Annotated in this window: 83 protein-coding genes (2 of these 83 running past the window's edge); 45 read left to right on the top strand and 38 right to left on the bottom strand. The window is 63.1% G+C overall.

Annotation, left to right across the window (positions count from 1 at the left end; genetic code table 11):
* Both ligD and fusA read right to left on the bottom strand, forming a co-directional pair.
* A protein-coding gene (ligD, locus tag EXN22_RS15625; protein WP_130264915.1) for a DNA ligase D crosses the window boundary here: on the bottom strand, window positions 1-44 show its 5' end (the start). The gene continues 2,395 nt to the left of window position 1, outside the view; only the first 44 of its 2,439 coding nucleotides appear in the window; its start codon is at window positions 42-44; its stop codon lies off the left edge, out of view.
* Window positions 45-125: 81 nt separating this feature from the next.
* Window positions 126-2,231 carry an elongation factor G gene (gene fusA, locus EXN22_RS15620; RefSeq protein ID WP_130264914.1) on the bottom strand — a complete coding sequence of 702 codons (2,106 nt, stop codon included), beginning with the start codon at window positions 2,229-2,231 and terminating at the stop codon, window positions 126-128.
* 177 nt (window positions 2,232-2,408) lie between these two features.
* Here fusA and EXN22_RS15615 point away from each other — a divergent pair, with 177 nt between their 5' ends.
* Both EXN22_RS15615 and dsdC read left to right on the top strand, forming a co-directional pair.
* On the top strand, window positions 2,409-3,761 hold the full coding sequence (locus tag EXN22_RS15615) for a D-serine ammonia-lyase (protein ID WP_130264913.1): 1,353 nt from the start codon (window positions 2,409-2,411) through the stop codon (window positions 3,759-3,761).
* Window positions 3,762-3,763: 2 nt separating this feature from the next.
* On the top strand, window positions 3,764-4,696 hold the full coding sequence (dsdC, locus tag EXN22_RS15610) for a DNA-binding transcriptional regulator DsdC (RefSeq protein ID WP_130264912.1): 933 nt from the start codon (window positions 3,764-3,766) through the stop codon (window positions 4,694-4,696).
* 148 nt (window positions 4,697-4,844) lie between these two features.
* Here dsdC and EXN22_RS15605 read toward each other — a convergent pair whose 3' ends face one another.
* Complete coding sequence (locus tag EXN22_RS15605) at window positions 4,845-5,282, bottom strand: hypothetical protein (protein WP_130264911.1); 438 nt, start codon at window positions 5,280-5,282, stop codon at window positions 4,845-4,847.
* A gap of 167 nt (window positions 5,283-5,449) precedes the next feature.
* On the opposite strand from EXN22_RS15605, the gene EXN22_RS15600 reads away from it, so the two are divergent.
* On the top strand, window positions 5,450-5,737 hold the full coding sequence (locus EXN22_RS15600) for a hypothetical protein (protein WP_130264910.1): 288 nt from the start codon (window positions 5,450-5,452) through the stop codon (window positions 5,735-5,737).
* A gap of 1 nt (window position 5,738) precedes the next feature.
* Here the strand turns inward: EXN22_RS15600 and EXN22_RS15595 are convergent, their stop codons facing one another.
* Window positions 5,739-6,236 (bottom strand): DUF2938 domain-containing protein, encoded by a 498-nt coding sequence (locus EXN22_RS15595; protein WP_130264909.1) that lies wholly within the window; start codon window positions 6,234-6,236, stop codon window positions 5,739-5,741.
* 75 nt (window positions 6,237-6,311) lie between these two features.
* On the opposite strand from EXN22_RS15595, the gene EXN22_RS15590 reads away from it, so the two are divergent.
* Both EXN22_RS15590 and EXN22_RS15585 read left to right on the top strand, forming a co-directional pair.
* Complete coding sequence (locus tag EXN22_RS15590) at window positions 6,312-6,953, top strand: ArsR/SmtB family transcription factor (RefSeq protein WP_130264908.1); 642 nt, start codon at window positions 6,312-6,314, stop codon at window positions 6,951-6,953.
* A 64-nt stretch (window positions 6,954-7,017) separates the two neighbouring features.
* Window positions 7,018-7,515 (top strand): PaaI family thioesterase, encoded by a 498-nt coding sequence (locus EXN22_RS15585; protein ID WP_130264907.1) that lies wholly within the window; start codon window positions 7,018-7,020, stop codon window positions 7,513-7,515.
* On the opposite strand, the gene EXN22_RS15580 is transcribed toward EXN22_RS15585, so the two are convergent.
* The 4 genes from EXN22_RS15580 to EXN22_RS15565 all read right to left on the bottom strand — a co-directional run bounded on the left by EXN22_RS15580 (window position 7,512) and on the right by EXN22_RS15565 (window position 11,435).
* Window positions 7,512-8,828 (bottom strand): alginate export family protein, encoded by a 1,317-nt coding sequence (locus EXN22_RS15580; protein ID WP_130264906.1) that lies wholly within the window; start codon window positions 8,826-8,828, stop codon window positions 7,512-7,514. The two genes, EXN22_RS15585 and EXN22_RS15580, sit on opposite strands and share 4 nt — an antisense overlap.
* Window positions 8,829-8,936: 108 nt before the next feature.
* Window positions 8,937-10,085, bottom strand: coding sequence for a M14 family metallopeptidase (locus EXN22_RS15575; RefSeq protein ID WP_130264905.1), 1,149 nt, complete (start codon window positions 10,083-10,085; stop codon window positions 8,937-8,939).
* 49 nt (window positions 10,086-10,134) lie between these two features.
* A complete protein-coding gene (locus tag EXN22_RS15570) occupies window positions 10,135-10,647 on the bottom strand; it encodes a sigma factor-like helix-turn-helix DNA-binding protein (protein ID WP_130264904.1) in 513 nt (170 codons plus the stop codon).
* A gap of 455 nt (window positions 10,648-11,102) precedes the next feature.
* Entirely contained in the window at window positions 11,103-11,435 is a 333-nt protein-coding gene (locus tag EXN22_RS15565; protein ID WP_130264903.1) for a DUF6124 family protein, read from the bottom strand.
* Window positions 11,436-11,565: 130 nt separating this feature from the next.
* On the opposite strand from EXN22_RS15565, the gene EXN22_RS15560 reads away from it, so the two are divergent.
* Window positions 11,566-12,219, top strand: a complete 654-nt coding sequence (locus EXN22_RS15560) for a LexA family protein (RefSeq protein WP_233281739.1) — start codon at window positions 11,566-11,568, stop codon at window positions 12,217-12,219.
* Between the two features lie 88 nt (window positions 12,220-12,307).
* On the opposite strand, the gene EXN22_RS15555 is transcribed toward EXN22_RS15560, so the two are convergent.
* Genes EXN22_RS15555 through EXN22_RS15540 form a run of 4 tightly spaced genes read right to left on the bottom strand, consistent with a single transcriptional unit; the run spans window position 12,308 to window position 17,869 of the window.
* Window positions 12,308-14,263: an acetyl/propionyl/methylcrotonyl-CoA carboxylase subunit alpha gene (locus tag EXN22_RS15555; protein WP_130264901.1), complete on the bottom strand. Its 1,956-nt coding sequence runs from the start codon at window positions 14,261-14,263 to the stop codon at window positions 12,308-12,310.
* A complete protein-coding gene (locus EXN22_RS15550; protein ID WP_130264900.1) occupies window positions 14,260-15,078 on the bottom strand; it encodes a gamma-carboxygeranoyl-CoA hydratase in 819 nt (272 codons plus the stop codon). The genes EXN22_RS15555 and EXN22_RS15550 overlap by 4 nt, the downstream gene beginning before the upstream one ends.
* Before the next feature lie 2 nt (window positions 15,079-15,080).
* Complete coding sequence (locus tag EXN22_RS15545) at window positions 15,081-16,688, bottom strand: carboxyl transferase domain-containing protein (RefSeq protein WP_130264899.1); 1,608 nt, start codon at window positions 16,686-16,688, stop codon at window positions 15,081-15,083.
* A gap of 17 nt (window positions 16,689-16,705) precedes the next feature.
* The gene (locus EXN22_RS15540; protein ID WP_130264898.1) at window positions 16,706-17,869 is read right to left on the bottom strand and encodes an isovaleryl-CoA dehydrogenase; all 1,164 of its coding nucleotides are present in this window, start codon (window positions 17,867-17,869) and stop codon (window positions 16,706-16,708) included.
* A 205-nt stretch (window positions 17,870-18,074) separates the two neighbouring features.
* Between EXN22_RS15540 and EXN22_RS15535 the strand changes: the two genes are divergently transcribed.
* The 4 genes from EXN22_RS15535 (at window position 18,075) to glgB (ending at window position 27,479) form a co-directional block, all read left to right on the top strand.
* Window positions 18,075-19,757: an AMP-binding protein gene (locus EXN22_RS15535; protein WP_130264897.1), complete on the top strand. Its 1,683-nt coding sequence runs from the start codon at window positions 18,075-18,077 to the stop codon at window positions 19,755-19,757.
* Between the two features lie 182 nt (window positions 19,758-19,939).
* Window positions 19,940-21,943 (top strand): alpha-1,4-glucan--maltose-1-phosphate maltosyltransferase, encoded by a 2,004-nt coding sequence (locus EXN22_RS15530; protein WP_130264896.1) that lies wholly within the window; start codon window positions 19,940-19,942, stop codon window positions 21,941-21,943.
* 13 nt (window positions 21,944-21,956) lie between these two features.
* Window positions 21,957-25,268 (top strand): maltose alpha-D-glucosyltransferase, encoded by a 3,312-nt coding sequence (gene treS, locus EXN22_RS15525; protein ID WP_130264895.1) that lies wholly within the window; start codon window positions 21,957-21,959, stop codon window positions 25,266-25,268.
* Entirely contained in the window at window positions 25,269-27,479 is a 2,211-nt protein-coding gene (glgB, locus tag EXN22_RS15520) for a 1,4-alpha-glucan branching protein GlgB (protein ID WP_130264894.1), read from the top strand.
* Window positions 27,480-27,530: 51 nt separating this feature from the next.
* Here the strand turns inward: glgB and EXN22_RS15515 are convergent, their stop codons facing one another.
* The 9 genes from EXN22_RS15515 to EXN22_RS26180 form a co-directional block, all read right to left on the bottom strand.
* A complete protein-coding gene (locus EXN22_RS15515) occupies window positions 27,531-28,601 on the bottom strand; it encodes an autotransporter domain-containing protein (RefSeq protein ID WP_130264893.1) in 1,071 nt (356 codons plus the stop codon).
* Window positions 28,602-28,949: 348 nt separating this feature from the next.
* Window positions 28,950-31,106, bottom strand: a complete 2,157-nt coding sequence (gene glgX / locus EXN22_RS15510; RefSeq protein ID WP_130264892.1) for a glycogen debranching protein GlgX — start codon at window positions 31,104-31,106, stop codon at window positions 28,950-28,952.
* 73 nt (window positions 31,107-31,179) lie between these two features.
* Entirely contained in the window at window positions 31,180-31,410 is a 231-nt protein-coding gene (locus EXN22_RS15505; RefSeq protein ID WP_130264891.1) for a DUF2934 domain-containing protein, read from the bottom strand.
* 18 nt (window positions 31,411-31,428) lie between these two features.
* The gene (locus EXN22_RS15500; protein WP_130264890.1) at window positions 31,429-34,194 is read right to left on the bottom strand and encodes a malto-oligosyltrehalose synthase; all 2,766 of its coding nucleotides are present in this window, start codon (window positions 34,192-34,194) and stop codon (window positions 31,429-31,431) included.
* Window positions 34,191-36,263: a 4-alpha-glucanotransferase gene (gene malQ / locus EXN22_RS15495; protein WP_130264889.1), complete on the bottom strand. Its 2,073-nt coding sequence runs from the start codon at window positions 36,261-36,263 to the stop codon at window positions 34,191-34,193. The genes EXN22_RS15500 and malQ overlap by 4 nt, the downstream gene beginning before the upstream one ends.
* On the bottom strand, window positions 36,256-38,034 hold the full coding sequence (treZ, locus tag EXN22_RS15490) for a malto-oligosyltrehalose trehalohydrolase (RefSeq protein ID WP_233281635.1): 1,779 nt from the start codon (window positions 38,032-38,034) through the stop codon (window positions 36,256-36,258). The genes malQ and treZ overlap by 8 nt, the downstream gene beginning before the upstream one ends.
* A 16-nt stretch (window positions 38,035-38,050) precedes the next feature.
* Complete coding sequence (glgA, locus tag EXN22_RS15485; protein WP_130264888.1) at window positions 38,051-39,601, bottom strand: glycogen synthase GlgA; 1,551 nt, start codon at window positions 39,599-39,601, stop codon at window positions 38,051-38,053.
* Window positions 39,602-39,971: 370 nt separating this feature from the next.
* Entirely contained in the window at window positions 39,972-40,430 is a 459-nt protein-coding gene (locus EXN22_RS15480) for a DUF4440 domain-containing protein (RefSeq protein ID WP_130264887.1), read from the bottom strand.
* A gap of 107 nt (window positions 40,431-40,537) precedes the next feature.
* Complete coding sequence (locus EXN22_RS26180; RefSeq protein ID WP_165392218.1) at window positions 40,538-40,705, bottom strand: DUF6026 family protein; 168 nt, start codon at window positions 40,703-40,705, stop codon at window positions 40,538-40,540.
* A gap of 258 nt (window positions 40,706-40,963) precedes the next feature.
* Here EXN22_RS26180 and gnd point away from each other — a divergent pair, with 258 nt between their 5' ends.
* From gnd to EXN22_RS15465, 3 genes are all read left to right on the top strand, one after another.
* Window positions 40,964-41,947 (top strand): phosphogluconate dehydrogenase (NAD(+)-dependent, decarboxylating), encoded by a 984-nt coding sequence (gnd, locus tag EXN22_RS15475; RefSeq protein WP_130264886.1) that lies wholly within the window; start codon window positions 40,964-40,966, stop codon window positions 41,945-41,947.
* Complete coding sequence (gene zwf, locus EXN22_RS15470; protein ID WP_130264885.1) at window positions 41,944-43,446, top strand: glucose-6-phosphate dehydrogenase; 1,503 nt, start codon at window positions 41,944-41,946, stop codon at window positions 43,444-43,446. Before gnd ends, zwf begins: the two co-directional genes overlap by 4 nt.
* A 117-nt stretch (window positions 43,447-43,563) precedes the next feature.
* Window positions 43,564-48,168, top strand: a complete 4,605-nt coding sequence (locus tag EXN22_RS15465; protein ID WP_130264884.1) for a hypothetical protein — start codon at window positions 43,564-43,566, stop codon at window positions 48,166-48,168.
* Between the two features lie 71 nt (window positions 48,169-48,239).
* Here the strand turns inward: EXN22_RS15465 and nhaB are convergent, their stop codons facing one another.
* A complete protein-coding gene (gene nhaB / locus EXN22_RS15460) occupies window positions 48,240-49,742 on the bottom strand; it encodes a sodium/proton antiporter NhaB (RefSeq protein WP_130264883.1) in 1,503 nt (500 codons plus the stop codon).
* A 158-nt stretch (window positions 49,743-49,900) separates the two neighbouring features.
* Here nhaB and EXN22_RS15455 point away from each other — a divergent pair, with 158 nt between their 5' ends.
* The 3 genes from EXN22_RS15455 (at window position 49,901) to EXN22_RS15445 (ending at window position 52,610) form a co-directional block, all read left to right on the top strand.
* Window positions 49,901-50,713, top strand: a complete 813-nt coding sequence (locus tag EXN22_RS15455) for a crotonase/enoyl-CoA hydratase family protein (protein WP_130264882.1) — start codon at window positions 49,901-49,903, stop codon at window positions 50,711-50,713.
* A gap of 33 nt (window positions 50,714-50,746) precedes the next feature.
* Window positions 50,747-51,577, top strand: a complete 831-nt coding sequence (nudC, locus tag EXN22_RS15450; RefSeq protein WP_130266836.1) for an NAD(+) diphosphatase — start codon at window positions 50,747-50,749, stop codon at window positions 51,575-51,577.
* A gap of 91 nt (window positions 51,578-51,668) precedes the next feature.
* Entirely contained in the window at window positions 51,669-52,610 is a 942-nt protein-coding gene (locus EXN22_RS15445; RefSeq protein WP_130264881.1) for a hypothetical protein, read from the top strand.
* Between the two features lie 41 nt (window positions 52,611-52,651).
* Here the strand turns inward: EXN22_RS15445 and EXN22_RS15440 are convergent, their stop codons facing one another.
* The gene (locus tag EXN22_RS15440; protein WP_130264880.1) at window positions 52,652-53,431 is read right to left on the bottom strand and encodes a TSUP family transporter; all 780 of its coding nucleotides are present in this window, start codon (window positions 53,429-53,431) and stop codon (window positions 52,652-52,654) included.
* Between the two features lie 167 nt (window positions 53,432-53,598).
* On the opposite strand from EXN22_RS15440, the gene EXN22_RS15435 reads away from it, so the two are divergent.
* Both EXN22_RS15435 and EXN22_RS15430 read left to right on the top strand, forming a co-directional pair.
* A complete protein-coding gene (locus tag EXN22_RS15435) occupies window positions 53,599-53,946 on the top strand; it encodes a dermonecrotic toxin domain-containing protein (RefSeq protein WP_130264879.1) in 348 nt (115 codons plus the stop codon).
* 59 nt (window positions 53,947-54,005) lie between these two features.
* Entirely contained in the window at window positions 54,006-58,682 is a 4,677-nt protein-coding gene (locus tag EXN22_RS15430; protein ID WP_130264878.1) for a leucine-rich repeat domain-containing protein, read from the top strand.
* A 37-nt stretch (window positions 58,683-58,719) separates the two neighbouring features.
* On the opposite strand, the gene EXN22_RS15425 is transcribed toward EXN22_RS15430, so the two are convergent.
* The 4 genes from EXN22_RS15425 to EXN22_RS15410 form a co-directional block, all read right to left on the bottom strand.
* On the bottom strand, window positions 58,720-59,487 hold the full coding sequence (locus tag EXN22_RS15425; protein ID WP_130264877.1) for an SDR family oxidoreductase: 768 nt from the start codon (window positions 59,485-59,487) through the stop codon (window positions 58,720-58,722).
* Between the two features lie 22 nt (window positions 59,488-59,509).
* On the bottom strand, window positions 59,510-60,577 hold the full coding sequence (locus EXN22_RS15420; protein ID WP_130264876.1) for a phosphotransferase family protein: 1,068 nt from the start codon (window positions 60,575-60,577) through the stop codon (window positions 59,510-59,512).
* A gap of 420 nt (window positions 60,578-60,997) precedes the next feature.
* Window positions 60,998-61,315, bottom strand: coding sequence for an SCP2 sterol-binding domain-containing protein (locus EXN22_RS15415; protein ID WP_036995189.1), 318 nt, complete (start codon window positions 61,313-61,315; stop codon window positions 60,998-61,000).
* A gap of 56 nt (window positions 61,316-61,371) precedes the next feature.
* Window positions 61,372-62,082, bottom strand: coding sequence for a histidine phosphatase family protein (locus EXN22_RS15410; RefSeq protein ID WP_130264875.1), 711 nt, complete (start codon window positions 62,080-62,082; stop codon window positions 61,372-61,374).
* Between the two features lie 196 nt (window positions 62,083-62,278).
* Here EXN22_RS15410 and sohB point away from each other — a divergent pair, with 196 nt between their 5' ends.
* On the top strand, window positions 62,279-63,295 hold the full coding sequence (gene sohB, locus EXN22_RS15405; protein WP_130264874.1) for a protease SohB: 1,017 nt from the start codon (window positions 62,279-62,281) through the stop codon (window positions 63,293-63,295).
* 66 nt (window positions 63,296-63,361) lie between these two features.
* Here sohB and EXN22_RS15400 read toward each other — a convergent pair whose 3' ends face one another.
* The 3 genes from EXN22_RS15400 to EXN22_RS15390 form a co-directional block, all read right to left on the bottom strand.
* Window positions 63,362-68,509 (bottom strand): dermonecrotic toxin domain-containing protein, encoded by a 5,148-nt coding sequence (locus tag EXN22_RS15400; protein ID WP_165392217.1) that lies wholly within the window; start codon window positions 68,507-68,509, stop codon window positions 63,362-63,364.
* Window positions 68,510-68,589: 80 nt separating this feature from the next.
* Window positions 68,590-69,084: a DUF934 domain-containing protein gene (locus tag EXN22_RS15395; RefSeq protein WP_130264872.1), complete on the bottom strand. Its 495-nt coding sequence runs from the start codon at window positions 69,082-69,084 to the stop codon at window positions 68,590-68,592.
* Window positions 69,068-70,720: a nitrite/sulfite reductase gene (locus EXN22_RS15390; protein WP_130264871.1), complete on the bottom strand. Its 1,653-nt coding sequence runs from the start codon at window positions 70,718-70,720 to the stop codon at window positions 69,068-69,070. The genes EXN22_RS15395 and EXN22_RS15390 overlap by 17 nt, the downstream gene beginning before the upstream one ends.
* A 217-nt stretch (window positions 70,721-70,937) precedes the next feature.
* Here EXN22_RS15390 and EXN22_RS15385 point away from each other — a divergent pair, with 217 nt between their 5' ends.
* Window positions 70,938-72,020: an ABC transporter substrate-binding protein gene (locus tag EXN22_RS15385; protein ID WP_130264870.1), complete on the top strand. Its 1,083-nt coding sequence runs from the start codon at window positions 70,938-70,940 to the stop codon at window positions 72,018-72,020.
* 72 nt (window positions 72,021-72,092) lie between these two features.
* Entirely contained in the window at window positions 72,093-76,157 is a 4,065-nt protein-coding gene (locus EXN22_RS15380) for an NEL-type E3 ubiquitin ligase domain-containing protein (protein WP_130264869.1), read from the top strand.
* A 264-nt stretch (window positions 76,158-76,421) separates the two neighbouring features.
* Here EXN22_RS15380 and EXN22_RS15375 read toward each other — a convergent pair whose 3' ends face one another.
* The gene (locus tag EXN22_RS15375) at window positions 76,422-76,640 is read right to left on the bottom strand and encodes a DUF2970 domain-containing protein (RefSeq protein ID WP_130264868.1); all 219 of its coding nucleotides are present in this window, start codon (window positions 76,638-76,640) and stop codon (window positions 76,422-76,424) included.
* A gap of 174 nt (window positions 76,641-76,814) precedes the next feature.
* On the opposite strand from EXN22_RS15375, the gene EXN22_RS15370 reads away from it, so the two are divergent.
* Window positions 76,815-77,579 carry an N-acetylmuramoyl-L-alanine amidase gene (locus EXN22_RS15370; RefSeq protein WP_130264867.1) on the top strand — a complete coding sequence of 255 codons (765 nt, stop codon included), beginning with the start codon at window positions 76,815-76,817 and terminating at the stop codon, window positions 77,577-77,579.
* Window positions 77,580-77,653: 74 nt separating this feature from the next.
* On the opposite strand, the gene metH is transcribed toward EXN22_RS15370, so the two are convergent.
* Window positions 77,654-81,361 carry a methionine synthase gene (gene metH / locus EXN22_RS15365; protein WP_130264866.1) on the bottom strand — a complete coding sequence of 1,236 codons (3,708 nt, stop codon included), beginning with the start codon at window positions 81,359-81,361 and terminating at the stop codon, window positions 77,654-77,656.
* A 156-nt stretch (window positions 81,362-81,517) separates the two neighbouring features.
* Between metH and EXN22_RS15360 the strand changes: the two genes are divergently transcribed.
* Together EXN22_RS15360 and nfuA are read left to right on the top strand one after the other, a co-directional pair.
* Complete coding sequence (locus EXN22_RS15360; protein WP_130264865.1) at window positions 81,518-83,818, top strand: fatty acid cis/trans isomerase; 2,301 nt, start codon at window positions 81,518-81,520, stop codon at window positions 83,816-83,818.
* Between the two features lie 82 nt (window positions 83,819-83,900).
* A complete protein-coding gene (nfuA, locus tag EXN22_RS15355) occupies window positions 83,901-84,485 on the top strand; it encodes a Fe-S biogenesis protein NfuA (RefSeq protein ID WP_130264864.1) in 585 nt (194 codons plus the stop codon).
* Window positions 84,486-84,559: 74 nt separating this feature from the next.
* Here nfuA and EXN22_RS15350 read toward each other — a convergent pair whose 3' ends face one another.
* The 3 genes from EXN22_RS15350 to mddA form a co-directional block, all read right to left on the bottom strand.
* A complete protein-coding gene (locus EXN22_RS15350) occupies window positions 84,560-85,483 on the bottom strand; it encodes a LysR substrate-binding domain-containing protein (RefSeq protein WP_130264863.1) in 924 nt (307 codons plus the stop codon).
* A 17-nt stretch (window positions 85,484-85,500) separates the two neighbouring features.
* Window positions 85,501-86,475, bottom strand: coding sequence for a quinone oxidoreductase family protein (locus EXN22_RS15345; protein WP_130264862.1), 975 nt, complete (start codon window positions 86,473-86,475; stop codon window positions 85,501-85,503).
* Window positions 86,476-86,639: 164 nt separating this feature from the next.
* Window positions 86,640-87,389 carry a methanethiol S-methyltransferase gene (gene mddA, locus EXN22_RS15340; RefSeq protein WP_130264861.1) on the bottom strand — a complete coding sequence of 250 codons (750 nt, stop codon included), beginning with the start codon at window positions 87,387-87,389 and terminating at the stop codon, window positions 86,640-86,642.
* A gap of 184 nt (window positions 87,390-87,573) precedes the next feature.
* Here mddA and EXN22_RS15335 point away from each other — a divergent pair, with 184 nt between their 5' ends.
* The gene (locus EXN22_RS15335; protein ID WP_130264860.1) at window positions 87,574-88,062 is read left to right on the top strand and encodes a DUF2199 domain-containing protein; all 489 of its coding nucleotides are present in this window, start codon (window positions 87,574-87,576) and stop codon (window positions 88,060-88,062) included.
* Here the strand turns inward: EXN22_RS15335 and EXN22_RS15330 are convergent.
* A complete protein-coding gene (locus tag EXN22_RS15330; RefSeq protein ID WP_130264859.1) occupies window positions 88,059-88,388 on the bottom strand; it encodes a cupin domain-containing protein in 330 nt (109 codons plus the stop codon). The two genes, EXN22_RS15335 and EXN22_RS15330, sit on opposite strands and share 4 nt — an antisense overlap.
* 73 nt (window positions 88,389-88,461) lie before the next feature.
* Between EXN22_RS15330 and EXN22_RS15325 the strand changes: the two genes are divergently transcribed.
* The gene (locus EXN22_RS15325) at window positions 88,462-90,366 is read left to right on the top strand and encodes a M14 family metallopeptidase (protein WP_130264858.1); all 1,905 of its coding nucleotides are present in this window, start codon (window positions 88,462-88,464) and stop codon (window positions 90,364-90,366) included.
* Between the two features lie 91 nt (window positions 90,367-90,457).
* On the top strand, window positions 90,458-91,633 hold the full coding sequence (locus EXN22_RS15320; protein ID WP_130264857.1) for an MFS transporter: 1,176 nt from the start codon (window positions 90,458-90,460) through the stop codon (window positions 91,631-91,633).
* 215 nt (window positions 91,634-91,848) lie between these two features.
* On the opposite strand, the gene EXN22_RS15315 is transcribed toward EXN22_RS15320, so the two are convergent.
* A complete protein-coding gene (locus EXN22_RS15315) occupies window positions 91,849-92,634 on the bottom strand; it encodes a PhzF family phenazine biosynthesis protein (RefSeq protein ID WP_130264856.1) in 786 nt (261 codons plus the stop codon).
* Window positions 92,624-93,328: a helix-turn-helix transcriptional regulator gene (locus tag EXN22_RS15310; RefSeq protein ID WP_130264855.1), complete on the bottom strand. Its 705-nt coding sequence runs from the start codon at window positions 93,326-93,328 to the stop codon at window positions 92,624-92,626. The genes EXN22_RS15315 and EXN22_RS15310 overlap by 11 nt, the downstream gene beginning before the upstream one ends.
* A gap of 172 nt (window positions 93,329-93,500) precedes the next feature.
* On the opposite strand from EXN22_RS15310, the gene EXN22_RS15305 reads away from it, so the two are divergent.
* The 18 genes from EXN22_RS15305 to EXN22_RS15220 all read left to right on the top strand — a co-directional run.
* Window positions 93,501-94,016, top strand: coding sequence for a sigma-70 family RNA polymerase sigma factor (locus EXN22_RS15305; RefSeq protein ID WP_233281634.1), 516 nt, complete (start codon window positions 93,501-93,503; stop codon window positions 94,014-94,016).
* Window positions 94,013-94,960: a FecR family protein gene (locus EXN22_RS15300; protein ID WP_130264853.1), complete on the top strand. Its 948-nt coding sequence runs from the start codon at window positions 94,013-94,015 to the stop codon at window positions 94,958-94,960. The genes EXN22_RS15305 and EXN22_RS15300 overlap by 4 nt, the downstream gene beginning before the upstream one ends.
* A gap of 77 nt (window positions 94,961-95,037) precedes the next feature.
* The gene (locus EXN22_RS15295; protein WP_130264852.1) at window positions 95,038-97,494 is read left to right on the top strand and encodes a TonB-dependent siderophore receptor; all 2,457 of its coding nucleotides are present in this window, start codon (window positions 95,038-95,040) and stop codon (window positions 97,492-97,494) included.
* A 133-nt stretch (window positions 97,495-97,627) separates the two neighbouring features.
* A complete protein-coding gene (locus EXN22_RS15290) occupies window positions 97,628-98,146 on the top strand; it encodes a sigma-70 family RNA polymerase sigma factor (RefSeq protein ID WP_130264851.1) in 519 nt (172 codons plus the stop codon).
* A 7-nt stretch (window positions 98,147-98,153) separates the two neighbouring features.
* Window positions 98,154-99,125 (top strand): FecR domain-containing protein, encoded by a 972-nt coding sequence (locus tag EXN22_RS15285; RefSeq protein WP_130264850.1) that lies wholly within the window; start codon window positions 98,154-98,156, stop codon window positions 99,123-99,125.
* A 168-nt stretch (window positions 99,126-99,293) separates the two neighbouring features.
* Window positions 99,294-101,087: an ABC transporter ATP-binding protein gene (locus EXN22_RS15280; RefSeq protein ID WP_130264849.1), complete on the top strand. Its 1,794-nt coding sequence runs from the start codon at window positions 99,294-99,296 to the stop codon at window positions 101,085-101,087.
* Window positions 101,081-102,841 (top strand): ABC transporter ATP-binding protein, encoded by a 1,761-nt coding sequence (locus EXN22_RS15275; RefSeq protein WP_130264848.1) that lies wholly within the window; start codon window positions 101,081-101,083, stop codon window positions 102,839-102,841. The genes EXN22_RS15280 and EXN22_RS15275 overlap by 7 nt, the downstream gene beginning before the upstream one ends.
* Window positions 102,841-103,782, top strand: coding sequence for an ABC transporter permease (locus EXN22_RS15270; protein WP_130266835.1), 942 nt, complete (start codon window positions 102,841-102,843; stop codon window positions 103,780-103,782). Before EXN22_RS15275 ends, EXN22_RS15270 begins: the two co-directional genes overlap by 1 nt.
* Window positions 103,779-104,729: an iron chelate uptake ABC transporter family permease subunit gene (locus EXN22_RS15265; RefSeq protein WP_130264847.1), complete on the top strand. Its 951-nt coding sequence runs from the start codon at window positions 103,779-103,781 to the stop codon at window positions 104,727-104,729. The genes EXN22_RS15270 and EXN22_RS15265 overlap by 4 nt, the downstream gene beginning before the upstream one ends.
* On the top strand, window positions 104,726-105,517 hold the full coding sequence (locus EXN22_RS15260) for an iron ABC transporter ATP-binding protein (RefSeq protein WP_130264846.1): 792 nt from the start codon (window positions 104,726-104,728) through the stop codon (window positions 105,515-105,517). Before EXN22_RS15265 ends, EXN22_RS15260 begins: the two co-directional genes overlap by 4 nt.
* On the top strand, window positions 105,504-106,487 hold the full coding sequence (locus EXN22_RS15255) for a siderophore ABC transporter substrate-binding protein (protein WP_130264845.1): 984 nt from the start codon (window positions 105,504-105,506) through the stop codon (window positions 106,485-106,487). The genes EXN22_RS15260 and EXN22_RS15255 overlap by 14 nt, the downstream gene beginning before the upstream one ends.
* Window positions 106,488-106,586: 99 nt before the next feature.
* Entirely contained in the window at window positions 106,587-109,082 is a 2,496-nt protein-coding gene (locus tag EXN22_RS15250; protein WP_218567649.1) for a TonB-dependent receptor, read from the top strand.
* Between the two features lie 69 nt (window positions 109,083-109,151).
* Complete coding sequence (locus tag EXN22_RS15245) at window positions 109,152-109,763, top strand: hypothetical protein (protein ID WP_130264844.1); 612 nt, start codon at window positions 109,152-109,154, stop codon at window positions 109,761-109,763.
* Between the two features lie 17 nt (window positions 109,764-109,780).
* Window positions 109,781-110,368, top strand: coding sequence for a hypothetical protein (locus EXN22_RS15240; RefSeq protein ID WP_130264843.1), 588 nt, complete (start codon window positions 109,781-109,783; stop codon window positions 110,366-110,368).
* 301 nt (window positions 110,369-110,669) lie between these two features.
* Entirely contained in the window at window positions 110,670-112,031 is a 1,362-nt protein-coding gene (locus EXN22_RS15235; RefSeq protein ID WP_165392216.1) for a M16 family metallopeptidase, read from the top strand.
* Window positions 112,032-112,109: 78 nt separating this feature from the next.
* Window positions 112,110-112,616, top strand: a complete 507-nt coding sequence (locus tag EXN22_RS15230; RefSeq protein ID WP_130264841.1) for a sigma-70 family RNA polymerase sigma factor — start codon at window positions 112,110-112,112, stop codon at window positions 112,614-112,616.
* A complete protein-coding gene (locus EXN22_RS15225) occupies window positions 112,613-113,587 on the top strand; it encodes a FecR domain-containing protein (protein ID WP_130264840.1) in 975 nt (324 codons plus the stop codon). The genes EXN22_RS15230 and EXN22_RS15225 overlap by 4 nt, the downstream gene beginning before the upstream one ends.
* 87 nt (window positions 113,588-113,674) lie before the next feature.
* Window positions 113,675-115,343, top strand: the 5' portion of a protein-coding gene (locus EXN22_RS15220) for a TonB-dependent siderophore receptor (protein ID WP_130264839.1). 773 nt of this gene lie beyond the right edge of the window; only the first 1,669 of its 2,442 coding nucleotides appear in the window; the start codon lies at window positions 113,675-113,677; its stop codon lies beyond the right edge, outside the window.

Raw genomic sequence — 115,343 nt, 5'->3', positions numbered from 1 at the left:
TCGAAATTGCGCTTGCGCGCGTACTCTTGCAACGGCTTGGCCATGGCGGTGTCCTGCGGCTTTTCGGCGGCTCCTATGGAGTGGGAGCGGGCCGCAGGGGAGGGAGTTCAATTGGCTTTTGGAACCTAGCCTTGTTTCTTGATAATCGCCTCACTGATGTTCGCCGGCGCCTCGGCGTACTTGGTGAACTCCATGGTGTAGCTGGCCCGACCCTGGGTCATCGAGCGCATCTGGGTGGAGTAGCCGAACATCTCGCCCAGTGGCACTTCGGCGCGCACTACCTTGCCTGCCGGGGTCTCATCGCCGTCCTGAATCATTCCGCGGCGGCGACTCAGGTCACCCATGATATCGCCCTGGTATTCCTCTGGCGTCACCACCTCGACTTTCATCACCGGCTCCAGCAACACCGCACCGCCTTTTTGCGCCAGTTGCTTGGTGGCCATGGACGCCGCGACCTTGAAGGCCATTTCATTGGAGTCGACATCATGGTACGAGCCATCGAACACGGTGGCCTTGAGGCCAATCAGCGGATAACCGGCCAGCACCCCGTTCTTCATCTGCTCCTCGATGCCTTTCTGGATCGCCGGGATGTACTCGCGGGGCACCACGCCGCCGACCACTTCGTTGACAAATTCCAACCCTTCTTTGCCTTCTTCGCCGGGGGCGAAGCGGATCCAGCAGTGGCCGTACTGGCCTCGGCCACCGGACTGGCGGACGAACTTGCCTTCGATTTCGCAGGTGTTGCGGATCTTCTCGCGGTAGGCCACCTGAGGCTTGCCGATGTTGGCCTCGACGCCGAACTCGCGGCGCATGCGATCGACGATGATGTCCAGGTGCAACTCGCCCATGCCAGAGATAATGGTTTGTGCGGTTTCTTCATCGGTACGGACCCGGAACGAAGGGTCTTCCTGAGCCAACTTGCTCAGGGCGATGCCCATTTTCTCCTGGTCGGCCTTGGTTTTCGGCTCCACCGCCACCGAGATCACCGGGTCGGGGAAGTCCATGCGTTCCAGGATGATCGGCTTGTCGATGTCGCACAGGGTGTCGCCGGTGGTGACGTCTTTCATGCCGATCAGCGCGGCGATGTCGCCGGCGCACACGTCCTTGATCTCGGCGCGCTGGTTGGCGTGCATCTGCACCATGCGGCCAATGCGCTCCTTCTTGCCCTTGACCGAATTGAGTACGGCGTTGCCAGAGCTGAGCACGCCGGAGTAGACCCGGGCAAACGTCAGGGTGCCGACGAAGGGGTCGGTGGCGATCTTGAAGGCCAGCGCCGAGAACGGTTCGTTATCGTCGGCGTGGCGTTCCAGGTGCTTGTCTTCGTGGTCCGGGTCGGTGCCATGGATCGCCGGGATTTCCGACGGCGCCGGCAGGTAGTCGATGACCGCGTCGAGCATCAGTGGCACGCCCTTGTTCTTGAAGGACGAGCCGCAGATTGCCGGTACGATCTCATTGGCCAGGGTGCGTTGGCGCAGGCCGGCCTTGATCTGCTCGTTGCTCAGTTCCTGGCCGTTGAGGTACAGCTCCATGAACTCGTCATTGGCCTCGGCGGCGGCTTCGACCAGGTGTGCACGCCACTCGTCGGCAAGCTCGCGCAGGTCGGCGGGAATCTCTTCTTCGCGGTAGCTGGTGCCCTGATCGTCTTCGTTCCAGTAAATGGCCTTCATCTTCACCAGGTCGATCTGCCCGGCGAAGTGTTCCTCGGCGCCGATCGACAACTGGATCGGTACCGGGTGGTGGCCCAGGCGCTTGTCGATCTGCTTGACCACCTTCAGAAAATCAGCGCCCTGGCGGTCCATCTTGTTGACATAGGCCAGGCGCGGCACGTGGTATTTGTTGGCCTGGCGCCAGACCGTTTCCGATTGTGGCTCGACGCCGTCGGCGCCACTGAACACTACCACCGCGCCGTCGAGCACCCGCAGCGAACGCTCCACCTCGATGGTGAAGTCGACGTGGCCGGGGGTGTCGATGATGTTGAAACGGTACTTGTCCGGAAACTGTTTGGTCGAGCCCTGCCAGAACGCCGTGGTCGCCGCCGAGGTGATGGTGATGCCGCGTTCCTGCTCCTGGGCCATCCAGTCCATGGTCGCGGCGCCGTCGTGCACCTCGCCCATCTTGTGATTGACCCCGGTGTAAAACAGGATGCGTTCGGTGGTGGTGGTCTTGCCGGCGTCAACATGGGCGACGATGCCGATGTTGCGGTACAGCTCGATGGGGGTGGTGCGCGCCATGAGGGGTCACCTGTGTGATGCGGATGAAGAGGGTATTCCCAAGGTAGCAGAAGTGCGGCGGCTTGCACGGCGCGCCATGGCTGAAACAGGTTCATCCATGGCTTGAGCAACCATCGGTTGTAAAGCACCTGGGGCTGACGCTTAATCGTTCTATCCGCTTGCCCATGGAGTCACCCAATGCCGCTGGAAAAATCCGTCAATGCCTGGTGCCAGAGCCATCCGCTGATCGCCGACCTGGTAGCGTTGCGCCCCACCTGCTGGTTCAACCCGGCCCTGGCAGCGAGCGCCGAGGCCCTGGGTGATGTGCCATTGAACGCTGAAGATATCCGCCAGGCCAGCGCCAGGCTCGAGCGCTTCGCTGCGTTCATTGCTTCGGCGTTCCCCCAGACTGTGGCCAGTGCAGGCATCATCGAATCGCCATTGTTGCCGTTGCCCGCCCTGCAGGCCGTGCTCAGTGCCGAACAGCAACTGCCGGCAAGCGGAGCGCTGTGGCTCAAGGCCGACAACCTGCTGCCGATCTCCGGTTCGATCAAGGCCCGCGGCGGGATCTATGAAGTGCTCAAACTCGCTGAAGACCTGGCCCTGGCCGGCGGCTTGCTGCAGCCGGGTGATAGCTATGCCAAGCTCGACAGCAATCAAGCCCGGGCGTTCTTCGGCCAGTACAGCGTGGCGGTTGGCTCTACCGGCAACCTTGGCCTGTCGATCGGCCTCATCAGTGCGCGCCTGGGCTTCAAGGCAACGGTGCACATGTCCGCCGATGCCCGCCAGTGGAAGAAGGATCGTCTGCGCGCCTGCGGTGTCGAGGTGCGCGAGTACAGCGCCGACTACAGTGTGGCGGTGGAGCAGGGGCGCCGGGAAGCCGAGGCCGACCCGCGTTGTCATTTCGTCGATGATGAAAATTCGCTGAACCTGTTCCTCGGTTACGCCGTGGCGGCCGAACGCCTACAACGTCAGTTGGCCGAGCAGGGCATAGTGGTCGACGCCGAGCATCCGCTGTTCGTCTATCTGCCTTGTGGGGTTGGCGGTGGCCCGGGCGGCGTGGCCTTTGGCCTCAAGCACATCTTTGGCGATGCGGTGCACTGCGTGTTCGCCGAGCCGACCCATTCGCCGTGCATGTTCCTGGGGGTGTACACAGGCCTGCACGACGCGGTGTCGGTGTATGACTTCGGCATCGACAACCAGACCGCCGCCGACGGCCTGGCGGTGGGCCGGCCTTCGGGTTTTGTCGGCCGCTCGCTGCAGCGCCTGATCGACGGTTATTACACCGTCAGTGACCAAACCCTGTACCGCCAGCTGGCGCAAATGCAGGCCTGTGAAGGCCTGGAGCTGGAGCCATCGGCGCTGGCCGGGCTAGCGGGCATGTTCAATGTGCTGCAAGAGCAGCAAGGCTACCGTCAGCGCCTGGGTTTGAGCGATGAGCGCATGGCGCGCGCCACCCACCTGGTCTGGGGCACCGGCGGCAGCATGGTGCCGCGCGACGAGATGGACCGCTACCTGGCCCAGGGTCGTGCCGAACTGGTCGGGCGTTGAGCATGCTCAACCTGCCTGATCGCCTCGGCACCCGCTTGAGCGGCGCGCAGTTCGCCAACCTGCACACCTTCCTTGCGGTCGCCCGGCATCTGAGTTTCAGCCTGGCCGCGCAGGAGCTGTGCCTGAGCGCCAGCGCCGTTAGTCACCGTATCGCTCGCCTGGAACAGGCCGTGGCGCTACGTCTGTTCGAGCGCCTGACCCGGCGCATTCGCCTGACCGCCGAAGGCGAGCGGCTCTATCGGCTAGTACAAGGTTTCGAAGCGCAATTGCAAGAAGCCCTGCAGCCTTCGAGCGAAGCAGCCAGCGGCGCCCTGAGCCTGTATGTACGGCCTTCGCTGGCCCAGCACTGGCTGGTGCCACGCCTGGCAGGTTTCCAGCAGCGTTACCCGCAGGTCAGCCTGGACATTCGCACTGGCAACGACCCGGTGGATTTTCGCACCCGCCCGGTGGACCTGGCCTTGCTGTATGGTCATGGTGAGTTTGCGGGGCTGTGCAGCCAGCTGCTGATGGACGAAAGAATCGCCCCGGTGTGCAGCCCGCAGTATGCCGAACGCCATGGTCTGAGCGGCCACCCCGAGCGCCTGGTGGGGTGCACCTTGCTGCACGATGCCCTGGCCTGGGAGCAGGCCGCTTTCGATGCCGAATGGCAACGCTGGGCCGGCGAGCAGGCGGTGCAACCGCAGCTGCCCACAAGCCACCTGACCTTCGACCGCTCCGATCTGTGCAGTGCCGCCGCCAGCCACCATGCTGGCGTGGCCATGGGGCGCCAGCGTCTGGTGCAACCGCTGCTTGACCAGGGCGCACTGATCCTGCCCCTGGGGGGCTTCAGCCAGACGGCGGGGCAGGGCTACTACCTGGTGCATCCGCCGCGCGAGCCAATGCCGTTGCGTGTGCAGGTGATGATCGACTGGTTGCGCGAGTGCGCGGTCAGCTGAACGGTGGGGCAACTGTCTTGATAAAAATCTATAAAACTTGCGCGATCTCTGTGGGAGCGGGCTTGCCCCGCGATGGGATGTGGCTCAAAGAATGCTATCGCGGGGCAAGTCGGGGCGCCGCATCGCCGCTCCCACTCAACTCCTGCAATCAATCCCCAGCCTGAACCTGCAACATCCATTGGCCGTCAACCTCTCGCACCAGCCCGCTGGCCAGGAACAACGGCAACACGCGTGCGTGCAGCTGTGGCTCGACGAAGCCCTTGACCGCCGTCAGGTCCAGCGCGCCCAGGGCGGGCAGATCGGCCTTGGTGTAAGACAACCAGGCTTTTTTCAGCGCATTGAGCACATCGCTGCCCGCGGTACTGGCAAAGCGGCGGTTGAGCGTGCGGCCGTCGATAACGAAGGTGTGCTGGTGCTCGTAACCGCTCTCGTCACCACCACTGGCGTGGCAACGGCTGCAGGTGCACGGGCCGTCGCCGAAAGCGTTCACCAGGTAGCTGTTGAAATCCACCACGGGCTTGAGCCCCAGGCGCTTGTCGACCTCGAACATGTCCGAGGTCAGGTTCTGTTCAGCACTCAATGTCATTCCTCTGACAGGTTTTTACCGGGGGGCACAATACCAGCCGGGGCGGGTTGAGGGTACCTTCGTGCGTCGCCTCGTCGATGGGCACGGGCTTTTTCCGAGCCGCTCCATTACCCTATGCGCCCCCGAGCGTCAGCTGACGCCGTTTTTCCTGTCGTTGGAGTTCGACCATGTACAACTACACTGCCACCGTGACCGTCAGCGACGACCAGCATGATGATGTTGAAGCCGTGGAAAACATCGCTATTCGGGTGGGCCTTGAAGCCGTTACCGAGACGCTGAAGAAGGTGCACTTTGTCGGCACCCTGGCCGCCCCGGACAATGCGACGCACATTTGCGTGACCCTGGAAAACGGCCTGACCTACTACGGCCCGATCGTCAACGGCCACGCTGAGCTGGAAGGCGGCTGGATCGCCTTCGAGAGCGACATGCTCACCCCCCAAGAGCTGGGCCTGTAAATCAATTGGGCTGCAGCAGCGCAGCCCAGAGCACCCCGGCCAGGTACAAGGCCACGCCAAACACCCCATGGGCCAGCAGGCTGCGCGCACGCGCGGTGTTTGGTTTGGGGGTTTTCGAGGCGAAGAAGCCGGCACCCATGCCGGGCTGCATGATCAGGTAGGGCGCCGCTACGGTCGCAAGGCCAAGCACGAATGCCGGCACAAAGGTCGGCTGGCGTGCCCAGGCCACCCCGCAGACCGCCAGCAACAACCCCGCGAACATCACCCCGATAAGATAGTGCGCACTCCAGCCGATCAGCCGTTCACCGGCCAGGGCTGGGGCCTTGGCGATGCTGTGGTGAACCCACTGGCCGCGTGGCATGTACCCGATCCAGCGGCCCACCAATGCCCAGTTGGCGCCCGCCATGCCCAGCACCCGTTGCTGGAACAGCGACCAGAGATCGGCCAGGGCTGTGGCCGTCAAGCCGATCAAGAGCGCAAGAACGATTGTTTCGAGCATGCTGCACCTCGCTTAATAACATTCAATAGATTGATTGAATGATTAGCCAATGTTACCTTGCTGTCAATGACCGACATGAAAACCCAGCAGCACCAGCACATCGCCGATCTGGCGCGGACCCTTGGCCACGCCCATCGCCTTAATCTGCTCGAACAGATTGCCGGCGGCGAGCTGGCCGTCGAGCACCTGGCCCAGCAGTGCCAACTGTCGGTGGCCAATGCCTCCCAACATCTGCAGCACTTGCGCCGCGCCGGTTTTGTCCAGACCCGCCGCGATGGCAAACGTGTGCTCTACCGGCTCAGCGCCGGGCCGATCCCCGAAGTGCTGGCCGCGCTGGGACAACTGGCGGCGTTCAACCGCGCGGCGATTCGTGAACTGATGAGCGACAGCCTGAGCGCGCCCGAGCAGTTGGAAGCGATCAGCCGGGAAGAATTGCTCGAGCGCCTGCAGGATCACAGCGTGACCCTGCTCGACGTGCGCCCGGCCGAGGAGTTCGCCCAGGGGCATTTGCCGGGGGCGATCAACATTCCGTTCGCTGAACTGCAGCAGCGCCTGGGTGAGCTGCCCGCGCAGCAGGAGGTGGTCGCCTATTGTCGTGGGCCCTGGTGTGTGTTTTCCCGTGATGCGGTAGCGGCGCTCAAAGCGGGCGGTTTCAGGGCGCGGCACTATCTTCAGGGTATTGAGCAGTGGCCCGGTGTCTGGGACAAAGGTCTGTAGCGCCGGGCAGCAAGGCGTTACTATCGAGGATGCTTTCCACCCATAACAGACAATCAGGAAGTCTATGAGCACCCACGCCTTATCCCTGCAGGAACTGGCCGCCCCCGAGGGCGTCTGCTATGGCTGCGGCTGTTCCCACCCCAGCGGCCTGCACCTGCAAAGCCACTGGGACAGCGACGGTATCCACCTGCTGTGCCGTCACTCACCCGACAGCACCTTCCTGGGCTGGCCGGGGCTGGTCTATGGCGGCTTGCTCGCCATGCTGGTCGACTGCCATTCCAACTGGACCGCCATGGCTTACCACTACCGCGCCGAAGGTCGCGAGCCCGGCAGCCTGCCACGCATCGACTGCGTTACCGGCCAGCTCAACCTGACCTACCTCAAACCCACGCCCATGGGCATCGAGCTGCTGCTCAAGGCCCGGGTCGAGGGTGAGGTCGGGCGCAAGAGCCGGGTCGTCTGCGAGGTCTGGGCCGGTGACGTGCTGACGGTGACCGCTGACTCGGTGTTTGTCCGAGTCGACACCGAAAAGCTCAAGCACAAGGCCCACGGTACCGCCTAAAACGGCACGGCAATGGTCAGCTGGCTGTAGAGGTTGGTGCCGTTGCCGCCCACCTGGTTACCGCCGTTGTCGCTGCTCTTGCGCGGTTGGTACAGGCCCAGCAGCGGGCTGATGATCAGGTGCTCGCTCAGCGCCCATTCGGCGTACAGGTCCAGCTCGCGGCCATCGAGGTTCAGTGTGTCGCGCGCGTGCAGGGTCTTGTAGTTGAACAGCAGCACGCCCAGTGTCAGTGCTTCCACCGGCGTGGCCTTTAGGCCAACGAAGTGCACATCGTTGTTGCTGTTGAACGGGCCTGAATAGTTGCCGGTGACCTCACCCTGGAACCAGGTGCCATAGCCACGGTTCATGCCGTTGAACATCGAGTCCCAGCCTTGGGAGTAACGGCTGTAGCGGTAGGTCAGGTCCGGGCGCCAGGGCAGCTCGGCGAAGGTGTAGCCCGCCTCGACATACCAGGCTTTTTCCGGCGCTGCGTCCTTGTGCTGCCAAGCGTGCTCGAAGGCGAAATGCGCGTGCTCGACCCCGGCGTCACCGGCGCCACGCAGGCTGTAGATATCCATGCCTTCGCGCTGTTTCTGCAACTCGTTGGCGTAACGCTCATCGACATTCAGGCCACGAATGTAGGCCAGCTCCAGGGTGCCGGGCGCGGCGCTGTAGGCCAGGGTGCTGGCGGCCAGCTCGCTGTTGGCCTGGGCGCGGTTGTCCGACTTGAGCCACAGCAGGCTGCCGTGCAGGCCCTCTTTGCCGCCCAGGCGCAGCGCTGCGGTCTTGTCGAAGGCATGGCGGGCGGCCAGGTAGTAGGCGCCACCGCGGTTGAGTTCGCCATCGGCCGGGCCCTTGCCGAAGTTCAGGCCATCGTCGTTGATGATGAAACCATCGCCAAGGGTGATGACCTGGCGGCCGAACGACAGGTCCAGGCCATCCTCGCCCAGCGCCGGTATCAGTTTGGCCGAGCGCCAGCCGGCGAAGGCTTCGTCGAACTGTGTGGTGCGTTCGCTGCCATCGCTGATGCCGGCAGCATCGCCGTCGCCCCAGGTCGCCGAACTGACCAGGTTGGCGGTGCCGTAGACCGTACCCAGTTCGCTCAGGCGCTGATCGGCGCTCAGGCCATACTTGATGAAGCCTTCGCGCCAGGTCGAGCCCCCGTCGGTGCCGTCGTAGTTCTTGCGACTGTTGAACAGGCCATACACGGCGAGGAAGTTGGCATTCAGATGCGTGTCGTCGTCAGCGTACAGCTCGAAGGCCTGAACCGGTGGCAGGGCCAGCAGCAGGCACAGGCCAGTGGCCTTGAGTGAAGGGGCAGGGCGGGTGGTCATGGCAGGGGTTCCTAAACGGCGGCGTGGGTGGCCGTCATTTAGGGTGGCAAGGCCCCGGCAGGTCTTTGCTTTGCCTGCCAGGGTGGTTGATCCTGCTCGCCAGCAGCGTTAGCGCAGGGTGCCGGCCATCTGCCCGAACACGTCCAGTACGGCGCTGGCCAGGTCCTTGCTGCGTTGGCCGTTCCAGCCGGTCGCGGGGTTGGGGGCGTCGTCGTGGTCCTTGAACGGCATCTCCAGGGTCAGCGACAGGCAGTCGTAACTATTGCCGACGCTGTTGCAGGCCAGGGTCATGTTGGCTGTACCCGGGGCTGAAAGCGGGTAGCCATGGACTTGCTGGAAATCCTTGGTGCGTTCGCACAGGCTGTCGCGGAAGGTCTTTTCCAGCCCGGCGATACGCGGGGTGTAGCCGGGGTTGCCCTCGCAGCCGGCAGTGAACACGTGGGGGATTTCTTCATCGCCATGCACGTCGAGGAACAGGTCGACGCCATACAGCTTCATCTGCTGCTGGGCGAAGAGCACTTCCGGGCTCTTGTCGATGCTTGCATCCTGCCAGGCGCGGTTGAGGTCCTGGCCCGCGAAGTTGGTGCGCAGATGGCCGTGGAGGGCGCCGTCAGGGTTCATGTTGGCGATCAGGTACAGGTCGGCTTGCTTGAGCAATGCCTGGATAGCCGGGTCATTGCCTTGCAGGCGGTCGATCACCCCCTCCATGAACCACTCGGCCATGTGCTCGCCCGGGTGCTGCTGGGCGATGATCCACAGCTTGCGCTTGCCTGCCTCACCGTTGCCGACCCGCAGCAGCGGGATGTCACGGCCTTCGACGCTGCGGCCGGTGGCCAGCAGTTCGACGCCCGGCAGGGTCTTGGCACGTTCGATCAACTGGTTGTGGCGTGCGCGCGGGTAGGGCTCGAAGTAGGCGAACCAGGCCTGGGGCTGTTCGGCCTTGAGGGTGAAGGTCAGGGCCTTGCCATCGTAGGTGCTGGGCACCCGGAACCACTCTTGCTGGTCATAGGAGGCGACGGCCTGGTAACCGCTCCAGGCCTCGTGGTAAGACGATTGACCGGCGTTTTCCAGGATAAAGCCATGGATCTGGCCTGGAGACAGCCCATCGGCCTTGAAGTGGAACCACTGAAAATGCGGGCTTCGGGTGTCGGGGCGAATGGCCAGGCGCACGTGCGCAGGGTCACTGGCATCCTTGACGAGGATGTTGCCGGAATCGAAATCGCAGTCGATGTGCAGGGGGGACAGCGTCACGGTCATCACCAGGCTCCACGTAGAGTTGTTGTGACGCCTACTCTACACGCCTGGCTCAGGACCAGAAACCGATCGCTGCCAAGGCGGCCAGGCCCAGGCCGATTGCCACCGAACAGCCACCCAGCGACAAGGCCGCTCGCGCCTGTCGGTACCAGCCGTCTTCACCCAGCTGTCGGGCCGGGGCCAGCAGGGAGCGCCAGCGCAGCTCGGTGGCGTGGAACGCCTCGCGGTTTTGCGCGGCGCTGTCGAGCCAGCGGCGAAAGTCGATGCGTTCGCTGGCGGTCACCTCTGGGCTCTGCAGGCGCACGTACCATTGGCCGGCGATGCTCGCCAGGGCGTCACGCTCGTCGCGGGCAGCCTGCAGGGCCTGGTTCATGTGGCGCTCGACAGTGATGGCGGGCAGGTCCAGGCGCTCGGCAATGCTGGCGAACGGCAGTTGATCGAGGCGGCTGAGCAAGAACACCTGTTGAACGCGGCGCGGCAGCTTTTTCAGGCGCTGCAGCAAGGCGTCGTCCGCCAGGTCGTGGGAAAGGGGGTTGTGTTCAAGGGGCAGCAACAGACGGGTCATGTACAAGCTCCTTGCTGGTCAGTGGAGTGGGGGCGTCTTCCGTGACGCTGCAACAGCTTAATCTTAACGAGATTGATTCTCAAGTGCTAATTCAGCAAAGCGCTGTTACAACCATTCACTGCGCGACATTCATTTGCTATCATCGCGGCCATTCAAGCAACACCCATCTTCATTAGCCTGAAGACCAAAAAAAAGACCCGGCAAAAAGCCGGGTCAAAAACCGTGATTAGCCTGATGAGGAGATAATCTGAGAGTCCGACCTAAGGGCTTTCAGGTTACCCAACCAGTCTCGCGACCAGTTGTGAGCAATAATAATCGTTATCATTTGCAAGTCAAATGAATTTTCTGCCATTCCGTAAAAATCTTTTACCGAATGCGCTCCCTCATGACGGGCGGGCACCAACCCCGCGCACCGTCGACTCCCCACGAAGATGCTCCGTTGACGACCACTGACCTCAGGCGGGCCCTTTGTTGGCTGCCATGCGCTCAAGCATGCTCCGCACGCTATTGATCATTTGCAAGGACGTCAGGGCCAGGTCGCGCTTTGTGCCTTGCAAGCCCTCAGCCGACTCGCAGGCGGTGGCTGCGGCGTAGCGCAACAAGGTGGTGGCCTGGGCAGTGGTTTGGGCATCGCTGAGGCCTTCGCGGGCGACCAGTATCGGCTCATCAGGGTCGATCTGGGGCGGTGCCGGGTTGAGGTAGAAGTCCAGTGCGCGCCGGGCGGCATCGCTGTTACTTAGTGATTCGGAATCAAGGTCAAGGTCTGTATCAGGAATTGTCGGATTCATTCGGCTGCCTGCTGTCTAGGTAAGCGATGAGAGGTGTCGACAATGCTAATACATTTTGTATTTATGACTATTGTTTAAATACTACAGCATGTGTATTGAGCGCCAGGAGGCAGTCCGTATCGTGCCAGCGATGGATAAATGGACTGACCTGGTCAAAGCCAGGATGCGTGAACTGAAGGTCACGCAGGAAACTCTCGCCGAACGCATCGGGGTCACCCAGGGCGCCGTGGGCCATTGGTTGCGCGAGGAGCGCGAGCCGAAACTGCGGGTGCTCAACCAGATTCTGGTGGAAGTGGGCCTGCCGCCGCTACAGATGGTTTTCCCTCATCAACTGGCGGAAAACAATGGGTCCTACACAGTCTTGGGCAATCCGACGACTGTTGCTGGCGCCGATGGCCTACAGCACGAACTGTATTTTCGCTATCCGATTTTGGCTTGGGGCGATCTGGATGCGCCGGCCGAAGGCTGCCCGCTGCAGTCTACCGACTACAAAGCACAGGGGCGGGCGTTCTGGCTCAGGGTTGAAGGCGATGCAATGACGGCGCCGCTGGGCTTGAGCGTGCCGGAGGGGATGCTGATATTGGTCGATGCCGGGCTTGAGGCCGAAACCGGCAAGCTGGTGATCGCGCGTTCGCCAGGCAGCACGGCCGTCAGTTTTCGTCAGTTGAGTGAGGAGGGTGGCCAGCGCTATCTGCGCCCGCTCAACCCGACCTATCCCAAGGCCTTGTGCACCGAGCAGTGTGAATTGCTGGGGGTGGTGGTGCAGGCATTGGTCAAGTTTTGAGGTGACTTCAATCGCGGGGCAAGTCGAGTCGTCGCACCGCCGCTCCCACAGCGTTATGTGGGAGCGGGCTTGCCCCGCGATGAGGCCGTCAAACTTCTTCCAGCTCCACCAGCACAGCCCCTTCACTGACCATCTCGCCTTCCTGGCAAAACAGTGCCTTGACCGTCCCGGCATGGGGCGCGCGAATGCTGTGTTCCATCTTCATGGCTTCGAGCACCACCAGTTGCGTACCGGCCTCCACCGCCTGACCAACCTCCACCAACACCCGCACGATACTGCCGTTCATGGGCGCACCGAGGCCGCCCTGATGGCTGTGCGCGGCATCGGCTTCGGCAATCGGATCGTAGCGGTTGACGCTGTGCAACTCACCGTCCCAGTGCAGGTACAGGGTGTCGCCACGGCGGATTGCCAGGTGTCGGCGGCGCAGGCCGCTTTCGTCGATCAGCAGTTGTTCACCGTCGAGCCTGAGGTTCGACGCTGCCGCCTGGCTCAGGTTGATGGCCCGGGCTTCACCGCTGCAGGTCAAGTGCAGGCTGACCTGCGCCGGCACCCCGGCACGAAAGCCGTTGTTGGCGGCCCATGGCGAATGAAGGTCATCGCCGCGCGGTTGCAGCGGTTGGCTCTGGATAAAGGCTTCGGCCGCGGCCTGCCAGAACGCTGCGGGCAAGGCCTGCGGCGCAGGCAGCAGTTGCTCCTGATAACGCGGGATGAAGCCGGTATCCAGCTCGGCCTCGGCGAATGCCGGGTGGGCAAGGATGCGCCGCAGGAAGGCGATGTTGCTCTTCAGCCCGCCGATGGCGAACTCGTCGAGCATCGCCAGCAAACGCAGGCGCGCCTGCTCGCGGGTCTGGCCCCAGGCGATCAGCTTGCCGAGCATCGGGTCATAGAACGGCGAGACGTCGTCGCCTTCGCTGACGCCGCTGTCGACCCGCCGGCCTTCGCCCGGCGCCGACTCGCGGTACAGGGCCAGGTGGCCAGTGGCCGGGAGAAAGTCATTGGCCGGATCTTCAGCGTACAAGCGCACTTCGATGGCGTGGCCATTGAGCGGCACCTGCGCCTGGGTGATTGGCAGCGGCTCGCCACAGGCGACCCGAATCTGCCAGGCCACCAGGTCCAGGCCGGTGATCGCCTCGGTGACCGGGTGCTCGACCTGCAGGCGGGTGTTCATCTCCATGAAGAAGAATTCGCCACGGGCATCGAGGAGGAACTCCACGGTGCCGGCACCGACGTAACCGATGGCCTGGGCGGCCTTGACCGCCGCTTCGCCCATGGCTTGGCGCTGGATGCTGCTCAGGCCCGGGGCAGGGGCTTCTTCGACCACCTTCTGATGACGACGCTGGATCGAGCAGTCGCGTTCGTTGAGGTACAGGCAGTTGCCGTGCTGGTCGGCGAACACCTGGATCTCCACATGACGGGGCTTGAGCACGTATTTTTCCACCAGCATGCGCGCATCGCCAAACGATGACTGCGCCTCGCGCTGGGCCGAGGCCAGGGCTTCGCCAAGCTGGCTTTCGCTCTCGACCACCTTCATGCCCTTGCCGCCGCCACCGGCGGTGGCCTTGAGCAGTACCGGGTAGCCGATTTTCTGGGCCGCGGCGCGGAAGGTTTCCAGGTCCTGGGCTTCGCCGTGATAACCCGGCACCAGCGGCACGCCGGCCTGCTCCATGAGGGCCTTGGCCGCCGACTTGCTGCCCATGGCATCGATGGCACTGGCCGGCGGGCCGAGGAAGATCAGCCCGGCCTGTTCGATGGCGCGGGCAAAGCCTGCGTTCTCGGACAAAAAGCCGTAGCCGGGGTGGATCGCCTGGGCGCCGCTGGCCTTGGCTGCGGCCAGCAGTTTGTCGATGTCCAGGTAGCTTTCGCCAGGCTTGGCGCCGCCCAGGTCGACGCGGATGTCAGCCTCGCGGCTGTGCCGTGCTTCACGGTCAACGGCGCTGTGCACGGCCACGGTGGTCAGGCCCAGGGCCTTGGCGGTGCGCATCACCCGGCAGGCGATTTCGCCGCGGTTGGCGACCAGCAGGGTGGTCAATGGGGTGCGACTCATGGGCGCGGCTCCTTGTTCGACGATTCGCCCTGCCAGGCCGGGCTGCGCTTTTCCAGAAAGGCGCGCAGGCCTTCCTGGCCTTCGGGGCTGACGCGGATACGGGCAATTGCGTTTTCGCAGTAGCGGCGGATGGACGGGGTCAGTTCGCCATGACCGACTTCACGCAACAGCTCCTTGCTGGCACGCATGGCTTGCGGGCTGTTGAGCAGCAGGTTGTCGATCCAGTGGTTGACCTGCTGTTCCAGCTCGGCGGCCGGGTAAGCTTCGGCCAGCAGGCCCAGTTCACGGGCGCGCTCGCCGCTGAAACGTTCGGCGGTCAGGGCGTAGCGGCGTGTGGCGCGCTCGCCCATGGCCTGGACCACGAACGGGCTGATGACTGCCGGCGCCAGGCCAATGCGCACTTCGGACAGGCACAGCTGTGCGTCGCTGGCGCCGATGGCCATGTCACAGCAACTGATCAGGCCCAGGGCGCCGCCAAAGGCTGCACCTTGCACCACCGCCAGGGTCGGCAGCTTGAGCCGTGCCAGGTTGTACATCAGCTCGGCCAGTTCGCGGGCATCATCGAGGTTGGTGTTGTAGTCCAGGGCCGCCGACTGTTGCATCCAGGCCAGATCCGCACCTGCACTGAAGTGCCGGCCGCGGCCGCGCAGCAGCACAAAACGCAGGCTGCTGTCGGCACCGATCTGGTCGATGGCGATGATCAGCTCGCGGATCATCTGCGCATTGAAGGCGTTGTTCTTGTCTTCCCGGCTCAGCCACAGGGTGGCGAACCCACGGGGGTCCTTGATCAGCTCAAGGGTAGTGAAGTCGCTCATGGTCACATCCGGAAAATGCCGAAACGGCTTTGTTCGATCGGTGCGTTGAGGGCTGCGGACAACGCCAGGCCAAGGATCTCGCGGGTTTGCGCCGGGTCGATGACGCCGTCGTCCCACAGCCTGGCGCTGGAGTAGTAGGGGTGGCCCTGGTGTTCGTACTGGTCAAGGATCGGCTGCTTCAGGCGTGCTTCGTCATCGGCACTGAAGGCCTGGCCGCTACGTTCGCTCTGCTCGCGCTTGACCTGGGCCAGCACCCCGGCGGCTTGTTCTGCGCCCATCACGCCAATCCGTGCATTGGGCCACATCCACAAGAAGCGCGGGTCGTAGGCGCGGCCGCACATGCCGTAGTTGCCGGCGCCGAAGCTGCCGCCGATGATCACGGTGAACTTCGGTACCTGGGCACAGGCCACAGCAGTTACCAATTTGGCGCCGTGCTTGGCAATGCCGCCGGCCTCGTACTTCTGGCCGACCATGAAACCGGTGATGTTCTGCAGGAACAACAGGGGAATGCCACGCTGGCAGGCCAGCTCGATGAAGTGCGCGCCTTTTTGCGCAGCTTCTGCGAAGAGGATGCCGTTGTTGGCCAGGATCGCCACAGGGTAGCCGTGCAGGTGGGCGAAGCCGCACACCAGGGTGGTGCCGAACAGCGCCTTGAACTCATCGAACACTGAGCCGTCGACCAGACGTGCAATCACCTCGCGCACATCGAACGGCTGCTTGGCATCAGCGGGGACCACGCCGTACAGCTCTTCGCTGCTATACAACGGTGCCACCGGGGCGCGTTGCTGCAGTTGGCCAAGCTTGTGCCAGTTGAGGTTGGCCACGCAGCGCCGGGCGATGGCCAGGGCGTGTTCGTCATTGTCGGCATAGTGGTCGGCCACGCCGCTGGTCTTGCAATGCACATCGGCGCCGCCCAGATCCTCGGCGCTGACCACCTCGCCGGTGGCCGCCTTGACCAGCGGGGGGCCTGCGAGAAAGATGGTTGCCTGCTGGCGGACCATGATCGCCTCGTCGGCCATGGCCGGCACGTAGGCGCCGCCGGCGGTGCACGAGCCCATGACCACGGCGATCTGGGGAATCCCCAGGGCGCTCATGTTGGCCTGGTTGAAGAAGATCCGCCCGAAGTGTTCGCGGTCGGGGAACACTTCATCCTGGCGCGGCAGGTTGGCGCCGCCGGAGTCTACCAGGTACAGGCACGGCAGGCGGTTCTGCAGGGCGATGGCCTGGGCGCGCAGGTGTTTTTTCACCGTCAGCGGGTAGTAGGAGCCGCCTTTGACCGTGGCATCGTTGGCCACGATCATGCATTCGACGCCTTCGACCCGGCCGATGCCGGCGATCACGCCAGCGGCCGGCACGTCTTCGCCGTACACCTCATGGGCGGCCAGCTGGCCGATTTCCAGGAACGGCGAGCCAGCATCGAGCAAGCGGTCGATGCGCTCGCGCGGCAGCAGTTTGCCCCGTGAGGTATGCCGCTCCTGGGCCTTTGGCCCGCCGCCCTGGTGAACCTGGGCGATCAGGCGGCGCAGGGCATCGACCTGTTCGAGCATGGCCGCGCTGTTAGTGGCGAACTCCGCCGAGCGCGGGTTGATCTGGGTGTGCAAGGTAGCCATGGCGCGATTCCTTGTGCTCAGCGGGTTTCGTTGAACAGTTCGCGGCCGATCAGCATCCGGCGGATTTCACTGGTGCCGGCACCGATCTCGTAGAGCTTGGCATCACGCAGCAGGCGGCCGGCCGGGAATTCGTTGATGTAACCGTTGCCGCCGAGGATCTGGATCGCCTCCAGGGCCATCTGGGTGGCGCGCTCAGCGCTATAGAGGATGACCCCGGCGGCGTCCTTGCGCGTGGTCTCGCTGCGATCGCAAGCCTGGGCCACGGCGTAGAGGTAGGCACGGCTGGCGTTGAGCTGGGTGTACATGTCGGCAATCTTGCCCTGGATCAGCTGGAACTCGCCGATGCTCTGGCCGAACTGTTTACGGTCATGGATGTAGGGCACCACCAGGTCCATGCACGCCTGCATGATCCCGGTCGGGCCGCCGGCGAGCACCACGCGCTCATAGTCCAGGCCGCTCATCAGCACCTTCACGCCACCGTTGAGGGCGCCGAGGATGTTCTCTTTGGGCACTTCGACGTTGTCGAAGAACAGCTCGCAGGTGTTGGAGCCGCGCATGCCCAGCTTGTCGAACTTGTTGCTGCGGCTGAAGCCCTTCCAGTCGCGCTCGACGATAAAGGCGGTGATGCCGTGGGCGCCTTTTTCCAGGTCGGTCTTGGCGTAGATCACGTAGGTGTTGGCGTCGGGGCCGTTGGTGATCCAGGTCTTGCTGCCGTTGAGGACGAAGTGGTCACCCCGCTGTTCGGCGCGCAGTTTCATCGACACCACGTCGGAACCGGCATTGGGCTCGCTCATGGCCAGGGCGCCGATGTGCTCGCCGCTGATCAGCTTGGGCAGGTACTTGGCTTTCTGCTCGGCGTTGCCGTTGCGGTTGATCTGGTTGACGCAGAGGTTGGAGTGGGCGCCGTAGGAGAGGGCGACCGAGGCCGAGCCGCGGCTGATCTCTTCCATGGCTACCACGTGGGCCAGGTAGCCCAGGCCGGCGCCGCCGTATTCTTCCGATACGGTGATACCCAGCAGGCCCATGTCGCCGAACTTGCGCCACATGTCGGCGGGGAACAGGTTGTCCTGGTCGATCTGCGCAGCGCGCGGCGCCAGTTCAGCGGCGACGAAGGACTGCACCTGGTCGCGAAGCATGTCGATGGTTTCGCCCAGGGCGAAGTTCAGGGTCGGATAACGCATGCTGGCACCTTTTTGTCGTTTGTTCTGGAATTTTCGCGGGGCTGTGGGAGCGGGCTTGCCCCGCGATCAGCGATCACCTTTACGTTAACGTAAACCTGCCACTACCCACTGTCAATCACTCCATGACCTTTACGTTAACGTTAATATCAGCCAGAGTAAGACCCGCTTGAATCAGCTCCCAGAACAAACACAAAAAGGGATTGCCATGAATCAACCGAGCTATACCCAGGGCCGCCAGGACAAGCCGCTGCTGGCCATGACCATCGGACAGGCATTCGACCAGACGGCATCGCGTTTTGCCGAGCGTGAGGCGCTGGTGGTGCGTCATCAACACCTGCGATACAGCTGGCAGGCACTGGCCGCCAGTGTCGACCAGCATGCCCGGGCAATGATGGCGCTGGGCTTGCAAACCGGTGATCGCCTGGGGGTCTGGGCGCCGAACTGTGCGCAGTGGTGCATCGCCCAGTTCGCCAGCGCCAAGATTGGGGTGATCCTGGTCAACATCAACCCGGCCTACCGCACCAGCGAGCTTGAATATGTGCTCAAGCAGTCGGGCTGCCAGTGGCTGATCAGTGCCGGCGCCTTCAAGAGCTCCGACTACCACGCCATGCTCGGCGAACTGCTACCGAACCTGGCTCAGCAAGCACCCGGGCAACTGCGCAGCGAGCGCTTGCCGGAACTGCGCGGAGTGATCAGCCTCGACGCGCAGCCGCCAGCGGGTTTCTTGCCCTGGGATCAGCTGGCGGGGCTTGCCAGCGAAACCGATCCGGCGCAGTACCAGGCCCGCCAGCAAAGCCTGCAGTTCGACCAACCGGTGAATATCCAGTACACCTCCGGTACCACCGGCTTTCCCAAGGGCGCCACCCTCAGCCATTACAACATCCTCAACAACGGTTACATGGTCGGCGAGAGCCTGGGCCTGAGCGAGCACGACCGCATGGTGATCCCGGTGCCGCTGTACCACTGCTTCGGCATGGTCATGGGCAACCTGGGCTGCATCACCCATGGCAGCACCATGATCTACCCCAATGATGCCTTCGACCCGCTGCTGACCTTGAGCTGTGTGGCGCAAGAAAAAGCCACGGCGCTGTACGGCGTGCCGACCATGTTTATCGCCATGCTCGATCACCCGCAACGCCGCGAGATGGACCTGTCGACCCTGCGCACCGGGATCATGGCCGGCGCCACCTGCCCGATCGAGGTGATGCGCCGGGTCATCGGCGAGATGCACATGAGCGAGGTGCAGATCGCCTACGGCATGACCGAAACCAGCCCGGTGTCGATGCAGACCGGTGCCGATGACGACCTTGAGCTGCGCGTGACCACGGTGGGGCGCACCCAGCCACAGCTGGAAAGCAAGATCATCGACGAGCATGGTTGCATCGTGCCGCGCGGGCAGATGGGTGAGCTGTGCACCCGCGGTTACAGTGTGATGCTCGGCTACTGGGGCAACCCGGCGGCCACTGGCGAGGCCATCGACCCGGCCGGCTGGATGCACACCGGTGACCTGGCGACCATGAACGAGGCGGGCTATGTGTGCATCGCCGGGCGCAACAAAGACATGATCATTCGCGGTGGCGAGAACATCTATCCGCGCGAGCTAGAAGAGTTCTTCTTCACTCACCCGGCGGTGGCGGATGTGCAGGTAATCGGCATACCCGATGAGCGCTACGGTGAAGAGATCGTTGCCTGGATCAAGTTCCATCCCGGCCACAGCGCCAGCGAGATCGAACTGCAGCAGTGGTGCAAGAGCCGCATTGCCCACTTCAAGGCCCCGCGTTACTTCCGCTTTGTCGACGAGTTCCCGATGACGGTGACCGGCAAGGTGCAGAAGTTCCGCATGCGTGAGATCAGCATTGAAGAACTGAGCCTGCAGCGCAACCCGTAGGCGCGGGCTTGACCCGCGATGCGATGTGGCTGACAGAATGCCATCGCGGGGCAAGCCCGCTCCTACAGTGAATTTTCCTCTACGCTTTCGGATCGGGCGTGGCCAATCGCTGATTTTTTTTGAACCCCAAGCCGCGCCCCCGCTCGAACCTTTACCGTCATTTCATAACGGAGCAACGTTCGATGACCCGCGATGAGCCCTTCGAAACCGACCGCCCGGACCCGGCCCTGAGCCTTTCCCGGGCTTTGCTCGAACCGCGGATCGTGATCGAGAACACCCTGCCGGTGCTCGACGGCGGGCTGTTTGCGGTCAAGGCGGTGGTCGGTGCGCCGGTGCAGGTCAGCAGCAAGGTCTATGCCGATGGTCATGACGCCCTGGCGGTGATGCTCAACTGGCGCCAGGCCCATGGCCGGCGTTGGCATTGTGTACCGATGCAATTTGCCGGCAATGACCTGTGGCAGGCCCAATTCACCGTCAGCGAGCAGGGCCGTCACCTGTTCAGCATCGAGGCCTGGATCGATCCGTTCGCCACCTATTGCCATGACCTGGAAAAGAAGTTCAGCGCAGGCGTTGCAGTGGCGCTGGAGTTGCAGGAAGGGCTGCTGCTGATCGAGCACAATATTGGCCGCAGCGACGGGCCGCTGCGCGACCAACTGCAGGCCTTGTGCCGGCACCTGCCGGGGCTGGCCTGCGAGGAGCAGGTGGCCTTGCTGCTGCATCCGGACACCGCGGTGCTGATGGCTGAGGCTGAGCACCGCACCTACCTCAGCCGCAGCCCTGAATACCCGCTGGATGTCGAACGCATCCAGGCGCAGTTCGCCAGCTGGTACGAACTGTTTCCCCGCTCGATCACCGATGACCCGCAGCGCCACGGCACCTTCAATGATGTGCACGAACGCCTGCCGATGATCCGTGATATGGGGTTTGACGTGCTGTACTTTCCGCCCATTCACCCCATCGGTGTGCGCCACCGCAAGGGTCGCAACAACGCCTTGCAGGCCGACGCGGATGACCCGGGCAGCCCCTATGCCATTGGCGGCGTTGAAGGCGGGCACGAGGCGATTCACCCGCAACTGGGCAGCCGCGAGGATTTTCGTCGGCTGCTGGCCGCTGCTGCCGAGCATGGCCTGGAAATCGCCCTGGATTTTGCCATCCAGTGCTCCCAGGACCACCCCTGGCTCAAGGAGCACCCGGGCTGGTTCTCCTGGCGCCCGGACGGCAGCATCCGCTACGCCGAGAACCCGCCCAAGAAGTACCAGGATATCGTCAACGTCGATTTCTACGCCGCAGACTCGGTACCGGCCTTGTGGCTGGCCCTGCGCGATGTGGTGGTGGGCTGGGTGAAGGAGGGGGTCAAAAGCTTTCGCGTCGACAACCCGCACACCAAGCCCTTGCCGTTCTGGCACTGGCTGATCGCTGATGTCCGCAGCCAGTATCCGCAGGTAATCTTCCTCGCCGAAGCCTTCACCAAGCCTGCGATGATGGCGCGCCTGGGCAAGGTCGGCTATTCCCAGAGCTACACCTACTTCACCTGGCGCAACACCAAGGCCGAGTTGCAAAGCTACTTCGAAGAACTCAACCAGGCGCCGTGGTGCTACTGCTACCGGCCGAACTTCTTCGTCAATACCCCGGACATCAATCCGTACTTTTTGCATGAGTCAGGCCGTGCCGGGTTTCTCATCCGTGCTGCCCTGGCGACCATGGGCTCGGGCCTGTGGGGCATGTATTCGGGCTTCGAGCTGTGCGAGGCGACGCCGGTGCCGGGCAAGGAAGAGTACCTGGATTCGGAGAAGTACCAACTGCGCCCGAGGGACTTCACCCAACCGGGCAACATCATCGCCGAGATTGCCCAGCTCAACCGCATCCGCCGGCACAACCCGGCGCTGCAGACGCACCTGGGCGTGGCCTTCTACCAGGCCTGGAACGACAACATCCTGTACTTCGGCAAGCGCACCGCCGAGCGCGACAACTTCATCCTCATCGCCGTCAGCCTCGATCCGCACAACGCCCAGGAGGCGCACTTCGAGTTGCCGCTGTGGGAGTTGGGGCTGGACGACAACGCCGACACCTATGGTGAAGACCTGATGAGCGGCCACCGCTGGACCTGGCACGGCAAGACCCAATGGATGCGCATCGAGCCCTGGCACCTGCCATTTGCGATCTGGCGTATCGAAAAAGCCCTCTAGAAAGGAGTCGAGCATGGCCAAGCGCGCCCGCCCAGCGGCCTTTATCGATGATCCCCTGTGGTACAAAGACGCGATCATCTACCAGGTACACGTCAAATCCTTCTTCGATTCCAACAATGACGGCATCGGCGATTTTCCCGGGCTGATCGCCAAGCTCGACTACATCGCCGAGCTTGGGGTCAACACCCTGTGGCTGTTGCCGTTCTACCCCTCGCCACGCCGCGACGACGGCTACGACATCGCCGAGTACAAGGCGGTGCACCCCGACTATGGCACGCTGGCCGACGTCAAGCGCTTCATCGCCCAGGCACACCAGCGCGGCCTGCGGGTGATCACCGAACTGGTCATCAACCACACCTCCGACCAGCATCCGTGGTTCCAGAAAGCCCGGCGCGCCAAGCCGGGCAGCAAGGCGCGGGACTTTTACGTGTGGTCCGACAGCGACCAGAAGTACGACGGCACGCGGATCATCTTCCTCGACACCGAGAAGTCCAACTGGACCTGGGACCCGGTCGCCGGCCAGTACTTCTGGCACCGCTTCTACTCGCACCAGCCGGACCTCAACTTCGACAACCCACAGGTGCTCAAGGCGGTGCTCGACGTCATGCGCTACTGGCTCGATCTGGGCGTCGACGGCCTGCGCCTGGACGCCATCCCGTACCTGATCGAGCGTGACGGCACCAACAACGAGAACCTGCCCGAAACCCATGAGGTGCTGAAGAGGATCCGCGCCGAAATCGACGCCCATTACCCTGACCGCATGCTCCTGGCCGAAGCCAACCAGTGGCCGGAAGACACCCAGTTGTATTTTGGCCAGGGCCAGGGCGATGAATGCCACATGGCCTTTCACTTCCCGTTGATGCCGCGCATGTATATGGCCGTGGCCCAGGAAGACCGTTTTCCGATCACCGACATCCTGCGCCAGACCCCGGAGATTCCGGCCAACTGCCAATGGGCGATCTTCTTGCGCAACCACGATGAGCTGACCCTGGAAATGGTCACCGACCGTGAGCGTGACTACCTGTGGAACTACTACGCCGAAGACCGCCGGGCGCGCATCAACCTCGGCATTCGTCGACGCCTGGCGCCGTTGCTGCAACGTGACCGACGGCGGGTCGAGTTGCTGTGCAGTTTGCTGCTGTCGATGCCCGGGACGCCGACCCTGTACTACGGCGACGAGATTGGCATGGGCGACAACATTTACCTGGGTGACCGCGATGGCGTCCGTACACCGATGCAGTGGTCGATCGACCGCAACGGTGGGTTCTCCCGCGCCGACCCTGCGCGGCTGGTGCTGCCGCCGATCATGGACCCGCTGTACGGTTTCCAGGCGGTCAACGTCGAGGCCCAGGCCCATGATCCGCACTCGCTGCTGAACTGGAACCGGCGCCTGCTGGCGGTGCGCAAGCAGCAGAAGGCCTTTGGCCGCGGCACACTGAAGATGCTCACGCCGAGCAACCGGCGGATCCTGGCCTATATCCGCGAGTACAGCGGCAGTGATGGCAACACCGAGATCATCCTCTGCGTAGCCAACGTCTCGCGCGCGGCGCAAGCGGCGGAACTCGAACTGCAGCAGTACGCCGACAAGGTGCCGGTGGAGATGCTCGGCGGCAGCGCGTTCCCGCCGATCGGCCAGTTGCCGTTCCTGCTGACCTTGCCGCCTTATGGCTTTTACTGGTTCCAGCTGGCCGACAAGGACCAGATGCCCAGCTGGCACAGGGAACCGGCCCAGAGCCTGCCGGAGTTCACCACCCTGGTGCTGAAAAAACGCATGGAAGAGCTGCTCGAAGCGCCGGCACGGGCCATCTTGCAAGACAGCATCCTGCCGCAGTACCTGCCCAAGCGCCGCTGGTTCGCTGGCAAGCAAAGCCGCATCGAACAGGTGCAAATCGTTTACGGGGTGCGCTTTGGCGTTGCGACAAGCCCGGTGCTGCTGAGCGAGATCGACGTGCAGGGGGCAGGTCAGAGCAGCCGGTACCAGTTGCCATTTGGCCTGATCGGCGAAGATAACCTCACCAGCCCGGCGCCGCAGCAACTGGCCCTGGCCCGGGTCCGGCGTGGTCGCCAGGTGGGGTTGATCACCGATGGTTTTGTCCTCGAAAGTTTTGTCCGCGCCGTGCTCAGTGGTTGCCGGGACGGCCTGCGCCTGCCGTGCAGCGAAGGTGAACTGCGTTTTGAGGCCACTGAACAACTGGCGGCGCTGAACCTGGGCGACGCCGCCGAAATCCGTTACCTGAGCGCCGAGCAGTCCAACAGTTCGGTGGTGGTCGGTGGCAGCCTGGTGCTCAAGCTGATTCGCCGGGTCAATCCCGGGGTGCACCCGGAGCTGGAAATGAGCGCCTACCTGACCGCTGCCGGCTTTGCCAATATCTCGCCGTTGCTGGGCTGGGTCAGTCGTGTCGACGCCCAGGCGCAGCCGCATCTGTTGATGATCGCCCAGGGCTATTTGAGCAACCAGGGCGATGCCTGGGACTGGACCCAGAACACCCTCGAACGGGCCATCCGTGACGAGATGGAGCCCTCGAGCAAGGATCAGGACGTACACACCGACGCGCTGCAGGACCTGGCTGATTTTGCCGCCTTGCTCGGCCAGCGCCTGGGCGAGATGCACCTGCTGCTGGCCGCGCCCAGCGCTGACCCTGGGTTCCAGCCGCGGGCCAGCACCCGCCGCGACAGCCAGGCCTGGAGCACGCAGGTCGCTGCCCAACTGAGCTGTGCCCTAGACCTGCTGCAGGAACACCGCGCCAGCCTCGACAGCGACAGCCAGGCCCTGGTCGATGACCTGTTACAACAACGCAAGAGCCTGCTCCAGCACATTGTCGAGCTGAGCAAACAGGCGGTCGGCGGATTGCTGATGCGCGTGCATGGCGACCTGCACCTGGGCCAGGTGCTGGTGGTGCAGGGCGACGCCTACCTGATCGATTTCGAGGGCGAACCGGCGCGGCCGCTGGACCAGCGGCGAGCTAAACACAGCCCGTACAAAGATGTCAGCGGCGTGCTGCGTTCCTTCGACTATGCTGCAGCGATGGTGCTGCGCAGTGCTTCTGGTGTCGATCTTTGCGAGGCTGCCCGCAAGGCGCGTCAACGCGTCGCCCGCCGTTACCTGCACCAGGCCCGGCATGCTTTTGTCGAGGCTTATGGGCGGGCCAGTGCGGCCATGCCCCATGCCTGGGAGCAGGCCGATGGCGAGCAGGCGGCCCTGGCGTTGTTCAGTCTCGAGAAAGTCGCCTACGAAATCCTCTACGAAGCCGAGAACCGTCCGCATTGGCTGGCCGTGCCTTTGCATGGCCTGCATGGTCTGATCAGTACCTGGGGAGAGCAGTAGATGACTCAACGCAAGCGCGAGGAAGGAGGGCTGGGGCAGCGGGATATCGAAGCCCTGGTCAGAGCCGAACACACCGACCCGTTCGCGGTGCTCGGCCCGCACCCCGATGGTGCCGGTGGCCAGTTTGTCCGCGCCTACCTGCCCAATGCCCTGAACGTGAAGGTGTTGGCCCGCAGTGACAATCGTGTGTTGGCAGAGTTGGAGCAAGGCCCGGTGCCGGGGCTGTTCATCACGCATTTGGCGGATCAGCAGGCGTACCTGTTGCAGATCAACTGGGCCGGTGGCGAGCAGGTCAGCGAAGACCCCTACAGCTTCGGCCCGTTGCTCGGCGACATGGACCTGTACCTGTTCGCCGAAGGCAATCACCGTGACCTGTCCGGGGCCATGGGCGCGCAACCGGTGAGCGTCGAGGGTGTCGACGGTGTGCGCTTTTCGGTGTGGGCACCCAATGCCCGGCGGGTCTCGGTGGTCGGCGACTTCAACAACTGGGACGGTCGCCGCCATCCCATGCGCCTGCGTCATCCGTCCGGGGTCTGGGAGCTGTTCGTGCCGCGCCTGCAGGCCGGCGAGGCCTACAAGTACGAAGTGCTCGGCCGTGAAGGCATCCTGCCGCTGAAGGCCGACCCGCTGGCCCGAGCCACCGAGCTGCCACCCAGCACCGCCTCGAAGGTCACCGGCCCCCTGAACCACGACTGGCAGGACCAGGGCTGGATGCAGGTGCGCGGTGAGCGCCAGGCCAATAACGCGCCACTGTCGATCTACGAACTGCACGCCGGTTCCTGGCAGTGCGAGCTGGACGACAACGGTGAAGTCGCGCGCTTCTACAACTGGCGTGAACTGGCCGAGCGCCTGGTGCCTTACATCCAGCAGCTGGGTTTTACTCATATCGAACTGATGCCGATCATGGAGCACCCCTTTGGTGGTTCCTGGGGCTATCAGCCGCTGTCGATGTTCGCCCCGACCGCGCGCTACGGTATGGCCGAGGATTTTGCCGCCTTTATCGACGCCTGCCACCAGGCGCGCATCGGCGTGATCCTTGACTGGGTACCGGCGCATTTCCCCACCGACAGTCACGGCCTGGTGCGCTTCGATGGCACTGCGCTGTATGAGTACGACAACCCGCTCGAAGGCTTTCACCAGGACTGGGATACGCTGATCTACAACCTGGGCCGTACCGAAGTGCACGGCTTCATGCTGGCCTCGGCGCTGCACTGGCTCAAGCATTTTCATATCGACGGCCTGCGTGTCGATGCCGTGGCCTCGATGCTGTACCGCGACTATTCACGCAAGGCCGGTGAGTGGGTACCCAACCGCCATGGCGGGCGCGAGAACCTCGAAGCCATCGATTTTCTGCGCCACCTCAACGATGTCGTCGCGCTGGAGGCACCAGGCGCCCTGGTAATTGCCGAGGAGTCCACAGCCTGGCCGGGCGTCAGCCAACCGACCCAGCAGGGCGGTCTCGGCTTTGCCTACAAGTGGAACATGGGCTGGATGCACGACACCTTGCACTACATCCAGAACGACCCGATCCACCGCACCTATCACCACAACGAAATGAGCTTCGGCCTGATCTATGCCTATTCCGAGCATTTCATCCTGCCGATTTCCCATGACGAAGTGGTGCACGGCAAACACTCGCTGATCGACAAGATGCCCGGCGATCGCTGGCAGAAGTTCGCCAACCTGCGTGCCTACCTGACCTTCATGTGGACCCATCCGGGCAAGAAGCTGTTGTTCATGGGCTGCGAGTTCGGCCAGTGGCGCGAATGGAACCACGACAGCGAGCTGGACTGGTACCTGCTCAAGTACCCTGAACACCTGGGGGTGCAACGACTGGTGGCCGACCTCAACCGCCTGTACCGCGACGAGCGCGCCTTGCACGAGCAGGATTGCCAGCCCCAGGGCTTCCAGTGGCTGATTGGCGACGATGCGCACAATAGCGTCTACGCCTGGCTACGCTGGAGTACGAGCGGCGAACCGTTGCTGGTGGTGGCCAACTTCACCCCGGTGCCGCGTGAGGGCTATCGCATCGGCGTACCGTTCGGTGAGCGCTGGGTGGAGGTGCTCAACAGTGATGCCGAGGGCTACGCCGGTTCCAATTTTGGCAACCTCGGTGAAGTGCCCAGCCAGGCGCTGCCCAGCCATGGCCAGCCGTTGTCGGTGGGGCTGAACCTGCCACCGTTGGGGGTGCTGATCTTGCGACCGCAGTGACACCTGTGGGAGTCGGGTCGCCGCATCGCCGCTCCCACAGGCGTGCTGGTCTCACCAGCGTACCCTGATCCCCAGGTTGCCAATCAGGCCGTTGAGGTCATTGTCATCCATGTCGCTGCTGTAGTCGGCGCTGACAAACAGCGCCACTTTCGGCGTGACCCGCGCCACCAGGCCCAGGCCCAGTTCGACGGTGGCGGAGTTGCGTCCGCTGCTGATCTTGTCGACCTTGTCCAGGCTCACCGTATCGGCATTGGAGAAGTCGTACCAGATGTTGGTCCGCACGAAGGGCTCGATCGGCATGCCGCGCACGTTGTAGCGCGCAGACAACTTGGCACCGACCCGGCCGGTCCAGTTCGGCTGTTCGTCGAAGGCTTGCTGGGTGTCGGTCTGAGTCTGGCTGCCGGGAAAGTACTGCTGGTTGATCAACTGGGCTTGTGGCTCCAGGGTCCAGTTGTTGCCCAGGCTGATGGGGTAGCCGCCTTCCACCGACAGGGTCAGGGCATGGCCATTGCCATCCAGGCGCTGGCCGGATTCGCTGCGGCCATTGATGTCGAAGCGGGTACCCATGGCCACGGCATCCAGGTGCCAGCCCTGGTCATGGGTCATGCTCCAGTACACGCCCAGGCTCTCGCCGTCGAGATTGACTGCGGTCTGCCTGTCGCCGACCTGGGGTTTGTGCAAGCCGTCAAAGCCGCTTTGCAGGTTGCTGTGGCCGACGAAGAAACCGGCGCGGTGTACATTGCCGCCACTGGTTTCACGAATGAACAGGTCAGGGCTGATCTGCAGGGTGCGGTTTGGTGTACTGAGGTTGTCGGCTTCCGGGCTCGGGGTGCGCACCGGGGTCGGGAAGAACTGCGCCCACTGGCTGGCGATAGTTTCATTGGCGGTCGGAGCGTTGCGCTCGGCCAGGCGCTCGGAAAACGCGCCCAGGGTGCTCAGGCCCAGGCCACTGGTGCTGACCGGGGTGAGCGAGAGGGCAGGTTGGGCCTGCACCATGTGGTTCAGCGGGTTGCTATCCTCCAGGCCCAATGCTTGGGTTTCCAACGGGGTTGCCAAGAGCAGCGACGTGGAAACCGCATAGAAAACGTACTCAAAGCCCGTGGGATTTGGAGTTCTTTTCATGGCGGATCTCCTCTGTTTTTCAATAGCCAGGGTTCTGGCCTGATGTCACGTGCTGTAATGCAAAACCAGAGGGCGACCCAAACCAGCAAACCGGTCCCGGCCACGCGCTGAAAAGCGCGAGCTAGAGGCTCGGAATGGAATCTGCAGTTGCTGCATTACTTCTAGCTAAGGAGAGGAGCGGGCGGGCGTCAAGAAAGCGTGAATCAACCGTTATCAAGCTATTGGATAAAGCAATCGTCTGAAATTAAACAAATATTTACCTTTGATAAGCACAACCGCTCTTTCCACGCTCGCGGCTATGCCGAATGATTGCTAAAGCCGCACTTGAACGGCCAGCTTGCCTGCTGCTCAGGCATCGTCGTCGCGGTACAGCTCAAGCAATGCCAGGGAGCGCCCGCTGACCTGGAGCTGGCTGGCAAAGTCGTGCTGCTCGCCTTTACGCAAAAGGGGACGGTCGGTGTCGAGCAGGCAGTTCCAGTGTTCGCCCTCCGGCACCTGGGGCAGGGTGAAAGCGACCGTGTCGTGATGGGCGTTGACGATCAGCAGCAAGGTGGCATCGGCGCCGGGGCGCAAAATGCCACTGACCTGGGCGCGACCGTCGAGCAGCATGCCCAGGCAGCGCCCGTGGGCGTCCTGCCATTGCTCGATGCCCATTTCGCTGGCGTCCGGCGCCAGCCAAGTGACGTCCTTGACCCCGATCGCCTCGTTGTAGTCACCGACCAGAAAGCGCGTGCGGCGCAGCACCGGGTAAGCCAGGCGCAGCTTGGTCAGGCGCTTGACGAACTTGAGCAGCGCCGCACCATCGTCGTCCAGCGCCCAGTTGACCCAGCCGATTTCGCTGTCCTGGCAATAGGCATTGTTGTTGCCGTGCTGGGTGCGGCTGAACTCGTCGCCGGCGACGATCATCGGCGTGCCTTGGGCCAACAACAGGGTGGCGAAGAAGTTGCGCATCTGGCGCAGGCGCAGGGCGTTGATCTCAGGGGCGGCGGTGGGGCCTTCGACGCCGTGGTTCCACGACAGGTTGTTGTTGCTGCCGTCCTGGTTGTCTTCGTCGTTGTCCTGGTTGTGCTTGTCGTTGTAAGAGACCAGGTCGCGCAGGGTGAAGCCGTCATGGGCGGTGATGAAATTGACCGACGCGTAAGGCCTGCGACCGCGCCGGTTGAACAGCTCGCCGGAGGCGGTCATGCGTGCGGCGAAGTCGGCCAGCTGGCCTTCGTCGCCCTTCCAGAAGGCCCTTACGGTATCGCGAAAGCGGTCGTTCCATTCCGCCCAGCCAGGGGCGAAGTTGCCCACCTGGTAACCGCCGGGGCCGCAGTCCCAAGGCTCGGCGATCAGTTTGACCTGGCTGAGCAGCGGGTCCTGGCGACAGGCGACGAGAAAGCTGTGACGTTCGTCGAAGCCCTCGTGGTAGCGGCCAAGAATGGTCGCCAGGTCAAAGCGAAAGCCGTCCACGTGCATCTCACCGGCCCAGTAGCGCAACGAGTCGGTGACCAGTTGCAGTACGCAGGGGTGGCTCAGGTCGAGGGTGTTGCCAGTGCCGGAATCGTTGATGTAGAAGCGCTTGTCGTCAGGCATCAGGCGGTAGTAGGAGACGTTGTCGATGCCGCGCATGGACAGGGTCGGCCCTAGCTCGTTGCCCTCGGCGGTGTGGTTGTAGACCACGTCGAGAATCACCTCCAGGCCTGCATCATGCAGGTGTGCGACCATCTCCTTGAATTCGGCGATCTTGCCATTGGCCAGGTAGCGTGGGTGGGGGGCGAAAAAGGCAATGCTGTTGTAACCCCAGTAGTTGTTCAGGCCTTTTTGCAGCAGATGCTGGTCGTTGACGAAGGCGTGAATCGGCAGCAGTTCGATCGACGACACCCCAAGCTGCTTGATGTGGCCCAGCAACTCGTTGCACATAAGCCCGGCGAAGGTCCCGCGGTTGGCGGGCGGCACGGCCGGGTGGCGCATGCTGATGCCACGCACATGGGCTTCGTAGAGGATCGTGCGTTCCCAGGGAATGCCCACGCGCTGGTCGCGGCCCCAGGTGTAGGCCGGGTCGATGACCTTGCACTTGGGCACGAACGGCGCGCTGTCGCGTTCATCGAAGCTGAGGTCGCCGTCGGGGTGGCCGATGGTGTAGCCGAACAGCGCTTCGGACCATTTCAGGCTGCCGACCAGTTGCTTGGCGTAAGGGTCGATCAGCAGTTTGTTGGGGTTGAAGCGGTGGCCGTTTTCCGGGTCGTACGGGCCATGCACCCGGTAGCCGTAGATTTGCCCGGGGTGGGCGTCGGGCAGGTAGCCATGGAAGATTTCGTCGGTGTACTCGGGCAGCTCGATACGCTCAAGCTCGACCTCGCCGCTGGCATCGAACAGGCACAGTTCAACCTTGGTGGCGTTGGCCGAGAACAGCGCGAAGTTGACCCCCAGGCCATCCCAGCTGGCGCCCAGGGGAAAGGGCAGGCCTTCGCGGATGCGCGAGGGTTCCAGGTGCACTTGGGCGGTGGGCTTAGGCTTGCTCATGGGGCTCCTTGGAGGCTATCGCGCCGCTCCCGCCAGATCAGCTTGTGGGAGCGGGCTTGCCCCGCGATCAGATTCACGCGGTCGGTGGCTTCTTGGCTGCCCTGGGCTTTTTCGGCGCCGCCGCAGCACTGGCCGTCTTGGCCTTGGCGCTGGGCTTGCGCGGGGTGACCCTGGGCGCCAGGGCTTCGGCCTCGGCGAGCTTGCGCGCCATGTCCCAGTGACGCTGTTGCTGGCCTTCGGGCTGCCCCTCCGACTCCCAGATCTGATAGGCAAATTCACGAATGCGTTTTTCTTCAACACTCATCTCGACGCTCCTCTGGACTTAAACATGTTCGATGAACAGATTGACCGGAAACTCCTTGAGTGCGGTGCTCAGCCACAGCTCCTTTGAGGCTGTGACTGCGCCCGTGGCAAAAAGTCCCGAGCAGTTGGCAGGCGACAAGGCAAACGGCAGGATCAGCCGGGTATCGTCCCAGTTCTGTGCCGGGATCAGGGGTATGGGGGATTGGTCAAGCAAGCTCCAGGCCAGGCGCGGCACCACCACTATGGCGCGCTCTGTGGCTGTCAGGCGGGCAAACGCCAGGACCCGGTCGGCGTGCCTGCCTTGCACCTGAACAGGCAGGTACTGACCGCGCAGGAACAGCTGCGGGTATTGCTGGCGTCGCTCCAACACCTGGTTGATCAGCGCCTGCTTGATCCGGCCACTGCGCCAGTCCTGGAGCAACTGCGCCATGTGGGTGCCGTCGCCCAGTGTCTGGCGACGGGCGGCGAAATCCACCGGGCGGCGGTTGTCCGGGTCAACCAGGCTGAAATCCCAATACTCGTTGCCCTGGTAGAGGTCGGGAACCCCCGGTACCGTCATGCGCAGCAGGCACTGGGCCAGGCTGTTGAGGGCACCCGGGCAGGCGATGGCCTGCACCGCTTGGGCCAGGGAGTGGCGCAACTGCTGGCTGGAGCGCTCCAGCAGCAGGCTGTCGATGAAGTCCAGGCAGGCCTGCTCATAATCCGAGTTGGGGGCGCTCCAGCTGCTGCGCAACTTGGCTTCGCGCAAGGCCTTGCGTTGCCATTGGCGCAAGCGTTCGGCATAGGCCTCAAGCGCCAGCGGATCGTCCTCACTGAGGGGCAGCGGCCAACTGCCGAGCAGGCTCTGGTACAGCAGCAGTTCATCGGCAGCGGCCGGCGCCTCGCCGTCGGCCAGGGTACAGCGCAGGGGGCTGGCGAGTTCGCGCCAGTGTTCGACCCGGCTGGCAAACCAGTTGCTGCGCTCACTGAGCACTGCCAGGCGCGCGCGGCTGTCTTCGCCGCGCTTGTGGTCGTGGGTGGCGGTGCTCAGCAGGTTGTCCGGGAACTGTTCAAGGCGCTCAAGACACTGCTGATGGAACGCCTCGAGCGGGGCGCTGAAGTGCTCGGCGTCAAAGCCGACATCGTTGCGCGACAGCAGCAGGGCCGAACGGTAGAACGCGGTGTCTTCCACGGCTTTGGCGGCAGCGGGCGCAGTCAACTGCTGGAGTCGCACACAGGCATGGCGCAGGTGCTTGCGCGCCCGCCCTGGCGGCAACTGGCACCAGGGCTCGCCGCCGAGCCAGCGCTGCAGGTGATCGAGCACTGGCCAATCGGCCTCGCTCAGGCGTTGGCGGGCACCGCGCAGGGCCTGCTGGAAGAATGCTTCGTCCGCGGCCGGGCGCCCGCAGGCATTGATGTAGGTGCGGTACACCGGGTAGTGCTCGATCAGTGCCTGCAGGGCGCGGCGAATCGCGCCCAGGGTCAGGTCGCGGCTCATCAGGTCGTCGCGGGCCACCTGCAGCAAGGCCTGGGCCACGGACTCGAAATCGCCGGCCAGGCTGCCATTGAGGACTTGCTGGCGGGCCAGGCGCACCTCTTCACTGAACTCCGGGCGTTCGCTGAGCGCGCTCCACAGTGCTGCCAGCTCCGTTTCACCAGCCGGGTCATGCTGCAGCAGCGAGACCTGGTTCATGAATTCGTAACCGGTGCTGCCGTCGACGTTCCAGTCGCGGTGCAAGTGCTCATCGGCGCCGAGGATCTTCTCGACATAGATCGGCAAGTGCTCCAGCGCAGCCTCCAGTGGGCGCTGGGCCAGCAGCCGGTCGACCCGCCGGCGCAGCTTGCGGCAGTAGCCACGGGGATCGGCCAGGCCGTCAATGTGGTCGATACGCAGTCCGTCGATCAGGCCGCGGCCGATCAGCTCGAAGAGCTTACCGTGGGTGGCCTCGAACACCGCCGCACGCTCGACCCGCAGTCCGCCCAGCTCATTGACGTCGAAGAAGCGCCGCCAGTTGATATCGTCGGCAGCGGTACGCCAGCTGGCCAGGCGATAGGGCTGGCGTTCGAGCAGCGCATGCAGGCGCTGGAAACCCTCGGGCGTGCGGCTGTCGAAGGCGTTCAGCACCGCGTCCAGCGGCTGGCGCCTGGACAGCGCCGCAAGCTCGGCCAGTAGCGGCTTGGCGCGCGCGGCGGGATCGTCGCCGCTGCGCAAGCCACTCAAGCGTGTGGCCAATGACTGCAGGGCGGCGTTGCCATGAGCAAGTATTTCGCCATAGTCGGCCGGGCAGATCGCAAAGCGCTGTTCATGGTGCTGGATATGAAACTGGCCGCTGGCGGCATCGAAGCGCAGGGGGATTTCGCCGCCTTGCAGCATCGCGCCGTAGTCAGCGGCCAGAAATGGCAGCAGCAACTGGCCCTCGAGCAGCGGGTCGGGGGAGTGCCACTGGATGTCGAAGAACTCGGCGTAGCGGCTGCGCCGTCCCCAGGCCAGCAGGTCTTGCCACCAGGGATTGTCGCTGCCCACGGCCATATGGTTGGGGACCACATCGACGATCAGGCCCATGCCATGCAGGCGCAGCGCCGCCACCAGGCGCTCCAGTGCGGCCTCACCACCCAGCTGCGGGTTGACCTGGCCGGGGTCGACAACATCGTAACCGTGGGCAGATCCGGGGCGCGCCCGCAGCAGCGGCGACGCGTACAGGTGACTGACGCCCAGGCGGGCAAAGTAGGGCACCAATGCCGCGGCCTGGTCGAGACTGAAATCGGCATGAAACTGCAGGCGCAGGGTCGCGCTCAGGGCTTTCATCGGTCCCGCTCCCAGGCTTGCTCGCGGGCTTGCGCCAGCAGTTCCAGGCGCCGCGCCGCATCGGTGTCGTCCAGCAGGGCGGCAGCCGGTAGGGCAAAACGTCGACGCCAGTTCGGGTGGCTGTCGACGGTGCCAGGCAGATTGGGCTGTTCGTCGATGCCCAGCACATCTTCCAGTGGCACCAGCACCAGGGGCGCGCGGGTATGGCCCAGGTAACGGATGCTGGCATCGATCAACGCGTCGTTGTCTGTCAGGGCCTGGCCGTAGTTTTGCGCAAGGGCGCGTTTGAGGCCCTGGCACTCGTGCTGGCGGGTTTCGCGCCAGTGGCGTTCGGTGATGCCGTCGATCAGCGCCAGGCGCAGGTTCCAGTCGATATCGCGAGCCTGCAGCCAACCGGCCAGGGGCGGCAGGTCATGGGTGCCGGTGGTGGCCAGGGCATTGTCGGGCCAATCGAGGATCGGCTTGAAGTGGCCGGGCGGGTCCTGCTCGAACAGCAGCACGCGCATGCCGAGGATCGCCCGGGCTGCTAGTTTCTCGCGCAGGCCCTGGGGGACGGTGCCGAGGTCTTCGCCGAGCACGATCGCCCGGTGCCGCACCGACTCAAGGCAGAGCAAGCGCAGCAGGTCATCGAGCGGGTACTGCAGGTAGGCACCTTCAGCCGCGCTGGCGCCCTGTGGTATCAGCCACAGGCGTTGCAGGCCCATGACATGGTCGATGCGCAGGCCACCGGCATGGGCAAAGTTGGCCCGCAGCATTTCGATAAAGGCGCGGTAACCATTGCGCCGCAGGCCTTCGGGCGAAAAGGCACAGATGCCCCAGTTTTGCCCGGCGCGGTTGAGGATGTCTGGCGGTGCACCGACGTTGAGGCCAGCCAGCAGTTCCTCCTGACGGCTCCAGGCCTGGCTGCCGGCGCCATCGGCACCTACCGCAAGGTCGGCGATCAGGCCGATGCGCATGCCATTGCTGCGCGCTGCGTCCTGGGCGCGTTGCAGGCTGCGTTCGATCAGCCATTGGCAGAAGGCATGAAAGCCCACCTCGTCACTGTGCTGGCGGGCAAAGGCATCGACCTGCGGGCTGTGCGGGTCATGCCAGGCGCTGGGCCAGTCGCGCCAGTCCTGGCCCAGGTCGTGCTTGAGCGCATGTTCAAGCAGGACTTCGAAGCGGCAATGGCGTTCCAGGGCGGCGCCGGCATGTTGGCGGTAACTGTCGAAGTCAGCGAACAACGGGTGCTCGGCGGCGATGAAGTCGCGGTACAACGCCCGCAGCAGGCGTTGGCGAAACGCTGCGGCCTGGGGCCAGTCGATCAGTGGCAGTTGTTCAAGCTGCTCAAGCGGGCCGTGCAGTTGGCAGGCTTCGATGGCCATGCGCACGGCGCGGTCACCGAGCAATGCGGCAGGGCTGGCATACAGGCTGTTGAGAAACAGCCGGCTCGACGGCGAGTAGGGGCTGTAGCGCTGGGTGTCGCCGGCGAACATGGCGTGCAGCGGGCTGATGGCCAAGGCGTCGGCGCCGCGTTCGGCGGCGCTGCGCACCAGGGCTTCGAGGGCCAGGCAATCGCCAAAGCCGCCATCGTTGGGGCGTCGCAGGCTGTACAGCTGGGCACTCAGGCCCCAACAGCGCGGGGTCGGCGTGCCGAGGGCATCGGCCACGCTGTAGCAGCGCGCTGGCGCGACGGCCAGGGTGAACTGGCGCTGGTCGAGCAGCACCTGGTGATAGCCGATCGGCAAAGTCGCGACCAGCCTGGCCTGCTCATCCAGTTGCAACTGCTGTTCGCCGCCATCTTCAAGCAGCACCTTGCACGGAGTGAAAGCTGCGAAGTAACCCGCGAGCTCCAGCGCCAGGTCCTGCTCGACGGTCAACAGCGGCGGCAGGTGGCGGGCATCGCCGGCGTCGAGCAGGGCCTGGATGCTGGCCTCGATCGCATCGCTGCTGTCAGCCGGGTGGCCAAGCCCGGCCAGCACCCGTTGCAGCGCCGGGTCACTGACGTGCTGGGCGTGACCGTTGGCGTCGATCCAGTCCACCGCAAGGCCCGCCAGTTGCGCCAGGTGCTGCAAGCGTGGGTCAGTCATGGGCAGGCTCCGCGCAGGGAATGGAAGTCAGGCTGACCAGGGCGCTGTAGGGCGGCAGTTCTTGGCTGCCGATGCTGACTTGGCTGCAACTGAACAGCCGCGCACCGCTGGCGGGCAGTTCGACCGCTGCCGCCGTCGGCCCCAGGTTGAGGTCGATACGCAGCTCGCCGCCGTTACGCAGTTGCCAGCGTGCACTCAGGGCCTGGGGCCCAAGTACCTGGGCACCGAGGGCGCGGATCCCCGGCAACTGTGGGACGATATGGCGCTCGCGCAGGGCCAGCAATTGCCGGTAGAACAGCTGCCAGGGCTGCTGCTGCGCTTGAGGCGCCAGTGGCCGTGAAGCATTGAAGGTGTCGATGGCATTGGGGTCGGCAATCCGCGCCCGGGAGACGGCATCGGCAAAGGCGCTGAAACCGGCAAACTCGGCGCGCCGGCCTTCGCGCACGGCATCGGCCAGTTCGGCGTGATGATCGGTAAAGAACACGAACGGTTGCTCGCACCCCCATTCATCGCCCATGAACAGCAACGGGATCATCGGTGCCAGCAACAGCAGAGTAGTTGCAGCGCGTAGCGCCTGGGGCGGGCACAATTGGTTGAGGCGCTCGCCGAAGGCGCGATTGCCGATCTGGTCGTGGTTCTGCAGGAACAGTACGAAGGCGGTGGGCGGCAAGTGAGCGCTGGGTTCGCCGCGGGGGCGGCCGTTGCGGTCGGGCTGGCCCTGAAAGACAAAGCCCTGGCTCAGGCAGCGCGCCAGTTTGTCGAGGGTCGATTCGCTGTAGTCCGCGTAATACGCCTCCCTCTCGCCGGTGAGCAGCACGTGCAGGGCGTTGTGGCCGTCGTCGTTCCACTGAGCATCGAAGCCTTGCTCGAGCAGGTGCGCCTGGTTGTGTTCGTTCTCAAGGGTCAGCCATACCTGACGCCCCGGGGCGATTTCATCGCGCACCCGATGGGCCAACTCGGCGACAAAGTCCGGGTCATCGATGGCATGCACGGCGTCCAGGCGCAGGCCGTCGAAGCGGTAGTCCTGCAGCCACATCAGGGCGTTCTCGATGAAGAAGTCGCGCACCTGGCGGCGGCGAAAATCGATTGCCGCGCCCCAGGGCGTCTGGCGATCCTCACGGAAAAAGCCGCTGGCGTACTGGCCAAGATAATTGCCATCCGGGCCGAAGTGGTTGTAGACCACATCCAGCAGCACCATCAGGCCATGGCCGTGGGCCTGGTCAACCAGTTCGCACAACTGCTCCGGGGTGCCATAGCTGTGTTGCGGGGCGAACGGCAGCACGCCGTCGTAACCCCAGTTACGCGTGCCCGGGAACTGCCCGATGGGCATCAGTTCGATTGCGGTGATGCCCAGTTCGGCCAGCGCCGGCAAGCGCTCCATCACCCCGGCATAGCCGCCGCACAGGCCGACATGCAACTCGTAGATGACCGCCTGGTGCCAGGGGCGTCCTTGCCAGTGCGGCTGTTGCCAGTGGTAGGCCGTACGATCGACCAGCGCGCTGGGGCCGTGCACGCCTTCGGGCTGATAGCGCGACGCCGGGTCGGCGACCGTCAGCGCGCCGTCGATGCGATAGCGGTAGCGCTCGCCTGCCTTGCATGGCAACTCGCCGACGAACCAGCCGTCAGCCTGCGCCTGCAATGGTCGATGCCGGCCAGCATTGAACTCGACATCCACCCGCTGCGCGTCCGGTGCCCACAGGGCAAACAGGGCGTTGTTGCTGTCGATCATCGCGGCCCCGTGGGCCGCCTGTTCCTGTGACCTCAAGGGCATACCTGCCACCTCGCATTCAGCGTGGGGTTACACGGGCGTTTTCGACCAGTTCCTCGTAGAGTCGGGCATACGGCTCGACGGCCTGGCACCAGTTGAAGGGCTGGGTCATGGCCAGGCAGCGCATGGCGTTGAGCAGGTTCGGTTTGCCGTACACGTAGAATGCACGGCTCAGGGCTTCGCGGTAGCTGTCCTGGGTGGATTCATCGAACAGAAAGCCGGTAACGCCATTCTCGATCGTGTCGGCCAGGCCGCCGGTATTGCGCGCCACCGGCAATGAGCCGAAGCGCTGGGCGTACATCTGGCTCAGCCCGCAAGGCTCATAGCGCGAGGGCATCAGGAGAAAATCGCTGCCGGCGAACATGCGCCGGGCATCGGTTTCATTGAAGCCGATGCGTACGCCAATCTGCCCGGGATGGCGCAGAGCCAGTTCACGCATGGCATGCTCTTCTTCCGGTTCGCCCCGGCCGATGATCGCGATCTGGCCACCTTGGCGAACGATGTACTCGGCCACCCCCAGGGTCAGGTCCAGGCCTTTCTGGTAGACCAGGCGCGAGACCACGGCGAACAACGGGCCGCTGGAGGGCTCAAGGGCGAACAACGCGCGCACCTGCCGGGCATTGGCAGCCTTGCCTTGCCAGTCGTTGAGGCTGAAGGGGTGCGCCAGGTGCGGGTCGCTGGCCGAGTCCCAGCTTTCGTCGATGCCGTTGGGAATGCCGCTGAGCAAGCCTTGCTGGGCCTTGCTGGCAAGAAAGCCATCCAGGCCGCAGCCGAACGACGGCGTGGTGATTTCCCGCGCATAGGTGGCGCTGACCGTGGTGATGTGGCTGGCGTAGGCCAGGCCCGCCTTGAGGAACGACAGCTTGCCGTAGAACTCCATGCCTTCCTGTTGCAGGGCATGCTCAGGGATCGCCAGTTCCGGGCAGCAGGCACGGCTGACCACACCCTGGTAGGCCAGGTTGTGAATGGTGAACAGGGTAGGGGTTCGCAGGCCGCGCCAGTGCATGTACGCCGGGGCCAGGCCGGCCGGCCAGTCGTGGGCATGGACCAGGTCGGGTTTCCAGTGGACCATGCCTTCGCCAGCGGCGATCTCCGCTGCGGCCAGGCCCAGGCGGGCGAAACGGATGTGGTTGTCGGGCCAGTCGCGACCGTTGTTGGCGCCATAGGGGGTGCCTTCGCGCTGGTACAACTCGGGGCAGATCAGCACGTAGATGACCAGGCCATCTGCCAGGTCCATGCGCCCGATCTTGCACGGTGGTAACGCGGCATGGCCGCCCAGCTCACCGACCAGGTGGATCGGGTTGTCGCTCTCCAGTACCTGCGGATAGCCGGGTATCAACACGCGCACATCGTGCAAGTGGCGCATGGCCCGCGGCAATGCCGCCGAGACATCGCCCAGGCCACCGGTCTTGACCAGATCGGCGATTTCCGAGGTCACGAACAAGACCTTGCGCTTATTTTTGGGATCGGTACCCAGTGTTTTGGCTGTCGGCGTGAAGTCCGCCGCAAGCGGCTCACGATGTTCCGGGGTGAATGGCTCTACATGGGGTTCGACAGCGGCACTGATCATACTTCTCTCCGTCCCTATGGTGTGCGGGCGTGGGCGCCCGTTGTTGTGTCTGCGCGGTACATCTCTCTGTGAGTGGTATTGCCTTGCGTTCCGTGCCCCGAAGCCAAGCGCACAAGCGCTACGCAAGCCGGCGTCCTGCCGACGGCGTGTTGACGGTGTAGGGTGGGTGGGCCGCGTCCGTTGCAGCGGAATCGATGGCCTACTTAGTTGCTGACCTACCGCGAATCCAGAAGTTTCGACTTTTTTCGGTCGAGTTTTCCGGGCGATGTCTGGCCGAGTACCGAGTGTAGGAGAGAAAACCGCGAGGGTGTGACCCGCTGGTCACTTTATCGGCGATGACCTGCAGCACCGAGGCTGCAGGTCGCAGGATTCAGTTGCTTGGCAGCAGCGAGGAGTGGTGGCTGGTGATCAGCCATTGCTGGCCATCCCAGCGATAGGCATAGGTATAACGCGCCGCAGCGCTTTCGCCGTTGCTGGCGAAAGTGAAGGTGTACAGGCCCGAGAGTACGGCGGTGTTGCAACCCAGGGCCAGATGATGGCTGTCCAGGCGCCCGGAGGGCCGGTTGCCGAGGAAGTAGGTGAAGTACTGGATACGTTGCGCGGTGGTCAGCCGTGGCTGGTTGGAGAGTGTCGGCAACAGGATGGCGTCTTCGCTGTACAGCGCCGCCACCTGTTCGGGGTCACCGCTGCCCAGGCGCAGGTTCCAGCGTTCGAATTGGGCGAGGATCTCTGCTTCGCTGCTTGGCTTGCATTGAACCTCTTCAGCGTTGGCCGCCGTCGACAGGCAGCCGAACAACGCCCAGGCCGAAAGCACAAAGAGTTTTTTCATGGGGTTCCTTGCAGGTAGACGACGCATCGCGCGTCGGACGGCGCAGTCTAGAAAGGCGCCGTCGTGCAAGGTCAGCAGGCAATGATTCCCCTGCAAACAAGCCCCGATCAGGCGTGGGCCGGCGCCTCGGGATTCTGCGCCTGTTGCAGCAGCAGACTGAGTTGGGCGACTTGCTGTTGCAGCTGATCACGCTCCTCTTTGAGGCGGCGCAGCTCATCGCGGTGAACCGTTACGTAGAGGGTCTGGGCAGGCATTTTCGGCAGAAGGGTTCCCATTGCACACCTCGCATAGGGTAATGCTGTTCACTAAGGTGGGAGCGAGCTTGCCTCGCGATGCGATCTGTCTGGCAAAGCGCGATCGCGGGTCAAGCCCGCTCCCACGTGCTTGATCGGCCGCGATTCTGAATTCTTTTAGCGGTCATGGGAACTTTTTTGTTTCTGGCGGTCCTGCCATTGGTCGCTGAACCAAGTGGGCACGGTCTGGACTAATCTTGAAGGCCTGAGCCGAGTCTTATTCCAAGGGGAGCATCGCACATGCAATTGGGAATCGTGGGTCTGGGCCGCATGGGCGGCAATATTGCGCGGCGCCTGATGCGTGGCGGACACCGTATGGTGGTGCATGATCGTGACCGCCAGGCGGTGGAAACCCTGGTCAAGGACGGCGCCAACGGCGCCCATGACCTTGGCGCGCTGGTCCAAAAGCTCGAGAAACCGCGTGCGGTGTGGGTGATGTTGCCGGCGGGTGAGCCGACCGAACAGACCATCGCCCAACTGGCCGACCTGCTCGATGCCGATGACGTGATCATCGACGGCGGCAACACCTTCTACAAGGATGACATGCGCCGTGCCAGCGAGCTGGGCAAACGCAACCTGCACTACATCGATGTCGGTACCTCGGGGGGTGTCTGGGGCCTGGAGCGCGGTTACTGCATGATGATCGGTGGCGAAAAAGCTGTGGTCGACCGGCTTGATCCGCTGTTCGCAACCCTTGCTCCCGGGGTCGGCGATATCCCCCGAACCCGTGGCCGCCAGGGCCCGGCCGAACGCGCCGAGCAGGGCTATATTCACGCCGGCCCCGCTGGCGCGGGGCATTACGTGAAGATGATCCACAATGGCATCGAGTATGGCCTGATGCAGGCCTATGCCGAAGGTTTCGACCTGCTCAAGAGCAAGGCCAGCGACGCCTTGCCGGTCGAACAGCGGTTTGACCTGAACCTGGCCGAGATCGCCGAGGTGTGGCGCCGTGGCAGCGTAGTCACCTCCTGGTTGCTCGACCTCACCGCCGATGCGCTGGTGGCGGACCCGCAACTGGGTGGCTACAGCGGTTCGGTCGCCGACAGCGGCGAGGGGCGCTGGACCATCGACGCCGCAGTAGAGCAGGCCGTGCCGGTACCGGTGCTGTCCAGTGCGCTGTTTGCCCGTTTCCGTTCGCGCCAGCAGCAGGGGACTTACGCGGACCGCATGCTCTCGGCCATGCGCTTCGGCTTTGGTGGCCACGTCGAGAAGCAAGCCGAATGAGCACACCTCAGATCGAAGCGGCACCGCCTTGCAACCTGTTTCTGTTTGGCGCCAATGGCGACCTGGTCAAGCGCCTGTTGATGCCGGCGCTGTACAACCTGAACCGCGATGGCTTGCTCGACAAGGGTCTGCGGATTATCGGCGTCGACCACAATGCGGCCAGTGACAGTGAGTTCGCCGCGCGCCTTGAAGCCTTCATGCGCGAGCGCGACGCGGCCAGTCAAGGCACCAGCAAATGCCTGGACGACAAGCTCTGGGCGCGCCTGGCCAAGCGCATCGGCTACCTGACTGGTGATTTTCTCGACGAAGCCACCTACCAGGCCATTGCCCAGCGTATTCGCAGCAACCCCAGCGCCAATGCGGTGTTCTACCTGGCCACCTCGCCACGTTTTTTCAGCGACGTGGTGCAGCGCCTGGGCGCCGCCGGCCTGCTCGACGAAACCGATGGTTTTCGCCGGGTGGTGGTGGAGAAACCCTTTGGCTCGGACCTGGCCAGTGCCGAAGCGCTCAATGCCTGCCTGCTCAAGGTCATGAGCGAGAAACAGATCTACCGCATCGACCATTACCTGGGCAAGGAGACGGTACAGAACATCCTCGTCAGCCGCTTTTCCAACGGCTTGTTCGAAGCGTTCTGGAACAACCACTACATCGATCATGTGCAGATCACCGCTGCCGAGACCGTCGGCGTCGAGAGCCGCGGCGCTTTCTACGACGGTACTGGCGCCTTGCGCGACATGGTGCCCAACCACCTGTTTCAGTTGTTGGCCATGGTCGCCATGGAGCCGCCGGCGGCCTTTGGTGCTGACGCGGTGCGCAGCGAAAAGGCCAAGGTCATCGGCGCGATCCGGCCCTGGTCGAAGAACATGGCCCTGAAAAACTCGGTGCGCGGTCAGTATACCGCCGGTAAACAAGGGCGCAAGAAGGTGCCTGGCTACCGCGACGAGCCCCGGGTCGATCCCGACAGCCACACCGAAACCTTCGTTGCCCTCAAGGTGATGATCGACAACTGGCGTTGGGTGGGGGTGCCGTTCTACCTGCGCACCGGCAAGCGCATGAGCGTGCGCGACACCGAGATCGCCATCTGCTTCAAACCGGCGCCCTATGCGCAGTTTCGCGACACCGAGGTCGAGCGGCTCAAGCCCAATTACCTGAAGATCCAGATCCAGCCCAACGAAGGCATGTGGTTCGACCTGCAGGCCAAGCGCCCGGGGCCGGCCCTGGCCATGGAGAACGTCGAGCTGGGTTTTGCCTACAAGGACTTCTTCAAGATGCAGCCTTCCACCGGTTACGAGACGCTGATCTATGACTGCCTGACGGGCGACCAGACCCTGTTCCAGCGCGCCGACAACATCGAAAACGGCTGGCGTGCGGTGCAGCCGTTTCTCGATGCCTGGAAGGACGCAGGCGAAGTGCAGCCCTATGCCGCCGGCGAGGACGGCCCGACGGCGGCGGATGAACTACTGACCCGCGACAGACGGGTGTGGCACCCGATTGGTTGAGGGGGCCAGGCCTTCAGCCTTATCGGTATCCTCGCCTACCTGGTATTTTTGCCAGTTTCGTGTCTTTCTCAATGCGCATTCAATACCTGCATTGGTAATCCTGCATGGAGAGATGCGATGACGACGCTTGCGTTAGAAGAACTGCTTGCTCCGAACCTGCCGCAGCAATTGGGCGACGGTCTATACATGGAGACATTCCCCGGCGATGTCGCGGTACTGACGCTGCCTTGGACGGGAATCGCCGAGGGGCAGACCTGCTGGCTGTCCTGCGCCGGTATCGATGAGCAGGGTACACCCGTTGAGTGGACCGTTCATGAGGCGGTTGTAGTCACTGCGTTGCACCTTGAGTATGGCCTGCGCCTGTACATCTCGCGTGAAGAGCTCGAAGCGCTGGGCAACGACACCGATCTGACGCTGGCCCTGAAAGTGAGCTTCGAAGGCAGCGAGGACGAGGATGACGCCGTGCCGTTTCCCTTGGCGCATGTCACCCTTCATCAGGCAGTCGAGCAAGCGCCTGAGGCTCATGTGCCCAAGCCGTTGTCGCTGACCCAGCTGCGCATCCCCAACCTTGCGCAACCGGTGGCGGATGGTGATGGAGGCCTCAATATCGCTGCGATGGAGGTCAGCGACTACGGCATCATGGCCATCGTCGAACCCTACCTGGGTATGGCCGGCGGCGATATCGTGGAAATTTTCTGGGAAGACGCCGAATTGCCGATCTATGTGTACCCGTTGGATCCGCAGGATGTCGGCAAGAACCAGTTCTTTTACCTGCCCAGGGCCCGGGTGGAAGAGAACGTTGGTTGGATCGAGGCGTTTTTCCGCATCACTGCCCTGTCGAGTGATCCCCAGGATTCCATGCCATTGCGCGTGCTGGTGAAGCTGGACCGACCAGGTGGCATCGACCCGGACCCCTCGACACCCGGGCATCAGCGCCTGGAAGCATTGATTCTGCCAGATGAGGTGATCGAATTCGGCGTGGATGAAGCGCTGGCGGCAACCGGCTTTGACGCTCAAGTGCCGCCTTACGAGGGCATGGTAGTGGGCGATACCCTGCGCGTGAGCTGGGGCGGTGTGCTCATTCGTCGGCGCGTGGAAGAAGCCGATTTGCTGGATGCCGTAACGGTGTTCATCGACCCGGACACCATTGCCCGCGCCGGGGACTCGGAGAACCTGCCGGTGATGTACAAGATCGTCGATGAGGTACACAACCACTCTGACGGCTGGTCGCCGCACCATTCGATCCGGGTCGACACTCAGGGCTATCCGCTGGCTGCGCCGTTGGTGCTGGACGCCGATGAGGCGGGTTACATCGACCTGCAGGCCCTGGGTTATGACGATGTGCAGGTACAGGTCCCGGATGACGAGGCGCTGGTGCCCGGAAGCCGGCTCACCCTGTATTGGATCGGCCGCACCCCTGATGGGCAACTGGTTGAGGATGAGCAAACAGTCGAGATTGCTGACCAGGGCGTCGGCCCGCTGCTGCTGATTGCCAACAACAAGGTGCAAGCCATTGCCAGTGGCCTGGCGATTGTGTCCTATCAACTGGAACCCGATGGCGAGGTCTTGCGGTCCAGGCGCAGGACGGTCGGGGTGGTGGGTGAGCCGTTTGGCCTGGTCGCGCCGGTGATTCATGAGGTGGATGAAGAAGGCCAGTTGATTGTCGGCCTGCGTTACGTGGTGGTAGAGGTGCAGCCCTGGGTCGGTATGGTCAACGGCAGCTGGTTCCAGTTGGTGTGGCGTGGCACCACGGTCGATGGCAAGGCCTACTTGTTCGAAGATACGTTCTATATCACCGGCAGCCAGGTGGGCAGGCTGCTCAAGCGGGTGGTGCGCAGCGATCATATCGACCTGCTTGATGGCGGCGAAGTAGAGGTGTCTTATCGGATCAAGACCGAACTCGACCCGCAATCACCGATCAAGGAATCGGAAAAGCTCAAGCTGTATGTCGGCCTGAGCCCGGAGATCCTCCCGGCGGTGGAAGTAGAAGACATCTACGAGGATGAGGACGGCGCCTGGCTGGACCCGGATGAACTCTTCGGCTATGCCATTATCAAGCTGCCGGGCAAGGACGCGGCGGGCGATGATGTGTTTGAGCAAGGCGACGAGATCATTTTCAGCTGGATCGGTGAAACGGCGGAGGGCACCTGGGTCGACGACTTCATCGTCCCGCCTGGGGCGGAGGGTGAGGACCTGCGCTTTGAAGTATGGGAAGACAGCATCCTGCCCAGTAACCACAGCGTGGTTCGGATCGGTTACCGGGTGATCCGCGAGGGGGTACGCACTCGACATTCCAAACCTTATGAACTGTGGATCAGTAATGGCTTGCGCTGGAATCATTTCGAGATCAATGGCTGGAACACCTTCCGTTTCGTGCCGGTGACGGGGTTTGATGGGGCTGTCTTTACCCGCAGGGTGCGATATGCCAGGGGCGTGACGTACGCCTCGGATCGGGATGAGGTCAGTGTGGATGGCGGCGGGAAAGTGACCTTCAATGAGGCGTGGCAGGGGGTCGTGACCATTACCGCGATCGCTGATAATGGCAAAAGCGGGCAGTACTCGTTGCAGAGTCCGACGAAATGGTTCGAGCAACCGTCCGCTAGAATCACGTATTTGCCTGCGCTTGCCTATTGCAGAGAAAATGGATTGGTGATGCCAAGCCAGAGGGAAGCGTCGGCGGGTTATTTTGTGAGAAGGCTTGGTAGCTTGTATGGCGAATGGGGAAACCTGTTGACGCAAGAAGCTTGGCAGCAATTGTATTCGAACACAATTTTTCAATACAGTGGGGAGCAACCTCAATGGCGTGCGGGAATTCGTGTCGATACCGGCAATATTTGGTCGTCATACGGTGATTACTGGTCTAGCGTAAGTGGCTACAGGAACCTCTCTCGAGACGTTATCAAAGCCCCAGTTCCTCAGCCTCCAGCGTATCAACTTGGCGGGCGACATTGCCCGAATATAGAGTCAGCCACCCTACAGTTTCCCCACACCATCGCCCCTGTAGCCGGCGGCGACTACGGCCTCAACCTCGCCACCCAGGATGCCGCCTTGTACGGTATCCCGGTTGCCATCGGCCCGTGCCAGGACCTGGAACCTGGGCATCGTGTGGACATCTTCTGGGGCGATCTGCCAGAACCGGTGCTTAGCCATACCCTTGGCAACCATCAACGCCATCAGCGTCTGGATTTCTACTTGCCAGGCACGCTGCTGGCGAACAGTGGCGACAGTGTGCGCGCCTATTTCCGCGTGGTGCCACCGGCAGGACGGGTGCGTTATTCCCAAGTACTTGAGCTGCGTCTGCAGCTGCAGCGTCCGGGCCTGCCTCGCCTGGCCGCGCTGGAGCGACTGCCCAAGGTCATCGACCCGGCGCTGGCCGCCAACGGTTTCACCCTCGACGTTCCGGCCCATGGTAGCCGTAAGGCCGGCGATTGGATTGAACTGCACTGGGGCAGTGAGCTGCTGCGCCGACAAATTGAGCATGATCAGGCTCCGGGACCGGTGAGCCTGTTTATCGACCCACGCACCCTCCAGCGTGCAGGTGACTCGCCAGCCCTTGGGGTGTTCTATACCGTTGTCGATGCCTTGGGCAACTACGCACAGGGTCTCTCGCCACTGCAACGGGTCAAGGTCGACAGTGGTCGCGAAGCGCTCAAATCGGCCCAGGTCCTGGCAGCAGACGCGCAGGGGCGGGTGGACTTGCAGGCGCTGGGCGAACAGCCTTTGCAGGTGGAGATCGCAGCGGCAGCCGGGTTCGCTCAGGGTGATCAGCTGGTGCTGCACTTTACAGGCCGGACCGAAGGCGGGTTGAGCCTCAGCCACTCCCAGAGCCTGACGCTGCAAGCGGGTTGGCAGCGCCTTGAGTTCCTGCTGCCCAACGCACTGATCCGGGCTTGCGCCGGTGGCCTGGCGCGGCTGGTCTACCACTGGCAAGGTCAGCAAGGGCCGGCGCAGCGCGGGCAAAGCACTTCAATCAGCTTCAGTGGCAGCCTCGGGGCTTTGCAGGCCGTACAAGTAGATCCCCTTGATGACGAAGGCAACCTGCTGGTTGGCAAGCCGCTGACTCAAGTGATGATTCCGGTCTGGGCCGGGCTGCAGAAAGGCCAGTGGCTGGACCTGTACTGGCAGGGGCTGGCCGTTGACGGCACGGCCCATTGGTATACCGAATCCATTCTGATCGAGCGTACGCCAGGGGCGCAGCCGTTGAGGTTGAACGTACCGCTCAAGCATGTCCAGCCGCTGGATGGTGGCGAAGTGCGAATCGCCTACCGGGTCAGGAACAGCGCTGATGTGCGGGCGCCACAGCTGTTCTCCGAGGTGTTGCACCTGGCGGTGGGGCGCAAGGTCCTGCGTCTGCCTGAAGTCGAGGTGGAAGGCTTGTTGCCCAATGGCAGCCTGGACCCTGAACAGGTATTCCTTTATCTGCCGGTCAACATTCCGATTCGGAACGACCACGGTCAGCCGATGATTCAGCCGGGTGACAAGGTGCATTTTTTCTGGTGGGGTGCAAGCTGGCAGCAGAACTGGGCTGACTGGCTTGAGGTACCGGCAGGCGATGAGTTGGCGGTACGCTTCGAGGTCCCGGAGCAAAGTGTGCGCGATGCCCAGGGCAGTACCGTGCGGTTGGAGTACTGGGTGGAGCGTTCGGGGCGTCGTCCGCTCTACTCGCGAGGGCTGCTTGTGCAGGTGCTGTCGAAAAGAAGTGATGGCAAGCCCATCGATTGACCGGTGAGAGTACACCCGCCCCACCACATTGGTGGGGCGGGCTTACCGTGATGAAGCAGGCAAACGAACATTCACAACCAGTACGTCACCGCCCACCAGCCCAGCCCACCCATGACCACGGTATAGGGCAGCGCCATCCACACCATGCGCCCGTACGACAGGCGAATCAGCGGCGCAATCGCCGAGGTCAGCAGGAACAGGAACGCCGCCTGGCCATTGGGCGTGGCTACGCTGGGCAGGTTGGTGCCGGTGTTGATCGCCACCGCCAGGGTCTCGAAGTGCTCGCGGCTCATGCCACCGTTGACGAACGCCTGTTTCACCTCGGTGATGTAGATGGTGGCGACGAACACGTTGTCGCTGATCGCCGACAACAGGCCGTTGGCGATAAACAGCATGCCCGGCTGCTGATCGGCCGGCAGCGCCAGCACCCACTGGATCAGCGGGGTAAACAACTGCTGCTGGTGAATCACCGCCACCACGGCAAAGAACACCACCAACAGCGAGGTGAACGGCATGGCGTCCTGGAAGGCGCGGCCCAGGCGGTGCTCGTCGGTGATGCCGGTAAAGGCGGTGATCAGCACGATGACCAGCAAACCGACCAGGCCAACTTCGGCCACGTGCAGGCCCAGACAGATGATCAGGATCAGCGCCGCCAGGCCCTGCACCAGCAGCGCGGCCCGTTGCTGGGTGGTGCGCTGGGCGTCGTCTTCGGCGGCATAGCTCGCCAGCACCTGGCGCACGCTGTCCGGCAGCAGGGTGCCGTAACCGAACCAGCGCAGCTTCTCCAGCAGTACACAGGTGACCAGCCCGGCCAGCAACACCGGCAACGACACTGGCGCGACCTTGAGGAAGAATTCGGCAAAGTGCCAGCCCATCTCATGGCCGATCAGCAGGTTCTGCGGTTCACCTACCAGGGTGCACACACCACCCAGTGCGGTACCCACGGCCCCGTGCATAAGCAGGCTGCGCAAAAAGGCGCGGAACTGCTGCAGGTCCTCACGGTGCAGGTGGGCAATGTGCTGATCGCTGTCCAGGTCCGAGTCTTCGCGTGGATTGCCGCCCGAGGCGACCCGGTGATACACCGAATAGAAGCCCACTGCCGCGCTGATGATCACCGCGGTGACCGTCAGGGCATCGAGAAACGCCGAGAGGAAGGCCGAGAGAAAACAGAACAGCAAAGCCAGCAGGGCCTTGGAGCGCACCCCGAGGAGGATGCGCGAGAACACGAACAGCAGCAGGTCCTTCATGAAGTAGATGCCGGCGACCATGAACATCAGCAGCAGGATCACCGGGAAGTTGTGTTGCAACTCTTCATACAGTGCTTGCGGCGTGGTCATGCCCAGCAGCAGGGCTTCCACCATCAACAGGCCGCCTGGCATCAGCGGGTAGCATTTGAGCGCCATGCCGAGGGTGAAGATGAACTCGATCACCAGCACCCAGCCGGCCACCACTGGGCCAAGGGTGAACAGCAGCAGGGGGTTGAGCAGCAGGAACAGGCACAAGGTGGCCTTGTACCAGCGCGGCGATTGTCCGAGAAAGTTGTGGGCCAGGGCGCCGGCCAGGGAGCGGGACATGAAAATGTATCCTTATGATTCAACAGCCGGGCAAAGTGCCGCATGTGTGGCCGCAGATCAAGGTAAAAGTCCCGGTTTTGGCACAAGCGCGGCCTTGGCGCCGACGGGCAGCTTGTTATAGTCCTGCGATCAACCGCGCCGTCTTCAAGGAGAGCACCGTGACTGAGTACCAAGCGTTCAAGGTCGAACTGAACAACCACATCGCCCACGTGCAGATCAACCGCCCGGAAAAGTACAACGCCATGAACGCGGCGTTCTGGAGCGAGATCGTCGAAATCTTCCAGTGGATCGATGAAACCGACGCGGTGCGCGCGGTGGTAATCAGTGGCGCGGGCAAGCATTTCTCCTCCGGCATCGACCTGATGCTGCTGGCCTCGGTGGCCAACGAGCTGGGCAAGGACGTCGGCCGCAACGCGCGCCTGCTGCGCCGCACCATCCTGCGCATGCAGGCCTCGTTCAACGCCGTCGACAACTGCCGCAAACCGGTGCTGGCGGCGATCCAGGGTTACTGCATCGGTGGTGCCATCGACCTGGTGTCGGCCTGTGACATGCGCTACTGCAGCAGTGACGCGCAGTTCTCGATCAAGGAAGTCGACATGGGCATGGCCGCCGACGTCGGTACCCTGCAACGCCTGCCGCGGATCATCGGCGACGGCATCATGCGCGAGCTGGCCTACACTGGGCGCAATGTCGCGGCCGACGAGGCGCAGCGTATCGGCCTGGTCAACCGGGTGTTCGACAGCCATGAAGCATTGCTCGACGCAGTCTTTGCCATTGCCGCTGAAATTGCGGGAAAATCCCCCATTGCCGTGGCCGGCACCAAGCACATGATCAGCTATATGCGCGATCACCGCATCGACGATGGCCTGGAGTACATCGCCACCTGGAACGCCGCGATGCTGCAATCCAACGATCTGCGGGTGGCGGTTGCCGCCCACATGAGCAAACAAAAACCCGAGTTCGCCGACTGACTTGCACAGGCGAACCCCGCAAGGAACCGCATGATGTCAGCGCGCTGGATCACCGCAGTACTGGATACCACCATCAGCGGCGGCTGGGCAGTCGCCCGTTGCAGCGAAGGATTCCTGGTCGATGACAACGGCGCGTTGTTCCCGCGCGACTGGCTCAAGCGCCAGGAACTGGACGTACTGTGCGAGCACGGCATTGGCCATTTCGACGGCCAGCCGGTGTTCCTCCTCGAGTTGCGCAGCCCGCAGGCGGTAGCGGGCTGTAGCTGGCGCGGGCTGCGCCAGTTCATGCTCGAAGGCGACTTCGATACCTACAAGATCCTCGGCTACGCCGCGCAGATCGGCACCTGGGCCCGTGAGCACCGCTTTTGCGGCAGCTGCGGTCAGCCCATGACGCAGGTCCACTGGGAACGGGCCATGTATTGCGCGCCGTGCGACTTGCGCAACTACCCGCGTATTTCACCGAGCATGATCGTGCTGATCACCCGTGGCGATGAAATCCTCCTGGCCCGTTCGCCGCGCTTTGTCACTGGTGTGTACAGCACCCTGGCCGGTTTTGCCGAGCCGGGCGAGTCGGCCGAAGACTGCCTGGTGCGCGAAGTACGCGAGGAGGTGGCGATCGAGGTGCGTAACATCCAGTACGTCGGCAGCCAGTGCTGGCCATTCCCCCACTCGATGATGCTGGGTTTTCATGCCGAGTACGCGGGTGGCGAGATTGTGATGCAGCCGGATGAGATCGAGGATGCCCAGTGGTTCCGGGTCGATGCGCTGCCGCCGTTGCCGGCGGGGCGGTCGATTGCGCGGTATCTGATCGATCTGTATGTGGCGCGGCGGCTTGGGTTGCAGGAGCCGGTCTTGCTCAAGTGACGTAAGTTGCCAGGGGAAACCATTCCCTCTGGAAGCCTGGAGGGCATCAGATAAAACTGCCCGACTTTTCAACCAGTCGGGAAAGGTATTTGTGGAGTTGAGTGCAGCAGGTAGCAGCTACAATCATTCTGTTGATCGTCAGGCGGAGTCGCTCGCTTCTGAACGGCGCGAACAGCTGGAGCAGGCTTGTGAGGCATGGCACGAAGGCCGAGGGTCACGTGTACAGGCCTATCAAGCGCTGCTGGAGTTTTTCGAGGCAAGTATCAGCGATACGCAAATGTCGGGTGAGCAGCGGGCGCTGACAAACCAGATACTGAGCCAGGCAGAACTTTGTGGCCCTGACCACAACCCCTTTGAACGGTTACCTCGACTTTTGCCCCATAACGTGTCGGCACCTGCGCCTGAACAGGATGACTCTCCTTCACAGCCGTTTGGATTAGCGGTTTTTGAGGACAGCGCTCAAGGGCCTTGCGTGTACTTTCATCGGACCGGCGGAGTGGATGGGTATGCTAACGCAGATGCACTGCTGCAAAGCTTTCCCTGGGAGCTTGATATCAGTCCGTCGCCCCCGGGCAATGCATTGAGCGCGCTGCTTGATATCCCGGTTCAGCACAGGGAACGGCGTAACGCGGTGGTTATTGAAAGTGGTCCCTTGCTGCTGGAGCAAGACGTGGGCTGGGGCGAGATCGAGCGTAGAGGTCAGTATACCGTGCTGGCCGAGCTCACCAGGCTTGCCGAGGCATTCAGGATGGACGAGCGGCAGATCAAGGCCGCTGTGCCGGAGTACTTACTGGATGCACAAAGTGACTGGCAAAGTTTCTTCAGGGCTGAGCATCCCACGCGTTTTCGGGAGCATGATGCGGTCTTCACTGCACGATTTGAAGACCTTGAAACTGCCCAGCCTCATCTGGACGACGGGCTATACCGCTTCTATATCGAGCAGTTGAGTTGTGACAAAGACAAGGACGAAATCGAATTGTTCAAGCAACTGGTGAACGAGTTTTTCGCCGGCGTTGAAGTCACTCGTCTTTGACCCAACGCCCGCCTGTTGCATTCAATGGGCGGGCGCAGGGCTCACGCCTGCCCAAACCAATGCTGCCACGCCAACCGCACGGTCAACGCCAGCACCACGGTGATGAACACCGGGCGGATGAACTTGCTGCCGCCGCTGATGGCGGTGCGCGCGCCGAAGAACGCGCCGACCATCAGCGCCGAGCCCATCGACAAGCCCACCAGCCAGTCGACCTGGCCACTGAAGATAAACACCGACAAGGCCGCGGCGTTGCTGACGAAGTTCATGCTGCGCGCCACGCCGCTGGCCTTGACCAGGTCGATGGGGTAGAGCAACAGGGTGCTCACCGTCCAGAACGCGCCGGTGCCGGGGCCGGCTACGCCGTCATAGAAACCCAGGGTAAAGCCCTGGGGCAGTTGCCACTTCTTTTTCACTGGCACGTCGGCGTCCAGCGGTGCCTTGGGCGTGCCGCCGAACAGCAGGTACACGCCACACAGGAAGACGATCACCGGTAGCATCTTGTTCAACCACTCAGCCGGCAGATAATGAGCCACCACGGCACCAATCAAGGCCCCGACAAAGGTGCCGGCCAGGGCATGACGCCATTGCGCGGGGTGGAACAGCTTGCGCCGGTAGTAAGTGAAACTGGCGGTGGCCGAGCCGAAGGTCGAACTGAGCTTGTTGGTGCCCAGCACCAGGTGCGGTGGCATGCCGGCGGTGAGCAGGGCGGGGGTGGTCAGCAGGCCGCCGCCACCGGCAATGGCATCGATGAAGCCGGCAACGAAGGCAACGGCGGCAAGAATCGCGAGAGTGCTGAGGTCTACACTGAGTTCGAAAGGCATGGGCGTCGGCTTGGCAACGCGCGCAGGGGCTGCGCGCAAGGAGCGACATGTTAAACGCAAGCGTTTGCGCTGCCCAGTCAGCTACAGATGAACAACAAATATCGCGCTGACCCCACTGGGCGCATTGGCCGCGTTCCCCGTAAAAGTCGACCCTCAGCGCCACGCCAGTGAGCACGATCTTCGAGTCACCTGGCAGTGTCTCGGCATTACGTCAGGCCTACCGGCAGGCCAGTCGCGCCTCGTTCGAAGTGGCGGTACACAGTGCCTATATCAAAGGTCATATAGGTGCCGACACCTATCACCGGTTCACGGCGATGCAGGCCAACAACAGCGTCATAGCGCAACCACCGCTGCACTGCAGCAGGTTGCTGCTGCTCAATACCCCGCTCAGCGATGTCCTGCTGTTCTGCGTCGAAACCGATGACACCGCTGCCCAGGCCTGCACAATCTACATGCCGCATGACCCACTTACGCCGCTCAGCCGAAGTTGCCAAGCCAAGGCTATAGATAAATAGCCCATCGCAGCGCAGCGAGGATGGTCAACTGATGTTTTCCTCAACATTGAGACGTGACCATGGCCGCCCCTCACTATGCGTTGCATGTTCCCTTCTTGCGCCAGCGCTTACCCAACTGGGTACGGCATGCGCACCCCGAGCAACTGGCGTCCTTGCACCTGGACCTGTTGCCGACGCAGGAGCCAGCCTGGCTGCAACGGGCATCCCCGGCACAGCGGCAAACACTGGATACGCTGGCACGCGCGACCGAGCGCCACCGCCATGACGCGGCGGTGGCGCTGCGCGGGCTCAAGGACATTCATGGTTTTTGCCGGCCCTTGCTCGAAGACGCGATCAAACGCAACCATGGCCTGACGGTCGATAGCCTCAAGCATGAGTTCGTGCACCTGCGCGATGATGCCAGCCTGCGCGCCGACGCCCTGTCAGACGTACTGATCGCCCGGCAGCCGCTGCTGCAGGCGGCACTGCAGAACTTCGAAGCGGCGCAGTTGGATGAGCTGCGCTACAACCGCTACAGCCAGCTAGCCCCCCTTGATGCATTGCAGCCATTCCCGGCGAGCGTGGACCCGCAGCGCCGCGCCAGCGACTCGATCCGCTACAGCAGTACCCTGGCGCTGACGCCCGAGCAATTTGCCGACTTGTGTCGCTCCCTGGATCTTGGGGCGCGTTATCAGGAGCACCTCACCGCCGTGTTCGAGGGGCCGTCCAGCGGGCCTTCGATTCGTCGTACCTATGCCCGCGCACACAAGGCCGAGTTGCAACTGCAGCTCAACCTGGCGCAGCTCCGGGGCGATATCGATGCCGACCTGCATGAGCGCATCGAGCAGCTGTTGCAGCAGACGGCCGTTAAAGCCGAACCTTCGCTGAACATCAGTCGCGTGGCTCTGGCCGGCTTTGCCTTGGCCGACGTGCTGCTGTTTTGCGAATCGATCGCAGGCGGCGCCATCGAGCGCTGCGTTGCCTACATCCCCGGGGACCGCCAGGCGCAACTCAAGCAATACCCTTCGCGCCGTGCCTTCGCCCAAGCACTCAAGGCACGCCTGGCGGACCCCAAGGATCAGGCGTTTATCCGCTCGTTCGTCGCCCGCAGCCAACAGGCCGGGTTCGCCCGCGCAATCAGCCTGGCGTCGACGCTTCGGGGGGGGGATGCCCTGGTCGAATATCCGCTCATGGGCGAATTGTTCGACGCAAGCTTCAAGCTGATGCTCGCCACTACCCGGGCCGAAGCCCGGGCCATTGCGGTGCCGACAGCCGAGGTCGACTATCAGGCCTGGCTCACCTCGCTTGAGCAATACGCGGCGTTCGGCCTGAATGTCCTCAATGCCGCAGCCTTCTTCGTCCCGGCCCTGGGGCCGATCATGCTGACGGTCATGGCCAGCCAGTTGATGTCGGATGCCTTTGAAGGTGTTCAGGCCTGGGAGGCTGGCGACAAGGAAGAGGCGCTGGCACACTTGAAATCCATTGCGATCAATCTGGCGGTGACGGTCGGACTGGGCGCCGCAACCATCGGTGCTTCGCGCCTGATCAGTGCTTCGCCGGTGGTGGATCGGCTGGTGGAGGTCGAGCGCCCGGATGGTCAGCGGCGCTTATGGAACCAGGACCTTGCGCCCTATCGCAGTGCCCACGAGCTGCCGGCGGGCCTGGTGGCCGATGCCCGCGGTGTGTATCGCCATGCTGGAGGCAGCTATGTGAAGGAGGGCGGGCACTACTACGCGCTGGTGGATGAGCAGGCGCGGCCCTGGCGCGTGCAGCACCCCACGCAGGACGACGCCTACCAGCCGCCCTTGCAGCATAACGCTCAGGGCGCCTGGCATTCGCCCCATGAGCAACCGCTGCGCTGGTCGCGCAGGCAGTTGATGCGCAGGCTCGGGCACAGCGTCGAGGCCCTGAGTGACGAAGAGCTGCAGCAAGCCTGTGAGCTGACCGGCACCGAGGGTGACGCCTTGCGGCGCATGCATGTCGAGGGCGAGCCGGTGGATCCGTTGTTGGCCGATAGCTGTGAACGTACGCTCATTCGCAAGCAGATTGTCCAGGTCATCGAAGATATTCGCAGCGGTGCCCACTCCACGCTGGATATGGACGTGGTTGCCGCGCTATTGCCCGACATCCCCGGCTGGCCTGAGGGGCAGACCCTGGAGCTGTTCGAGGGGCCCGAGCCCTGGGGCCCTTCGGCGGTCTACGGAGAACGCCCAGGTTTTGCCGCCACGGCAATAAAACTGACCCGCGTCGAATTGCGCAGCGGGGACTGGGCCAGGCTTGTCATCGAGCAACTGGACCGCCGGGCATTGGACAGCCTGTTTCCTGAGCAGCTGGCGCCGAGCGGCCGGATCGAGGCGCTGCGCGCTCAGGTCGCCGAGCATGTTTCACGGCGTCGGGCGGCTGTGTTCACCAGCCGGTACTGGGATGCAGGGGCGCCATCGTCACTGCTCGACGAATTGCGTCGTCGGTTCAAAACCATCGATGCCCCGCTGGCGCGTCGGCTGATCGATCCGCTTCCAGAGGCCGCCATGGAACAGTGGTCCGAGCGTCAGCGCTTCCCCCAGCGACTCGAACGCCAGGCGCGGCGAGTAGAGGCCGAACGCTCGCTGGTGCGGCGCTTGGAAGGCATCGTATGGCCAGAGCTTGCCGATGCGCAAAGCGAAAGCCTGGTCTTTGAAGTGCTGCCGGAACTCGCCGGCTGGTCCTCCGAGGTCTGCCTGCGGTTGCGGGTCGGCTCGTTGCGCGGTGAGGAGGTGACCCGTGTCGGCAATGACCAAGGCGCTGTGCAACGGGTGATCGTCCGCGAGGGCGGGGGCTATCGTGGCTACGCCAATGACCAGACCCTGCATTCGTTGTTTGCTGCGCCTGCGCGCAACGACATCTTTCGCGCCATCCTGCATGCGCTACCCGATGCCCAGCGCCGTGCCCTGGGTTTAAGCACGGGCGATGCCGAGGTGCTCAAGGTCAGGCTGTTGCACCGGATTTCCGAGCTGCGCCAGCGTTGGATCCCGTCAACCGACAAAGCGCCGCACGGGCGCTTGCGCGGCGGCGGTGACGGCAGCTTCGCGCGGGGCTATGCCAGCCAGAACAGTGAAAATGTGCTGGTTCAACGGCTGCGCGAACTGTTTCCGGATCTCAATGACGAGCAAGCGCTGGAAACGCTGGAGCAGTGGGGTGAGCTGGGACGCCAACCGGCCGACATGCTGGCATCCTTGCAGCAGGCGTTGGAGGTCCGCCAGCAGGCGCTGCAGCAGTGGGCAGGCGCCAGCGAGGGGCGTCAGCAACTCGCGACCGAGGTCCTCACGCAGTGGCGCCGCACGCGCCTGAGCGGGTTCATTGCAAACGATCATCATGTGCAAGTGAACCTGGTGGGGCTGGGCCTGCACAATGCCGACCTGAGCAGCTTTCCCGACCTGCAGTGGGACCTGGGCCGGGTCACTGTGCTGAACCTGAGCACCAACGGATTGACGAATCTGCCGGTGAATTTCGCCATGCACTTTCCGGGGGTGACGCGCCTGTATCTGAACTGGAACCTGTTGGAAGAAATTCCCGTCCTGGCGAACGAGCAGCAACTGCAGGTGCTGGATGTCTCCGGAAATGAGCTGCAGCAGGCCCCGGACATTTCGCGCCTGTTCAACCTGCGCGGTCTGGTGATGCACAACTGCGGGCTGACAACCATTCCTGAAAACCTGGCGAACCTGCAGCGTGTCACCTTGGTGGATCTGCGCTGGAACAACATCGTGCATGTTGATGAACACAGCTTCGAGCTTCCCGAGCATGTCAGGCGAGCGCTGGACTTGCGGGAAAATCTGCTGGATGAAGAAAGCGACAGCCGAATCGTCAACCATTACGGTACAAGCCAGATCGACCTGTTGGTCAGTGACCATTACTACCGGTTCTTGTTGAACGAAGCGAACGCAGCCCAGCGCGCACTGTGGCAGCGTTTGCGGCAGATTCCCGAGTGCCTGGAAACCCAGCGCAATCTGCTGGAGCTGGAAGTGACCGTAGCCTACGACATAGGCCGGGAAACGACCCTGAGACGTGCTTGGGAGATTCTCGAGATGCTCGAGCGCGACCCGTCGTTGCGGGCTCCGGCGGCAGAGCAAAGTTACCTGCTATACCTCGAAGGGCAGGAGCAACTGAGCAGGGCCAACCAGGTTGCGGCGGGGTTGCCGCGGGCCCGCGCACTGGTGCGCCTGGCGGTGCAGCGCAGTCGCCTGGAGCATCTCGAGGTGCGCTTCGATGCACAGTTCCCTGCTCAGCTCCTGGCGGCCGAGCGTGGCGAGGTGGATGAGTACGAGGCACTCTGGCAGCATCTGCTGCGCGCCGTGACCCGGGACGGGACAATCGATATCCCCCAGGCGCCGCGTGACGATGAATTTCTCGAGCCGCTGACCGGGCAACAGTTGCCACCAGGCTTCGTCGAAGCGCTCAAGGCCGAGCTGGCGGGTCTATCTGCCACCACCCCACAAGGCCTGGATATTGTGCTGGGTTCGGTGGTGGACGAGAGCCTGGAAGGACGGCACTTTCATCATGACTTCTGGGTCGAGTACGCCCTCAGCCGGGCCGACAGCCCCCGTCAAGTATGGAACGAAGGGCGCCTTCAGTTGCGGGAACAGGCGCACAGTGGGCAGATCAACAGCCGGGTTTTGGCCCAGCGCCTGCGTGTATTGCAGGCTCAATACCAAGCCAATCTGCAACAGTGGTTGCGGCAGATGACTTATCAAGTCGCCACCGAGCAGTCATTCGACTGGTAACAGTTGGCCCCGCGCCTGATCAGGCGCGGCGCCTGTCTCATGACAGAAAACCGCCATCCACATTCAGTGCCACACCGGTGGTGTAGCTGGAGGCATCACTGGCCAGGTACAGCACCGCCCCGGCCATTTCCTTCGGATCGGCCACGCGCTTGAGCGGAATTTGCTGCAGGGCGGTGTTGAGGATGGCGTCGTTCTTGACCAGTGCCGAGGCGAACTTGGTGTCGGTCAGGCCGGGCAGCAGGGCGTTGCAGCGAATGCCGAACGGCGCGCACTCCTTGGCAAAGACCTTGGTCATGTTGATCACCGCCGCTTTGGTCATCGAATAGATACCCTGGAACAGGCCAGGCGAGACACCGTTGATCGACGCTACGTTGATGATGCTGCCACCGCCGTTTTCGCGCATCAGCTTGCCGGCTTCCACCGACATGAAGAAGTAGCCGCGAATGTTGACGTCGACGGTCTTCTGGAAGGCGCCCAGGTCGGTATCCAGCACATTGCAGAACTGCGGGTTGGTGGCGGCGTTGTTGACCAGGATGTCCAGGCGCCCGAACTGCTCGCGAATGCCGGCAAACACCGCATTGATCTGCTCCATCTCGCCGATGTGGCAGGCAACGGCCGTGGCCTTGCCACCGGCTGCGATGATGGCGTCGGCCACCTGCTGGCAGCCCTCCAGCTTGCGGCTGGAGACAATCACATGGGCACCTTGCTGGGCCAGCAGGTGGGCGATGGCTTCACCAATGCCACGGCTGGCACCGGAAACAAAGGCGACTTTGCCGTCGAGGTCGAACAGGTGGGTCTTGGACATGGTCTTTTCCTTGTTGTAGTGGTCAGAGGCTGGACTTGGCGATGACCTGCAGGCTCATGTGCTCGAGCAATGTGTTCATGTGAATGAACTGGGCGAAGCGCTTGTCCTGGGTCTGGCCGTGGTAGAAGCGGTAGTAGATCTGCTGGACGATCCCGGCCAGGCGGAACAGGCCGTAGGTGTAGTAAAAGTCGTAATTGTCGATGCGGATGCCGGCGCGCTCGGCGTAGTAGTCGACGAACTGCTGGCGGGTGAGCATGCCTGGGGCATTGCTCGGCTGGCGACGCATCAACTGCACGGGTGCAGGATCGGCGGCCTCGATCCAGTAGGCCAGGGTATTGCCCAGGTCCATCAGCGGGTCGCCAATCGTGGTCATTTCCCAGTCGAGTACGCCGATGATGCGCATGGGGTTGTCGGCATCGAGGATCACGTTATCGAAACGGTAGTCGTTGTGCACGATCGCAGGCTTGGGATGATCGGCCGGCATCTTCTCGCGCAACCAGGCAATGACCTTCTCCCAGCGCGGCGCATCGGGGGTCAGGGCCTTCTCATAGCGGCTGCTCCAGCCTTCGATCTGGCGCTGCACGTAGCCTTCAGGCTTGCCCAGGTCGCCCAGGCCGCAGGCGTTGTAGTCGACCTGGTGCAACTCGACCATGCGCTCGATGAAGCTCTTGCACAGTGCTTCGGTGCGTCCGGCGTCCAGGCCCAGCTCCGGTGGCAGGTCGGAGCGCAGGATGATGCCCTTGACCCGGTCCATGACATAGAACTCGCCACCGATCAGCGCCGCGTCGGTGCAATGCACATAGGCCTTGGGGCAGTAGGGGAAGCCACTGTTGAGCTGGTTGAGGATGCGAAACTCGCGCCCCATGTCGTGGGCCGACTTGGCCTTGTGGCCGAACGGCGGGCGGCGCAGGACGAACTCACGCTCGGGGTACTGCACCAGGTAGGTCAGGTTCGAGGCGCCACCGGGGAACTGGCTGATGTTCGGTGTGCCGGACAGGCCCGGGATATGTGCCTTCAGATACGGATCGATCACAGCGGCGTCGAGTTCTTCGCCGGGGCGAACCTGCGTGGATTGGTCGGTAAGCGTCATGCGGTTGCCTTTGGTCGTTGAGCCGAGTCATCGAGCAATCTAATGAGTTGCCCATGGCCGGACAACCCTTGCCCCATTGTTATAGACCGCTGTGTTGCGAAGGGATCACCGAGCCTGATGCTCGCCTGCGGTCAGCGTTGGCAGGTATAGCAACAAGTAGTGCAGTCCTTGGGGCTGGATGTACGTAAATGGTGACCCCATTGCCTTTGGAGTCTCTTGCACCATGACCACTTCTCAATGCCCAGGTAGTAGAACGCCAGCGATGGGGGTTCAAATACAGGACGTGGCGGGAGTGGTTCATGATCCTGCGCAGGCGCCGCTGGGGCGGGACAGGGTGAGCCGGTTGACCCGGCGTGAGTGCACGATCCGCTGCAAAAAAAAAACCGAAGCCAGTGCTTCGGTTTTTTTTGCCGGTGTGGCTTAGGCCGGGAACAGCTCGCTCAGTTTCATCGACAGCATCATGTCGCCCTCGACGCGCAGCTTGCCGCCCATGAAAGCCTGCATGCCGTCGGTCTCACCGCTGACGATGCCCTTGAGGGTTTCGCTGTCCAGCACCAGAGTGCAGTTGGCATCGGCGTTTTCGCCTTCCTGGATTTCACAGGTGCCATCCTTGACGATCAGGGCGTAGTGCTTGTCTTCGTCAGTGATGTTGAAACCGAACACCAGGTCCAGGCCGGCGGCAGCGGCTGGGTTGAACTTGGCTTTCATCGCTTCGACGGCTTTTGCTACATCGCTCATGGTGTGTTCCTTGTTAAGTGATTTGCGCGACCTTGCGGGTCGCAACGAGCCGGTGCTCAACGGTAGGTGATGAGCGCCGGCGCCTTCAACAACTGCACGTGTGCCTGGCTGTTGAAGGAAGCCAGGGCCACCTCGCGGCCACGAAACTTCAGGTGGCTGAGCGAGGTGTTGATGATCTGCCAGTTCAGCTCGAAAGCCTGGTCGGCAGTGATACGGGTTACCAGGTGGAGCAGGGCGGCGATGGTGCCGCCGGAGGTGAAGATGGCAATGTTGTCGGTGCTGGCGGCCTGTTGCAGCACCCGCTGCAGCCCGCCATCGACGCGGTTGACAAACCCCTGCCAGCTCTCGGTGCCTGCGCAGGCGTGCTCGCCGCCATGCCAGCGCTGCACCAGCAGGGCGAACAGGCGCTGGAACTCGCTGCGGTTCTGCGTGCCGTTGCGCAGGATGTGCACGGCCTCGGGCTCCTGCGGCAACAGACCTGGCAGCAAGGCGCGGATCACCGCGTCGGCATCGAACTCGTTGAAGGCGTTGTCGGTTTCCAAAAGGGGGACATCACAGCCTGCGTTGTGCATGGCCGCCAGGGCCAGGCGCGCGGTGTCCTGCTGACGGCGCAGGTCGCCGGCCAAGCAGCGGTCAAGGCGCAAGCCCAGTTGCGCCAGATGCTCGCCGAGGGCCTCGCTTTGGCGCATGCCCACGGCCGAGAGGACGTCGTAGTCGTGCGCACCGAATGAAGCCTGGCCATGTCGAATCAGGTAGATACTGCCCACGTCGTCCGCCTGCGCTAAGGATCAGCCGAGGTTAGGTTGCCGCCAGCAGGCTGTCAATGAAAAAACATACAAGCGTTTGAAAAGAGCGTTTGAACTGCATTGCCGGAGATTTCCTACGCTGGTAGGGGGCGGGCGGCCTCGGTATGCTTGACTATCGGTTCGCGCCGTACCGGCGCAGGCATGTTAAGGAGTTACTGTGGAGTTTCTTGCAGAGTACGCAAGCTTTCTCGCCAAGACCGCGACCCTGGTGATCGCGATCCTGATTGTCCTCTCGGCGATCGCCGGACTGCGCGGCAAGGGTCGGCGCAAGGCAGGTGGGCAATTGCAGGTCAACAAGCTCAACGAGTTCTACAAGGACCTGCGCGAGCGCCTGGAATCCGGGATGCTCGACAAGGCCGAACTCAAGGCCCTGCGCAAGCAGCAGGCCAAGGAGCAGAAGCAGCAGAAGAAAAAGCCCGACGACAAGTCGCGGGTGTTCGTGCTCGATTTCGATGGCGACATCAAGGCTTCGGCCACCGAAAGCCTGCGCCACGAGATCAGCGCCGTGCTGAGCCTGGCCACCCCCCGTGACGAAGTGGTGCTGCGCCTGGAAAGCGGCGGCGGCATGGTCCACAGCTATGGCCTGGCCGCCTCGCAACTGGCACGCATTCGCCAGGCCGGCGTGCCGTTGACCGTGTGCATCGACAAGGTGGCTGCCAGCGGCGGCTACATGATGGCCTGCATCGGCGAGAAGATCGTCAGCGCGCCCTTCGCCATCCTCGGCTCGATCGGCGTGGTGGCGCAGTTGCCCAACGTCAACCGCCTGCTGAAAAAGCACGACGTCGACTTCGAGGTGTTCACCGCCGGTGAGTACAAGCGCACGGTGACGGTATTTGGCGAAAACACCGAAAAGGGCCGGGAGAAGTTCCAGGAAGACCTGAATATTACCCATCAATTGTTCAAGGACTTCGTCTCGCGCTACCGCCCCCAGTTGCATATCGACGAGGTTGCCACTGGCGAGGTATGGCTTGGCGTGGCTGCCTTGAATAAACAGCTGGTCGACCAGTTGCTGACCAGTGACGAGTACCTCAGCCAACGGGCGCGCGAAGCCAATCTCTATCACCTGCACTTTGCCGAGCGCAAGAGCCTGCAGGAGCGGGTAGGGTTGGCGGCCAGTGGCTCGATCGAGAACGCCCTGCTGGGATTGTGGAGCCGGCTCGGTCGCTGGCGCTAAGGACCAGATGCCCCGATTGCCAAGGCAGGTCGGGGCATTTTTCGTCAGTGGCGCTTGGGTGCGACATCAGGCAGGCGTGTCCTCCAGGCCTGTGGTGAGCTCTTGCAGCAGTTGCGCTTCTGCCGTTTCACGGGCCACCTGCAAGGCTTTGTAGGCGTGCGCGTATTGCTGATCAGTCAGCCGCACAAGGCCACCTTGTTCATCTGTGGCCAGCGCGGGCAGGGCCTGATCGAGCACCGTGCGCACCGGGGGCGCAAGCAGGGGCGCTGCGGTTTCCTCGCCCAGACGGTACTCCAGATAACCCGATCCTTGTGCCCATTGTTCGTTGAAGGTGTCGAACGCCTGCGCATAGCGTTCACGCAAGTAGCGTAGCCAGCTGGGTTGGCCAATCAGCCAATTGATACGTCGTGATGTATCCGTTTCCAGTCGCTTGGCCTCGGTGAGCACATTGTTTTCGGCTTCGGCTGACAACTGGGCAATGTTTTCGTACAGCATGCCGCGGCTGGGCTCGTCATATTCGAACCTTGTCGCCAGGCGTTGGCGCAATGCCAGGCGAATTTCGATATCGTCGACACCATATTGGCTCAGTTCGCTATCGGTGATGGGGTCGACAGGGTCTAGCGCAGGCAATTCGGTGAGTCGCTGGGTCAGTGCTGATCGCCTGGCCAAGCGGCCAACGGTGATGCGTTCGGCGATCTGCTCCACCAGGTGGCGTCGGTACAACCTGCGGTAGAGATTCTGCAAACCGCTGGCGTCGCTCAGCGGTGCGTCGAGGTAAGCATCATGGGCCTGAATGGCGACTTCCACGGCGCTGAAGGCATCTGCGCCGGCGTCCCCGCAGGTAACGGGGAATTCCTCGGCGAGGGCCTCTACGGTGTTGCGCAGCTCGTTGTCCGCGCTGACCCTGTCGAGCACGTGCCAGACCCGGGCACTCAAGCGTTTGCGGTCAACCGAAGCCTCGCGCGCGTCGCGAAGGCGCTCGAGCACGTTGTTGAGGTTGGTGTTACTGCCCGACTCAAACAGTGTCTGCCAGTTGGCCGTTCTGGTTGCTGGTGCGTCGCGGGTCCAGAACGCTTCCGGCGTCGGTGCCCGGAGAGGTTGTGGGGGCTGTTGAGCGTATGTGACGATGGCGACATCGATGTGTGCCAATCGCTCCCGGCTGGCGGCATCGAGCGGATTGTTGCGCAGGTCCAGTTGGCGGCGTCCTCTGCCTGCGTTATTCGACCAGCGTCCGAGCGGGGTGTCGCTCAGGTCTGGCACGGCGCTGATGGCGTTGTTGGACAGATCGATGTTCCGCATTGGGGCGTCCTCAACGCGCAGGGCAGCGGTCAGGCTTGCAGGCCATTGCTCGATTGCGCAGCGTGACAGCGTCAGGCGAGCGAGCAGCGGCATTTGGGAGAAATCGGGAAGTGCCTCGAATCTGGCGTGGTCCAGGTGCAGGTTGCGCAGCCGGCTCAAACCGCTCATGGCATCGGCGCGAGCCGCATCGAAGCGAATGGGGTTCAGACTCAGGTTAAGCGTGTCAAGGTTCAGCCTGGACAGGCCCGTGATCTCCTGGGGGGTAAGTGTCAACTGGTTTCTTGACAGGTTCAAGTCGAGCAACTGCGGGAACGCCGCGAGGAATCGATCAGACAAAGTACTGATCCTGTTATGTCCCAGGTCCAGCCCCAGGAGTGGGTGGCTGCTCTGCTCGCCAGCCGGGGGGATAAGCGCATCGACGACGGCATCGGCGTTTTCAATTTCCAGGCCTTCCAAGGTCAACGTTCGTAGTCGAGTGTGTTGCGTCAGCGAAGGCACTGGCGTGGGGGACGGCTGAGTAAGGCATAATTTGAGGCCTTCAAGGTTGGGAAAACACTGCAGGAACTCTGCGGGCGCCTGGGAGGATATCGGGTCGAGTGTCAGGTCGGTAATGTGCGGGAATCGGGCGTTGAGTGCGGGCAGCTCGGAAAGCCGCCAACTGTTGATTCTCAAGGTGTCGCGTTCGGCGCCGCCTTCCTGGCGCCAAGCGTTGCGCAATTGTGAACGGATCTCTTCCCGGGAGAAACGCATAAAAGGCGTACTGGAGCTATCGACCCAGGTACGCAAGGTGTTGTCCAACTCGCGAAACTCATGTTCCAGGCGCTGTACTGCCTGGCCCAGGTCACCACTGGCCTGCAACTGGTTGCGAATGTCCAGCCTCTGGGGCTCGCTCAAGCTTGGATAGAGCTCGGCCAGGCGGCTATCGGCCGATGCCTGGCCGATCGTTGAGCCAGGCCTGCCGCTCAGGGGATAGCCAAGCCGGCCATCGGCCAGGTGCATGGGCGAGCGAAAGCCTGTTCTGGGAGATTGCTGGCCGAGCAGTCGACCACTGCCTGCGCGGTCGTTTATGGCCTGGTTGAACAGTGCCTCGCGTAATGGCCCCGTTGTGCCGAGCGGGTAGCCCAGTGCAGTTCGTTCCGATTCGGGCAGGGCCTTGAGCAGCTGGGCCGAGAGGTCCGTGCCGGTTGCCAGTTCGTTGCCGTTGGCGTCTTCAATGATGTAACGCATCTGCCCATATCGCACGGACCTGAGCTCAGCTGCGGTCCCGCCGGAACTCGCCAGTAGCTTGCCCGTGGCTGGCTCGCGCAGTTCCAGGCGAATCTTGCCCGTCCATCCGCGCAACTTCCCTAGCAGTCCCACGGCCAGGCGATCGCTGTCAATGCTGGCAAGCGAGGGGCGGTACAAGCCTTCGATGGCCCGGTTCAATCGCAGGTTGGCCTGCAAACGCCGAGCTTCTTCAGCCATGCGCAGCGGTATGCGGCCGTCCTCCAACTGAGTGCGCTCGACGATGGTGGCACCCGGGCTGGCGGTTATTTCCCGGGCGACCTCATCGGGTAGTGTCGGCCAGGATTTCTTCAATGCCGTGGCCCAGCTATCTGTCAGGGCGCCGGTTCCTGGGTAAAGGGCGTCGAACACGCGGCTGCGCTGAGTGTCGATGTGCTTTGCCAGTTTAGTCTGAAGTGCCTGCACGCGCTCTTGACGGGGCACCTGCCTGCCGACCAGGTCCTCAATCGCCTGCTCATCCAGTTCAGACAGCACGGCAGGCGCCAACGCACCTCGGTGAACGTCAGCAGCGAGAATTTTCACCGGGCGCCTGGCAAGCCCGTGCGCGTGGCCGTAACTCACGTAGTCGCCCCAAAGCTCAGGGCCACGGTAAACCTCGAGTCTTCCCCCCGATGGCCAACCTTCCAGCTCGACCAGCAGGGCCGCAGGAAACTCGTTGCGAAACTGCATGGGCGTGCCGTGGCGGGTCTGGGTGATCATGGCCTCGATCTGATTGTCGGTGTGGATGCGTTTGAGGCTGTCCATCAGCATGGCCGGGGGCGGAGTGTGGTCGACTTGGGTTTTGCGTAATGCGTCCTCTTGCACCCCGCTTATCTCCAGGGCCTTGAGGCGTTCGGTATCGCTCAGGTCCGCAGCGACCGGGCCCAGGCGCCGCAGCAGGCGTGAGCGGTTCCACTGCAGGGGGTGTTCGCCCTCCATTTGCCAGGCGCCGGCCTGGTTATGATAGAGCTTGGGCGAGTAGGCTTCGGGGTCTGTGGGGTGACGGATGCGCCACTGCAGCTTTTCGTCCTGGAAGATGGCGTAGGTCTTGCCTTCAAGTTGCAGATAGCGTTGATCTTGGAGGGTGTACTGACCCAGTTCGTTGGGGCGTGTGCCCGTCAACGTCACATCGTGCTCGTAACCCTTCAGGTCCGGACGCCAGAGTCGGCGTTGGCCATTGTCCAGCTCAATCTCCAGCATGCCGTCGGAAAACGCAGGTTCATGCAAGCCTGACCCCGCAACGGCTACCCCGGCGGCTATCAGAAGAGTGCTCGCAACTGACAGAAACTCCTCAAGGGCTGCGCAGGTGTCACCTGCTTCCCATTCCTCGATGCCGTGAAAAGCACTGCTCATCAATTGCGCGGCGAACACAGGCATCATCACCGTGCCCAGCGCAGGGACGAACATGGCGACGACATTGAGCGCGTCCAGACCCAGGCCGAGCCAGAATTCAATGCGTTCGCGTCTGACTTCATCGTCGACATCTGCAGTCGGTATGGCTAGCACGCGGGCGTCGGCCTTGAGCTTGGTGACGAAGCGATCATGCAACGAGCGCCAAGGCGATGATTGCAGAAACGCTACTTCCTCCAGCGGAAGATGCACCGAGGTCCTGGCTTTCTCGAAGGGGATCTCGCCATCGTATAGCTTTTGGAGCACGGCATCTTTCAATTGTTTTTGCATGCGCGGTTGCAAACGCTGCACGAAGAAGCCGAGAAAGAAGTGTCGATACTCGGGAATCAGCAGATTGACCTGAAACGTCTGCTTGAACGCCTGCAGCGAGCTGTATTCCTTCAAGGCAAATATCGGCGCTCCGGGGATGTAGACCACACAAGGGTTGATCTGATCGGCATCGATTGGGCCAATCAACAGCACGCTGTGCACCGGATTTCCAAACAGCTTGAGCTGGCGGCACACGGCAGGGCGCCCACCATAGGTCAGCGGGGTTTCGGCCGCGGAGGTCAGCGCCAGCAGCATTGCCAAGCCTTGGGCTGATATTTCCTTGCGCATGCTGGCGATCCACGCCTGGACACGCAATTCGCTGCGATGGGCGTTGATCCAGGCGGATTTCACACCGTTGGTTTTGCTGTCGAATACACTTTGCAGATGACCCTGATAGGCTTTGCCGACATCCAGTTGCCTGCACTTTTGTGCATAGCTTTGCGGGGTGAATCCGGTCAAGGGCGTTGGATCCTGCGGGCCCGCTTGTACTCTGCTGAAGGGGCCGAAGTCTTCTTCGGCGGTAAAGTTGTGCAAGGCCGCTTGCAGTAGACTTAATGTGAATTTGGTTCCTCTTGGTGTACCTCCCAAGCCATAGAGTCGGTACACAAAAGTACCCTCGGTCACCTTGGCGGCCTTGCCTACTGCAGCTTGCACAAGCGGCATGCAGAACTCGGTGATGCCTTTGAAGCCGTACAGTGCCTGGGCGAGCGCCTTGCGATAGTGGTTGCGTTGGTTGATCGCGTCCTTCAATGCGCTTTTTGCCGACGCATCAGCAGTCACGAACCACGGCTGGAATGTGCCGTTCTCGTCCAGATACTCAGCTCGCAAGCTGCGCAGTACCGTGTGGGCATCTTTTGCCGAGAGGTGGCGAGCGTGTTCGGGAATTGACCGGGTTAGGTGGGCTTGATGAAACAGGGGGCTGGTGGCGGGCATGTTGGGTACCTCATGGAAATGAGGTACCCATTTCATGTCTGGCGAGGGGGCGCCAGGTGCTAATTAGTTATCGCAGCGTGTCAGCGCCGACGGAACAGCGGTTGTGGCTCGTCGGTGGCGGCCTGGTAGGTCACCGAGAAGTCCTGCAGGCTTTGCAAGGCTTCGACCGGGTCCTTGTCGGCACGCAGGGCGAAGGCATCGAAGCCGCAGCGCTTCATGTAGAACAGCTGGTCACGCAATACGTCGCCAATGGCGCGCAGTTCACCATTGAACTTGTAGCGATCACGCAGCAGGCGCGCATTGGAGTAGTTGCGTCCGTCGGTGAAGGCCGGGAAGTTCAGGGCGATGACCTGGAACTGGTTGGCGACCTCGCCGATCTCTTCGGCTTCCTCGTCGGCGTCCAGCCAGACGCCCAGGCCGCCATCTCGGGCCTTGAGCATATGGCCGTGTTCACGCCACAGCTGCAGCGGCACGATGTAGTCGTCGCAGTTGGTCACTTCGTCGATGCTGAAGTCCTTGGGCAACAAGTGCCAGGTTTCGTCGACGATCTGGTTGTTCTTAATGATTCGCTGCATAGACGCGTTCCTTGAATGGGTCGATGCCAATACGCTGGTAGGTGTCGATGAAGCGCTCGTCTTCGGTGCGTTGTTCCACGTAGACGTCGATCAGCTTGGCGATCACATCCGGCATGGCGTCCTGGGCAAAGGACGGGCCGAGGATCTTGCCCAGGCTGGCATCGCGGCTGGCGCTGCCACCCAGGGACACCTGGTAGAACTCTTCACCTTTCTTGTCCACCCCGAGGATGCCGATATGGCCGACATGGTGGTGACCGCAGGCGTTCATGCAACCGGAGATGTTCAGGTCCAGTTCACCGATGTCGAACAGGTAGTCCAGGTCGTCAAAACGGCGCTGGATGGACTCGGCGATCGGAATCGACTTGGCGTTGGCCAGGGAGCAGAAGTCACCGCCCGGGCAGCAGATGATGTCGGTCAGCAGGCCGATGTTCGGCGTCGCCAGGCCATTCTCGCGCAGTTCCAGCCACAGGGCATGCAACTGGCCCTGCTCGACGTCGGCGAGGATGATGTTCTGTTCGTGGGAGGTGCGCAGCTGGCCGAAGCTGTAGCGTTCGGCAAGGTCGGCAACGGTGTCCAGTTGCTTGTCGGTCAGGTCGCCTGGCGCAACGCCAGTAGGTTTGAGCGACAGGGTCACGGCCACATAGCCGGGCTTTTTGTGCGCCAGCACGTTGCGCGTGCGCCAGCGGGCAAAGCCTGGGTGCTGCTGTTCCAGTTCGCTGAAGTCGAAGTTGTCCAGGGCCTTGTAGGCCGGGTCGACGAAGTGCTTGGCCACCCGGTGTACTTCGGCTTCGGTCAGGGTGCTGCTGCCGCCGCGCAGGTAGACCATTTCGGCCTCGACCTTCTCGGCAAACACCTCTGGGGTGAGCGCCTTGACCAGGATCTTGATCCGCGCCTTGTACTTGTTGTCACGACGGCCATAGCGGTTGTACACCCGCAAGATTGCGTCGAGGTAGCTGAGCAGGTCTTGCCAGGGCAGGAATTCGTTGATGAAGGCACCGACCACCGGGGTACGGCCCAGGCCGCCGCCGACCAGAACACGAAAGCCCAGCTCGCCGGCTTCGTTGTACACCGGCTCCAGGCCGATATCGTGCACTTCGATGGCCGCGCGGTCGCTGCTCGAGCCATTGATGGCGATCTTGAACTTGCGCGGCAGGTAGGCGAATTCGGGGTGGAAGGTGGTCCACTGGCGAACGATCTCGCACCACGGGCGCGGGTCGATCACTTCATCGGCCGCAACGCCTGCGAACTGGTCGGTGGTGACGTTGCGCAGGCAGTTGCCGCTGGTCTGGATCGCGTGCATCTGCACCGTGGCGAGTTCTGCGAGGATCTGCGGGATGTCTTCCAGGGCTGGCCAGTTGTACTGCACGTTCTGCCGGGTACTGATGTGGGCGTAACCCTTGTCGTAGTCGCGCGCGATCTTCGCCAGCATCCGTGTCTGGCGCGAGGTCAGCTGGCCATAGGGCACGGCGACCCGCAACATCGGGGCAAAACGTTGAATATACAGGCCATTTTGCAGGCGCAGGGGGCGGAACTCTTCTTCGCTCAGTTCACCGGCCAGGTAGCGGCGGGTCTGATCACGGAACTGCTTGACGCGGTCCTCGATGATCCGCTGATCGTACTCGTCGTATACGTACATAGGGGTCCTGTTCTCAAGCTGCTTGCAGCTAATCGCGCGCACGGCCGCGCACTCCGATGCGGAGCGAAGGAAAGATAGCAGTTTGCGTTTATGCGCAAAAGTGATGTTTTTGCATATGAAAAGAACCATTTGGACTAAGTGAGATTGACTGGCATTTGGCCTGATGCGCCTTGGGACGGGGTATGATTGGCGGTTTGATCGGCAGGAGAACCGCGGCATGCTCAAGGCCTTGTGCCAAAGCCTGTGCTTGAGTCTGCCACTGGTGGCAAGCGCCCAGGCTGCGTCAGTGGTATTTCTCAACCCGGGCTATTCCGACGAGACCTTCTGGGTCGATTACTCGCGGTTCATGCAGGCCGCAGCCCAGGGCCTGGGCATGCAACTGACCGTCAAGTACAGCGAGCGGCGCAGTGACCTGGCCCTGACCCAGGCGCGGCAAGTCCTCAGTGGCCCCGAGCGTCCGGACTACCTGGTGCTGGTCAACGAGCAGTATGTGGCGCCGCAGATCATCCACCTGTCGCAAGGCAGCGGGGTCAAGCTGTTTCTGGTCAACAACGGCCTGACCCCGAGCCAGACCGAGTTGATCCAGGGCCATCCGCAAAAGTACCCGCCGTTGCTCGGCACCCTGACCAGCAACGACGAGCAGGCCGGTTACCAGATGCTCAAGCAGTTGCTTGTGCAGTTGCCGGCGTCGGCGAGCGGTCAGCCGGTCGAGTTGCTGGCATTTTCCGGCATCAGTACCACCCCGGCGGCGCGCTTGCGTGAGCAGGGCATGCGCCGGGCCCTGGCCGAGCATCCGCAGGTGCGCTTGCGCCAGGTGGTGTATGGCGGCTGGCGCCGGGACCGGGCCTACGAGCAGGCCCGGCAGTTGTTGCAGCGGTATCGTCACATCCGCCTGGTCTGGTCCGCCAATGATGAAATGGCTTTCGGCGCCATGCAGGCGTTTGCCGAAGCCGGCTACGTGCCGGGGCAGGATGTCCTGTTCAGTGCGGTCAACAGTTCACCAGAGGCCTTGAAAGCTCGGGTTGAAGGGCGCTTGAGCGTTTTGATGGGGGGGCATTTCAGTCTGGGTGGCTGGGCCATGGTGCTGTTGCATGACGATGCGATGAAGCTGCCGTTCAGCGCCGATGGCCGCCGCGATTTCCAGGCGCCGGTGTTGCAACTGATCGATCCTGCCAAGGCGCAGCGCTGGCTCAGGTTGCAGGCCGTGCCGGGCTATGGCATGGACTTTCACCGTTTCAGCGCCCAGGGCAAGCGCGGCGGCTACCAGTACCCATTTCTGCAGGCGCCTGTGGACTACTGAGTTAACTATCTACTGCCTGCTGGGCAGGGAAGGCTGGTGTTCTAGCGCTTTCTCATCCGCAGGTACCCCCGTATGAAAACAGCATTGAGCCCGAGCGATCATGTTGATGCACTGATTGCCCGGCAGTTGCCTTCCTGGCTTGTGCAGGCCAGCCCCGATCGACTGACGCTTTTCCACGACAGCCTGCGGCGCCAGCAACGCGACCGCCATGCCCTGGCTCCGCTGCTTGCAGCCATCACGCCGCTGGACAGCTTTGCCGCGCCGTTGTTGGCCCAGGCGCTGTTCACTGCCACCGGACGGCAGTTGGACGTACAACGTGCCACCATCGAGGTGGTCTGGCGAACGCGGGTCAATACCGGCCTGCAGTTCATCCAGGAGGCCACCCACAGCTTCACCCAGAGCCTGCTGGCGGCGGCCTTGCACAATTTTGACGACAGTGAAGTCCAGGCCGGCAGCTTTACCGATCAGAGCCACTTGTATGATGAGTCCGGCGTGCGCCTGGAGCTTGCCCCCAGTGCATTTGCCCAGCTCTGTCGCACGCTGGACCTTGGCCAGCAGTATCAGAACCTGGTTGCCGCGCAACTGAGCGCCAAGCCGGCCAAGGCGCAGGCCCAGGGCTTGTTCGAAGCGTCGTTGCGCTCAGACATGGCCGTGGCTGTGCGGATGGCACGGCTCAAGGATGAAATCGACGAAGACAGTTACTTTCAACTGTTGCCGGTCATATCGCCGGCGCTAGTGCCCAGTGACCGCAGGCCGGTTGTGTTTCAGCAACTGCGCCTGTTGGGCAAACAGATCATCGGCAGCGCGATTGCCGAGGTGCGCGCCGACAGCTCGCCTGGCGCAGCCGTGGCAGGGGTGATCAGCTATTTGCCTGGCGATCCTGGCGGTGCGGTGCGGCGTTTCGCCGACTGGCCGGCCTTTTACCAAGCGCTGGGTCGGCGCTTTCGCCAGCCTGGCTATCTGGCTTACTTTCAGCGCTTTATCGCTGAACGGGACCGTGTCGAGTTCAGTGCCAAGGTCAAACGTCTGCTGGCTGGCGGGGGTGCGGATGGCCCGATAGAGCTGGATGGGCGCAATGCTGTACTGGGGCAGGTGTTGATCGCCAACCTGGGCACCTCGCGGATCAACAAGATCATCGATGACGCCAGCGTCCTGGCCATCTCTACCGCCCAGGCCGATCGCACGGCCCGGGCGGCACGCTTGAAAGGCTATGAACAGATTGGCGTCGACCTGCTCAACCTGGCGGCATTTTTTTCCCCGGGCTTGAACCTGGTCATGTTGGGCCTGGCCGCCCTGGAACTGGCCAATGACGTATACGAAGGCTACGAGGACTGGAAGCTGGGCGATCGTGAAGGCGCATTGGAACATCTGTTCAGTGTGGCTGAGACAGTGGCGTTTGCCGGCACCGTCGCTGTCGGCGGTGTGCTGGTTGGCAAACTGTTCAAGCGTTCGGGCTTTGTCGATGGCCTGCAGCCGATCCGACGTGCCGATGATCAGATGCGGCTGTGCGATCCAGGCCTCGCGGCCTATGCGTTTGATGATCCTGGCGGGGTGGAAGGGGAAATCGTCGAGCATCAGGGGCAGCATTCGCTACGGATGACGGATCGCCGCTATCGTGTGGAGCACGAAGCTGGTGCCTGGCGGATCTGCCATCCGCGTGCGGCGGGGCGCTACAAGCCGCAACTCACGCACAATGGCGAAGGCGGCTGGCGGCACCGGCTCGAGCAACCTCGCCGCTGGCAGGGGCAGGGCTTGCTGCTGCGCCGCTTCGGTCGCGAATGGCGCAAGGTACCGGATGCGCTGGCGCAAATCCTGTTGCGGATCACAGGCCTGGACGAAGCTCGGCTGCGCCAATTGCACCTGGAAAATGCGCCGGCACCCTCGCGCCTGGGCGATGCCCTGGATCGCTACCGCTTGCATGAGCAGATCAGTGCAGAACCGTTCGAGCAACGCTATGGGGCGTTGCAGGCAGAGGGCGATGCTGCCAGCCAGTTATTGCGTCGGCACTTTGCGGGGCTTTCGGGGCGCGCTGCGAACCATTTGGCAGGGTTGGCCGACAGCAGCGAACGTTCAGCGCTGAGCGCCGGCAAGGTGCCCCTGGCGCTGGCCGAGCAGGCCCGCTGGTTGCTGCGTGAAGGCCGACTGGACCGGGCGTGTGCCGGCTTTGAGCAAGCCGCGGCGGTCAATGATGACACCGTCAGGCTGGCGCTGGGGTTGATCGACAAGCTCGCGCCCTGGCCGCGCCAGGTTGTTGTGGAGGTGCGAGACACTTCCCTGGCAGATGCGATCATCGCGCGCCGGGGGGCGAAGGGCGTGAGTGCAAGCAAGGGGTTGTCCAGGGGCGCGCAGGGCTACCTGGCGGTGGATGCCAGCGGCGAGGTCCTGTCGTCGGCACGTGCGGACAACAGCCTGTTCGAAGCTATGTTGCTGCTGCTGGACGACGGGCAAAAGACGGCGCTGGGTAACAGCACATTGACGGCCCGGGAGTTGGCACATGTGCTGGCCGTGGATGCAGCCGGGCAGCGTGAAACGAGCGCCGAGCTGATTGGCCTGGTACCTCTGCGCGGCGGCTTCCAGCCGCCCATGCGCTTGGCTGACGGTCGCCTGGGCTATCCGCTGGGCGGTGCGGGGGCATGGGAGCATGAATGGGTAAAGGATGCGGTGCGCAACAACTTTCCAGACTTCACCGAGGCAGAGGTCGATGAGTACATTGACAAGCTGGTGCGCTCGGGCGTGGACGTCTGGACGCACCTCTTGCGTCAGCCGCAACTGGCGGCGCTCAGGCGTACTCTGCTGGACTGGGTACCCCAGGGCGAGGGTGCGGCACAGATTGCCAGTCGCCAGCGAGTGGCCGATGCGATGATAGAGGCGGTCGGCAGCGGGCTGCTCAGGTGGCGAGGGGGTTACGCGGTGGCTATCAGTGATGAGTCTGTCGGCAGCCTGCCGATGTTGCCACTGCATCAGGTGTTCGGTCATGTCACCTCGCTGAGTTTGCGCAACATGGGCCTGCGGGACGTGCCGGATACCTTTTTGTCCTGCTTCCCGAACGTGCGCAGGGTAGACCTCGGCGACAACCTGCTGACGGAGGTGCCTACCGATATCTGGCACCTGCCACACCTGAGCGAGGTCAATCTATCGGGCAATCTGCTCTCTGAAGAGAGTCAAGCCAAGTTGGCCGGTGCTTTTCCTGGTGATCTGGCACCGGTACAAGTACAACCTGCTGGCACTTCGCAGGAGCAAGCGCCACAACCTGGCCCCAGCCGGGCCACGGCCAGGGAAGCATGGTTGCAGCAGGTCGACCAGGCCCATCAGGGCCGACGCCAGGCGCAATGGGATAATGTGGCAGAGCAAGCCCATGCCGAGGACTTTGTTCAACTGCTGTCCGACCTGCGTGGCACTGAGGAGTATGCAGCGCGGCGCGCCTGGCTCGCTCGCCGGGTCTGGCGCATGGTCGAGAGCTGTGAGCAACATGCCCAGTTGCGTGCTGCGGTCTTCGATCTTGCCGCCCGCTGCCGAGGACGCGCCACGATTTCGCGTTTTGACTGGCTGGAAGTGCAGGTGCTGGCGACGGCGGCAGTCGGTGAGCGCCAGGGCGAGATTGCCGAAACCGAGCTGGTCCGACTCGGCCGGTCACTATTTCGCCTGGGGGAGCTGGACCGCATTGTCGAGCGCGACATCCTCGAGCGTGAGCAAGCAGGCCAGGCATTCAATGCCGCCGCCATACGCCAGGCGTATCGCACGCGCTTGGCTACGACCCTGGAATTGCCGGTTTCATTGATCGATGTGCCTGCGCAGGAGGTTGCCGAGGTAACCTCCTTGCAACTGGTCATTGCCCGTACCCAGGTCCTGGTTGCCGAGCAGGGCGAGCGTTTGGCCGCTTCGCTGAACGAGCGGCCGTTCTGGCGTGAGCATCTGCGCCGTACCTATCCTAGAGACCTGCAGCGCGTCGAGCACCAGGCCGCCCTGCAGCGCAAGACACTGGAGCAGCACTTGCACAGTGGCAGGATCAACCCTGTGGAGTTTGCCCGCGAACTGAACCGGCTGTACCAGCAACAGCACGCACAAACCCAGCAACTGATGTTGCGCCTGAGCCGAGAAGCCCTGACGCGTTACTTGGGGCGGTCGAAGCGGGGTTGAGGGTAAATCCCCACTTGAGGAATGGGCATTGCTGAACTTAACTGCTCAGGGTGCAGTGCATTCCCATAACCACTACAAGAGGCGATGCAATGGGAAACTCGACCAAAGCGGGTAAGAATGACAGCAGTGTCGATGCCTGGGCGATACTCTGTCTGATCATCCTGGTAGTTGTGACCGCCGTGTACTGGGTCAGCCACCAGTGACATCACGCGATGGGTAACCGTGAACCGCCCGCAGAAGGGATATCTGCGGGCGGACTGCATTTCAGCGGGCACTAAGGTGCATGGCCAGTTGCACCAGCCCGACCAGTACCAGAATGAAGATCAAGGTGAATACGGTGCCCAGCGCGATGAAATGGCTGGCCTTACCGTAGGTGAAGTCGCGGGCGCGGTTCTTGCCGCTCTGCACCCCGAACGCCGCCGCCAGAATGCTTTGCAGCATCTGCCAGAAGGTCGGGGGTTTGCCTTGGGCGGGTTCGTCCATGAGGGGCTCCTGAAAGGCACTGTAGCCTTGAGTGTATACCCTTTGTCAGAAACTGCCGGGGTTGAAGTTTCCTGCACGGAAAGTCAAAAAGTACGGCGTCGACTCAAGAACGAACAGGCTGACCGACAGGCTGAGGCTGCGATGTACTGTGCCCATCACCCAAGGAGCCTGGTCATGTACAAGATCGACTACAACAGCTATCGCGCCGTCAAGGGATTCAGCCGACGGGTGCGCACACTGGTCATCCATTACACCGCAGCCAATTTCGCCAGCTCCGTCGCCTCGCTCGCAGGCGCCGGCGAGGCCAGTGCCCACTACCTCATTCCCGACCCCACCGACAGCAGCTACCGTGCAGCAGGCTTCAATGAGCTGCGAGTCTTCAACCTGGTCGATGAACAGGAGCGCGCCTGGCACGCGGGGGAAAGTGCCTGGGCGAAACGTAGCAGTTTGAACGACACCTCGATTGGCATAGAAATCGTCAACCAGGCCAGGGACACCCCCACGGGGATCGTCTTCGCGCCGTACCATCCCGAACAGATCGATGCCGTCATTGCCCTGGCCCTGAGCATTATCCAGCGCTATCCGGACATGGGGCCTACGCAGATAGTCGGCCACGCAGACATTGCCCCAGGCCGCAAAAGTGACCCCGGCCCCGCGTTTCCTTGGCAAACCCTGTACAAGGCGGGTATCGGTGCCTGGTACGACGACAGTACCAAGGCGCGCTACCTTGCAACCTTCAGCCAGGACTTGCCAGCGCGCCAGGACGTCGTGGCGAAGCTGGAACAGTACGGCTATGACACGTGCCTTGCGTCAAGCGAAATGGGGCTGCGCAATCTGCTCAGGGCCTTGCAGATGCACTTTCGGCCATCCTCCTATGACGGAGTGCTGGACGCTGAAACGGCAGCGATCCTGTACGCACTGGTAGACAAGTACTGCTGATCCGGTGGGGGCGGGGCAAGTCGGACCGCCGCACCGCCGCTCCCACCCACTTTAGCTACTCCCCTCTCAGGGGGTCAGTTGTCATAGCCCAGGTTGGGCGCCAGCCAGCGTTCGCTCACGCTCAGGTCCTGGCCTTTGCGCTCGGTATAGCTCTGTACCTGGTCCTTGTCGACCTTACCCACGGCAAAGTACTGCGCCTGCGGGTGGGCGAAGTACCAGCCGCTGACCGCCGCCGCCGGGAACATGGCGAAGTGCTCGGTGAGGAACACGCCGCTGGGCCCGGTTTCGCCGATGGCTGTGCCATCGAGCAGGCGGAACAGGGTTTCTTTTTCGGTATGGTCCGGGCAGGCCGGGTACCCCGGGGCAGGGCGGATGCCCGAGTACTGCTCCTTGATCAGCGCCTCGTTGTCCAGGTGCTCGTCCTTGGCGTAACCCCAGTAGTCTTTGCGCACCTGCTCGTGCAGCCACTCGGCGCAAGCCTCAGCCAGACGGTCGGCGAGGGCCTTGACCATGATCGAGTTGTAATCATCGCCCTTGTCCTGGTAGGCCTTGGCCACTTCCTCGGCGCCGATGCCGGCGGTGGTGATGAAGCCACCGACATAGTCTGTGATGCCAGTTTCCTTGGGCGCGACGAAGTCGGCCAGGGAGAAGTTCGGCTTGTTGTCCGGCTTGATGGTCTGCTGGCGCAGGTGGTGCAGTTGCGCCAGCGGCTGGCCGTCGGCGCCATAGACGTCGATGTCATCATGGTTGACCTGGTTGGCCGGCCAGAAGCCGAACACCGCGCGGGCGCTGATCAGCTTCTCGTCGATCAGCTTGGCGAGCATTTCCTGCGCGTCCTTGAACAGCGCAGTGGCCGCTTCGCCGACCACTTCGTCGGTGAGGATGCGCGGGTACTTGCCGGCCAGGTCCCAGGAGATGAAGAACGGCGTCCAGTCGATGTACTGGGCCAGTACCTTAAGGTCGATGTCTTCCAGCACTTTGACGCCGGTGAAGCCTGGCACCACCGGCTGATAACCGGCCCAGTCGTACTGCGGCTTGGCGGCAATCGCCTGGGCGTAGCTCAGGCGTTCGGTGCGGGCGCTGCGGTTGGCGGTGCGCTCGCGTACTTCGATGTAGTCCAGGCGGGTTTTTTCGACGAATCCGGGCTTGAGTTCCTTGGACAGCAACTGGGTGGCGACTCCCACCGCACGCGAGGCGTCGGTGACGTAGATCACCGCATCGTTGCTGTACTTGGGCTCGATCTTCACCGCCGTGTGGGCCTTGGAGGTGGTGGCGCCGCCGATCATCAACGGCAGGTGGAAGTCCTGGCGCTGCATTTCGCGGGCCACATGGACCATCTCGTCCAGCGACGGGGTGATCAGCCCGGACAGGCCGATGATGTCGCACTTCTGTTCGCGGGCGGTCTGCAGGATCTTCTCGGCCGGCACCATGACGCCGAGGTCGACGATGTCATAACCGTTGCATCCGAGCACCACGCCGACGATGTTCTTGCCGATGTCGTGCACGTCACCCTTGACCGTGGCCATGAGGATCTTGCCCTTGGCTTCGGGCTTGTCGCCTTTTTCCAGTTCGATGAAGGGGATCAGGTGGGCCACCGCCTGCTTCATGACCCGCGCCGATTTCACCACCTGGGGCAGGAACATCTTGCCCGCGCCAAACAGGTCGCCGACCACGTTCATGCCGCTCATCAACGGGCCTTCGATGACCTCGATCGGGCGTGCGCACTGCTGGCGGCATTCTTCGGTGTCTTCGACGATAAAGGCCGTGATGCCCTTGACCAGCGCGTGTTCCAGGCGTTTGCCAACCGGCAGCGAGCGCCACTCTTCGTTCTCGACTTCCTTGACCGCGCCACCGCCTTTGTAATCGTCGGCGATCGCCAGCAGGGCGTCGGTGCCTTCGGGGGTGCGGTTGAGCACCACGTCCTCGACCTTCTCGCGCAGGGCTTGCGGGATCTCGTCGTAGATCTCCAGCTGGCCGGCGTTGACGATACCCATGGTCAGGCCATTCTGGATCGCGTGGTAGAGGAACACCGAGTGGATCGCCTCGCGCACCGGGTTGTTGCCGCGGAACGAGAATGACACGTTGGACACCCCGCCCGAGCTCAGGGCGTAGGGCAGGTGATCGCGGATGTAGGCGCAGGCTTCGATGAAGTCGACCGCGTAGTTGTTGTGCTCCTCGATGCCGGTGGCGACGGCGAAGATGTTCGGGTCGAAGATGATGTCTTCGGGCGGGAAGCCCACTTCATTGACCAGAATGTCGTAGCTGCGCTGACAGATCTCGCGCTTGCGCGCGGCGGTGTCGGCCTGGCCGACCTCGTCGAAGGCCATGACCACCACGGCGGCGCCGTAGCGCTTGCACAGCTTGGCGTGATGCTTGAAGGCCTCGACGCCTTCCTTCATCGAGATCGAGTTGACGATGCCCTTGCCCTGGATGCATTTGAGACCCGCTTCGATCACTTCCCACTTGGAGGAGTCGATCATGATCGGCACGCGAGAGATGTCCGGCTCACCGGCGATCAGGTTGAGGAACTTGACCATGGCCGCCTGGGAATCGAGCATCCCTTCGTCCATGTTGATGTCGATCACCTGGGCGCCGGCCTCGACCTGCTGCAGGGCGACTTCCAGGGCTTCGGTGTAGTTCTCTTCGCGGATCAGCCGGGCGAACTTGGCAGAACCGGTAATGTTGGTGCGCTCACCGACGTTGACGAACAACGAGTTGCGGTCAATGGTGAATGGCTCAAGGCCCGACAACCGGCAGGCCTTGGGAATGTCCGGGATGGCCCGTGGCGGGTACTTGGCTACTGCCTCGGCAATCGCCTGGATATGCCCCGGGGTGGTGCCACAGCAACCGCCGATGATGTTCAGAAAGCCGCTGGCCGCGAACTCTTCGACCACCGCGGCCATTTCGGCCGGAGTCTCGTCGTACTCACCGAAGGCGTTCGGCAGGCCGGCGTTGGGGTGCGCCGAGACATGGGTGCCGGCCTTGGTCGACAGTTCTTCGAGGTAAGGGCGCAGGTCCTTGGCACCCAGGGCGCAGTTCAGGCCCACCGAGATCGGCTTGGCATGGCGCACCGAGTTCCAGAAGGCTTCGGTGGTCTGCCCGGACAAGGTGCGGCCGGAGGCGTCGGTGATGGTCCCGGAAATCATGATCGGCAGTTCGACGCCGTCCTCCTCGAACACCTGCTGCACGGCGAAGATTGCCGCCTTGGCGTTGAGGGTGTCGAAGATGGTCTCGATCAGGATCAGGTCGGCGCCACCCTCGATCAGACCACGGGTGGCCTCGATGTAGTTTTCTACCAACAGATCGAAAGTGACGTTGCGGTAGCCTGGGTCATTGACGTCAGGGGAAATCGAGCAGGTGCGGCTGGTCGGGCCGAGCACGCCGGCGACGAAACGCGGCTTGTCCGGGGTCTCCAGGGTCTTGGCGTCGGCCACCTGGCGGGCAACCCGTGCGCCTTGCACGTTCAGCTCGTATGCCAGCGATTGCATGCCGTAGTCGGCCTGGGAAATCTGCGTGGCGTTGAAGGTGTTGGTTTCCAGAATGTCGGCGCCAGCGTCCAGGTAGGCTTTCTCGATCGCGGCAATGACGTCGGGACGCGACAGCAGCAACAGGTCGTTGTTGCCTTTGACATCGCTTGGCCAATCGGCGAAGCGCGTGCCACGATAGTCGTGTTCCTCGAGGCGGTAGCTTTGGATCATAGTACCCATGCCGCCATCGAGAATCAGAATGCGCTCTTTGAGTGCTTGCTGAAGTGCTTGGAAACGAGCGCTGCGGTCAGACATAGGACTACCTGGTCGGGCAAATACAAAAGTTGCGGAATAATAACAAAGCTGCGCGGTTTTTAGACGTGTTGAAGATTTACATGAATTTCATTCATGTTGGCACGCCGTCAGCACCGGTAGAATCGTGAAGCTATCAATACCCAGGACATTCGGCACATGGTGCATCGCTTACTTGCCGGCGCTTTCGCTCTGTTCATCAGCGGCGTGGCGTTGGGGCAAGCCCCTCAACAGAGCTCGGCTATTTCGTATACCCGGGACATCCAACCGATCTTTACCGAGAAATGCGTGGCCTGCCACGCCTGCAACGATGCGGCCTGCCAACTGAACCTGGGCAGTGCCGAGGGCGCCGCGCGCGGTGCTTCGAAAGTGCCGGTGTACCAGGGCGAGCGCAGTAAGGCGGTGGCGCCGACGCGGCTGTTTTACGACGCTAACAGCACCCAGGGCTGGCAGCACAAGGGCTTCTACTCGGTGCTCGACAACCAGGGCAGCCAGGCCGCGCTGATGGCGCGGATGCTCGAACTGGGGCACAAGACCCCGCTGACACCCAACGCCAAATTGCCAGAAGAGATCGTCCTGGGCCTGAACCGCAACAACCTGTGCCCGCTGCCTGGCGAGTTCGACGCCTATGCCGGCGCGCACCCCAAAGAGGGCATGCCACTGGCGGTCACCGGCCTCACCGATGCCCAGTACCAGACCCTGCAACGCTGGTTGGCCGCCGGGGCGCCGGTGGAGCACAACCCGATTCAGCCCAGCGCCAGGGAGGCGGCGCAGATCGCCGATTGGGAAGCGCTGCTCAACCGTCCGGGCTCGACCGAAGCGCTGGTGGGCCGTTGGCTGTACGAACACCTGTTCCTCGCCCACATTCATTTTGTCGGCGGCGAGCAGGGGCACTTCTTTCAGTGGGTGCGTTCGCGCACGCCAAGCGGCCAGCCGATCGACCTGATCGCCACGCGCCGGCCCAACGACCCGCCAGGTACCGACTTCTATTACCGGCTGATGCCGGTGCAGGGCGTGATCGTGCATAAAACCCACATCACCTACCCGATGGGCCCGCAGAAGCTCAAGCGCGTCAAGCAGCTGTTCTATAGCGGCGACTGGCACGCCAATGCATTGCCCGGCTACGGCCCGCGCCACCGAGCCAACCCCTTCGAGACCTTCGAAGCGATCCCCGCGCTGGCCCGTTACCAGTTCATGCTCGATAACGCCGAATACTTCGTGCGCACCTTCATCCGTGGCCCGGTGTGCCGTGGCCAGATCGCCACTGACGTGATCCGCGACAACTTCTGGACGCTGTTCCAGGAACCGGCCCACGACCGCTACCTGACCGATGCCGAGTACCGCGGCCAGGCCACGCCGTTGCTGGCCATGCCCGGGCAGATCGACGACGTCGGCAGCATCCTGAGCCTCTGGCATGCCTACCGCGACAAGCGCAACGAATACGAAAAACTGCGTCGCGATGCCTACGCCGAAGTCCCGCCGCCGAGCTGGTCGACCCTCTGGGCCGGCAACGACAACGCGCTGCTGACCATCTTCCGCCACTTCGACAGCGCCTCGGTGACCAAGGGCCTGATTGGCGATGTGCCCAAGACCCTGTGGCTGTTCGACTATCCCCTGTTCGAACGCACCTACTACCAGCTGGCGGTCAACTTCGACGTTTACGGCAACGTTTCGCACCAGGCGCAGACGCGGTTGTACTTCGACCTGATCCGCAACGGCGCCGAGGTCAACTTCCTGCGCCTGATGCCGGCCGATGCCCGTGGTGCAATCCTCAGCGACTGGTACCAGAACAGTGGCAAGGTGAAGATGTGGATGGACTACGAGGACATCGACACCGACACCCCGAGTGCGTTGAAGCTGGACCCACGCGACCCCAAGCGTGATTTTGGCCTCAAGCTGATCCAGCGCACCGGCAGCCTCAATGCCGCGCCAGACCCGATCAACCGCTGCCAGGGTGCCTTTTGCTCTCGGCCGCAGATGAGCGAGGAGTTCCGGGACGTCGAGCAGTCGCTCAGCCGCCTGGTCTCGCGCCCGGCCGCAGGCCTGAAAGTGATCGGCCAACTGCCCGAAGCAACCTTGCTGCGCATCGAAGGGCAGGGCGGCCAGCGCCAGGTCTACAGCCTGCTGCGCAACCGCGCCCACAGCAACGTTGCCTTCATGCTCGGCGAGGCCTATCGCTACCAGCCGGGCCTGGACACCCTGACCCTGGTACCGGGGGTGCTCAGCAGCTACCCCAACTTCATGTTCAACGTGCCGGCCAGCGATGTGCCGGAGTTCGTCGAAGACCTGGAAGCGGCCCGTGACGACACGGTGAAATTCGAGCGCATCGTCATGCGTTGGGGTGTGCGCCGTAGCCACCCACAGTTCTGGCAGTACTTCCACGACCTCAACAGCTACATCAAGGAGACCGAGCCGCTGGAGTCGGGAGTGCTCGACATGAACCGCTACGAGAACCTTTGAGAAACTATCTTGACAAAAACACTAGGACTTTGTTCGGCGGCCAGGTTGGCGTAAACTGCCGGCAAGTCTGTGAGGAACTTCCATGAGCGCCATAACTATTACCGACGCCGCGCATGATTACCTGGCCGATCTGCTGGAAAAGCAGAACACCCCGGGTATTGGCATTCGCATTTTCATTACCCAGCCGGGCACCACCTACGCTGAAACCTGCATCGCCTATTGCAAGCCGGGCGAAGAGAAGCCGGAAGACGAAGCGGTGGGCCTGAAATCCTTCACCGCCTACCTCGATGCGGTCAGCGTGCCGTTTCTCGAGGACGCTGTGGTCGACTACGCCACCGACCGCATGGGCGGCCAGTTGACCATCAAGGCGCCCAACGCCAAGGTGCCGATGGTCAATGAAGACAGCCCGATCAACGAGCGCATCAACTACTACCTGCAAACCGAGATCAACCCGGGGCTGGCCAGCCACGGCGGCCAGGTCAGCCTGATCGAAGTGGTCGAGGACGGCATCGCCGTGCTGCAGTTCGGTGGCGGCTGCCAGGGCTGCGGCCAGGCCGACGTGACCTTGAGGGAAGGTATCGAGCGGACCTTGCTCGAGCGTATCCCGGAGCTCAAGGGTGTGCGTGACGTGACTGACCACAGTCAGAAAGAAAACGCCTACTACTAAAGTCAGGCTTCAATCCCGCTCCTGCAAACCCACCGTAGGAGCGGGCTTGCCCCGCGATAATCTTCTGCGCACACTCAAGCCGAGCGCCAGGGCGCACCCTGGGCGAAACGCGCCTCGATCCACTGCTTGAAGGCCATGGTCGCCGCGCTGTTGTAACGGGCCCCAGGGCGGACGAAGTAAATACCGGCCTCGGCATCCAGTTGCCAGTTGGGCAGCACCCGCACCAGGCGACCGTTGTCCAGGTCCTGCTGCATCAACCAATCCCCACCCGCCAGAATTCCCACCCCGGCGCAGGCGGCGCCAAGCAGTGCCTCATTGTCGTTGCTGACCAGCGAACCCTGTACTTTGACCGAGTGCTGCCGGCCTTCGCTGGCCAGGTGCCATTGCGGGTAGGAGCGTAGCCCGGTGAAGCCCAGGCAGTTGTGGTTGGCAAGCTCGGCGGGAGTCTGCGGTTCGCCATGGCGTTGTAGATAGACGGGCGCTGCGCACAGGATGCGCCGATGCTCGCACAGCTTGCGCGCCACCAGGCGACTGTCGGCCAGCTCGCCAATGCGGATGGCGGCATCGAAGCCTTCGGCGACGATATCGACAAAGCGCTCGGCGTACTCGGCATGCAGCGATACCTGCGGATACGCCAGAGCGAACTCGGCGAGCATCGGGCTCAGCCACAAGCGTCCCATGGACGAGGGCAGGGCGATGCGCAGCCGGCCACGGACCTGGGTCGCCCCTTGGGCGGCTTCGCGCTCGGCCTCGCTGATCAGGCTCGCGGCCTGGCGCAGGTGCTCCACCAGCCGTGCGCCTTCGTCGGTAAAGCGCAATTGACGGGTGGTGCGCTCGACCAGGCGAATCCCTAAACGCTGCTCCAGCGTCCCCAGGCGTTTGGACAGCACCGAGGGGTGGCGCTGCAGCAGGCGCCCGGCAGCGGCAAACGAACCGTGTTCGAACAACACCAGCAAGGTGGCAAATTCATCGGTCTTGCGACTGTCGAACGGGTCCATGGGGTTACCTCGGTGGGTCAGGGCGTCAGGATGATCGCGCCCTGTGAGTGTCCTGACTGCAGGTCTTGATGCGCCACAGCGGCATCGGCCAGCGCATAGCGCTGCCAGATTGCGGGGCGGATGATACCTGCCGCCACCGCCCGCAGCACCTCCTGGGCGCGGTGCTGGTACTCGGCAACGCTGGCCGTGTGCGCGGCCAGGGACGGGCGGGTGACAAACAGCGAGCCCTTGGCGTTGAGGGTGCCCAGCTCAATGGCGGGCGGTGCGCCCGAGGCCATGCCGCAGGACACCAGCAGGCCGCGTGGTCGCAGGCTATCGAGCGAGGCCGCAAAGGACAGCCGGCCAATCGGGTCGTAGACCACATCGACCTTCTGCCCTTGGGTCGCCTCCAGGACCTGCGCGGCCAGGGTGGCGGCATCGAACACCAGCACCTCGTCGCAGCCAGCGGCCCGGGCGCGGGCGACGCTTTGCGGCTTCGACACCACGCCGACGACAAACGCCCCCAGGTGCTTGGCCCAGGGCACCATCAACTGCCCCAAGGCACCGGCGGCGCCGTAGATCATCACACGGGTGCCGGGGCCGACCGGGTAAGTGCTGTGCAGCAGGTACTGGGCGGTGATGCCCTTGAACAGCAGCGCTGCGGCGGCGTCCAGGCCGAGGTTGTCCGGCAGTTTGACCAGGCGCTCGGCGGGGTACAGCCGGGCGCTGGCGTAGGCGCCCAGCGGGCCGGTGGCATAGCCGACGCGGTCACCGAGCTTGACCCCGGTGACCCCCGCGCCGATCGCCGCCACGGTGCCAGCGCCTTCCAGGCCAAGGCCCGAGGGCAAGGGGATTGGCACATCGCCCTTGCGCTGGCTGACGTCCAGCGGGTTCACGCCGATCGCCGCCTGGTCGAGCCAGACCTCGCCGGGACCGGGGGCTTGCGCGGTGGTCGGTTGGCAGTGCAAGACCTGCGGAGCGCCGGTGTGTTGAAGGCGGATGTGCATGACCATGATCGGGTTCCTGGAGTGCAGTTGGGGTGTGATCGAGGATAGGTAATGGTCATTGGTGCAGCAATTGGGTTTGCTGCAGAGGATTGATGCTTTTGGTGCATTAATTAGGGTGCATCGCGGGGCACCAAGGCTGACAATGTGAGCGGGCTTGCCCCGCGATTCATCTACCTGCGCCGCAGAAACGGCAACAACATACCCACCCGGCGCTGGTACTGCCGATACTGCTCGCCAAACAGCTGCTGCAGATCTTTCTCCTCCAGCAGCGTGCCAATCAGGATGTACACGGTACTCACCCCGGCAAACAGCAAATGCCCGACCGTCATGTGCGGGGTCGCCCAGAAGGTTATGAGAAAACCCAGGTACAGCGGGTGACGCACCAATTCGTACAACCACGGTGTTTTGAAGGTGAACGCTTCGCTCCCGTGCGGGCGAAAAGCATCCACGGCCTGCTTGAGGCCGAACAGTTCGAAGTGGCTGAGCAGGAAGGTGGCCAGCAAGACGATGATCCAGCCGAGCCAGTAAAGGCCGTTGATCAGCCCGCGAGCCGCAGGTGTCTCGATATCCCAAAGGGTCAGCGGGATCGGTTGCCAGAGCAGGAACATCAGGCTCAGCGCCAGGCTGCTGAACAGTACATAGGTGGCCCTTTCGATAGGCGCTACCACCCATTGCAACCAGAATGATTTGAAGCCTTTGCGGGCCATGCCGCTGTGTTGCAGGGCGAACAGGCTGATCAGCGCTACATCGATCAAAGCGGCGAAATACCAGGCAGTCGCCGGCCCCGAGTTGATGTCCTTGGGCACCTGCGGCGGCCCGATAAAGCCCACGAAATACACCAGTACCAGCATCGAAAAGACATAGCAGAACAGGCTGTAGAGCAGTCCGAGGCATTTGCGCAGTAGTGGTTTCTCGTCCATGAGGCATTCCTCTGAGTGAGCACCTGAGCGTCCTGCGCAGGTGGGTTGCAAGGGCTTGACCCTTAACCATAGACCGGAAAAACAGCGGTTAACCGGTTGGGGCAATCAGTCGCAGCTCAACTTTGCCCTGCGAGCCTGATAGAGTCGCCAGCCCAAACGACTCGATCTATTGCAGGAGGCAGCTTTGAACACGTGCAGTCAGTGCGGCGCGGACCATGCGCATGACCCAGGGGAGCTGGCGTTTCGCCGACCCGATGCGTTGTTCGCGCTAAGCCCCGAGGAACGCGAACACAACGCCAGGCACAACAACGACTGGTGTGTGATCGCTGGCGAGCGGTATTTCCTGCGGGCATTGCTGCCACTGGCCATGGCGGAGCAAAACGACAACTACTGCATCGGCATCTGGGTCGAACTGCAACCGAGCGATTTTGAGCGGGTCTGCGAGCTGTGGCGTGATGAGCATCAGGCTGACGAACCGCCCTTTGCCGTGCGTCTGGCCAACAGTATCCCGACGCTGCCACAGACCCTGGGGCTCGAAGGTCAGCTGCAACTGAGCGGTCCGACCTCGCGCCCCAGCGTGACGCTAAGCACCAGCAGCCACCCGCTGGCAGTGGAGCAAGTCAACGGGATATCCCTGCATCGCGCCCATGAATACAGCGTGGTATTCGCTTAAATCCCGGCGCCATAATGCACACCCAGCCACACCGTGGCCTGGGTGCTGTCGGTCCATTCGACCCGGTGCCGGCAGTGCGCCGGAATGTCGAGAAAATCCCCCGGCCGCAGCACCCGTTCGGCCGCTTCATGTTCCAGTCGTACGCCGGCCGACCCCGCCAGCAACACCACCCATTCCCCCTGCGCCTGGTTGTACCAGAACCCCGGCGGGCTGGCCTGGCCATGGGAGACGATGCGCTCGATTCGCACACCCGGCCGGGTCAGCAGTTGTTCAAAGTGTTCTTGCGCACCCGCAGCGGGGAGGGGATCGAACAGGTTGTCGAGCATGGTGGCCTGGCTCTCGTCTGGTTACACATTGTGGTTTAAGGTGAGCACCTGCCACTCATGACAGGGATCGATCATGAAACACCCGCTTTTGCAGCCCCTCGTTGTCGCGCTGTTGCTGGGCGCCAATCTGCCAGCCCTGGCGGTGTTGCCCAGCGCACCGTCCTATATCGACGATAGCGGCTACCTGCCGGCTGCCAAGCAGCGCATTCTGCCGCCGATGTTTGCCCAGACCCTGACCAGCATCCGTTACCTGGCCAAGCCGGACAACCCACTGATCACCCAGGCTGAGGCCAGCGAATTTCGCCAGACCAGCAACTACGACGAAACCCGCGCCTACATGACCCGCCTGGCCGCGGCCTCCGGGGGCAGTATCGTGCTCAACGACCTGCCGGAGAAAAGCGCCGAAGGCCACCCGATGTTGATGGCCATTGCCTCCCTTGAGGTTGACAAGTCGCCGGCCGGGCTCAATGAGTCGGGCAAACCGACAATCTTGGTCGAGGCGCAGATCCATCCTGGCGAAGCCAATGGCAAGGATGCAATGTTCATGCTCCTGCGTGACATGACCACCGGTGACAAGCCGCTGGCCGCCTTGCTGGAGAAGGTCAACATCCTGTTCATTCCCACCGTCAACGTCGACGGCGACCTGCGCCGCAGCGCCTACGGACGGATCAATCAGAATGGCCCGGACGAAACCGGTTGGCGGGTCAATGGCCTGAACTACAACCTCAACCGTGATTTCACCAAGCTCGACAGCGCCGAGATCCGTAACGTCGCCTGGGTGTTCAACACCTACCAGCTGAGTTTTTTTGCCGACACCCATTCCACTGACGGCGCCATGTACCCCTACGACAGTTCCTACTGCCATAACGGCAATGGCTGGTCGCCGGCCAGCAGTGCCTGGATGGACACGGTCATGCGCGCGCCGGTGTACCAGGCGCTGGAAGCCGACGGCCATGTGGTGCACGAGTGCATCAGCCTCAACAGCAACCAGGACCCCAGCCAGGGTTACTACCCGTACCGCACTGACTTGGCACGCTTCTCCAACCAGTACGGCGATATCCGCAACGTACCCTCGATCCTGATCGAGCAACACGCCTTGCACCCGTACCAGACCCAGGTGCTGGGCAATTACGTGATGCTCAAGAGCATGTTCCAGGTGATCGGCGACCAGGCGCTGTCGCTCAACGAAGCCATCCGCCAGGACCGCGAACGCCTTGAAGCCCAGGAGCAGGTGACCCTGACCTGGAAACCGGGCAAGGCCCAGGCCACGGCCTTTACCGTCGGTGACTACCGCTACGAGCAGTCGCCCATCACCGGCGCCAGGACCATTGTCTGGAGCAACACCGCAAAAAAACTCAGCGTGCCGGTCACGGGCAACACCGAGCCGGACCTGGTGGTCAAACGGCCTCGCCAGTATGTGGTGCCGGGGCAGTGGCGCGAGGTGATTGCCCGGCTCAAGGCCCATGGCATCCGCATGACCACCCTCGACAAGCCGACGCCGATTGCGGTGACGCTGTATCGCATGGACGAGGTCAAGGTGGCGGGTGGCTTCGAGCCCGATCGCACCCAAAGCAACCAGATCCCGGGCTACGAAGGGCGCTTGCTGGTCAGTGGCGTGGCCAAGCCGCTGGAGCGCTTGCAGACCTTCCCGGCAGGCTCCGTGCTGATCGATACCGATCAGCCATTGGGCGTGCTGGCGGTCAACCTGCTGTACCCCGAAAGCCCTGACTCGTTCTGGGCCTGGGGCTTTTTCAACTCGACCCTGGTGGCGGCCGAAGAGCCTGAGGAATACGTGATGGAGCCGATGGCGCGCAAGATGCTCGCCCAAAGCCCGCAGCTCAAGGCCGAGTTCGACAAGAAACTCAAGAGCGACAAGGCCTTTGCCGCCAGCCCTAGCGCCCGCCTGCACTGGTTCTATGAGCGTACGCCGTTCTATGACGTCAATGCCTTCGTCTATCCGGTGGGAGCGGTGTACTGATCAGGTATCAATCGGGCTGAAATCGGTATTGGTCATGCGCAAATGCTGTGATCTATAAAGGCTCTGGTCTTCCCGCCCGAGCCTTGAGTGCATGAACATCCGCCGCCGTTCACTGTTTGCTGCCAGTCTGGCCCACGCCGTGCACGATGGCCTGACCGATGTCATCTATGTATTGCTGCCGCTGTGGCAGGCTCAGTTTGCCCTGAGCTTTGCCCAGGTCGGCCTGCTGCGCGGTGCCTACGCCGCAATGATGGCCGGCCTGCAATTGCTGGCCAGCCGTGCGGCGCAACGCTGGGGCCGCGAGCGTCTGCTGGTCGGCGGCACCGCCCTGGCCGGGCTGGCCTACCTGGTTGCCGGGCAGGCCGGTGGCCTGGGTGCACTGCTGTTCGCGCTGTTGCTGGGCGGCCTGGGCGCCAGTACTCAGCACCCGCTGGCCTCGTCGTTGGTCACCGATAGCCATGAGGCCGACGGTGGGGTCAAAGAGGCGCTGGCGCAGTACAACGTTGCCGGCGATATCGGCAAGATGCTGGTGCCCGCCGGGGTCGGTTTGCTGCTGGTGGTGGCCAGCTGGCAAACCAGCGTCACTGTACTGGGCCTGCTTGGCCTGGCTGCCGCGGTTGTGCTCTGGTGGCTGGTTGCGCCGCACACATCATCAATGGCGCGTCCGCAAAAGGCGGTCACTGGCAGTGGCCACGATGCCAGCAGCGGTCTGGCCGCCTTGCTGCTGACCGGCACGCTCGACAGCGCGGTACGCATGGGCTTTCTCACCTTTTTGCCGTTCCTGCTGCAAGACAAGGGCGCAGGCTCTGCAGGTATCGGCCTGGCGTTGATGCTGTTGTTCGTTGGCGGCGCCTTTGGCAAGTTGCTGTGCGGCTACCTCGGTGCGCGCATCGGTATGATGAAAACCGTATGGCTCACCGAGTCGCTGACCGCGCTGCTGATCGTGTCGATGCTGTTTTTGCCGCTGACGGCGATGCTGGTGCTGCTGCCGCTGCTGGGCCTGGTGCTCAATGGCACCTCCTCGGTGCTGTACGGCGTCGTGCCCGACCTTGCGGGGGCGGGCAAGCGCGATCGGGCTTTTGCCTTGTTCTACACCGGCACCATTGGCGGTGGTGCATTGGCGCCGGTGGTGTTCGGGCGAATAGGCGATGGCGCTGGCATTACGGCGGCAGTGATGGGCCTTTCGGCAATCTTGCTGTTGACCTTGCCGTTGTCCTGGTGGATTGCGCGGCAGGCCTGCTCCCATAGAGATCTCGCCAGTTTTTAAAAAGCTGTGTAAAACAGTTGCTCCCACTGAAGGGAGCCGGACACCATCAGTGCGTCGCGCAAAATCCAAAGTGGGAGCGAGCTTGCCTCGCGATACGATCTACCGGTCCACGCATAATCGCGGCGTAGGCATCGACTCATTGCTCAACTGTGTGATGGCGGCAAGGTGCAGGCCTTGAGATACCTATGCCGTGATCTGCATAGGTATCGGCCTGCTCAGATAAAGATCGTTCCGCGCATGTACAGCGCTGCCTGACCACTGATGATCACCCTGCCATTGTCCCGCACTTCACAGTGCAACTGGCCCTTGCGCGCGCCGCCTTGCTCGGCGGTGAGTGTGGGCTTGCCCAGGCGTCCGGCCCAGTAGGGGGCCAGCGAGGTGTGGGCAGAACCGGTCACCGGGTCTTCATTGACGCCCACCCGGGGGCCAAACCAGCGCGAGACGAAGTCAAAGTGCGTGCCGCGGGCGGTGACGGCAATGCCGCGCACGTCAAAGGCCGCCAGCGCCGCAAAGTCCGGCTGCAGGTCGGCGATCAGCGCCGGGTCTTCGACTACCACCAGGTAATCATCGGTACGGTACAACGCCTCGATCCGATCCAGGCCCAGGGCCTTCAACAAACCGTCCGGCACGGCGACAGGCACGGGCTGCCTGGCCGGAAAATCCATGGCCAGGCGCGCGCCATCACGCTGCACCCGCAGCTCGCCGCTGCGGGTGGCAAAACGCAGGGTCTGGCACTGCTCGCCCAACTGCTCGTACAGCACCCAGGCGCTCGCCAGGGTGGCATGGCCGCACAGGTCGACTTCTACCGTGGGGGTAAACCAGCGCAGTTCGAACAGCTCGCCATTGCGCACCACATAAGCGGTTTCCGACAGGTTGTTCTCGGCGGCGATCTGTTGCAGCGTCGCGTCCGGCAACCAGGCTTCGAGCGGGCACACCGCCGCCGGGTTGCCGCCGAAGGCGTTGGCAGAGAAGGCGTCTACCTGGAAGATTTCAAGTTGCATGCTGATCATTCCTGTCTGTTGCCCGGATCTGCTCCAGGTAGTTGTAGATGGTGTAGCGGGTCACGCCGAGCGAGGCGGCGGCCTTCTCGATGCCGCCCTTGACGATGAACAGCCCGCGCTCCTGCATCTGCCGCACGGCGTCGAGCTTCTGCGCCTTTTTCATGCCCAGCACGCCGCCGGGGCAGGCATCCTGGATGATCTGCGCCATCAACTGTTCCATGTCTCTTGAATCATCTGGTACCGGCGCAGGTGCTATGGCCAGGCCCAGCAGCCCGCCGAGCACTTGATGGGCCGTGGCGATGGCGCTGAGGTCGGCATTGATGCACAGGCTGGCAAACGGCTGCCCGCTGCTGTCGCGATAGACCACGGTTGAGCTGCGCAACGGCCGGCCATCGGGGGCGAGGGTAGGGTAGTTCTCGACCACGATCGGCTCGCTACTGGAATGGTCGCTCATGGCCCGCCGCACCGCGGCGAAGCCCAGGTCATGGAGCGGCCCGCCGAGCACGGAGTCGCCAACCCGGCGCCCGGTGACATGACCGTTGGCGATGGCGAGGATGGAGCGCTGCGGGTTGAGCACGTCGTGCAGGACGATTTCGGTGTGGGTACCGAGCACCTGGCCGAGCATTTTCAGCGTGCTGTGCAGCATGCCGAGGATCAGTTGATGTTCGCTGTGCAAGGAGCGGGAAACCTTCATGAGGTGCTCGTGAGGCGTTGAGTGATGAATATCAGGCTATCAACGGGAAGTTGAATAATCAACAAAATGTAGGTATTTCCTGCTCCGTTCCTGCGCAGGAAGGTGCTTGAGGATTGCATCCGTCCGCCCGGGCCACTTAAGATATAACCATTCTCATTCAATGCCCGTATCGATGAAAGCGCCTCCACCTGCCGACAGTCTCGACACCTTGTACAAGGGCTATCACGGCTGGTTGCTGGGCTGGCTGCGGCGGCGCCTGGAGTGTCCGCACAATGCTGCCGACATGGCCCAGGACACCTTCGTGCGCTTGCTCAGTGCCGGTGCCTACGTAGCCCCGCGCGAGCCGCGGGCGTTTCTGGCCACGGTGGCGCGGCGACTGCTGGTTGACCGCAGTCGCCGGCAAAAGCTCGAACAGGCTTACCGTGAAGAACTTGCGCGGCACGTCGAACACCTCGAGCAAGCGCCGTCACCCGAACAACTGCTGGCGGCGGTCAATGCCCTTGAACACATTGCTCGCGCCCTTGAGCAGATGAGCTCACGGGTTCGCCAGGTGTTCATCCTGCGCCACCTGGAAGGCCTGAGCCATGCGCAGATCGCCGAGCGCTTTCAGGTCTCGAGCAAAACCGTGCAGAACGATCTGGTCCAGGCCTTGCTGCAGTGCCACGCCGCCCGCGAGTCGGCACGGTGAGCCCGTCGCCCGGCGCCGCAGTATTGCGCGAGGCTGCACAATGGTTGGTACGCCTGGACGATGAGCCCAGTGCTGCCGATCAGCAGGCGTTCAGTGCCTGGCTGGCCGAATCCGACGAACACCGGGACGCCGTGCAATGCTTGCAAGGCAGCCTTGCACCGCTACGCGAACTGCCGCGTGCGCCGGCCCGGGCGGCCCTGCAGCGGGTGGCGGCAGCACAGCCGGGCAAGCGTGCGCTCAAGGCGCTGGCCATCAGCCTGGCGCTGGTGCTGCCCAGTGCCGCTTTGCTCCAGCATTATCCGCCTGCGTATTTGCTGGCTGATTTGCGCACCGGCAGCGGCCAGTGGCGCAGTGAGCAATTGCCTGACGGCAGCCGCATCAGTCTGGATGGCCGCTCGGCGGTCGACCTGCAGTTCGATGCCCATAGCCGCACCCTGCACCTGGTCAGTGGCGAGATACTTGTGCAGGTGGCCAAGGATGCCGAGCGGCCGTTCCGGGTGGTCACCGAGCACGGCAGCATTCGTGCGCTGGGCACGCGCTTTGTGGTGGAGCGTCTGGGCGATAGCACGCGCCTGATGATGATCGAGTCGAGCACCGAAGTGCGCAGCGGCGCCAGCACCCTAACGGTGCATGCCGGGCAGCAGTTGCAGTTCGGTGCCTCGGGCCTGCAGGCAGTGCAACCGGTGGATGCGCCGGGCCTTGAGCAGGCGTGGGCCCGGCAGCAGATGCTGGTGCGCGAACAACCCTTGAACGAGGTGCTCGAACGCCTGTCGCGCAATCATCAGGGCTACCTGCTGTACGATGCCAAAGCGCTGGCACAGCTGAAGGTCACGGCTGTGCTGCCCGCCGACGATAGCCAGCGGGCCTTGCGCTTGCTGGCGCGCAGTTTCCCGATTCGGGTCGAGCAGTACACGCCATGGCTGACCCGTGTCGTGCTCGAATAAAAATTATTATCAAACGCTTCCAGTTCCTGTTACCCGAGCGTCCTTGTATTAGCCCAATACATCGGAGAGTCGGGAACATGCTTTCACCCAAGCCATTCAAACCTTGCCGCGCGCTGACCCTGGCGGTCCATCTTGCCCTTGGCGGTTTGCCGTTGCTGGCAGCTCAACCCCTGCAAGCGCAGGAGCAGCTCCAGCGTTACGACATTCCTGGCGGCCCGCTGGGCGATGTGTTGAGCCGCTATGCGCGGGAATCAGGCCTGGCCATCTCGTTCAATGCCGGGCAGGTGGCCGGCTTGAGCAGCGCAGGTTTGCAGGGCAGTTACGGGGTGCAGGAAGGTTTCGCCAAGGTCTTGCAAGGCCATGCGTTGCAGGCCCGGGCGAGCAGTGATGGCTATGTGCTTGTGGACGTGCCCGCCGCCAACGGCGCCCTGGAGTTGGGTGCTACCAGCATCAATGGCGCGGTGCTGGGGAGCATCACCGAAGACAGCGGCTCCTACACCACCGGGCCGATGCAGACCGCGACCAAGCTGGCGCTGACCAACCGCGAGACCCCGCAGTCGGTGACGGTGATCACCCGCCAGCGCATGGACGATCAGAACATGCGCAGCCTCGAAGATGTGCTCAAGAGCACCCCGGGCATGTCGATGACCAAGGACGGCCCGCATCGCCCGACCTTCTATTCGCGCGGGTTCATCGTGGAAAACCTGATGAACGACGGGTTGTCCAGCGATCTGTCGCATTACCTGTCGCGGGACATGAACTCGACCCCCGACATGGCCATCTACGACCACGTCGAAGTGGTCCGCGGTGCCACCGGGTTGATGCAGGGCGCGGGCACGCCGTCGGCGGCCATCAATATGGTGCGCAAGCGCCCGACGGCAGACCCGCGCTTGAGCTTCACCGGCAGCGCCGGCAGCTGGGACAACTACCGCAGCGAAGTGGATGCTTCCGGGCCGCTCAACGACAACGCCACCTTGCGCGGACGGGTGGTCACGGCCTACCAGACCCGCAACAGTTTCCAGGACGTCACCGACAGCGAGCGTTCGGTGTTCTACGCCATTGGCGAAGCCGACCTCAATGACAACAGCACCCTGACCCTTGGCGTCTCCAACCAGAGCGTCAACAACACCGCGACTTGGGGCGGCTTGCCGACCGCCATCGATGGCAGTGACTTGCACCTGTCGCGCAAGACCTACCTGGGCAATGACTGGGAATACTGGGACCAGGACAACACCACCGTATTTACCCGCCTGGACTACCGTTTGGCCAATGACTGGAAGCTGTTGCTAGCGGCCAGCCGTACCTGGTCGGACCTGAAGATGCTCGGCAGCATGACCGAACGCATGGGCGATGAGGGCGAGGTGTTCGGTCAGTACCTGGGCCAGTACCACTACGACGATGAGCAGAGCAGTTACGACGCCTATGCCTCGGGGCCGTTCCAGTTGCTCGGGCGGACCCACGAGCTGGTGGTCGGTGCCAGCCGCCGTGAGTTGACTTTCGAAGGCAAGGGCAACTACAGCGACGACGAAATCGGCATGGATATCTACAACTGGGACCCCGGTTCGCTGCCCAAGCGCGAGCTGGACCTGAGCTACTGGCATCAGGATCGCAAAACCTCGCAGACCGGCACCTACCTGACCACCCGCTTCAACCTGGCCGATGACCTCAAGCTCATCCTCGGCGGGCGCCTGGACTGGTACGACAACGACACCAGCACCCGCAACGGCAATCGTGCGCCAACCGGCAGTGACTATTCGGTGACGCGCCATGTCACCCGATACGCCGGTGTCATCTATGACCTGGACCAGCACCATTCGCTGTACGTCAGCTACACCGACATCTTCAAGCCGCAATCGGAACTCGATGCCACGGGTGCTGCGATCGAGCCCATGGAGGGCAAGAACTACGAGCTCGGCATCAAGGGCGAGTACTTTGATGGCAGCCTGAATGCCAGTGCAGCTGTGTTTCGCATCGACCAGCAAAACCGCGCCAAGGCCCTGCAGATCAACGAGTGCTCGGCGTTGGTGCCCAGTTGCTCGGAGGCTGCTGGCAAACTGCGCAGCGAAGGGATCGAGCTTGAGGTCAACGGCACCCTGTTGCCGGGTTGGGAGCTGGGTGCCGGCTATACCTTTGCCCAGGTCAAATACGTCAAGGACAGCGACCCGGCCAACGAAGGGCGCTTGTTCGCGCCGGAAATTCCGCGGCAAGCGTTCAAGGCCTTTACCACCTATCAACTGCCGGGCGAACTGCAACGCTGGAAGGTCGGTGGTGGCCTTACCCGACAGAGCAAGATCTACTACAAGGGTGATAACTTCTACGCAACCCCGAGCCGTTATCGCATCGAACAACCGGCTTACACCCTGGTCGATCTGATGCTCAACTACCAGGCCAGTGAACACCTGGATGTACGCTTGAACCTGAACAACGTGTTCGACAAGAAGTACTACCAGAGCATTGCCGGCAATACCGCCTATGGTGGCAACCTTTACGGCGATCCGCGCAACTTCATGCTGACCACGCGCTGGAGCTTTTGATCCAGCTCACCCCAGGTGCAATCCTGCCCTTGCGCAGGATTGCACCTGCCCCGAGGAATCGATAGTATTGCAAATCGTTATCAATTAGCCTGTATGCCGAGCTGACCCTGGCCATCAGGCGAAGGAGAGGCACGTGATCAGCGGAGAGATCGCATTTCGGCAACAAGTTGAGCATCTTTACGTTAACCACAGCACCTGGTTGCGCAGCCTGCTGCGGCGCAAACTGGGCAACGCCTTCGATGCTGCGGACCTTGCCCACGACGTTTATTTCCAGCTGATGAAGAAGGGCCAATTGCCGCCTGCGCAAGATTCCCGACGCCATCTCACGCAAATCGCCAACGGCCTGGTGATCGACTTGTACCGGCGTCGGCGCATCGAGTCGGCCTACCTGCAGGCACTGGCATTGTTGCCCGAAGCACTGGCGCCCTGCGAAGAAACCCGCGCCCTGGCGATCGAGGCGCTGATCGAGATCGATGCGGTATTGCATAGCTTGTCGGGCAAAGCGCGCAAGGCGCTGTTGCTGTGCAAGCTCGACGGCATGAGCTATCGCCAGATTGCCAGCGAGCTGCAGGTGTCGGTGTCATCGGTGGAGAAGTACATTGCCGCCGGCCTGTTGGCCTGTTATCAGGCGTTGCACGGCGCGGGGCGTTGAACCGCAGATGGCCAGAGATGAAGTTGCCGTTGAGGTCGTGGAGCAGGCCGCGCTATGGATGGCACGCCTGTGGGCCGATGATGCCAGCGACGCGGACAAGGCCGCTTGCCTGCGCTGGCGTGCCGAACATCCCCAGCATGAACTCGCCTGGAGCCGCTTGCAGGCCTTCGAAGACAAGTTGCACTGCGTACCCGGCGAAATTGCCCACCACACCTTGCGCGAACCGATCGCCACCCCCGATCTGGGGCGCAGACGAGCCGTGCAGTTGCTGGGCTTGTTCATCGCTGCCGGAGGCCTGGGCTACACGGTCCGTGGCACCCAGGCCTGGCAGCTGGCCAGTGCCGAGCACGGTACTGGCACTGGGGAGATTCGCTCGATCGTGCTGGCAGACGGTACCCACGTGGTGCTGGCCTCGGCTTCGGCGATCGATGTGCATTTTACCGAGCATGAACGACTGCTCATCCTGCGCGCCGGCGAGATCCTGCTGACCAGCGGCCATGACCCGGCCAGCTCGCCGCGGCCCTTACGGGTACAGAGCCCGCATGGCAAGGTACAGGCACTGGGTACTCGCTTCAGTTTGCGGTTGACGGATGAGCGCACCCGGGTCTCGGTGTTTGAAGGCGCGGTGCAGGTTGATCCGCGGTGTACCGACGGCGCCGGCAGGCGCATCGATGCAGGGCAGGGGGCAAGCTTCTCGCGTAGCCGGGTCGAGGCGCCGGTTGCAGTAGCCGACAGCGTGGGTGCGTGGGTGAAAGGTGTGCTGGTAGCCGACAACATGCCTTTGGGTGAGCTGGTCCAGGAGCTGGCACGCTACCGTCGTGGCGTGCTGCGCTGCGCCGAGGACGTCGCCCAACTCAAGGTCAGCGGCGTGTTCCCCTTGCGCGATACCGACCGGGCCTTGCACAACCTGGCCCTGGCCCTGCCAGTGAACGTGCAGCGGCGCACCCGCTACTGGGTGACGGTGGGCGGGGTGCGCTGACTGCTGCGCTACACCCTGTAGGAGTGGGCTTGCCCCACGATGGCATTCTAGCGACTTCTACCCTCGACAATCCGTGCACATGTTTTTTCGAATGCCCTTGAGGTTTTTACCTTCTCGTTCGGAAGACAGGTAAGAGTGACCACCTTCACGGTCCGTCAGGGAGACGCCATGAGTAACCAGGATGCGAACCTGCCCAATGGACGGGCAGCGGTTTCGCAGGTCTTGCACCCCATTCGCGGGCGTTTGACGCTTGCCGCGCTACTGGCCGGGCTGGGCAGCATGCTCGCGCTGGTGCCTTTGGCGGCCATTGCCCACATCGCCAACATTGCCCTCGGTGCGGGCGAGGGTGCCTGGTCGCAGGCCCGCGGTGAGGTGGCCTGGGTCGTCGGTGCGAGCCTGGCCTGCCTGCTCCTGGGCCTGCTGCTGATGTCGTTGGGCGAGGCCATTGCCCACCAGGCCGACAACCACATCACCCGCCACCTGCGCCTGGCGATCACTGCGCGCCTGGCCCAGGTGCCGCTGGGCTGGTTCAGCGCGCGGGCATCGGGTGAGCTCAAGCAGGCCATGCAGGACGATATCGGCACCTTGCACAGCCTTACCGCGCATTTCTACACCACGGCCGGACGCTGCATCGGCGCGATCCTGATCTCGGCGCTTTACCTGTTTGCCATCGACTGGCGTATGGCGATCATCGCGCTGTTGCCGTTCCCGGGGTTCTTCCTGTTCTTTGCCAAGGCGACGAGGGCTAGCGGGGCGAACATGCAGGACTTCGTCAGCCGGCTCACGCGGATCAACAATGCGGTGGTCGAATTCGTCCACGGCATTTCCGTGGTCAAGGCCTTTGGCGCCACCGGCAAGGCCCATGGCAGCTACCGTGAGGCGGTGGATGAGTTCGGTGCGGCCTTCACCGCGTTCACCCGCCCGCTGGTGGGCACCATGGCCAATGCCAACGCCATGATCGCGCCGGTGGCAGTGCTCGGCGTGGTGCTGGTGTTCGGCACCTTGCTGGTCAGCCTGGGCTGGATCAGCGCGCTGCAGGTACTGCCGTTCGCCATCGTCGCACCGGGGATCTCGGCGCCGCTGATGCTGCTGAGCTACATCACCCACGATCTCAACAACGCCACCGGCGCCGCCCAGCGAGTCCAGGCGCTGTTGGCAACGCCAGTGCTGGAACAGCCTGCGCCCGGGCAGCAGCAACTGCCCGGCGATGGCCAGGTACGGGTGGAACACCTGAGCTTTGGCTACGACTCACAGCAGCCGGTGCTGACCGACATCAACCTGGAACTGGTGCCGGGCACGGTGACCGCCATCGTCGGCGCCTCGGGCAGCGGCAAGTCGACCCTGGCGCGGCTGTTGCTGCGCTTCTTCGACCCGGACCAGGGCCGCATCACGCTGGGCGGTGTCGACCTGCGTCACCTGGGCAGCCGCGAGCTGTACCGGCGCATCGGCTTCGTCCTGCAGGAGGTGCGCCTGATTCATGCCAGCATCAGCGAAAACATCGCCCTGGGCCGCCCCGATGCCAGCCAGCAAGAAATCGAGGCCGCCGCCCGCGCCGCCAACATCCATGACTGCATCCTGCGTCTGCCGCGTGGTTACCAGTCGGTGTTCGGCGAGGATGCGCAGTTGTCCGGGGGCGAGCAGCAACGCGTGAGCATTGCCCGCGCGGTGTTGCTGGATCCGCCGTTGCTGGTGCTGGACGAGGCCACCGCGGCGGTCGATGCCCAGAGCGAGCTTGCCATCGCGCAAGCGCTGTCGGCTTTCGCCCGGGGGCGCACGTTGCTGGTGATCGCCCACCGTCTCGACACGGTGATGCACGCCGACCAGATCATTGTCCTTGAGCAGGGCCGAATCATCGAGCAGGGCAAGCACGCTCATTTGCTCGCCCTCGGTGGCCGTTACGCCCGGTTGTGGGCGCTGGGCGCTTACCGACAGACTTCTGAACAGGCGCTGCCGACATGCTGAAGACCTTTATCCGCTTGTTGGGCGATGACGCCCCGGTGTTTCGCCGCTACCTGGCCATGGCCATCGCCTACGGCCTGCTGTGCGGGCTGAGTATTTGCACCCTGGTGCCGGTGCTCAGGGCGCTGTTGGCCGGTGATACCGTGATTGCGGCGCAGTGGCTGGTGCTCCTGGTGCTGAGCATGGCAGCGTGCTGGGCAATGCGCCGGCGCCTGGACAAAGCCGGCGTCGCTGTGGGCGTGGCGGTGCTGCAAGGCGGGCGCCAGCGCATTGGTGATCATGTGGCGCGCTTGCCCCTGGGCTGGTTCAATGCGCAAAACACCGCGCGCCTCAACCATGTGGTCACCCAGGGCATGATGGCCGTGGCGCAATTGCCGGCGCATGTCTTCACCCCGGTGGTCAGCGGCGCGGTAATGCCGCTGGTGCTGGTGGTGGCGCTGTTCATGCTGCACTGGCCCCTGGGCGTGATTGCCCTGTTGGCCCTGCCGTTGCTGGCGTGGGCGCAGGTCTGCAGCGCAGGCCTGGGCCGGCGCGCCGACCAGGCCTATCAGCGCAGCGCCGCCGAGGCCAGCCAGCGCATGGTCGAGTTCGCCCAGGCCCAGGCAGTGCTGCGGGCGTTTACCGGTGGCAACAGCACGCGCTTCCTGCAGCAGGCCATCGACCAGCAGCATGCCTCGGCCGCGCGCTTGATTCGACTCTCGGCAACCTCGGCAGTGCTCAACCTGTGGCTGGTGCAGGCGGTGTTCGCCGCCTTGTTGATTGCGGCGCTGGTGTGGATGGAGGGCGCGTTGACGCAAGTATCGGTGATTGCCGCGTGCGTTGCGCTGCTGCTGGTCAATCGCTTCATCGAGCCGCTGCTGGAGGTGGCCGGCTATGGTGAAACCCTGCGCGGTGCCGGCGTCCAGCTGGAGGCGGTGGCCGAGATTCTTGCCGTGCAGCCGTTGACTGAACCCGCTGTCGGGCAAGCGCCAGCGGATGCCTCGGTGGAATTGGCCGATGTTCATTTTGGCTACGATGTAGGCCGGCCCGAGGTGCTAGAGGGCGTCAGCCTGCGGCTGGAACCGGGCAGCATGACGGCGCTGGTCGGTGCCTCGGGCTCCGGCAAGACCACGCTGGTGCGGCTGATCGCGCGGTTCTTCGACGCCAGTGCCGGCAGCGTGCGGGTGGGCGGTGTCGATGTGCGGCAGATGACCGCCGAACAACTGGCGGCGCAGATCAGCCAGATTTTCCAGGACACCTACTTGTTCCAGGGCAGCATCGCCGACAACATTCGTCTCGGCAAACCGGGCGCGAGCACCGCCCAGGTGCTGGAGGCGGCGTGCCAGGCGGGCGTCGACGAGATCATCGAGCGCCTGCCGCAAGGGCTGTGGACCCCGGTGGGCGAGGGTGGGGCGCGATTGTCGGGCGGTGAACGGCAACGTATCGCCATTGCTCGGGCGCTGATCAAGGATGCCCCGATCTTGCTGGTGGACGAGGCGACCGCGGCACTGGATGCGCAGAACCAGGCAGCCATCAGCCAGACCCTGACGCATCTGCGCGGCAAGCGTACCTTGATCGTCATTGCCCACCAGCTGTCCACGGTGGTCATGGCCGACCAGGTGCTGGTGCTCGACCAGGGGCGAATCGTCGAGCAGGGCACACCGGCGCAGCTGGCCGCAGCCCAGGGGCAGTACGCCCATTACCTGGCCCAGCGCCAGGCCGCCAAAGGCTGGCGGATTGCCGGTGCGCCACCCGTTGATGAGCAGGGCCTGCCTTGATTCGACGTGCCTTGCCCCTGCTGTTTGTGCTGTTGTGTGGTGCATCCTTGCTGGTGGGCGTCAAGCAGCTGTCCTGGGCGCAGCTGTTTGCCGGCAGCACGGACGCCTGGTTGACCCTGACTGCAAGCCGCCTGCCGCGCCTGGCCGCGCTGGTGCTGGCCGGGGTCGGGCTGTCGCTGTGTGGGGTGATCCTGCAACACATCGTGCGCAACAAGTTCGTCGAGCCCGCCACCACCGGCGGCCTGGATGCGGCCAAACTGGGCATCCTCCTGGCGCTGACCCTGGCCCCCGAGGCTGGCGCCCCGGGGCGCATGCTGTTTGCCCTGGCGTTCTGCTTTGCCTGCAGCCTGCTGTTCGTGGCCATCATCGGCCGCCTGCGCGTACAGCACAGTGTGCTGGTACCGGTGATCGGCCTGATGTACGGCAGCGTGCTCAGTGCCATCGCCGAATTCCACGCCTACCGCCATAACATCCTGCAGAACATGCAGGGTTGGTTGCTGGGGGATTTTTCTCGGGTCGTGCAGGGCAACTATGAGGTGATCTACCTGATCCTGCCGATCGTGCTGCTGACTTACCTTTATGCCCAGCGCTTTACCGTACTGGGCATGGGCCAGGACACGGCGCGCAACCTGGGCATCAACTATGTGGCGACTGCCACGCTGGGCCTGTTGCTGGTGGCGGTGACGGTATCGGTCACGGTCATTTGCGTGGGGGCGATCCCCTTTGTCGGCCTGGTGATCCCCAACCTGGTCGCCCTGCAGTTCGGTGAAAACCTGCAACGCACGCTGCCGATCATTGCCTTGAGCGGGGCGTCGATGCTGGTGGCCTGCGACATCCTCGGACGCTTGCTGATCTATCCCTTCGAAGTCCCTATCGGACTCACCGCAGGCAGCCTGGGCGGTGTGCTGTTCCTGGCGCTGATCCTCTGGAAGCGGCGATGAACAGCGTGATCATTCGCCATGCCATCTGGCCGTTGCTCATCGTCCTGGCGCTGGCCTTCGTGCTGGTCGGCTCGGGCTTGGACCTGGCCTACGTGATTCCCCGGCGTTTGCTGCGCCTGGCGGCGATGGTGCTTGGCGGTGTGTGTGTCGCCTGGTCGTCGATCGCCTTTCAGAGCATCACCGGCAACCGCATCCTGACCCCGGGCATCATGGGCTACGAGGCCCTCTACCTGCTGCTGCAGGCCCTGCTGATCCTGGCCCTGGGCAGCACCAGCCTGGCCTTGCTCGGCCACCACGGTAACGTGCTGCTGTCGATGCTGTGCATGCTCGGCTACTCCTGGGCCCTGCATCGCTGGCTGCTGGGTAATGGCAAGAACAACCTGTATTTCCTGCTGTTGTTCGGGCTGGTGCTGACCCTGGTGCTGACGACCTTCACCCAGTTCATTCAACTGCGTATCAGCCCGGGTGAATTTTCCGTGCTGCAAGGGTTTGCCTACACCTCGTTCAACCGTGCCGATGGCCAGCAGTTGCTCTACTCGGGCGCGCTGGTGCTGGGCGTAGGGGTGGTCGGCTTCAGGACCTTGCCAAGCCTTGACGTGCTTGCCCTGGGGCGCGATCAGGCACTTTCGCTGGGGGTCGACTATCCGCGCTACGTGCGCCTGTACCTGGCGCTGATCGCTGTGCTGGTGGCGGTGTCCACCAGCCTGCTCGGGCCCACGGCGTTCATGGGCATCTTCGTGGCCAACATCACCTATGCGCTGGCGCAAAGCAGCCGCCATCGGTTGACCTTGCCACTGGGCTGCGCCATCGCCATCAGCCTGTTCATCGTCGCCCAGTTCCTGGTGGAGCAGGTATTCAACTACAAGACCACGGTGGGCATCCTCGTCAACCTGGTGTGCGGCGCGTACTTCCTCGCGCTGATGATTCGCAGTCGGGGGCAGGCATGATCACGCTCAAGCACATTCACAAGGCGTATGCCGGCAAAACCGTGTTGCGCGACGTCAGCCTGCAGTTTCCGGCAGGCCAGCTGACCTCGCTGATCGGCCCCAACGGCGCCGGCAAGAGCACGCTGCTGATGCTGATTGCCCGGCTGCTCAAACCGTGCAGCGGCGAAATTCTCATCAATGGCCGTAGCGTCGCGCACTACCGGGTCAGCGAATACGCCCGGCAGGTCGCCACCTTGCGGCAGCACCCGCAGTTCAACCTGCGTCTGACCCTTGAGGAGCTGGTCGCCTTTGGCCGCTTTCCCCACAGCCGTGGCGCCTTGAACGAAGAGGACCGGCAGCAGATCGACGAGGCCATCGGCTTTCTTGGCCTGGACCACCTGCGCAGTGCCTACATCGACGAGCTCAGCGGCGGCCAGCGACAGATGGCATTCCTGGCCATGACCATTGCCCAGCAAACCGACTACCTGCTGCTGGACGAGCCGCTCAACAACCTCGACATGAAGCATGCGGTGCAGATCATGCGCGCCTTGCGAAGGCTGTGTGACGAGCAGGGGCGCACGGTGATCCTGGTGGTGCACGACATCAACTTCGCCGCCAACTACTCCGACCATATCCTCGCCATGCAGGCTGGTGCGGTGCGTTTCTGCGGCCCGGTCGCCGAGGTGGTCACCCAGGCGCGACTGCAGGCCTTGTATGGCCTGGACTTTGAAATCCTGCGCAGCGGGCGGGGTTTTGTCTGCAACTACTTCAACCCATCGGATCAGGAGCGTGAACATGAACAGGGATAAGCTACAGCCGCGTTGGACCCTGGCGGCACTGCTGGCGTTGACCGCCACCTTGAGCGCTTGCGACCAGCCACCGGCGGTGCAGGGCGAGGTCCAGGTCCAAGCCGCAGCAGAGTACGCGCCGATCACCATCGAGCATGCGCTGGGCTCCACGGTGATCAACAAGCGGCCGCAGCGGGTGGTCGCCTTCGACATGAGCGAACTCGATACCCTCGACCAGTTGGGCGCGCCGGTGGCAGGCATCGCCAAGGATTATGTCGCGCCGTTTCTGCGCCAGTACCAGGACGACCCGAAGGTGGTGGACGTAGGCGCGACGGTGCAGCCCAACCTTGAGCGCGTGCACGGGCTCAAGCCCGACCTGATCCTGATCTCACCGATCCAGGCGCACAGTTATGCGCAACTGGCCGAGATTGCCCCGACCCTGCATTTTGATGTCGACCTGAGCAACCAGCAGGGCAATGTTATCGCCGTGGCCCGCGAACACCTGTTGACCCTCGGCCGGGTGTTCGGCAAAGAGCAGTTGGCAAAGCAAAAGGCCGATGCCCTCGACGCCAAGGTCGCGCAGATCCGGCAGGTGACGGCGGGGCGGCCGGAGAGGGCCCTGATCGTGATGCATAACAATGGCGCCTTCACCGCCTATGGGGTGAAGTCTCGCTACGGCTTTGTCTTCGACACCCTGGGCGTCAAGCCTGCTGGCGGCGAGATCGAGGCCGGCCTGCACGGCCAGCCGATTTCCAACGAGTTCATCCAGCAGGCCGACCCCGACATTCTCTATATGGTCGACCGCACGGCGGTGATGGAGCGGCGCCCGGCCCTGGACAGCAGCAGCCTGGACAACCCCTTGCTGCGCCAGACCAAGGCCTGGAAAAACGGCCGTGTGGTGTTTGTCGATGCCCAGACCTGGTACCTGTGCACGGCCAGCGTGACCTGCCTGGGCAATGTCATCGACGAGGTGACCCGAGGGTATTTGTAATGCTTTTAAAATGATTATTGTTTCGATTGAGGCTTTGGCGTTCTGGTTCGGAAGACACAGTGAGCGTCACTTATCCTTCCGAGCGCACAGGAGTCCAGCATGCCGGAACGCCGTTCTCAAAACCTTGTCCCTCTGAGTGTTCAGCCTCCAGAAGCGGCCGTCAGCCGCACACGCAACCTTGTCGCCTGGCGGCTGGTGCTGTGCCTGGGACTGGGCGCCGGATCCCTGGCCCTGATGCCGGCAACGGTACAGGCACAGACCGGTGCAGCAGCGGACTCACGTCACGGCTTCAACGTATCGGCAGGCTCGCTGTCCCAGACCCTGAACGCCTTTGCCGCCAGTGCCGGGATTGAACTGACCGTCGATGCCGTGCTGCTGCAGGGCAAGCACAGCGCGGGGCTGGCTGGCAGCTACAGCATCGACGAGGGCTTTGCCGCGTTGTTGCAGGGGCATGGCCTGCTAGCGGTGCGCCAGGCCAATGGCAGTTATACCCTGGTTGTCAGTGGCGACGGCGAAGCGGGTATCGCTCTGCCGCAAACCATGATCCAGAGCAGCGTGGCTGCCACCGGCAACCTGCCGCCGGCCTATGCCGGTGGCCAGGTGGCTTCCGGCAGCCGCCTCGGCCTGCTGGGCAACAAGGACTTCATGGAGACACCGTTCAACACCGTCGCCTACACCGAAGAATACGTGCAAAACCGTCAGGCCCAGGACATCGGTGCGGTGATCGGCGCCACCGACCCGTCGGTGTATGTACCGAGCAAGCGCAGCAACTACGAGACGTTCTTCATTCGCGGCTTTTCCACCACCGCCAACGACATCACCTTCAACGGCCTGATCGGCATGGCGCCGAACATGCGCGGCTCCACCGAGCTTGCCGAGCGGGTCGAGGTGCTCAAGGGGCCTTCGGCGCTGCTCAATGGCATGCCGCCGGACGGCAGTGTCGCCGGCAGTATCAATATCGTGCCCAAGCGTGCGGGCGACGAGCCACTGGCGCGTTTGACCACAACCTATGAGTCTCGTGGCCTTGGTGGCGTGCATGCCGATGTCGGGCAACGCTTCGGCGAGCAGAAGCAGTTCGGTGTGCGCTTCAACGGTGTCTACCGTGACGGTGATACGGCGGTGGACGACCAGCAGCACAAGATGGAACTGTCGTCCCTGGCCATGGATTGGCGCGGCGAACGCGCCCGGTTGTCCGCCGACCTCTACAAGCAGCGCGAGCGCATGGATGGCGTCAACTACTTTGGCATCTCCTCGATTGCCGACACGGTCACCCGGGTGCCGACGCCCAAGAAGGGCGACCACTCCCTGGCGCCGGAGTGGGGCTACACCGTCAATGACACCGAAACGGTGGTGTTGCGTGGCGAGTTCGACCTCAGCGAGGCCATCACTGCATACGGCGCCTGGGGGCAGCGCGATGGCGGTTATGATGCGCTGATGACCCGCGACACGCTGCTTAATGACGCCGGTGACATCGATGCCACGGCCATTCGCTCGGCTCGCGATGGCACGCAGAAATCTGGCGAAGTCGGCCTCAAGGGCCACTTCGCCACCGGCCCGGTCAACCATGCCTGGACCCTGGCGGCGAGCCGTTTCAGTTCGAAGAACAGCTTCAAGGATGCGGCGTTTTTCGGTCACGCCCGCACCAACTACTACAACCTTGATTTCGGCCCCGCACCGGACTTGAGCGGCTTTGGTGCGACCACCTCGAAAACCGAGGCCAAGCTTGGCAGCTATGCCCTGGTCGACACCCTGTCGTTTGCCCAGGACCGCGTGCAATGGACCGTCGGTGCGCGTCATCAGACTGTGCAGAGCAGCAACTATGGCCGCACCGGGGCCAAGACCGCAAGCTACGATGAAAGCCGGTTGTCTCCGGCCACCGCCTTGCTGGTCAAGGTGACGGACAACGTCTCGGTGTACGCCAACTACATCGAAGGCTTGAGCCAGGGCGCTTCGGCCCCCGACACCGCGGCCAACGCCGGCGACATCATGAAGCCGTTCCAGACCAAGCAATACGAAGTGGGCAGCAAGCTTGACCTGGGCTATCTGGCCACCACCCTGAGCCTGTTCCAGATCGAAAAACCCAGCGCCTACACCGACCCTGTGACCAACCTGTTCGGCGTCTATGGCGAGCAGCGCAACCGTGGCGTTGAGTGGAACTTCTTCGGTGAAGTGCAACCGGGCCTGCGCTTGCTGGGCGGTGCGTCCTACACCAAGGCCGAGCTGACCAAGGCGCGCATTGCCGCCAACGAGGGCAACCAGGTTACCGGCGTGCCCAAGGTGCTGGCCAAGCTGGGCACCGAGTACGATCTCGACAGCATTACCGGCCTGACCCTGACCGGTAACCTCAACTACACCGGTGAGCGTTACGTCACCGATGATCATCGCTTGTCGCTGCCCTCGTACACCACCTTCGACCTTGGCACCCGCTATAGCACACGTATCGCCGCCAAACCGGTGACCTTGCGCGCCACACTGCAGAACGTTGCCAACAAGGCCTATTGGCTGGGCTCCTGGAGCGGCGGTGATGGCAGCGGTTTGTCGGGCGGACTGGGCGCGCCGCGCACGCTGCTGATGTCGGCGTCGGTGGACTTCTGAACCTGCGCCTCAAGTTTCTCAGGCCTGTGCCGAAGCACTCTGGCACTACGCGCCCAATAAGGATATTCCATGCTCAAAAAGCTGCTTCAGGCCAGCGCGATCATTGCCACCCTGGCGATGACCGGCTGCGTCTCCTACAACGTCACCGGCCCCCTGGCCGCCCCGCAGCATCCTGCTGCCAACACCAGCCCGCGTACGGCGCAAGTTGCCGATGTTGCCGTCACCTCGCCGGGTATCGACGAGGCCACGCGCACCTCCATCAGCCGCTCGCTGACCGTGCAGCTCGATCAGTACGTCACGGCTGGCAAGTACTTCAACGCGGTGAGCCAATACCCGACCCGCCTGGATGAGCAGGATGTGCTGCTCAAGTTCAACATGACCTCGCTCAAGGGCCACCGTGCACCGCATCCGGGGTATTTCCCGGGCGCCTTGCTGACCCTGACCGTGTGGATCTGGGTCAATGGTCCGATCTACGTCGACACCTTCGACGTTGCCGGTGACCTGGTGATCGAGGACCGCAACGGCAAGGCTCTGGCCAGCTCGCACCAGGTGCTCAAGCTGGAACGCAATGTCGGCCTGTACCGTCGCGAATACTGGGCGCCAACCCTGGGTGCGCCACAACTGAACGAAGTGGTCGCCAAGCTGCTCGACGACGCCACGCTGAAACTGGCCAAACAATGATCTCAAGGAACCCCCCCATGCTGCGTATCATCAAGGCCAACCTGCTGCTCGGCGCTGTGCTGCTGACTGGCTGTGTCTCCTATTCGCAACACGAACTGGCGCCAGTGCAGAGCTGGCCGCCACAAGCGCAGGCACAGGCGGTAAAGCCCACCGCCTACGTGCGCACCACCGCGCAATACCAGGTCAACCGCGGCCAGGCCAATGCCATCGCCGGCAAACCGGCCGAGGCGTGGGAGAGTGCGCTGGTCGAAACCTACAACCAGTCCGGACGCTTTGCCCGGGTGAGCACCGACAAGGTCGCCGCGGACATTTACGCCGAATCGATCCTGACCAACCATGAGCAGTACAACGTGGCCTCGGCGATCATTACCGGCGCGACCTTCTTCGTCATCCCGTCCACGGCGCGCAACACCTTTACCCTCGACACCGTGTTCAAGGACAAGGATGGCAAGGAGCTGGGACGCATCAGCAAGAGCGAGTCGGTACGTACCTGGATGCACCTGGTGCTGATCGTCGGGATTCCGTTCCAGCAGGACACCACTGCACTGGTTCGGCAGTTGACCCAAAGCACGCTGGATGAGGCGGTCAAGCGCCAGTTGCTGTAATCACTTGTAGGCGTGAGCTTGCCCCGCGATGAGGCCAGTGCAGTCAGCACACCAGGGGTCGCCTGGTTTGCGACCGCTGCGCGCTCGATCGCGGGGCAAGGCCCGCTCCCACCCGGTCGGCGTGGCTCTCGGTGGGAGCGGGCTTGCCCCGCGATGAGGCCAGAGCAGTCAGTACACCAGGTATCGTTGTCCAGGCTTGATCTGCCGCAGCCAAGTGCGTAGCGTCCGCGCCCTGGCCTTTTGAGTAATCGCTATGACCTTGATGGAACGACTCTTCACCTGCGCATTTGGATTGAGCGTAATGGCCCCAGCCTTGGCGGCCGACAACCTGGCCATTGAACACTGGACCCAGCCCAACGGCGCGCGGGTCTACCTGTTGCCACAAAGCCAGGCAAGCGACCTGCAGATCCAGGTCGACTTCGATGCCGGCAGCCGCCGCGATCCGCAGGGGCAACCAGGCCTGGCGGTGCTCGGTGCGGCGTTGGCGACCGCGGGGATTCGCGCCCAGGGCGATGATCCGGCATTGAACGTCAACGCCGTGCAAATGGCCTGGATGCGTTTGAACAGCGAATTGAACACCCAGGTCGATGCCGACCGCTTCAGCTATATCCTCAGAATCACCGACGCCGACGCCCAACGCCAAACCGAGGCAGCGGCCCTGCTGGGCCGACAGATTGCCGAGCCGGCCTTCGCCGGTAGTGTCTGGTTGCAGGCCAAGCCGTACTTCATTCGCCAGGTCAACGGCGAAAGCACCCGGCGGTTTGCCGGTGTGGGGGAGCGTTTTGCCCAGGCGCTGTATGGCGAGCACCCCTATGGCCGCGAAGTGACCCGCCCGGGACTGCAGCGCAGCAAACAGGTCAACCTCTATGAGTACGCGCTGCCATTCGGCTATGCCCTGACGCCGGCCATGGTAGAGCGTACTGGCATGAGCGAGCTGCGTGCTCACTATAGCGCCATGATGCTGCCTTGCCGGGCTACGGTCAGCCTGGTTGGCAACCTGGACCGGACGCAAGCCGATGCCGTGGCCAGCGCAGCGCTTGGCCGTTTGCCGCAAGCCGGCTGCAAGGCTTTGCCAGCGCTGCCCAAGGTGCAGGCGCTGAGGCAGGCCAGCCACCAGAAACTGCAACCGCAACAAGGTACGATCTGGATTCAGATCGGCCAACCGGCAGTGTCACGGGCCACGCCGGACTTTTTCCCATTGCTGCTGGGCAGCGACATTTTCGGTGGCGAGCACTGGCCGACGCGACTCAACCGTGCGCTGGGGGCGAAACTGGGCGGGGATGTGAGTTGGCAATCGTCCAGCTACTTCGACATGGGCCAGCAGGGTGGGGCAATGGTCATTTCCCTGGAGGTCCCCGCCGGGCACCAGCAGCAGGCAGAAGAGGCGGCCCGCGAGGCCTTGGTGCGCTTTGTCAGCGAGGGCCCGAGCGCAGAGGAACTGGTGGAGGCCAAGGCCCGGCAACTGGAGTATTTTGCCGCTACTCGCCGTGAACGCGTGCTTGAGCATGTCGCGCAGATTGCCTTGAATCAGCTGCCGGACAATACATTGGTGACCTGGCAGCAACAGCTAGAGGCGGTGACACCTGCACAGGTGCAGGCGGCCTTCGCCCAGGTGGTGCAGCCACAAAGGCTGGCAACGGTGGTAGCGGGGCAGGATCAGTAGGCGCGGCGATAGGGGATTGTGCAATCACCTCAGCATCATGATAATGAGAGTAATTACCATTAGTGTGTGATCACTCTTGTGCCGAGCTCTGTCGACTCCAAGGCCATCGTCGCCCACCTTTACAGTGACCATCATCGCTGGTTGCGCGCCTGGCTGTACCGTCGGCTGAACTGCCCGCACGATGCGGCGGACCTGGCCCAGGACACCTTCGTCCGGGCCATGGGCAGCAGCGCCTTGCCCGCCCTGGAAGAGCCCCGTGCGTTCCTCGCCACCGTCGCCCGTCGACTGCTGAGCAACCTGTTTCGCCGGCGGGCGCTGGAGCAGGCCTACCTCGACGAGCTGGCGTGCCTGCCCGAATACTGCATGCCGTCGGCCGAAGACGTGCTGCTGGTGCGCGAAGCCTTGGCCGAGATCGACCGCCTGCTCGATGGCTTGCCGGTGCGGGTGCGGCATGCATTCATCCTCCACCGCCTGGAAGGCATGAGCCAGCCGGACATCGCCGCGCAGTTGGGGGTGTCACTGGCCACGGTCGAGCGCGACTTGCGCCGGGCCTTCCTGCATTGCCTGAGTGCGAGGCCCGAATGAGCAATATGCAACTGGATCGCGCCACCCACGAAGCCGTGGACTGGCTGCTCAAGCTGGAGAACGCTCCGGCCGGCAGTCCGTTGCTGCTGGCGTTCAACGCCTGGCTCAAGCAGGCGCCCGGTCACCAGGCCGCCTGGCAGCGGGTCAATGCCCTGCTCGGTGAACCCCTGGCTGACTTGCAGCAGGCCGAGCAGCGCAACCCCGGCCAGTTGGCCATGGCCAGCCGCAGCTTGCGCGCCTTGCCTTCGCCATCGCGGCGCAAGGCGCTGGGCGGCGGCCTGGCGATGGTGCTGCTGGGGTTGGGCGCCGGCGTGATCGGCAATCGCCTGACGCCGCTGGGCGATCTGCTTGCCGACCTGCGCACCGGCACCGGTGAGCGCCGCACCTTCACCCTGGCCGATGGTTCGCGCCTGTGCCTGAACGCACGCAGTGCGGTGGATCTGCGCTTTAGCGCCGGGCAGCGGCTGGTGCTGCTGCGCGAAGGTGAGCTGCAAGCCGATGTCCGTGCAGAACCGGGCCGGCCCTTTATCGTCGCTACCCGCGAAGGCCAGGTGCAAGCCCTGGGCACACGCTTTAGCGTGCGCCAGGAAGAGCGCCAGAGCCTGGTCGCGGTGCAGCAGCACAGCATCATGCTCAGAAGCGGCAGCGCACCCGCCCAGCGCGTGGAGGAGGGCCAGGCCTTTCGCTTTGACGGACACGCCAGCCAGCCGTTGGCCGCATCGCTACGTACCCGTGCGAGCTGGACCGAGGGCCGCCTGGATGTGCGTGACGAACCCCTGGGCGAGCTGATCGAGGCCTTGCGCCCGTACCGCGCCGGGCTACTGCGTATCAGCCCGCAAGCTGCACAGGTGCGCGTCTACGGCAGCTTCCCGCTGGACGACAGTGAGCGCACCTTGCGCTCACTGGCCGAGACCCTGCCGATCCGTGTCGACAGCTTTGGCAGCTGGCTGACCCGTGTCGACGTGATCTGAATAAAAATAATTTCGATTTCCCTGAGGGGGTTCGATCACTGGCGTGTCCTCGTTATGGACAACAACCTCCAACGAGCCAACACTTCCATGCCCGACTCCATGATCCGTCCCAGCCTGCTGGCCCTTGCCATTGCCCTGGGCAGCAGCGCGCCGCTGCTGGCCCTGGCGCAAACCGACAGCAGCATCAGCGCCAGCCAACGCTTTGATATCCCGGCCGGTGACCTGGGCGAAGCCCTCAGTCGCATCGCCCGCCAGTCTGGCCGGGTCCTGTCGGTCAAGCCTACGCTGCTTCAGGGTAAGCAATCGGCGGCGGTCAACGGCCAGCTCACGCCCGAGCAAGCGGCAACCCAGGCCCTGAGCGGCACCGGCCTAAACCTCAACATCACTGCCGGCGGCACCTGGAACCTGCTGCCCGCCGAGCAGAGCGGGGCCCTGGAGCTGGGCCTGACGCAGATCGTCTCCAATGCCGGTGAAACGGCCTGGGGCCCGGTCCAGGGTTATGTGGCCAAGCGCACCGGCACGGCGACCAAGACCGATACCTCGGTGCTGGAAGTGCCGCAGACCATCAACGTCATTACCCAGGACGAAATCACCGCGCTGGGCTCGCAGTCGGTCACCCAGGCCCTGCGCTACACCCCGGGGATCACCGGTGGCGGATTCTCCGACCGTGTGGGGATTTTTGACGAGCCCACTTCCCGTGGCTTCAGCCCGACGCCGCTGTACCTGGACGGCCTGCACCTGCCGTACGGCGGTGGCAGTACCGGTGGCGCGCTGCAGATCGACCCCTACGCGCTTGAGCGCATCGAGGTGATGAAGGGCCCGGCTTCGGTGCTCTATGGGCAGAACCAGCCCGGCGGTTTGATCAACATGGTCTCCAAGCGCCCGACCGCCACGCCGCTGCATGAAGTCAAGCTCGGTGGCGGCAGCCAGGACCGGCGTTACGGCGCTTTCGACTTTGCCGGCCCGGTGGATGAGCAGGGCGAGTACCAGTACCGCGTGACCGGTATGGGCCTGGATAAGAATGGCGAGATCGACTACGTCGAACAGCAGCGCTACATGATCGCCCCGAGCCTGACCTGGAGCCCCAACGAGCAGACCCGCCTGACCGTTTACGGCCACTACCAGCGCGACAACGGCGTACCTGAAGCCCAGGGCCTGCCTGCGGTGGGCACGGTGTTCGCCAGCCCCAACGGGCGAATCAAGCGCAGCCGCTTCATCGGCGAGCCGGGGGTCAATTCTTACGATCGCGAGCAGTACACCTTCGGCTACGAAATCAGCCATGAACTGGACGACGTCTGGACCCTCAAGCAGAACACCCGCTATGCCTACGTCGACGACAAGTTCCGGGCGCCGCTGCACGGTTACGCCTTTGTGCCCAACCCGGTCACCGGAGCCAACGACCAGAGCGCCATGACCCGCTACGGCGTGGACTGGGCGCAACGCAACAAGGTGTTTGGCATCGACAACATGGCCCAGGCCAAATTCAACACCTTCGACCTCGCCCATACCCTGTTGATTGGCGTTGATTACTACCACTCCAACTCGCAGTTCCTCGGCAAGTACGACCGCAATCCGCCGGTCATTGACCTGTACAACCCGGCCTATGGCAAGCCATTGAACTTCGGTCAGCCGTTCAACTGGGACCGCACCATCAACCAGACCGGCCTGTATGTGCAGGACCAGCTCAAGTGGGACAACTGGTTCCTGACCCTCGGTGGCCGTTATGACTGGGCCGAGTCCGATAACAAGGAGCCGA

The sequence above is a fragment of the Pseudomonas tructae genome (genome assembly GCF_004214895.1).
Classification (GTDB): Bacteria; Pseudomonadota; Gammaproteobacteria; order Pseudomonadales; family Pseudomonadaceae; genus Aquipseudomonas; species Aquipseudomonas tructae.
The sequence above is the reverse complement of the archived record's forward strand: the minus strand, read 5'-3'. Positions and strand labels throughout refer to the sequence as shown.

Excerpts from the sequence above, each read along its gene's own strand:
- fusA (WP_130264914.1), bottom strand. The coding sequence starts at position 2,231 with ATGGCGCGCACCACCCCCATCGAGCTGTACCGCAACATCGGCATCGTC.
- EXN22_RS15615 (WP_130264913.1), top strand. The coding sequence starts at position 2,409 with ATGCCGCTGGAAAAATCCGTCAATGCCTGGTGCCAGAGCCATCCGCTG.
- dsdC (WP_130264912.1), top strand. The coding sequence starts at position 3,764 with ATGCTCAACCTGCCTGATCGCCTCGGCACCCGCTTGAGCGGCGCGCAG.
- EXN22_RS15605 (WP_130264911.1), bottom strand. The coding sequence starts at position 5,282 with ATGACATTGAGTGCTGAACAGAACCTGACCTCGGACATGTTCGAGGTC.
- EXN22_RS15600 (WP_130264910.1), top strand. The coding sequence starts at position 5,450 with ATGTACAACTACACTGCCACCGTGACCGTCAGCGACGACCAGCATGAT.
- EXN22_RS15595 (WP_130264909.1), bottom strand. The coding sequence starts at position 6,236 with ATGCTCGAAACAATCGTTCTTGCGCTCTTGATCGGCTTGACGGCCACA.
- EXN22_RS15590 (WP_130264908.1), top strand. The coding sequence starts at position 6,312 with ATGAAAACCCAGCAGCACCAGCACATCGCCGATCTGGCGCGGACCCTT.
- EXN22_RS15585 (WP_130264907.1), top strand. The coding sequence starts at position 7,018 with ATGAGCACCCACGCCTTATCCCTGCAGGAACTGGCCGCCCCCGAGGGC.
- EXN22_RS15580 (WP_130264906.1), bottom strand. The coding sequence starts at position 8,828 with ATGACCACCCGCCCTGCCCCTTCACTCAAGGCCACTGGCCTGTGCCTG.
- EXN22_RS15575 (WP_130264905.1), bottom strand. The coding sequence starts at position 10,085 with ATGACCGTGACGCTGTCCCCCCTGCACATCGACTGCGATTTCGATTCC.
- EXN22_RS15570 (WP_130264904.1), bottom strand. The coding sequence starts at position 10,647 with ATGACCCGTCTGTTGCTGCCCCTTGAACACAACCCCCTTTCCCACGAC.
- EXN22_RS15565 (WP_130264903.1), bottom strand. The coding sequence starts at position 11,435 with ATGAATCCGACAATTCCTGATACAGACCTTGACCTTGATTCCGAATCA.
- EXN22_RS15560 (WP_233281739.1), top strand. The coding sequence starts at position 11,566 with ATGGATAAATGGACTGACCTGGTCAAAGCCAGGATGCGTGAACTGAAG.
- EXN22_RS15555 (WP_130264901.1), bottom strand. The coding sequence starts at position 14,263 with ATGAGTCGCACCCCATTGACCACCCTGCTGGTCGCCAACCGCGGCGAA.
- EXN22_RS15550 (WP_130264900.1), bottom strand. The coding sequence starts at position 15,078 with ATGAGCGACTTCACTACCCTTGAGCTGATCAAGGACCCCCGTGGGTTC.
- EXN22_RS15545 (WP_130264899.1), bottom strand. The coding sequence starts at position 16,688 with ATGGCTACCTTGCACACCCAGATCAACCCGCGCTCGGCGGAGTTCGCC.
- EXN22_RS15540 (WP_130264898.1), bottom strand. The coding sequence starts at position 17,869 with ATGCGTTATCCGACCCTGAACTTCGCCCTGGGCGAAACCATCGACATG.
- EXN22_RS15535 (WP_130264897.1), top strand. The coding sequence starts at position 18,075 with ATGAATCAACCGAGCTATACCCAGGGCCGCCAGGACAAGCCGCTGCTG.
- EXN22_RS15530 (WP_130264896.1), top strand. The coding sequence starts at position 19,940 with ATGACCCGCGATGAGCCCTTCGAAACCGACCGCCCGGACCCGGCCCTG.
- treS (WP_130264895.1), top strand. The coding sequence starts at position 21,957 with ATGGCCAAGCGCGCCCGCCCAGCGGCCTTTATCGATGATCCCCTGTGG.
- glgB (WP_130264894.1), top strand. The coding sequence starts at position 25,269 with ATGACTCAACGCAAGCGCGAGGAAGGAGGGCTGGGGCAGCGGGATATC.
- EXN22_RS15515 (WP_130264893.1), bottom strand. The coding sequence starts at position 28,601 with ATGAAAAGAACTCCAAATCCCACGGGCTTTGAGTACGTTTTCTATGCG.
- glgX (WP_130264892.1), bottom strand. The coding sequence starts at position 31,106 with ATGAGCAAGCCTAAGCCCACCGCCCAAGTGCACCTGGAACCCTCGCGC.
- EXN22_RS15505 (WP_130264891.1), bottom strand. The coding sequence starts at position 31,410 with ATGAGTGTTGAAGAAAAACGCATTCGTGAATTTGCCTATCAGATCTGG.
- EXN22_RS15500 (WP_130264890.1), bottom strand. The coding sequence starts at position 34,194 with ATGAAAGCCCTGAGCGCGACCCTGCGCCTGCAGTTTCATGCCGATTTC.
- malQ (WP_130264889.1), bottom strand. The coding sequence starts at position 36,263 with ATGACTGACCCACGCTTGCAGCACCTGGCGCAACTGGCGGGCCTTGCG.
- treZ (WP_233281635.1), bottom strand. The coding sequence starts at position 38,034 with ATGCCCTTGAGGTCACAGGAACAGGCGGCCCACGGGGCCGCGATGATC.
- glgA (WP_130264888.1), bottom strand. The coding sequence starts at position 39,601 with ATGATCAGTGCCGCTGTCGAACCCCATGTAGAGCCATTCACCCCGGAA.
- EXN22_RS15480 (WP_130264887.1), bottom strand. The coding sequence starts at position 40,430 with ATGAAAAAACTCTTTGTGCTTTCGGCCTGGGCGTTGTTCGGCTGCCTG.
- EXN22_RS26180 (WP_165392218.1), bottom strand. The coding sequence starts at position 40,705 with ATGGGAACCCTTCTGCCGAAAATGCCTGCCCAGACCCTCTACGTAACG.
- gnd (WP_130264886.1), top strand. The coding sequence starts at position 40,964 with ATGCAATTGGGAATCGTGGGTCTGGGCCGCATGGGCGGCAATATTGCG.
- zwf (WP_130264885.1), top strand. The coding sequence starts at position 41,944 with ATGAGCACACCTCAGATCGAAGCGGCACCGCCTTGCAACCTGTTTCTG.
- EXN22_RS15465 (WP_130264884.1), top strand. The coding sequence starts at position 43,564 with ATGACGACGCTTGCGTTAGAAGAACTGCTTGCTCCGAACCTGCCGCAG.
- nhaB (WP_130264883.1), bottom strand. The coding sequence starts at position 49,742 with ATGTCCCGCTCCCTGGCCGGCGCCCTGGCCCACAACTTTCTCGGACAA.
- nudC (WP_130266836.1), top strand. The coding sequence starts at position 50,747 with ATGTCAGCGCGCTGGATCACCGCAGTACTGGATACCACCATCAGCGGC.
- EXN22_RS15440 (WP_130264880.1), bottom strand. The coding sequence starts at position 53,431 with ATGCCTTTCGAACTCAGTGTAGACCTCAGCACTCTCGCGATTCTTGCC.
- EXN22_RS15430 (WP_130264878.1), top strand. The coding sequence starts at position 54,006 with ATGGCCGCCCCTCACTATGCGTTGCATGTTCCCTTCTTGCGCCAGCGC.
- EXN22_RS15425 (WP_130264877.1), bottom strand. The coding sequence starts at position 59,487 with ATGTCCAAGACCCACCTGTTCGACCTCGACGGCAAAGTCGCCTTTGTT.
- EXN22_RS15420 (WP_130264876.1), bottom strand. The coding sequence starts at position 60,577 with ATGACGCTTACCGACCAATCCACGCAGGTTCGCCCCGGCGAAGAACTC.
- EXN22_RS15415 (WP_036995189.1), bottom strand. The coding sequence starts at position 61,315 with ATGAGCGATGTAGCAAAAGCCGTCGAAGCGATGAAAGCCAAGTTCAAC.
- EXN22_RS15400 (WP_165392217.1), bottom strand. The coding sequence starts at position 68,509 with ATGCCCGCCACCAGCCCCCTGTTTCATCAAGCCCACCTAACCCGGTCA.
- EXN22_RS15395 (WP_130264872.1), bottom strand. The coding sequence starts at position 69,084 with ATGCAGCGAATCATTAAGAACAACCAGATCGTCGACGAAACCTGGCAC.
- EXN22_RS15390 (WP_130264871.1), bottom strand. The coding sequence starts at position 70,720 with ATGTACGTATACGACGAGTACGATCAGCGGATCATCGAGGACCGCGTC.
- EXN22_RS15385 (WP_130264870.1), top strand. The coding sequence starts at position 70,938 with ATGCTCAAGGCCTTGTGCCAAAGCCTGTGCTTGAGTCTGCCACTGGTG.
- EXN22_RS15380 (WP_130264869.1), top strand. The coding sequence starts at position 72,093 with ATGAAAACAGCATTGAGCCCGAGCGATCATGTTGATGCACTGATTGCC.
- EXN22_RS15375 (WP_130264868.1), bottom strand. The coding sequence starts at position 76,640 with ATGGACGAACCCGCCCAAGGCAAACCCCCGACCTTCTGGCAGATGCTG.
- EXN22_RS15370 (WP_130264867.1), top strand. The coding sequence starts at position 76,815 with ATGTACAAGATCGACTACAACAGCTATCGCGCCGTCAAGGGATTCAGC.
- metH (WP_130264866.1), bottom strand. The coding sequence starts at position 81,361 with ATGTCTGACCGCAGCGCTCGTTTCCAAGCACTTCAGCAAGCACTCAAA.
- EXN22_RS15360 (WP_130264865.1), top strand. The coding sequence starts at position 81,518 with ATGGTGCATCGCTTACTTGCCGGCGCTTTCGCTCTGTTCATCAGCGGC.
- nfuA (WP_130264864.1), top strand. The coding sequence starts at position 83,901 with ATGAGCGCCATAACTATTACCGACGCCGCGCATGATTACCTGGCCGAT.
- EXN22_RS15350 (WP_130264863.1), bottom strand. The coding sequence starts at position 85,483 with ATGGACCCGTTCGACAGTCGCAAGACCGATGAATTTGCCACCTTGCTG.
- EXN22_RS15345 (WP_130264862.1), bottom strand. The coding sequence starts at position 86,475 with ATGGTCATGCACATCCGCCTTCAACACACCGGCGCTCCGCAGGTCTTG.
- mddA (WP_130264861.1), bottom strand. The coding sequence starts at position 87,389 with ATGGACGAGAAACCACTACTGCGCAAATGCCTCGGACTGCTCTACAGC.
- EXN22_RS15330 (WP_130264859.1), bottom strand. The coding sequence starts at position 88,388 with ATGCTCGACAACCTGTTCGATCCCCTCCCCGCTGCGGGTGCGCAAGAA.
- EXN22_RS15325 (WP_130264858.1), top strand. The coding sequence starts at position 88,462 with ATGAAACACCCGCTTTTGCAGCCCCTCGTTGTCGCGCTGTTGCTGGGC.
- EXN22_RS15320 (WP_130264857.1), top strand. The coding sequence starts at position 90,458 with ATGAACATCCGCCGCCGTTCACTGTTTGCTGCCAGTCTGGCCCACGCC.
- EXN22_RS15315 (WP_130264856.1), bottom strand. The coding sequence starts at position 92,634 with ATGCAACTTGAAATCTTCCAGGTAGACGCCTTCTCTGCCAACGCCTTC.
- EXN22_RS15310 (WP_130264855.1), bottom strand. The coding sequence starts at position 93,328 with ATGAAGGTTTCCCGCTCCTTGCACAGCGAACATCAACTGATCCTCGGC.
- EXN22_RS15305 (WP_233281634.1), top strand. The coding sequence starts at position 93,501 with ATGAAAGCGCCTCCACCTGCCGACAGTCTCGACACCTTGTACAAGGGC.
- EXN22_RS15295 (WP_130264852.1), top strand. The coding sequence starts at position 95,038 with ATGCTTTCACCCAAGCCATTCAAACCTTGCCGCGCGCTGACCCTGGCG.
- EXN22_RS15285 (WP_130264850.1), top strand. The coding sequence starts at position 98,154 with ATGGCCAGAGATGAAGTTGCCGTTGAGGTCGTGGAGCAGGCCGCGCTA.
- EXN22_RS15280 (WP_130264849.1), top strand. The coding sequence starts at position 99,294 with ATGAGTAACCAGGATGCGAACCTGCCCAATGGACGGGCAGCGGTTTCG.
- EXN22_RS15275 (WP_130264848.1), top strand. The coding sequence starts at position 101,081 with ATGCTGAAGACCTTTATCCGCTTGTTGGGCGATGACGCCCCGGTGTTT.
- EXN22_RS15265 (WP_130264847.1), top strand. The coding sequence starts at position 103,779 with ATGAACAGCGTGATCATTCGCCATGCCATCTGGCCGTTGCTCATCGTC.
- EXN22_RS15260 (WP_130264846.1), top strand. The coding sequence starts at position 104,726 with ATGATCACGCTCAAGCACATTCACAAGGCGTATGCCGGCAAAACCGTG.
- EXN22_RS15255 (WP_130264845.1), top strand. The coding sequence starts at position 105,504 with ATGAACAGGGATAAGCTACAGCCGCGTTGGACCCTGGCGGCACTGCTG.
- EXN22_RS15250 (WP_218567649.1), top strand. The coding sequence starts at position 106,587 with ATGCCGGAACGCCGTTCTCAAAACCTTGTCCCTCTGAGTGTTCAGCCT.
- EXN22_RS15245 (WP_130264844.1), top strand. The coding sequence starts at position 109,152 with ATGCTCAAAAAGCTGCTTCAGGCCAGCGCGATCATTGCCACCCTGGCG.
- EXN22_RS15240 (WP_130264843.1), top strand. The coding sequence starts at position 109,781 with ATGCTGCGTATCATCAAGGCCAACCTGCTGCTCGGCGCTGTGCTGCTG.
- EXN22_RS15235 (WP_165392216.1), top strand. The coding sequence starts at position 110,670 with ATGGCCCCAGCCTTGGCGGCCGACAACCTGGCCATTGAACACTGGACC.
- EXN22_RS15225 (WP_130264840.1), top strand. The coding sequence starts at position 112,613 with ATGAGCAATATGCAACTGGATCGCGCCACCCACGAAGCCGTGGACTGG.